Source organism: Bacillus tuaregi (genome assembly GCF_900104575.1).
GTDB classification, from domain to species: domain Bacteria; phylum Bacillota; class Bacilli; order Bacillales; family Cytobacillaceae; genus Bacillus_BD; species Bacillus_BD tuaregi.
In genome coordinates, this window is sequence record NZ_LT629731.1 from 2,539,281 (window position 1) to 2,654,623 (window position 115,343).

Genomic DNA, 115,343 nt, shown 5'->3' on the forward strand with positions numbered 1-115,343 from the left:
TCTACTTCCTCTCGCCCGTAAAATTCTCAATTATATGAATGAAGCAAAGCACACCATTGACCTATTAAAATCTCCAACATTAACAATCGGGTTATCTCCTGCCTTCTCTGTCTTTATCATTTTAGAAATATTATCCTTATTAAAAGAACAGAATAAGAAATCGTTTGATTTAGTTGAAGCAACCGATTCAATTGAAATTTCAAATATGATTACAAAGGGCATGATTGATATCGGTTTGGTTAGGGATGTTATTCCTTTTAATGATTTAGAATATCAATTTCTCTTTCATGAAAAATTGTTGTTTGTTGTCGGGAAGGATCATCCATTAGCACTTAAAACAGAAATCACAAAGGAAGATTTAGTTGGACAAACGATGATATGCTATCGACGAGAAACACCTGTTTGGATGAAGATTGATGAAAAATTAGTTGGAGTAGAGGATTTGCAGCGGATAGAGGTTGGCAGCTTCGAAATGGTTAACTTAATGGTAAAAAACAATTGGGGATTTAGTATCATTCCTGAATTATCACTTGGTAATGATTCTGAAACGATTAACCATGATTATTGCATTATTCCATTTCCGGAATTTGATAATTTGACCTTTAATATTGCAGGAATTTTTAAGAAAAATTCTCCAAAGCTGGAAAGCATTCATTTATTTCTGCAATTTTTTGAGACAACATTAAAGAATAGAAGCTTGCTTTAGCACTTCATTAGAATAGACATACAATCGAAACAGAAAAATAATGAAAAAAAAAGAGAACTTTTGCAAGTTCTCTTTTTTTTTCATTATTTAACGGGTTCTTTCACATAGTTAGCTTTATTCAGGCCAAGAAACTTAATGGCATTTTCGCCAAGCATCTTTTTCTTGTCTTCCTCAGGAAGTTCCATGATATCAATTACTTTTCCAGATGGAACCTCACGTAATACGAACGGATAATCAGAGCCCGCCATCAGCTTATCTGTACCAAATTTATCAATCATAAATTGAAGATTCTTTGGATCATAAACAAGTGTATCAAAATAAAGCTTTTGCGCATAATAGCTTGGTTTTTCTTCTGTTGTCCGAATAGTTGGCCATGATTCCCATGCTTGGTCAATTCGTGCCAGCACATAAGGAAGTGAACCTCCACCATGTGAGAAGCAGATTTTTAGATTTGGATGCTTTTCTAAAATCCCACTGAAGATTAAGCTTGCAGCCGCAAGAGCTGTTTCTGAAGGCATACCAATAGAATACATAAAGTTATGTCTAGGCATTCTTTCCACACCAACAGTAGCCCATGGGTGTACAAAAATAGGCACGTCCATTTTAGCAGCAGCTTCTATGAATCTTAAAATCTCAGGGTCATCAAGTGTCTTGCCGTTTGCATTACTGCCGATTTCAATGCCTTTTAAACCTAATTCATTAATCGCTCTTTCCATTTCGGCAATGGCTAAATCAGCATCTTGAAGCGGAACTGTACCTAAGCCGACAAAACGATCAGGATATTCTGCCACAACAGAAGCAATAAAATCGTTTTGTGCTTTTGAAAGCTCTAAGCATTTTTCTGCATCTGCCCAGTACGTAAAGGTAACCGGGATTGGAGAAAGAACTTGAACATCAATACCTTCTTCATCCATTTGGGCAATTCGTTTTTGTGGATCCCATGCATTATCCTCAATTTTCCGGAATGATTTACCATCTTTATAAATTTCCGCTCCGCAGTCACATGTATGTCTTAATGTTGGGAAACGATTGTCACCGTATTTCTCTTCGAAATCCGGAAAATTGTCAGGAATAATATGCGCATGAAAATCTACACGAAATATTTTTTCATTAGACAAGGTCTTCCCTCCCCTTTCTATTATCATTTATTTGTATTAGTTGTTAATCTTTACTAGGTCTTCTTCAAGAATTTTACCGTACTTAGCAAAATCCGGCTTTGGTGTACCGCCCCACTCATCGATCGTTTCCTTACTAGGCTCAAGTCGACGAGGCTCTCTTGCACCATCTTCAGGGAATTCTTCCATGCCTTGGCTGTATTCCAATGTCAAGCCGTCCGGATCCGCAAAGTATAGGAATATACTGCCTGATGGATGGTGTCTTCCTGGGCCAAATAGGATAGGAACATTTTGATCATTTAAGCGATTGACTTGTTTACCAATATCATCAACTGTTTCTGCTTGGTAAGCAAGATGGTTTAATTTATTTTCTGGCCCTTTTGTGATAGCAAGATTGTGATGATATGGAGTTGGGAATGCACGTAGCCATGCCCAAGCAGTTTCTCTACCAGAAGTATCAGAAATACGGAAGTTTAATGTATTAGTATAGAAATCTAATAATTCATCAAAGCGATTTGTATCATATACAACATGCAGGAATCTTGTGATTTTTGCATCCTTTGGAACAAATGGAAGGCCCATTTGCATCATTTCAACATAGAACTCATACGTTACACCGATAATTGGGTCTTTAAAACGAAGGGTCCTGCCTTGTGCTAGGCTTTGTGTTTCTTTTGCACTTAGTTCAACTGGGTTTAAGCCTTGCTCTGTTAAGTAGTCGAATACATCCTGGAATTGAGAGGCCTTTTCAAGCTCGAATGCAACTCGTTTTAATCCAGCCTCAGGACCTTCTACTAGAATTAAATTATGGTGGTCACGGCTGCTTCTTAAGTATACGGTTTCATTTTCACGTTCAACAAATTGCATACCTACAATATTTTCATAAAAATCTGTTGATTTATTTAAATCTGTTACACTTAATACGACATAGCCTAATTTTTTATAGCGAATCATTTGTCATCCTCCTGTTGCCGATTTAATTATTTGAATATATTACAAATTTAACTTAAGTTCGATTATTTGTCTAATTATATATTTTTGGGAAATTCTTTAGGAATTAAAAATTATTTTTTGCTTTCATGAAAGAATCATATATATAAAATCTATGCCTTCATCCGTAAACTTACAAACGAAAGGCACAGATTTTATCATGAATCATCAGGATTGCATCAGCTTAACGGTTAATTTCTCAAGCATATCCTTCGTCATCTTCTCTAGATTGTATTGCGTCGTAAAACCCCATTCCTGCTTAGCGGTACTTGCATCGATTTGATCTGGCCAGCTGTCTGCAATCGACTGTCTAACAGGGTCTATTCTATAATCCAGGGAAAAGTCAGGGAGATATTTCTGTATTTCATTCGCTAGTTCTTTCGGTGTGAAGCTCATGCCTGTGACATTGTATGCATTCCGATGCTTTAGCTGCTGTGAATCCACCTCCAATAATTGAATAATCGCCTGAAGTGCATCGGGCATATACATCATGTCTATAGAGGTCCCCTCCTGCAAATAGCAGGTATAACGGCCTTTCTGAATCGCATCATAAAATATTTCCACTGCATAATCGGTCGTGCCCCCACCAGGTTTAGTGGCATGTGAAATCAGACCAGGGAACCGTAACCCTCGCGTATCAACACCGTATTTAAGAAAATAGTAATCTGCCAATAGTTCACCTGAAACTTTATTAATCCCGTACATCGTAACCGGGCGAAGAATCGATGCTTGAGGGGTCATTTTCTTTGGTGCTGGTGGTCCAAAGACAGCAATCGAGCTAGGGGTAAAGAATTTCGCCTTCAATAATCTTGCCGTTTCAAGAGCATTGAGTAAGCTTCCCATATTCATTTGCCACGCTAAAAGAGGATTCCCTTCTGCAACCGCCGATAACAACGCAGCTAAATGAATAATCGTGTCTGCCTGAAAGTCAGATGCCGCTTTAACGAAACTCTTCCCATCCATCACATCAAGCATTTCAAATGGACCTGATCGCACAACCTCCAGAGAGTTATTTCTAATATCCGTTGCTAAAACATGATCGGTGCCATAATGTTTGCGCAAAAAAAGCGTAAGCTCTGAACCAATTTGCCCTAATGCTCCCGTAACCATGATTCGTTTCATGATTTCCCCTCCATTTCTATAGCAAATGCCAAAATAGTTCTCAAGGTATATATTGAAAAGATCTTATAGTATGAGAAGATGCCTTCTTCCATTGTATGTGCAAGAGGTGGAACTGAAACAGATCCCAACAAAAATGGCTGAAGCAGAAGAGGGCTAGCTTACAAAGGGATGGAATGTAGAAGAATGATTACAAAATAGCTAGCGAAAAAACAGATTGTTTATTCATTTAATTATCGATTAAATGAATGTGTTTTAATAGAAATAATCTATTATTAATTAAATTATTCAAGTATAATAACAGAATAAAAATGAACGATCTGGAGGAAATATAATGAAAAAACGGTTTTCGTTAGGTTTAATCTTACTACTATTCTTCTTACTTACCGCCTGTTCAAGTAATGAAGAAGCAGAAAAAAATCCGTCTGCAACAGAACCTGAAAAGAAAGAGGAAGTTTTTAAAATCGGAGCTATCCCTGACCAAAACGCTGCTGATATGAATAGAAGCTTAAGCAAATTAGCTGATTTCTTAAGTGAAAAAACAGATCTTAAAGTAGAATATGTTCCTTCTGTAGATTATGCTGCACTTGTTACTGCTTTTGAACGGGGCGAAATGCACTTAGCCTGGTTTGGCGGTCTTACAGGTGTACAAGCAAGAAACATCGTACCTGACGCTGAGGCAATTGCGCAAAGACCGATGGACGAGGAATTCCATTCTGTTTTTATTGCAGATACAAATACCAATATAAGCAGTCTTGATGACTTAAAGGGACAAAGCTTTACATTTGGCAGTGAAAGCTCCACCTCCGGTCATTTAATGCCGCGTTACTTCCTTGAGGAGGCAGGTATCAATCCGGAAGAGGATTTTGACGGTCAGCCGAATTATTCAGGCTCACATGATAAAACCTACAAATTAGTTGAATCTGGCTCCATGAAGGCTGGTGTATTAAATATATCCGTATGGGAAGCTGCCGTTGCCGAAAAGAAAGTGGACACAAGCAAAGTGGATGTTTTCTATACAACACCAAGCTACTTTGATTATCATTGGACGATTAATAATAGGATTGATGAAAAATTTGGCGAAGGAATAAAACAAAAGATAGCGGAAGCCCTTCTTTCCATCAACAGTACAGATCAAGCAGAAATTATGGAACTATTCCAATCGGATAAATTTATCCCAACTAAAAATGAAAATTATAAGGAGATCGAACAGGTGGCCAAGGAAGTTGGCATTATTAAATAGAGGGTGAAGAGGTTGTCGTCATCAACAGAAATGATAATAGTAAGTAACATATCAAAATATTATGAGCGGAAGATAGCTTTATCTTCCCTTTCTTTTTCAATCAAAAAAGGAGAATTAGTTGCCTTAATCGGCCCAAGCGGCGCCGGTAAAACAACCCTGCTTAATACATTTGCCACCGTTGTCAAACCAGATGAAGGTGTGTTGACCATAACCGGTACCCGTGCCGAAAAACTTACTAATCGCAAAGCTTTAGCAAAAAAAATCGGCATTATCAGACAGCAGTTTGACCTTGTCGGACAGTTACCAGTGATTCATAACGTGTTAGCAGGAAGACTGGCAGATTGGGGGTTAATTAAATCACTCTGGTCACTTATGATCCCGCAGGAAAAGGAGGCTGTTCAAAAAGCCTTAGCAAGGGTTGGACTGGCAGATAAACAATATGTGCAAACGGCAAAATTATCCGGTGGTGAACAGCAGCGTGTCGCATTGGCCCGTCTCTTGCTCCAAAGACCGGAAATAATCCTAGCGGATGAACCGGTCGCTTCATTAGACCCTGCGCGTGCAGAAGATATTCTTTCCATGCTAACTAAGCTTGTGAAAGAGGAGAAACAAACCTTGATTACGAGTCTCCATTCCGTCGAATATGCAAAAAAATATTTCACCAGAATCATTGCAATAAAAAACGGCCAGGTTTTTTTTGATTTGCCTGTCCATAAAGTGAGTGATGGTTTATTATCTGAGCTTTATCAATTAGAGGAGCGGTCAGATAATGGAGAAGCTTAAAGACATGCTCCAGCTGCAGCGTAAAAATGTCTTATCCGTACTTTTGTCTGTTGCATTTGTTTGGAGTCTATTTGCGGTCAATTGGCGTGAGGATTTAGTTCACACTGGAGGTATGGCTACCCTCCAACAGGTTGGAGAAGCACTCATCCATCCCAATTTTTCACCCTATATTATCCAATTGGCCATTGAATCGACATGGATTACGCTTGCATATGCTATTTGTGGAATGTCACTAGCCATTTTGATTGCCTTTTTCTTTGGTATCTTTGCCTCAGGAATACTGCATGACCGTACAGGATCAAAGCTTGTTTCCAAGAGTATTTTCCGTAGCATTCTTGGTTTTTTAAGAGCGATTCATGAGCTGGTTTGGGCCTTAATCTTTGTTGCTATGTTCGGTCTTTCCCCGCTTTCAGCCATTTTGGCATTAGGGATACCATATGGCGGGATACTAGGCAGAATATTTGCTGATATGCTGAATGATGTACCTGAAGAACCGATTCAAGCATTGCGTTCCTCAGGAGCCTCAAAGCTTCAATGTCTGCTCTACGGGTATCTTCCTCTCGTGCGTGCTAGCATCATCAGCTATACGATGTACCGTTTTGAATGCGCTATCCGTTCATCAGCGATTATGAGCTTTGTCGGATTAGGTGGACTGGGTTTTCAAATTCAATTATCTTTAAATGACTTGAAATATGACGAGGTATGGACTTTTCTCTTCTTTTTAATTGCGATTGTTATCCTCGTTGACAGCTGGAGTGTACAGGTGAGAAAAGGGCTGCATGAAGCCAAAAAAGGCTTTTCCTTTGTGACTTTCTCCCTCCTATTAACGATCGGGCTGTTCAGTTTATCATGGTGGTTTATTTTTGCCTTGCAAAATGCAAGTCTAAAGGATTTATTTTCCGACAAAAATGCCTTTTATGCCCAGAAATTTTTCATGGGTCTTTCAGGCATCGGTGTAGAGCAGCCTGCATTTTTGAGTAGCGAAAGCTGGAAGGAAGCTTTAAGCCTGACTTACGAAACTCTAAGAATGAGTGTCTTGGCTATAGGCATTTCGACCATCACCATGTTTTTAACCGTCATTCCTGCAGCCAGAAATATTGCTGACGGCTCACTGACGTTAATCCATAAATGGTATAACTGGCTACTATTTGGATTCATACGCATCATGTATATTTTTAGCCGTGCGATTCCGGAGCTAGTCTGGGCCATGATCATCATCTTTATCCTCAAACCAGGTGTGCTGCCCGGTGCGATTGCGCTGGCTCTCCATAACTTTGGTATATTAGGGAAGCTTTGTGCGGAGGTCATCGAAGACTTGGATGAACGTCCTGTCCGAAATCTTGCCTCAAGCGGTGCTTCAAAAGGCCAAATGCTATTATACGGTGTCTTGCCAGCCGTTATGCCCCAGTTTCTAATGTACATTTTATACCGCTGGGAGGTAATCATGCGGACAACGATTGTGGTTGGCTTTGTCGGTGCAGGTGGTCTTGGTCAGCAGTTTAAAATGAGCCTAAGCTTTTTTCACTATACAGATGTAACCCTCCTGCTCTTGTGTTACTGCATCCTGGTTATGATTGCTGACTTTATTTCAGAAGCAGCCAGAAAAACAGCAAAATAAAGGTCCTGTTTCATTGATAAAAAAAGAACGCTGCAGTTAAATTAACGTGCAGCGCTCTTTTTTTATTTCTTAGAGCTTTTCTCTTCCAGCTCTACATATTCATGACTCTGCAACACCTCATAGGACTCCTGAGGCTGTCTTGAAATAAACATACTTTCTTTACCTAGTGAAAAGAGATGTAATTCATGCATCGCTCTTGTACAGGAGGTATAGAATAATTCACGCTCCATTTCACGGCCAAAGTTCTGTTGGGACGCATTATACATAATGACAGCATCAAACTCGATACCCTTGGCTAAATACGCTGGAATAAACACAAGTCCCTTTTCATAATGAATCGAGCCCTTTTCCATTAAATATCCATCTATTTCACTCGACAACGCTTGAAAGGCCTGTTTGGTTTCATGTGCATTTTTGCCAATTACTGCAATTGTTTGATAGCCGTTATGGCGTAAATTATGGATACGCTCCAATATCTTTTCCTTTAAATTCCATTCATTAGACACATGTGTTAAGGTTGGTTTTCGTCCCTCACGGTTAAAAGGCTCAATCTTATCACCTTCAATCACTAACCCTCTTGTAAATTCTACAATTTGTTTTGTAGAGCGATAGCTTTTCGTTAAGACAATTGTTTCTTTTTCCACTTCAGAATCCACTTGAAAAATATTGACCATATCCTTGGAATGGAGAAAAATAGCTTGATTCATATCACCTAACAAGGTCATTTTGGAGTATGGAAATAATTCTTTTAAATAAGCAAATTGGAAGGGTGAATAATCCTGTGCTTCATCAATAAAAACATGACGAATACTTAAATTCACCTTTCTCCCTTCAATCATATCTTTTAAATATAAAAACGGAGTCGCATCCTCATAGGTAAGGATATTTTTCTGGAGTGCCGTAATCGATATTTGACAAATTTGCCCCCACTCCTGCGGCAGGTCTTGTGTAAAATGATGTTGCTCAATAAATAGCTGCTGATATATCTTTTTCATATCAATAAACCGCAGCCTTTTGACGCTGTGAATAAGCGGCTTCATCTCTCGATTAACCACTTGTTTGACAAGAAATTTTCTTTCCTCCTCAAAATCATTAAACGTATCATCCTTCAACCCGCGCTTCTTCTTATAAGCATTGAAAGCAGCTAGATAATCCTCCTTCTCTAAATATTGAATTTCCTCTTCCACCCAACTCTTCCTTTGTTCCCGTTTGGCCTGAACTCTTAAGCGTTTTATGATCCAATCCTTCACGATTTGAATCCGATTAGCAATCGACATCTTCTTGTCGAGCTGATAAAACTGGTCAAGTATATCCATTTTAGAAACAATCACATCGCCACGAAAGAAAATATCCTTAAAATAAAGCCCGCCTAAGTGAATACAATCAAGAAAGGCGTCAATATAGGCCTTAAATCGAAGGCTACCCTTAAACCGAATACTGGCTATTCTAGTCTGATAATAGGTCGATGATTCCTCATTTAACAAAAATTCAAGCTGTGAAAACGGATCCTCCAGCTTATAATGGTTCCCTAAATGACTATCTAAATATTCTTGAAAGGTCGTCTGCTTCATATTTTCTTCGCCTAGCTCCGGAAGAACAGTCGATACATAGCTGTTAAACAGTGGATTGGGCGAGAATAACATAATATTTTCAGAGTCAAGTGTTTCACGATAGCGGTAAAGCAAATAGGCCACACGCTGTAGGGCAGCAGATGTCTTCCCGCTTCCTGCCACTCCCTGCACAACAAGCAATTTACTTTTTTCATTGCGGATGATTCGGTTTTGCTCTCTTTGAATGGTTGCTACAATGCTTTTCATTTGTGTGCTCGCATTTGCGCCGAGTACTTCCTGCAAGAGCTCATCTCCGATGGTGATTCCCGTGTCAAACATAGAGATCATCTGCCCGTTGCGAATCATAAACTGCCGCTTTAGGGTCATTTCACCCGATATTTTTCCTTCAGGTGTTTCATAGAAAGCAGGTCCAGGTGAAAAATCATAATATAGACTTGAAATGGGTGCGCGCCAATCATAAATAAGAAACTGCTCCTCCTCTCGGTCCATAAAGGAGGCAATCCCTAAATAAACAGCTTCAGTCGCTTCCCCCTCTTCTTTAAAGTCAATCCTCCCAAAATAGGGAGAATCCTTCAAACGAGATAACGTCTTTAAACGCTTATGAATCTGACCATGACTGCGTTCCCGTTCGGATAATAGCTCAGCCTGCTGCTTGATGCTTGTAAACGTTTCAATGACATCATCTGGTTCATCGAGATTGACTGTAACATCCTGCCAAAATGTTTTTCTAAGCTCGAGAGTATCTGATTTCACATCACCGCTACGATTTTGTAATTTATCAATGGCATAATCTATTTCAACAATCACTTGATTGATTTTATCTTGTTCTAAAGATACTTCCTTTTCTTCTTCTTTACTCATAAGACCACTCCTACAAAACAATCGTTCCAAGCTCCCTCATATATAACGGGTGCCTGGTTAATCCTTAGAATTTATCAACGATTGTATTTTCCAACCGATTACTCATCTATTAACAAGGCAAGCATTTGCTTATTCCGTGCTTCCTTTTCCTCTGTAGAGGATAAATCATATTTTTTCAGCAAATGGAACATTTCATTTAATTCGGCTTGTGTGTGCTCTTTAGAAAAATAGGCAGTAAACCCATTAATAATGTCATCTGGTAAAAAAGAGCGTTGTGATTCATATTTGTTCTTTACGTCTTCCTGACTGTGATCTAATTTACAATTACTCATTCCTTTATTCCCCTTTATATTCAAGTAATAGCATTTATGCTAATTTCTCCTAACGTAATTAAAATTATAGCTATCTTTCTATGATGTATCAAATGATACTCGTCAGCTGATTGATTGGCTTTATCTATGCGCTAGCCTTCTTAACTTCTGCAATTAGAGGTATACTTATTACAGAATGACGTTAAATAGAAAGGAGAGACTGTTTTTGTCAAACACTAATCAATCTGAAACTGTTACCTTATTAGAGGACCTGCTAACCATATCTAGTCCATCCGGAAATACATACGAAATTATTTCTTATATTGAAGCTTTTTTAAGAGAGCTGGAGATTAACACGAAACGTAACCGCAAAGGCGGATTGATTGCCACACTGCCTGGTAAAGATGCACTTCATCATCGAATGCTGACTGCTCATGTTGACACATTAGGTGCTATGGTTAAGGAAATTAAAGCTAACGGACGCTTAAAGCTCGATTTGATTGGAGGATTTAAATATAACTCTATTGAAGGGGAATATTGTACCATTGAAACAGCTTCCGGTAAAAAATACACCGGTACCATCCTCATGCATCAAACGTCTGTCCATGTTTATAGGGATGCTGATAAAAAAGAAAGAAATCAAGAAAACATGGAAATTAGAATTGATGAAAGGGTGAACAGTCAGGAGGATGTGCGTGCTCTTGGCATCGAGGTCGGTGATTTTATTTCCTTCGACCCACGTGTGGAAATCACCCCGTCTGGATTTATTAAATCAAGGCATCTAGATGATAAAGCTAGCGTCGCCATTTTATTGCAGCTGTTGAAAAAAATCAAATCGGAAAACATCAGTCTACCTTATACAACCCATATCCTCATCTCCAATAATGAAGAAATTGGTTACGGGGGAAATTCAAATATCACTCCCGAGACTGTAGAATATTTAGCTGTTGATATGGGAGCGATTGGTGATGGCCAAGCAACAGACGAATACACGGTATCTATTTGTGCCAAGGATTCTAGCGGACCGTACCATTATGGACTCAGAAAACGACTTGTACAGCTTGCCGAGGAGAATGGAATACAATACAAACTTGATATCTATCCGTTCTATGGTTCGGACGCTTCCGCTGCAATTCGAGCAGGACATGATATTATCCATGGATTAATCGGACCGGGAATCGATGCTTCCCATGCATTTGAACGAACACATAAACAAGCACTAGAACAAACAGCACAGCTTTTATACCATTATGTACAGTCTGAGATGATTCTCTCATAAAAAGGGAAAAGCCGGTTGGCTTTTCCCTTTTTATTATGATTCCCAAACACGTTTATTTTCGACTCGTTTCGTTAAACGGAACTGATCAAGCTTCTCGAGAAATGGAATCATCAGTTTTCTTGACAAACTTAGAATTTGTTTCGCATCACGGATATCGAATTCTGCATCTGTTTCCGATTTCAGCTTGTTGACTGCCTGATCAAAAACTTCACGGTGCCAGAAATACTGTCCATCAAGAGAAATAATTTCTCCTTCCTCTTCAAGAAAATGTTTTATATCCTTGGTTAGATGGTCAGGAATTCCATCATTATTAAAGTAATCACTTAAATATTGTACCTGGTAACCATCCTGTTTCATCTTAGTCAGCATATTTTCCGTTCGCTTTTGCCAGTTTTTCGGAACATGTGGGGTAAAGGTGAATAACGCCACATATTGTCCTTTTTTCCTGACAAGATTTTTTTCAGCTCCATAGTCAAGGACATATTCTAATAGTGCTTTTGGAAATTCCTTTTGTAAGGGATGAAATAGCTCTGCTTTATTGATACCCGCTTTCATAGAGTATTGAGAATGATAGTATGATAAGCGATCAGTAAATTCCTCTAATAGAGTCTCAATAATCGATTGGAGCGTATATTCCTTTTTATTAAGAAACACAAACTCCTCATGATTCAATTCAGCTAGAAGCGATGCTTCATCCAGTGATGTCCGTTTTATCAGCTCTGTTAAAGGTAGGCTTTTAGCTTCCACAAGGGCTGCTGTAATTCTTTCCTTTGCTGTGCCGACTTTTTTCTGCTCCATCTGCTGAATCGTCCTGTACCCAAATTTATACTTTTCACCTCGCGGTTCAATCACCCAGCCTCCACCGATGGTTTCTGATGGTGTTGGTCTTCTCAGGATAAAACGGTCCCCTCGTTTTGTCACAATCTCTTCCTCAAGCCTTAGCTGGCATAAGACCTCATCATTCTCTGTTTCAATTACATTACGGTCAAAAAAGACAATTCTACCCATAACCTCAGCGGTACCAATATGACATTTAATCGGCATCCGCTGCTTCACAATATAATCTAAATCATTAACGACCTGCATGGCAACATCAATGGTTTTCGTGACAATAAAATGCTCAGAAGAAACCAGCACATCCCCACGCTCGAGCTGTTCCTTTGCGACAGCGGAAAGGTTAATGGCCGCTCGTTGTCCGGCAACCGCATGGTCAACAGCTTGGTGATGAACCTGAATTTGTCTTGCCCGCACCAGCAGACCTTTTGGCAGCACGCTTAAGGCCTGACCTTCGGTAACCGTTCCTTCATAAACCGTTCCTCTCACAACCGTTCCCTGTCCCTTAACAGTAAATACCTGATCAATCGGTAATCGAAAAGCACCGCGGAAATCACGCATTTCCTGTTCTTTTAATGTAGCAATGATTGCAGACTTTAACTCTTCTACACCCTTTTTAGAAACACTATCAACCAGTACATATGGCATACGTTCAAAGACAGTATCCTTCAGTTCATCAAAGATTTCTTCCTTGACCACTTCAATTAATTCTTCCTCTACCCGATCAATCTTTGTAATGGCAACCATTCCATTCTTAATACCAAGAAATTTCAGGATTTCAAGATGCTCCCTTGTCTGCGGCATCACACCTTCATCTGCTGCCACAACTAATACGACTAAATCAATGCCTGCTACTCCGGCAATCATTTGCCTGATAAATCGTTCATGACCTGGAACATCAATAACCGATATTTGAAGCTCTTCATCCTCGTATAAGGGTGCAAAACCAAGTTCAATCGAAATATTTCGTTCCTTTTCTTCCTTTAATCGGTCTGTATCGACATTCGTCAATGCTTTTGTAAGGGTTGTCTTACCATGGTCGATATGACCAGCCATCCCAATGGTGAAATATCGTTTACTCATTCTAGCCACCTGCTTTTATGTATGTATCCATTTACTTTTTCATTATATCATGTTGTCGTATCTGTGAAACGGTAGTAATTATACGAAAAAGGCAGACATACAAGGAAAAGTTCGTTTTCCTTGTATGCAGGATTATTAGCCATTTAAAAATTGAAATTCTGTCCGACTTCCGCTCTTTGTCGCTACCACTTCAAGTCTAGCATCAATTCTTTCCTTCAATTCTGGAACATGAGAAATAATCCCGACAAGACGTCCGCTCGATTGGATATCAATTAGTGCTTCAATAGATTGGTCCAGTGATTCTGGATCAAGCGTCCCAAAACCTTCATCAATAAACATCGTTTCCAGTGAAACGCCGCCAGCATATTGCTGCACAATATCTGCTAGTCCTAATGCTAAAGAGAGAGCAGCTTTAAAGCTCTCACCGCCTGAAAGGGTTTTGACATGGCGCTCCTGACCCGTGTATTGGTCAAACACCAGTAGCTCTAGACCACTTTGCACATTTCCTTTCGACCGATCCGTTTTACGAAGAAGTTCATAACGTCCACTAGTCATTTTCTTTAAACGCTCATTTGCTTCGCGGAGGATATCATCAAGAAAAGCTGCCAGCACATACCTTTCAAACGTAATCCTGTGATTATTCTGTCCCTTTGCCATTTCATATAGATGGCCGATTAGTTCAAACTTTTCTTCAAGAGTCTTTATTTCATTGTTAATAGCTTGCACTTTTTCCGTAATTTGTTCATTTTCAGCTTTTCTTACATAAAGCCTGTTATATAGGTTTTGGATGGAAAGAATATCACTCTTAATCTTTTCTAATACAGCATTCAGCCCTTCAAGATCTGGCACTTTCATATTCATAAGTACTCTTTCCAATTCTTCAAATCGATCCTTGACGGAACGATATTCCTCATGATAGGAACGAACCTCCTGCTGCAGCTGTTTAATTTCTGGCTCGGTTTTTTTCGCATTGGCATAGGAAGCGTATTCTCTAAAGCCCTGTTCCTCCATTTTAGTTTTAAACATTTCACGTTCAATTTTCAGCTTTTGTTCAGATGCTTCAGCTTGTTTTTCAGCTTCCTCACAGCGTGCCGTTTCAGTCAGGAGCATTTCATTTGTCTTTTGAAATTGAGCCTGTACCTGCTCCAATTTTTTCAGTTGCTCCTCATATAGTGAAACCGCCTTTTTCAACTCGGCTTCAAATGCAGAAATCGATTGTAAACCTTCAGGAATTTTCTCCTTCTTTTGTAAAAGGAGTGTATTCTTTTCGGTATATTGAATCGTTAAATGGTTATGCTCTTCTGTTATTTCTGTAAGTTGGGCCTGTCTTTCTCTTAATTCTTGCTCATAGGATTCGATTTGTTCTTCAAGCATAACGAGCCTTTTCTTCTGCTCCTGAAGCATGGCCTGTCTTTGACTAAGCTGTCGCTTTTCAGCCTCGACAGTATTTTTCACTATGTCGAGCTCGGAAATAGCGAAATGGTCCCGATCATCAATTATCCCCCTTTGAAGCTCTGTCAACGTTTCTTCCAGCGCTTTCTCTGTGGACTGTGCTCTCAATAGTGTTGATTCAGCCTGACGTTTTTCTTCTTCTAAATTAGCCAGCTGCAGTTTCGCCGCTCTTATATCCTCCTCAGATGGAATCTCCTTTTTTTCATTAAGTGCCGGATTAGGGTGATCGATGGACCCACAAACGGGGCATTCCATCCCATTCTTTAATTGACCAGCTAAAATCGCAGCCTGACCATGCAGCCATTTTTGTTCCAGCTCTTGAACAAGAAGGACCGCATCCTTATAGCGGGACTGTGCTTGATCAAAAAGACCTGTCAGCCGCTGACCTTTCTTCTTTGCTTCTTGAAAGTCCTTGTAGTATTGCTCACATTTGATAATTTTCTGGTAAACATTTTCCAGCTTGTCCATCATTCGTTCATTTTCATAATAGGTCACCTGCTGAAGTTCAAGTTGCTTTTTTTCGGACTGAATCAATTGGATTGATTCGTTCATTGTTTTTATTCGTTCTTCATTGGTCTTTTTATCGAGAAGCCCATCCTGCAGCTGTTTATGGAGCCTTTTGACCTCCTGACTATATGACGATAGCGAACGGACATCTCCTTCTATTTGCTTTAAGTGATGTACGTTTTCTAATAGAGCTTGACGGTGATGTTCTTTTTCCTTTTCCTTATTCAGTCTAAGCTCCCATTCAGCATATGATTGCGTTAAAGCCGCTTTTTTATCCCGAATAACTGCCATATTTGCTTTAGCACTGTCAAGTTCGCGCTTCAAACGGTGACATAATTCTTCTTGGTTTGTCAACACGGCTGCCTTTTGAGCAAGGGTAATACAATCCTCCTTTTCATTAATCTCCTGTTTTTGCGCCTCCAGCTCTCGTTTTCTAATCTGCAGTTCATCTCGTGCCTGCAACTGTTTCATGATGGCTTCTCCTTCATACAACTGCTGCTGAACCTTTTCTTTTTCAGCTTCCTTCAAGCTCATATTCGTTTGCAGCTGCAGAAGCTCTGTCGCTAACAGCTCAATTTCTTCTTTCAAGAGCGGAAGTAGCTTCACATCATTTTCAGGCTCCTCTTTAAGAACACGCTTAAGCTCTTCAAGCAAGACAGGCTGAATACGGCTTAGATTTTGGTTCCGCTCATTCGTTTGTCTTTCTACTGCATTTTTCAGCTCTGTTGCTTCTTCCTTTAGCTTCTCCTCCACTCTTTTATATATTTCCGTATGAAATAACCGTTGAAGAATCAGTTCTTTCTCTTTGCTGTCAGAGGTTAACAGCTTTCGAAACTCTCCCTGTGGAATCATAAGGATTTGCCGAAATTGATTACTATCAATAAGCATGATTTCTTTTATTTTCACATCCACATCACGAACATTGGATGCTAGGATTCGATAGCCTTCCTCATCTGCCACATATAGCTCCGCCTTTGCCCCAACCATTGTCATGCCTTCTCCGCGATCCTTTTTCTTTTCCTGCTGCGGTGAACGTCGAATCAAATAGGTTTTATTACGCAATCTGAACTCCAGCTCGACTTCAGTTAAAAAATGGTCGCTGGCAAATTGACTGCGAAGCTCTGAGCCATTTCGATCCTCTCCACTTGCTTTGCCATAGATGGCATAGCTGATTCCATCAAAAATAGTTGTTTTCCCGGCACCTGTTTTTCCAGAAATGACAAACATCGTACGTGAGCCAAGTAAAGTAAAATCAATTTCCTCTTTAGCAGCATATGGACCAAAAGCCTGCATCGTTAATTTTAGCGGTCTCATTTTGCCACCTCTTCCTTCAGTACTTTCCCGATTATTTCATTCATAACTTTTCGTTTACTCTCCGTAAACTCAAGTGTGGTCATCTCAGAATAAAATTGTTCAAATAACTCAAGCTCAGATTTCCGATGATCCTTGATGATCTGCATTTGCTGCTTTTTCTTCATATCTGTTTCGTGTATTTTCTTCTCTAAATGAAGAACATTTGGATAAATTTGCCTCAGTTTGCCTATCGGATCTAATAGAGCCCCTTCATCGAGAAGAGTGACCTTTAAATAGTCATCGACATTTTCATTTTGGTAGAATTTTGGATCAAGGAGCTGCTCTAAGGTACCCTCTATCTCACGCATATCATATCTCGGGGACAAGGAACGATATCGTATATCAAACTGACCTTTTTCATCCATTTCGATGATGGAGACAGATTTTTTTTGCTTAGCTTCTGAAAAAGAATATTTCATTAACGAGCCGGAATATTTCACTTTAGGATGCTGGATTGCATCGGGGCTGTGAAGATGTCCAAGTGCCGTATAGGAAAATGACTCAAACAGATCAGCAGAAACACAACCCGAGCCTCCCACTGACAAGGTTCGCTCAGAATCACTTGTGGCACCACCTAAAACAAAGGCATGTCCAACTAATACATTGGGTTCATTGACCCGCAAATCTTTTTCAATTCTTTGCATCATTGCTTTCATCGCATCCTGATGAGAGTGGATGCTGTCATTATCAAGTAATTGCCGGACTATTCCAGGTTCTGCATAGGGTAATAAATAAAAATTAACTCCCTTTATTGAAATAGGACGAAGCTCCTTTTCGACTTTACCAGCTAGATAGAATTGACTGTTGCGATACCATGAGCTGCCGAATGACAGACGCTCAGCACTATCATGATTCCCTGATATCGCGACTACCGGAACTTCTAACTCTACATTTATTTTATAAAGTATTTCATCTAATAGTCCGACTGCGTCTGTCGGAGGAACGGAACGGTCATATAGATCTCCCGCAATCACCACAGCATCCGGCTGTTCTTCTTCTACAAGCTCGACAAATTGATCCAAGATAAACCGTTGGTCCTCTGTCATATAAACACCGTGCACCAATTTCCCCAAATGCCAATCAGCTGTATGGATAAATTTCAACCGCTTCACCTCATTTTTCTATTCTCAGATTCTTCTATTATAACAAATAAGTAAACACTATTAACGGGCCTAAATATGGCAGCACGTTTGAGTCATATTCATTTATAGGGACAAAATCAACTTCACCGGTCGAATTTGCGTCATTAACCTGTTCAACCGTTAGACGCAAAAAAACAGCTCAACGATTGATTGAGCTGTTAGATACCTATTTTAAGAGAATTATATTTTAGTTACGTTAGCCGCTTGAGGTCCGCGAGCACCTTCTACTACTTCAAACGAAACTTCTTGACCTTCTTCTAGTGTTTTGAAACCATCAGCTTGGATTGCAGAGTAATGTACAAAAACATCATTTCCATCTTCAGCTTCAATAAATCCGAAGCCTTTTTCTGAGTTAAACCATTTTACTTTACCGTTTTTCATAAAAAAAAATCCTCCTAGTGGCTGCTATGCCAAAAAAATTTTACCATTTACAACGTTGATAGTTTTACTTTCATTACTCATCCAAACTACGGTCAAACCTGTGAATAAGCAGCATGCAATAATCTAACACGATGCATAACGGTTAAATAAAATTTATCATTTTTAGTAAAGATTGTCAAGAAATCAAAGGGGTGAAAACCCTTTGATAATAAGGATGTAAGCCCTGTCATAAACGTTATTTTACTAGCGGAGAATATCCATTCTTCTTGCTTATTTGACACAAAAACATGCGAAAGGATTAAAAGCTGAAACCTAACGAGGAAGAAGTATCCATTGGATAAAATCTCAGAAGTTAGTAACCTTACTTACAAGATTTTCCCCATTGTTCATTCTAGCCCTTCATTATGAATCAGCTTTTCATTTTTTTATCCACCAAAAGCCTCGAGGATTTCCTCTAATTCCTTTAAGTCGACATCAATGCCCGCTTTGATTGATTTCTGTTGCTGAACATTTTGCTGCAAAGCTCTGTTAATTGGCTGGGAAGGCCGTTCCTGAAGCAGTCTTTTTATTTCAAATAACTCGGATAAAACCTCTTCATTACTCCCGCTCCCACCACTCGGCTTCTTTGGATGCAGATAGTTAGTAAGTGCAGACATCACAAGGTGGACAAGAGTACTATTTTCGGCATGATATTCAATTTGTTCTTGAACTTTTTGCGAAACAGCATACGATTCCCCTGTTGATACATCGATGAACTTTTCTGGAATCATAATCGCCACTTTGTTGACGTAATCTGTGTGAATTTTCGACATTTCCGTCACCTTCTACTTTTAAACCTTAATGGTTTCATAATCAACTGTGCTTACCTGTTCTTTCTTCAATTGGTTCATTTTGGCCAGAATCATCAATCCAAGTACATTCAGCTTCTCCATATCTTCTGGGAAATAGAGCTGAATGGGGCGACCTCTTTCTGCCCATTTGACAGCTGCCTGCTGGATTTGTTTTTGGGCTAATTTTGCGGCACCGCCAACGGCAATATACCGAGCTGCTCCTTTTATTTCCGTTGAACTGCTTCTGACACGGTCGAAATACTCCAAATATTTACTAGCCATCGCTCTTAATTGTGGAATAATATATTTACTAATATCCTTCTTTACTCCTGCAAACGGCTCTACATACCATTCTGATTGGCCTTTTGCCAGCTTTTCCTCTAATTCTGAACGGGAGTCAAACCGATAAAGTTCATTTTTACTCACCTTTTGAATGATATGGTCAAGGAACTGATTAATCCCAAATGGCTCCCCTTCTATCGATGCAACTGGTTTATTATTTTTAATGCCGACAAAATCAACCGTATCGCCGCCTAAATCTCCTATGATTACTCCTTTTTGCGAATCCTTGACAATGGAATCATCATGTATTCCTAATGTATCCTGATCTCTTGTAAGTCCAAGGTAGGCGCATGCTCCCTCTGCACCAATCACTACATCATGGACATGGAGCTTGACCGTGATTTCCTTCGGCTCAGAAACCCCAGGTACTTTATGAAAAATAATTGTATGAGTACCGATCAACCGCTGTTTGAAGATATCCTTTTTCTCTTTATATTGGGTCGTTGGTAATGATGCAGCCAATTGATCAATATGATAATTAATCTCTGTATCTTCATGGTTAACTAATACCGCATGATAGGCTGCTAAACCAAATAAAAGGATATAAGTACGATCTTCATCAACCTTTTGATTATTAATGCTTGTTAAACTTACATCTCGCTGTTTTGCAGCGCTTTTACCGATATAATAAATTTCTCGCTTATCAACAATCGCATGACTCTTTAATTCAATAATCAAATTCTCTTCAAAATTTACATCTTCATCATCATATGGTTTCTCATAATATTCTTCATCAAACAAGGCCAAGGCATTTGGTATTTGGTATTCATTTACCATTCCACCATCTGATGCAATCGCTTTGTACCAGCTGTTTCCAATATCTACAGCTAGAAAATGTTGGTTTTTCATCGGGTATCAACCTCCTTCTGAATCTTATGCAAGATGGGCAGTTTGTTGTGCAAGTACCTATTTTAAAAAAGGTTTCCGTTTTCTGTCCAAATTCCACGTTTACACTGATACATACATCTAAGCGGAGAAAGTAAACATGCATAGGATAAATGGAAGATAGAATTAAGGAGGAAGAATAAATGAGCGAGCAGCATAAAAAAGATTGTGTCGATTTAAATATCTCATCAACATTAGATGAAGTCGGCAGCACAATGAGTGATCCAACTACAACACCTGGTAACGGTGCAGGAAATGTCATTGCGCATGTACCAGTTACTCTAGCACAAAGAACCATTAATACTACACTAAGTGCGAATATTCATTTCGACGACCCTGTATTAGAAATCAAGGATGTGAAGAAGAGAGTAAAAATTATTCAAAGTAGCCTGATGTTAAATCCAGTTGCAGAAGGTGAAAGTCCTTTTGGTCCAAACGGAGGAGGACATTTATTTGTCAGGGGGTTTGTGAGAAAGAATTTTCAATATGCATCACCGACTTATCGTGCTTCTGATAATTGTGTCACTTCTGAAATGAGATCACACACGGTTGACTTGCCTTTTGAATTTTCAACCTTTATCCCTGAAGATGAATTTCTTACACCACCGCAGAGACCTGTATTAAATTCCCGTTCTGAATATGAGTTTTTCCGCTCTCAAAAACTAGGAAAAGGCTTCCCAGAAAAAGACCGCTTCCTTTCAAGTGACTTATCCCAGTTCCACCAAACGAGCACCCAATATTACAATCAGCTGCCATACTGTGAGCTGATTTCCAGTTCGATTTCGGAATGGGATGAGGCGACTGACCGGAAACCGCTTCATGGCGAAGCACCTTTCGAGGAAGGTTATTTCCATGATATGGTTGAAAAAATGTTCTTATCCTTTACCGTTAAAGTTCTACAGAATCAACAGATCGTATTAGATGTGGCCAATAATGGCAATGGTAATGGGGATTAAGTTATTATTCATATAAGGAAGAAACGGCATTATCATGTACACCATATTGGGAGGCATGATAATGCTGTTTTTTTACCTAAATGATTTATTCATTTATATTCCAAACTATTGGATTGGTTCCTTCATTCCATTTATATAAATAAAAAATAAATTTATTTACGGAAAAACAAAGTGAAATCTTCAATCGAGACGTTTTCACTTGTTTTTGTACCGTTGTCTCTGGGCGAATACCCATACATAGTCATTTGTACGGCATAGAATACACTATTCTGAAGCCCTGAGGAGGAATATATGATGTCAGATTATAAAAAACATAACCATAATTGTGACGATCACTGCGATTGTGAAAAGACAAAGCATCGTTATCCACAAGTATCATTAGGTAAAATTGTGACAAAGGTACCCGTTGTATTAGCTGAACTAGATTTACAGGTTGATAAAACCCACGTTACTATTTTCCGGGATCCCGTATTGGAGATAAAAGATGTAAAGAAAAGGTTAGTGATCACTCAATGCCGTCTCTTATTACCAACGAATAAGCTATTTATTAAAGGCTATATTCGTAAAAATATTCAATATGCAACGCCAATATCTGGCGCTGGGTCTGGTACGGTGACTGTTTCCTCATCAAGCAACGGTGGCTGCCCACAGGAAAGCCCAAGCATTCAATCAACTATCCTGTCACAAACGGAGCAGATACCATTTGAAGTCATTACAGAGGTTAAGGATTTTATTTCATCTCCCGTTATGCCCGAAAAAAATAAACGCCAGGAATTTGATTTCTTTGTCTCCCAGCCGTTACCTATGGGGTATCCGGAGAAAGACGAAATGCTGTCAAGCGATCTTTCACAGTTTCATCAAGAAAGCAGTCAATATTATAATGAACTCCCTTACTGTGAGCTGCTATCAAGTAAGATCATTGAATGGGATGAAGCACTCAATCGAGATGGAGAGGATTTCCCTAATGTATTAGATGAAGGAACTTTCACAAGATCCGAATCAAAAATGGTCATTTATTTTAAGGTAAAGGTTCTCCAAAATCAACAAATTCGTGTTTCTTCTACAACAAATGATCATGACTGTGATCATGATTGGGACCTTGACTGTGATTGAAGGATAACATGGCAATAGAAAAGGAATTATACAACCTTGGTCTGTATAATTCCCTTTCAAGCTGTCAAAAAATACCTTTTGGGAAAAGGAGGTGTACAGATAGGAGGCTACTATAGCAGTCCTTCCTATACGAAATGAAAAAAGGAAGAAGAAACGTACCATATCCTCCATACCAGTATCAGGCCTTTTCACCCCCCTACCCATACCCAATGATGGGTTATAGGGGTTACGACTATGCTATTAATAATCGGAGTAGCAAAAAAACAAAGGATATGACCGATGAAAAGTCTGACAAACCGACAAATCGAAAGTCTAATGAAGAGTACAAGACCCGTAAAGCAGCAGGTCCAATACTGTTTAACCCACCTGTCGTTAACGATATAGAAATAAAGACGGTCAAATCACAGGATAAGGAAGAGTTTTTAGTAGAAGAAAGCTCAGCTCATAGCAGGGAAATACCGCTACAAATGGAGGATTCGGTCAATCACAAAGATGAGAAGGAGCAAAGGCATGATCCGCACGATGTTGAATCATCAGCTGATTACGAATCCGTCCATAAAGAAATCGCAATGCTTGAATCCTCTTCATTCGAAGATCTAATTGAACAAGAAAAAGGAAGCTCATATCAGCCGCATAAATTCTTATCCTATTTTGAGGAATCCGACTTTTACAATATGGGTTTCAAAGAAGATCAGGCGATAGTGTTTGAAGAATCCTCATCCCAACTGGATGAATCTTCATCCAAATCATTTGATTCTTCTAGACTAGAAGAATCCTCTTCAGTGGTCGAAGCCATCATAAAAGAGGAATCTTCCATTTTAGCTTGTGAATCATCTTCAAGCATTGAATGTGAAACGAAACAGGAAGTCATGCCGTTTGTTAAAATGCCCATATTACTCAGCAAAGCCAACATAGAAATGGATATCTTTGACTCGTTTCATCTTCAGTTACCAATTAAAGAAATTACAAAGGTTGAATGGAGCGTTCATTCCATAGAATGCCATGTACCTTTACCCTCGCGAAGTCTATTCATAAAAGCGATTCTGTTTGCTGATATAGAATATCTAGACGAAGCTGGAAGCAGTTCCCTGCAAACAGTCAAAATGCAGGTACCAATATGTAGTACAGAAAATATCGAGTGGCTCAATTTACCTGATTTACCTAGCAGTCAGCAAGCAGAATTCATGTACCACGAGAATCAATGCCAAAGTATACAATTTCATCAAGAATCTTCACAACAATATGCTCACCCCATTCAAACTGAACTAATACATTTCAATATTATTTGGCACAATGAATTTATTTCAGAAAACGGACAGCTTAATGTCCAAGGGAGAATTTCTTTCTTCATTCATATACTGCAAAACCAGTATATTAAATTAGCAGATCATTAGCGTAGTTTCCAGTTATTATTCAAAAATCCATCCTGATTCCTTCCAGGATGGATTTTTGCTCGGGTTAAGTTTTTTCTTAATTTTTATTATTACCCGAATCCTTTGAATTGTCACTAGATCCCTTGTTCCCTTTTGAATCCTTATCATTAAGAACCAACTTTTGCATTTGTGATAAACGCAGGAATAAGCGAATCTCCGCTTTTTCTGTAATACAATTGAACCTTCCGAAACGGTCAACATCTTTAAATAAATCAATTTCTCTCACTTTTGTACCAAGGAGCGTACATTCTATTGGCTCATTGAAGAATTCAAAGGTTTCAGAACCGGATACATACGGATTTGCGCCATGACCTTTCTTGCTAGCTTCACGATATTCATAAAGAGCTGTTTTTTGACTGTATTCAATGTCCTCCTGACCAAATGGACCCATAACAGGATTATCAAGCTCTACCGTTTTTACGGTTGAAAACTCAACATCAACACTATAATCCCTTACGTTCGTATAAGAACTCGTAATAAATTGAATATTTTTATGCAGAATTCCAGTAATAAATAGCTTTACAATATTTGGGGAATAGGACGATGGGACTGCCTTGCATTGTGTTAATGTAACATTTTTACGGATCGATTTAATTTCTTGGACACTTGTAGGCAGAGGAATTTCCGCTTCCACATCCACCTCTAAATCAATATCGGCTAAAGGGACAGAAGCATTTACAAAAGGATAATCAAGCTTTACGGCACTTTTCCACGGTGGTATTGGAAGAAGGTCTGAATTAACTGTTGTGCCCTCTACTACATATGATGTTGTACCCACTCCATGTTGTTTACGACTTCTATAATAACTGCTATTTTTTCTCATAACATATCACTCCTTAACATAATTATCAAAAGAACCTGGAAAGGCTTTTGAAACCAATCCCACGCTTTTCTTTCGACTTACTATTGTATATGCGTAAAAACTAAATCGGTATGGACAAAGGTTTATATACTTTTACCTATTTTTTAACTATTTGAGCAGATAAAAAAAGGACAACGACACTAAAAATTAGTGTCGTTGTCCAATAGAGCTAAATTTTTGCCAGCGCCTGCTCGAGATCCTCTTTTATATCCACCCATGCCTCAAGCCCGACCGCCAAACGTAGCAGAGTATCCTCTATGCCCATCCTTTTTCGTTCATCAGCAGGTATTGTAGAATGGGTCATCGTGGCCGGATGAGAAATAAGCGTCTCTGCATCCCCAAGACTAACAGCAATCTTAATTAACTGTAATTGATTCATAAACATTTGCGCCGTTTTCTTTGTCCCTTTTATGGTAAAAGAAATCATAGCACCTGGATTTTTCATTTGTTTTTTCATGATTGGATAATCCGCTTTCTGTTGATCACCGGGAAAATGAACCGCTTCAACCTTTGGATGCTGCTTTAAATACTCAAACAGCCTTTTGGCATTCTCACCATGACGATCCATTCTCACAGGTAGTGTTTTTAACCCTCTTAATAAAAGCCAGGCATCAAACGGCGAAAGAACTCCACCAACATCCTTTTGGGTGGTGCGAGCGAGCTGTCCGATAAAATCCTTGCTGCCTGCAACCAAACCAGCAATGACATCACCATGGCCGCCAATATACTTTGTTGCACTATGAATGACCACATCACAGCCAAGTGCAAGCGGGGTTTGTAGGTAAGGAGAGCAGAAGGTATTATCGACGACAACAGGAATTCCTTTTGCCTTTGCTGTTTCTGTTATCATTTCTAGATCAACGAGCTTCATCGTTGGATTGATGGGGGTTTCGACATAGAGACAGGCTGTATTGGGAAGGATGCAGCGTTCGAGCTCCTCCTTTGTCTCCATTAATGAGAAATCGTGGGTAATTAAATATTTTTCTTTTAATAATTGCAGTAGTCCATAGGTACATCCATACACCCCTTTAGAGCAAAGTATATGATCGCCTGTTTTGGTCAAGGACATTAATACAGCAGAGACTGCTGCCATTCCAGAAGCAAAGGCTAAAGCAGTCTCCCCACGTTCCAATTCTGCGAGGCGATCCTCGAGGATTTTTACGGTCGGATTACCCAACCTGGTGTATATAAAGCCATCCTCGTGTCCAGCAAATCTTCTTTCCCCTTCCTCCGCATCGTTAAACGCAAATGTAGATGTTTGATAGATGGGAGGTACTAAACTGCCATCATGGGCTGTAGTTTGATAGCCTGAATGAATGGCCTTTGTTTCAAAGCGGTAATTATTTTTCTTCACATTGTCCCCTCCTGCTGTTTTCATACAAAATAAACGATTTACCTATATAGTATGATGAAAACACCCATCTTGAATGTTATTTCCTATCTTTTCTGTATAAAAAACACCTAATATCGAAAGAGGAAACAGGTGAAACCCTGCGACAAGGCTTGAGTATGATAAAGTTGAAAACCATTCCCTTTGAACAAATGTCTTTTTCTATAATCAACAGCATATATTTAAATGTATCCATTGAACAACAAAGGGGGCTTTCAGATGGGAAATCGCTTGATCAAGATTGCCGCATTATATTTTGTTATTGGCGTTGGTTTAGGCTTGTACATGTCAATGGCACATTCCTATGATTTTGTTGGCGTTCATGCCCATGTCAATTTATTGGGCTGGCTGTCATTAGCAGTAATCGGGGCGATTTACAGTATTTATCCTGAGCTGTCTACATCAAAGCTAGCAAAGACTCATTTTTGGCTTCATAATATTGCTCTTCCCATTATGATGATTGGACTTTTTTTCCTAATACTTGGTCAAGAAGCATTAGTACCTGTCGTTGCTGCAAGTGGAACAGTCATGGTGCTCGCCATCCTATTATTTGCCTTCAATGTATGGATGAATCTGAAACCTAAAGCATAACCCCATAAAAAAGAGGCTGGGACAAAACCCTCCTCTGAAATGAAAAAACCGGTGAAATTTTACGACAAGTAAAATTTCACCGGTTTTAAATATTTTTACATTAAATAAGGACCACTTCTGATAAAATTAAGTTACCACACCAAATAAAATCAGAAAGAAGGGTCCTTATGTTTAAAGATTATAACATGAATCAACTAGTTTTGCCTCTAGATTTAGCAGTTAGATTACAAGAAAATGATATCGCCTTTTCTATCCACCATTTAGTTGAAAGTATTCCTCACGAAGCTTTCGATTCCTTCGTCCGTTATACTGGTTGCCCATCCTATCACCCACGCATGATGCTTAAAATTATTTTATGTGGTTATACGCAATCCGCCTTTTCTGGTCGTAAAATTGAAGACTTGACGAAAGACAGTATCCGTATGATGTGGTTGGCACAAGGCTACGAGCCAAGTTACCGTACGATTAATCGTTTCCGAGTTGATCCTAATATGAAAGAGCTAATTCGCCAATGTTTTGTCCAGTTCCGTTGTCAATTGGTCCAAGAAAAGCTCATTGATCAAGAGGCTATTTTTATTGATGGTACGAAAATTGAAGCGAATGCCAATAAATTCACGTTCACTTGGAAGAAAGCTGTGGAGAAGCATCACAATAATCTCGTTGAAAAATCAAATCAACTGTACAACGAGCTACTTGAAAAACAAATCATTCCAGAAATAAAACGTGAAGATGAGGAGCAGCTGTCGATTGAAGAGCTCACACAAATCGCTAAAAAGTTAGAAGAGGTTGTCGAGGACTATTCACAAAAAATTGACCGCTCCGATGATGTCGCTATGCGTAAACAATTACGGAGTGAACGAAAAACACCCAAGCAAATCGTGAAACAAGTATATGACTGGATTACACGTAAGCAGAAGTACGAAAAGGATTTTGAGATTTTTGGCACACGTAACAGCTATTCAAAAACAGACAAAGATGCGACGTTTATGCGAATGAAAGACGATTATATGAAAAACGGACAACTAAAACCCGGCTATAATGTACAAATCGCAACCGAAAGGCAATACACATTAGCGTACGGTGTTTTCGCTAACCCAACCGATACGAAAACATTAACGCCCTTCCTTGATCAAATAGAAGAACAGTACTTTGAATTACCAGAACATATTGTGGCGGATGCCGGTTACGGCAGTGAACAGAATTATGAAGATATTTTATCGAAACGTAATAGAACGCCATTGATTACATACAATCACTACTTAAATGAGCAGAAAAGAAAGTTCAAAAAGGATCCGTTCAAAACAAGTAACTGGGCTTATGAAGAAGCGAGTGATACCTACACGTGTCCCAATGAGAAACAACTGACGTTTCAATACCATTCAACACGTACAGATAAAACAGGATTCCAGCGTCAATTTAAGGTTTATGAATGCGAAGAGTGTACAGATTGTCCGTTGCGATCATTATGTACAAAAGCGAGAGAAGGTACGAATCGTAGGCTCATGGTAAATGAGAAATGGGAACAACAAAAAGAATATGTACGAAATAAGCTTTCAGAAGAAGAAACCGGTTCAATTTATCGTCAACGTAAAATTGATGTAGAACCAGTGTTCGGGTTCCTGAAGGCTAATTTAGGTTTCACACGATTTTCAGTTCGTGGAAAACCGAAGGTTGAGAATGAAATCGGTCTCGCATTGATGGCCGTGAATTTAAGAAAATATGCGGCAAGGGGGTAACCCCTCAGTCGCATAAACCAAGAATAAAATGAAAAAAGGTGAAATCGACTGCGCGATTTCACCTTTTTCATTTATAGAAGCTAGTTTTGTCCCAGCCTCCTTTTTATGGGGTTATTTAAAAAACAAACCGAAGTACCATCATAAAAATAACCCCAACTAGTACGGTTCCTAATAAACTTTTTGTCAAGAGAGCGATGGCAAAAGCGGGAATAGCAGCTACTAATTTTAAGATATTAGCAGTTAATGAGAATTGATTCTCCGATAATAGCAGTTCTTGCGCTAATAAGGCAGCCATAACCGCAACTGGTACATTTTTTAACCATCGAATAACCCATTTAGGTAATTCCATTTGACTCAGTAGCATCAATGGCAATACACGTGGAATAAATGTCACTAAAGCACAACCAAGGATGAGCAGCAGAATCGTCCATCTTACCTCCATTTTTCAATCACCATCCCTATTGTTGAAGCCAATATGGCTGCTATCATAACACCTGTACTTCCAGTAGAAAAGAAGCTAACGATAATAACGATAACAACTGCACTAAGGGCGACCATGATGTCCACGAAGTACTTTTTTTGACTTAAAATTTGAATAACTAAAAGACCAATGAACATTCCCGGTAAAGCAAAATCAAGACCGAAGGCTTCCGGATTTGGTATCCACTTGCCAAAATATCCACCAGCAATATTGGCAATTAGCCAATTTAAATATGCTGTAATATTCAAGCCTATCATCCATTTATAGCTTGCCTGTTTTTTATGCTGCAGGCGGGATATTGACACCCCAAAGGTTTCATCCGTCAGCAAGGAGCCAACAAACATATTTTTCCACGGGCTCAAATGACGAAAATAAGGCGCAATCGCAGCACTTAACAATAAATGACGAAGGTTAATAAAGAAAACCGTAAAAATAATCGCTGAAATTGGATTGCTTGCCGCAATCATCCCGGCAGCAATAAACTGACCAGAACCGGCATAGAGAAGCAGACTCATCAAAGCAATTTCCGCAATACTTAAACCTGCTGTTTTTTCTACAACACCGGCAGCAAAGCCAATACTCAAATATCCAAGCAGAGTTGGGATGCAATCCTTTACACCCTCCCAAAAACTCTCTTCGTTGTTCAAATCCTCATCTGTATTTAGCTCAAGGACTTTTTGACTCACATCCATCACCCCTGTTTAACCAAAAAAATCATACTTCTCAATCGATGACCCTATTAATCTATCGATTTCCAAATGGCCTAATCAAGCAGGATAAGACCGCAGCTCATCTATTATCATATCATAAAGCAAAATACGTTCACAAAATGAAAGCCGACCCGTCTTGCGAAGCAAAATGTACGGCTTACTTTTTAGTATGAGATTTATATTGATGTCATTTTTATATCTAACTCACCTAAAATAATTAATGCCTGTATCGCAATAAGCAGTTGACAGCTGACAAGTGGACTGCGGATGTCCTCTTGCAGAAGTTCTTCAATTTTCCCTACTCGATAGCGCAAACCACTAATTGATAATGCTAGATTATCAGCGGTTTTTTCTAAGTTGCCCCCATTGATTAAAAATAAGTAAAGGGTTCTAATCAATTCAACATTTTTTTGACAGTCCATCTCGATATTTCCTAGTAAGGCAAGGGCCATTTCTTTAACATTTTTTGTGTTATTTTCATTAATCAACGTTCCAACCATTCCAAGATTATCATAAAAGATTATTTGATCGTCTTTTGATATCAAACGATATGCACCAAGTGCTTCATTATATGCCGCGGGCGCTAATTGAACGGTGTTTGTTTTTTTACTGATTCCCATATAAAAATGAGAGCCTGGGAACCTTGAGTGTAGGAATTCAAGTAGCTCATGAAAAAAAGAAGAACTTGCTTTTTTACTCTCGAAATAATCAATGACAAATAAAGTAATAGAGTGATTGGTTTGATCCAGTAAGATGTCGTGCCCTTGTTTCGTGCAATAATGCGATATGGAGGACATAACTTCTCGACAGAAGCCCTGTTCATTTTGAAAAGCCTGATCATTAAAGGCATAACCAATAATCCCTAAATAGAATGGCCTTGTTAAATCAAAATGAAATAACCCTGCTTTTGAGACCAGTTCATCCTCTAACGTATACTGAGCGCTCAAAATTTCTTTTAATAGATAGCTTTTCATCTGTTCCAAGGAGGCTAATTTTGTTTTCTCAAAAAGGAAGCAAAGCGAACAAATAGAAGTAACCTTCTCGATAATTAGCTTAGCTAGCTCCTGTAACTCGTATTGCTGTTCTTTCATCATAAAAGAACAATATCCCATTCTTTTTTCTTGTAAATAAATCGGATGTGTCAGCATTTTAAAATGTTCCTGCTGGTCATTCATCGGTTGGAAGGTTTGCAAAACAGAATTTTTCGACATATTTTTGTTGATATATTGAAATAAACCATTAGGAGTAAACTTTTGCGATAATTTATTGAAACCGGCAAATGTCATCGGATGCCCATGGACATTATGAATAATCACTGGTATTTTAGTTAATCGAAACACAGCTTCGATAATGGTTTCCAAGCTACTTCCTTTGACTACTTCCTCCGTTAATTGCTTATGAATGGTCAGCACAAGCGTCAATTGATCACGCTCCTGCAATAATTTTTCATAGGTTAGCTCTAATTCTTTTAAAATGGGTGTTTCTTCTAAATAATAGAGCTCCTCTTGAATTTCATCTCCCCAAAGGGAACAACTTTTACCAATTGCGATACATTCACTTGCACCAGCAGCTCTGCAGCATATTTCCTTAAAAATCACCATTTCGCCAAAAATTTCTGATACAAATCCGCTCGCGTAGCCTGAAAGTGTGTAGCAGACTGGTGAAGTACTAGCTCCAATATGCCGCAAATGTTCATCGGCCTCGAAGGAATGCTCCCAAACACTGTCCATTTGTAACGTCTTGACATTTGTTTCATTACTTATTTCCAATTTTAAGGTTCTAGATTCAACATAGCCCTTCATTGAGTGCATGACCGGACCATATTCAATTAATTCTTGTATGGTGTCATATTGCTCTTTTTCTTTACATTCCTTTGCATCCCGGATTCCCATATTCCAACCATAGCGGAATAAAAAACCCTTTGTCCGTTCAAGTCCTATATTACGAATCAAATCTTTTCTAAAGGATCCAAATGCATATGTATCAACAATAATGGATCGATTTTGAATATGGAGACTTCGTTCTCTGTTAGAATGATTTTGATCAATAAAATGTATTGTTGTATGCATTCCATTCCCCTCTTTCTAACAAATCCATTCGAGCTGTAGAACAATTAACTTTCTACTTTCTTCAGAGTAAGTAAATGATAGACTATTAATATTTATTCTAACAAGATTAATTCACCTCCTTTTATATATTTAAAATAATGGAACTTTTTCTTTATTTGTAAACATTCTGTGTCCATTATCAAACTATTAAGACCACGAAACGAAAAAACCTATTCAGAAAATCCTTCGTATGTTGTTATGAAAACTAAACATACGCGAACATCTGAATAGGCATTCACTTTTTTCTTTTTTTTAGCTTATCTCAAGACTCCATTTTAATTTTTCTGCGGCCGATTTAGGACAGCTTTGAAGACTAATAGCACTAATAACCGATACGCCATCAGCTCCAGCTCTTATGACCTCCCCGGCGTTATTGGCTGTAATTCCACCAATTCCGACAATAGGGATTGTATATCCCGCCTCTCGTAATTCACGAATAATCTTTACACCTTGAACCGCTTTAGCATCGTCCTTCGAGTTTGTTGGGTAAATCGGACCAACACCAAAATAGTCTGCACCTTCTTGTAGAGCCAAATTCGCCTCGACAATATTATGGACAGACACACCAAGAATTTTATCGCCAATTTTTTCCCGGACAAGCTGCACAGGTTCATCCTCTTGTCCAATATGGACACCGTCCGCATGAATGGCCATAGCCAATTCAATATCATCATTCACAATAAAAGGAACCCCTGCCTTATGACAAATAAACTGTAGCTCTTCTGCCAAAGCATACTTTTGTGCTCCCACTAATGCTCCTGTTCCTTTTTCACGGAATTGGAAGCAAGAAACACCACCCTGTATCGCTTCCTCTAACACAACACTTGCCCTTCTCCTTGTATTTCCAGAGCCCATAATAAAATATAAGGATAACGCCTTTCTAAGACTATCTTGGTCTAGTATTTTCAACATGATATCCCTGCTTTTTGTTTAAATGCCCAATGGTTAGTTGGACCATGACCGGTACCAAGCTCTAAATTCTCTTCAATCGCTGCCGTAATAAAGCTTTTGGCAAGCGAAACGGCATCATATACAGATAACCCCTTGGCAAGACAAGCCGTAATCGCTGCGGAGAAGGTACAGCCTGTTCCATGCGTATTTTTCGTCTGAATTCGTTGACTTGTAAATGTATATGAATGATGACCATCAAATAATAAATCAACCGCTTCATTCACATCGCTATCATGTCCACCCTTAATTATGACATGCTTCACTCCAAAATCGATTAATTTTTTTGCTGCCGCTAGCTTATCTGCCTCTGTTTGGATAATAATACCAGTCAATTCCTCTGCTTCTGGAATATTCGGTGTAACGATATATGCCTGAGGAAGTAAGTATTCTTTCACCGCCGTAATAGCCTCCTGCTGAAGCAAAGTTGCTCCGCCTTTTGCAATCATGACAGGGTCTACAACCACTTTCTCCCAGCCATATTGCTGAATCTTTTCTGCAACTGTTTGAATGATTTCGCTTGAAAACAGCATCCCCGTCTTCAATGCGTCAACACCAAGATCCACAGCTACTGAGTCAATTTGTGAGGCAATCATTTCCTTCGATATTGCTTGAACTCCCTGTACACCTAATGTATTCTGAGCTGTAACCGCTGTAATAGCGGTCATCCCAAAAACATTCAATTCCTGAAAGGTTTTTAAATCTGCTTGAACTCCTGCACCGCCTCCAGAATCAGAGCCTGCAATCGTTAGCGCTTTATACATAGGATAATCTCCTCCTTATAATCTAGTAAATGACCCATATAAATCAATTTCTGACGAAGATACAAGTGAAAGCTGATTGAGAAATTCAGTTTGAAAGCTACCTTGTCCCTGTCCTTCTGTTTTGTTAGCGGCTATTTCAGCAGCCACTCCATAGAAAACAAGTGCTGCAGTTGCTGCATTCAAATAATTCTTTTCTACAGCGGCAAAGGCCCCAATCACAGCTGTTAGCAAACAGCCCGTACCTGTAACATTGGTTAATAGTGGATGACCATTATAAACAACATTTGTTACGGTACCATCGCTTATTATATCTTCCTTTCCTGTCACAACTACTACTGCATGAAGGCTTTTAGCGGCATCTCGAGCAAGGCTATAAACATCACCTTTCACCATTCCCGCGTCAACACCCTTTACTTCCCATTTCTCTCCAATAAGATTTGCAATTTCAGCACTATTACCGCGAATAACGGAAAATTGCACTTCCTTTAATAGCATTTGAGCAGATTGAGTTCGGAAGAACGTCGCACCAACACCAACAGGATCTAAAATGACCGGAATATTACTCTCATTTGCTGCTTTCCCAGCAGCAATCATAGCTTCTACCGTATCACGATTCAACGTACCCATATTGATGACGACAGCTGCAGAAGCTTTTGCCATTTCAGCTGCTTCTTCCACAGCATCGGCCATAACCGGCGATGCCCCAAGAGCTAGCAGCCCATTAGCAGAGAAATTAGCCACTACTATATTTGTAATATTATGTATGAGTGGATTCATTTCTTTTATTCTTTTTAACAGTCCATGTACCATAGTTTTTCTCATTTCCCATTCCTCCTTAAACATCCTTTTTTACGTAAAAAAAGCCAGACCCATTATTGGACCTGACTTGTTGTAGCCGAGAAAGAAAGTGATTGACTCCCTACTTTCCTACGCCGGTATAATCCGGATCAGGTCCAAAGGGTTGAAAAACAGCCGTCTTTCTCTCAGCCCAAAAAGATGGGCACCCCCAGTAGATGTTCTAATATTCTTATTAATCATAATGCTATACTGAGAAAATGTAAAGAAGGAAATTAGAAAGTAGTATAAACATTAATGCTCAACTACCTTCTTCAATTTCCTCGACCAAATGAAACAGCAGCTCATAGATCGCATGATAGGCTTCCCGTATCGTCCATTTCTCTTTGTACTCCATTAGATTATTTAATGAAAAATTCAAATCCCAAAGTCCGTCATTTGCACTAAACATTAAATCAAACGTTGCATCTTCCTGCTGAAGATTGGTAGTTAAAAAGGCTTTGATCCTATTTTCTGCTTTTTTTGGTAGTTTTAAGCCCAGCATGACATCATAATGGTAAAAAACACTATCTGCTTCAAATGAAATCGCATCAACACCAATCACCTCAAACCATGGAGATTCCAAGTACATAAATTCATCAAGCTTCTGCTTAAAATATCCAATAGGCTGATCTAAAAAAGCGGTCGATTCCTCAGCTAATAATTCTTCCGTTTCTTTATTGCTTCTTTCAATATATACTTGTTGAAACCTAGAAGCTGGATCTTTTTCAATAAGGATTACAGACGAGTCCTCCGGCAGCAATCTATGCCGCTCAATGTAATCCTTCTCTTCCTTATACAATTCAACAGAGTATTTTTCACCTTCTGCTGACTGTTTTTCAGCTAATAATCTCTCAACGTATAACATTATTTGTTTTCGTAGCATGTTACCCATCCTTTATGTAGTATTCATTCATAATCATCCAAGGTATGTATATGGTTGTATCGCTAATAATATTGAAGGTTTTGCAGAGAAATTGCAAATATTTTCATGGGAATTGCTTCAAACTATAAGATGGGTAACGCAAAAAATCGAACTGATGTCAGATCAGTTCGATTTTTATAATATGAGAAATTATCTTCCAAGGTCTTTGGCAGGTACTCCACCAATTCCCCAATGTGTCTTAGGCATTTCCGTAACTAATACACGAACAGTTTGTTTCGGAGCTCCAAGAGTTTCTGATACAGTGTCTGTCACATTGCTGATTAATTCTGTAATTTTTTCAGGTGGTCGACCTTCCATAATGTTAATTTGAATGAATGGCATAGCAATACCCCTCTCATGATTAGGATTAAATTATTCACCGACTGTGAAAGTAACTTCACCAAGACCGTCAAATTTGCCTGATACAAAATCCCCAACGTTTAACAGTACAGCGCTTGTTAGCGCACCAGAAAGAATTAAATCGCCCTTCTTAATCTTTTGTCCTTTTCTTGCTAGCATATTAGCAAGAACGGCAATGGCATTAGCAGGATGTCCTAATACAGCAGCACCTGCTCCTAATTCTTTAATTTGTCCATTGATAGATAATGTAGAGCCTACTAAATCAAGGTCAAGCTCACTAGGCTTCTTCAATGTATTACCAAATACCACTCTAGATGTAGATGCATTATCTGCAATAACATCTGTCAATGTGAAATTAAAGTTTTCATAACGGCTATCAATGATTTCAAGCGCAGGTAAAACATATTCTGTTTTCGCTAATACTTGTGCACCGGTAATTCCAGGTCCTTCAATATCTTCGCCGATTAGGAATGCAATTTCCGCTTCAACCTTTGGATGGATTTGGAATGGGACAACTCCGCCATTATCAACTAGCATATAATCAAAAACATAGCCATAAATAGGCTCAGATACACCCATTTGGTCCCATTTTGCTTTACTTGTAAGTCCCATTTTAGGTCCAACAATGCGGTGACCTTGATCTAATTTGGTTTGAACAAGTAATTCTTGTGCTTGGTATGCTTCTTCAACAGTTAAATCCGGTTTAATGGTTGAAGTTACTTTTACCACTTCACGCTTTTCTACCTCTGCAGATACTAAATAATCGGTAATTTTCTTAATGATTTCATTTGCCATCATCTATTTCCTCCTTGTAAAATCATTTATCTCGAACGAATTATTTGAAATTAACGCTAACCTGTCCTAAATGGGCAAATCTTGCTGTGAATGAATCTCCAGCATTGGCTACGACCATACCTGAAAGAGCTCCGGAAAGAATGACTTCACCAGCTTTCAAAGAAATATCATAATCGGCTAGACGATTAGCTAACCAGGCTACACATGTAATAGGACTGCCGAGTGCCGCTGCACCGACACCTGTATTAATCATTTCACCATTTTGATATAAAACCATGCCAAGCAATTCAATATCAATATCCTCTAACTTTGTAGGTTTTCCACCTAATACATATAGTCCTGAAGATGCATTATCTGCTACAGTGTCTGGCAGCTTGATTTTCCAATCCTGTACACGACTGTCAACGATTTCAATAGCCGGCAACACATAATCTGTTGCTTGAATAACATCAACTGCTGTCACATTAGGACCCTTTAAATCTTTTTTCAAAACAAAGGCAATTTCACCTTCTATTTTTGGCTGAAGCATGTCTTTCATATCAACCGTTCCGCCGTTTTCCACTACCATGCTGTCTAACAGATGACCATAATCCGGTTCATCAACACCTAACATTTTCTGAACCGCTACAGAAGTTAAACCGATTTTTTTACCGACAATTTTTTGTCCTTCACTTAATTTCTTTTTGATATTTTCTAATTGAATGTAGTAAGCCTCATCCACATTGATTTCCGGATCTACAGTAGTAAGTGGATCAGTTCCTACTTTAGTTGCTTCTGCCTGTGCAAGAGCCGCAGCAAATTTTTCAATTTTACTTGTCATTTCATTCATCCTCTCTCTTATGTAAATTTTAAAAATAACCTTATTAATGAAACGTCTGTGAAGATTATGAAAATATCGCACGGTCGTAACCATATAACCGTGCAATATGTCTTTAGTCAGTTATAGAATTATAGTTTCACACAAATATTCGTTAATTCTGTATAGAACTCCCAGCTGTGTACACCGCCGACACGGCCAAGCCCACTGTCTTTTGTACCACCGAATGGAGTTCTGAAGTCGCGAACGAACCAGCAGTTGATGTAGGATAATCCAGATTCGATTGATTGTGCAACACGGTGTGCACGGCGGATATCGTTAGTCCAGATTGTGTTACTTAATCCGACACGGGAATCGTTGGCCATCGCAATGACTTCTTCTTCTGTATCAAATGGAATAATTGAAACAACTGGTCCAAAGATTTCTTCACGAGTACAACGAGCACCATATTCTAATCCCGTAATAATCGTTGGCTCAACGAAATATCCCTTATCTAAACCTTCAGGACGCTTACCGCCTGTCACGAAAGTAGCACCTTCTTCTTCCGCAATTTTGAAGTAGCTCATTACTTTATCATAATGTACTTTCGCAACCAATGCCCCTTGGTCATACTCCATATCAAATGGGTTACCAACTTTTAATTGTCTTGTTCTTGCTGCTAATTTTTCAACGAATTCATCATAGATGGAACGTTCTACAAAGATATTTTCACCGCAGACACATACTTCCCCTTGATTGGTAAAGCTTGATCTAATCGTTGTTTCAACAACTTCATCAATATTTACATCAGAGAAAATGATATTAGGGTTTTTACCGCCTAATTCGAAAGAAAGCTTTTTCAATGTTTTAGAAGCTTCTTCCATAATCTTAGCACCAGTAGACACTTGACCGATAAATCCGATACCCGCAATATCAGGATGTTTGTTGATGGCACTACCAGCACCTTGTCCAAATCCATGAACTAAGTTTACAACTCCGTCTGGAACGCCGGCTTCTTTCAGGATTTCCATAAGCTTTGTTGCCGTCATTGGTGTTAATTCAGAAGGCTTAATGACTACTGTACATCCCGCTGCTAATGCTGGTGCTAGTTTCCAAGTTAATAAGAATAATGGAAGGTTCCATGGCTGGATTAATCCAACTACTCCGATTGGGCGGCGGAATCCGTAGTTAATCGCACCGTGTACTTCATCTTGAAATGCTTCTGTTCCTACAGAAATCATATAATCAGCAAAGAAATGGAAGTTTGCTGCTGCACGCGGAGCATCAACGTGACGGGAGAATTTAAGATGCTTACCAGTATCTAATGACTCTAATTGGGCAATTTCTTCTTGCCTTGCCTCTAAGATATCTCCAACCTTACGGATAATCTTTGAGCGTTCCTGTGTGCTCATTTTTCCCCAAGGACCTTCTTCAAAAGCACGTTTAGCAGCTGCAACCGCTAAATCGATATCCGCTGCACTTCCCTCAGCAACTGTACCATATACTTCTTCTGTTACAGGATTTACATTATTAAATGTTTTACCATCAACAGATGGAACGAATTTACCGTCAATAAAATGTAAACAATCAAACGCTTTTACGATTGGTTCAACAATTGTATTTTTAGTGTCAACTGACATAATTAAGCATCCTCCTTGATTATAATTCATATTGGTTTGTTTTTCTAGAGTAATGATAACGCTACCGAGTTTCATATACAACTCACGAGTTGCTCTATATGCAACAAATTGAAAAATTGATCAATTTTTTTGTATTTTCACTGCTTTTAAATGATTAACTAGGTAAAAAGAATGAAGGATTCTCAATTTCCACTCTTTTATTCCTGGGATTTTTTTGATATATTGTTTCATATATAGCAACCATGTTTTTTTATACGAAATGAATTGAGGAGGATTACTCATGGCACAGGCTAATGAAGGAGAAACTTATCTTTCTTCTGTAAAAAATGCTTTGCGAATCTTGAACAGCTTTACAATGGATGAACCAGAAAAGAAGATAAGCGAAATTTCCACATCACTTGGATTGAATAAAAGTACGGTCTCAAGGACAATGGCAACACTAGCCAGTGAAGGCTTTGTCTTTAAGGATCCGGAAAAAAAGACCTATCGCTTAGGGTTTTCGATTCTCACATTAAGCGGAGTTATTAACAGTAACATGGATATATACCGTGAATCACAGCCCATACTCCATAAATTAGTCGAAACAATTGGTGAAACGGCACATATATCCGTTTTTGACAATTTGGAGGTCATCTATATTCAAAAAGTAGAATGTAACCACCCAGTACGTTATTTAACCCATGTTGGAAAAAGGAATCCTCCGTATTGCACAAGCTCAGGAAAGGTATTCATGGCTTTCGCAAGCGATGCTGTAGTTAATACTATTATTGAAAATGGCTTAGAAAAGTTCACGAAACATACGATTACAAATCCAGACGAATTAAGGGCACATCTAAAGGAAATAAGAGAAAACGGCTTTGCCTACAGCTTTGAGGAATTTTCAGAAGGGGTTGTAACAATTGCAGCACCTATTTATGACTATACCGGCAAAGTGATTGCTTCCCTTTCCATTGTTGGTCCAAAGCAAAGAATCAATCAACATAAAATACCAGTTATTGCCAAAAAAATAATTGCTGCAAGCCAAGAAATATCAAGAAATATGGGCTACTCACATTAAAAATACAATTATTTTAAAATAATAAAAAGACACTTAGCTCACAAGCAAAGTGTCCTTTTTTCATTAATCCCGTACCCCTAAAGCAATTTTTGCATATCGAGACATTTTGTCCTTCCCCCAGGGCGGATTCCAGACAATATCAATTTGAATATCTGTTAACTCCTTTATATTCATTGACAGCTTCATTTTCGCATCAGCCATTATTTGACCAGCCATTGGACAACCCATAGATGTCATGGTCATTTTGATAAATGCCTGCTTTTCTTCGTTAACTTCGACTTCATAGACTAGCCCTAAATTGACAATATCTATTCCGAGCTCTGGATCCATCACTTCTTCAAGTACTTCATATATTTGCTCAACTAATTCATTACTCACACTTCACACCTCTTTTATCTAATTTTCTATGCTCATGGAGCAGCAGAATAAAATATATTGATAACTATTCTCATTATAAAAGTAACATATATCACTGCCCAAAGTTGTGATGATAATCATATGACTATATTTTTGCATAAATTCCTTCTCGAGCACTCAATATTCAAATCGGTCTCCGTACCTTTTTGCATAACATGAATGACAAATAGAGTAACGATGATCCCACGGTAATTTCCTCTGACATTTACGGCATTGTTTTTGCATGTTCTTCACTTCCGTTTTTAGCTGTTCATGTACAAGCATACTGGTTTCCTCACGAATCCTTTCCCAATAAAGAGCATTCGTACGCTTATTTAACCGATAGAGAAATAAGAGATGCAGGCCAATAGCTTTATAGGTAAGCTCAAGATCCTCCAGTGTTCGCTGTTTCAATCGTGGCTCCGGCAATTCTCGTCCAGCTACAATTGCTTGCACACTTCTTTCCCATTGTTTAATCAATTCAGGCTCCCGCGCCGAAAAAGGCAGATGTAAAAGTCCATATAGGTCGGTTAAGGAAAGCCGTGCTTCTATTTCTGTACCTCGAATCCGTTCATATAGTTCTCTTTCCTCTGAAAGAGATGCTTTTTTGGTCCCCTTCGGACTTTTAAACTTGTCCCATAGCTCAAAAAAGGTTTCCAAATCACGGTAGTATCTTTGAAAGCGTTCAAAAATGCTATTTGTTGGAGCAATCGCGAAAGCTTGAATCGGCTCATCCTCCGCTACAAGAAGATTGCTCATTTTGGCAATATCCTCTTTAAAAGCAACTTTGCCAATATTATAAAGTCCTTTTCTACCAGCACGGCCGGCGATTTGTTTTACCTCTTGAGAAGTGAGGAGTCTTCTTGATGTACCGTCAAACTTCCTGTTTTCTAAAAATACAATTCGCCGAATCGGTAAATTTAGGCCCATTCCGATTGCATCAGTTGATACGACAATATTGGTCTCTCCATTGATAAATCGTTCGACTTGTTTCTTCCTTGTTTCAGGTGGCATACTTCCATAGATCATACTGACAGATTTACCATCCTGCTGAAGACGCGATGCCGTTTCAAGTACACGTTTTCTTGAAAAACAAATTAATGCATCGCCTTTTTTGACTTGCTTGATTCTAAATTCCTTTTCTTCCACTTCCAAAGGGATATCACGTTTATATTCTAGCACCTCTATATCTGATTCACCTAACAGCTGCTGTAGCATCTCGCGGGCATTCTTACTCGCAATAATATGAACCTCTTTAGCTTGAACCCTTGTAATGGCCTTATACCAGGAAAATCCGCGGTCCTTATCAGAAATCATCTGGGCTTCATCAATCACAACAACATCATAAGTATCCTTTTCATGAAACATTTCAACCGTACTGGAGATGTGCTTGGCATCAGGCGTTACTTTTTCCTCTTCACCCGTTTTTAAGGTACATGGGGTACCGTGCGCATTTAAAAAGTCGTAAACCTCTAGCGCTAACAATCGAAGCGGTGCCAAATAGAGACCGCTTTCAGCATTCATCATCCTTTGTAGTGCCTGAAAGGTTTTTCCTGTATTCGTTTCGCCGATGTGGAGCACATAATGAATATTTCTGCCTGCCGGTGGCAAAAACTCAAATTCAAAGATATCCTTTAAAATTCTTGCTTCCTCTGCTTTTTTTCTTTCTTTCTCAGCCTGTTCCGCCGCTTTTCTCTTCTCTCTTAATTGAACATCTGCAAAAAAGATTTTTTCGTGCAGTTTCTCATCAAATGAAATTTCAGCCAGTTTCAATAAATCCTCAACATACTCATCCTCAATATAGCCTAATAATTCACCGCTTAAATCATAGAGGAGCTCATTGACTATTTCTAATACAGCGGCTTTCAATATGGTAACTTCATACTTGAGATCTTGAGTTAATAGTTGCTGAATGAGTTGTTTTGGTACTATCTCAGCTAAATATTCCTGAATCCTATAGTCATAAATGTCATAGTAGTTTTCATATTCATAGCCCGTACTCCAATCATTGCTTTTTTGAATTTCACCGGTTACTTCTGAAAAAAATTCCTTTACCATTAGATAGTCCTTTGATAGAAAAAATCCTTGCGGAAACAGACGTTCTTCAATCACCTCGCTTGAAAGCCTTTGATATTTTGTTCTTGTTTCAAAATCACGTTTAAGATAATCAGCAACCAATTTTCGAGTATATAAATAGAACAATTGGTGTTGCTTTCTAAGCAGTGCATAAACCTCCGTTTCGATTTCTAGAATTGCCTGCTCCTTTTTCTCCGCGATTTCCTCATCTGCCTTTCGTTTTTGAAAATCAACTCTTGCGCTTTCATACAATCCCTTCCATTGTGCTTCGTCATGTGCATATGTATCATAAAGCCACTCCTCAATCGGAAAAGGCTGGTAGTTTTTTATCTCAGTGCGGAATAATTTATTGATTATCTTGCGATCCACACCTTCAACCTCAAAGCCCTGCTTACGTAAAAAATCCTTTTTTTCAATGCGGGGCGTTTTATTGGAAGCTTGATTAATCCAAACGTTGACCCAAATTTGTTCAATATAATGCTTACGTTGTAGAATATAGTCCGTAAAGGTTGGTATCTTTTCTTGATTCTGCAAGTAAAAAATAATATCATCCCGGACCTTCTGTTTCGCCCGCTCTATCGCAACAGGATAAATAGAGTCTAATTTGTTCATTAACTTTCCCACCTTTATTTTCAAACATGAACGTTTCTACATTTCCAATTATTTTTTATTATTCATCTTATGCGAGGGATTATTGCATCTTTGCGAAAAAAGCAGGATTAGCTCAAAGCTATCCTGCTTTTTTCTACTCAACATGGAGTTCCAGCATGATTGGGCAATGGTCACTGCCTAAAATATCACAATGGATATAGACATCCTTTAGTTGTGTTTTTAATGTATCCGAGACAAGAAAATAATCTATTCTCCAGCCAATATTACGCTCACGCACCTTACTCATATAGCTCCACCATGTATAGATATCTGTACGGTCCGGATAAAAATACCGAAAGCTATCGATAAAGCCGGCGCCCAATAAATCAGTCATTTTACCTCTCTCTTCAAATGTAAATCCAGAATTACCAATATTCGTCCTTGAATTTTTTACATCAATTTCTTGATGAGCGACATTTAAATCCCCACAAAAGATGACGGGTTTATGCTGATTTAGTTTGATTAAATGCTCCTTCATGGCATCTTCCCAAACTAATCGATAACCTAGCCTTGTTAAATCCCGTTTAGAATTTGGGGTGTATACATTTACAACATAAAAATCCTTATATTCTAACGTTATGACCCGACCTTCTGTATCAGGTTCCTTTAGTTCAATTCCATAGGTTACAGCAAGTGGTTTCTGTTTCGTAAAAACAGCTGTACCAGAATACCCTTTTCGTTCAGCATAATTCCAGTACTGATGATAACCATCTAGTTCAAGAGAAATTTGCCCTTCCTGAAGCTTCGTTTCCTGTATACAGAAGATATCTGCATCTACATTGGCAAAATAATCTAGAAATCCTTTTCGAACACACGCTCTTATACCGTTTACATTCCATGATACTAATTTCATTACAGTTCCCCTTGATTGTATTTCGCTTTGAATATTGCCATTGTTTCTTAGTAGCCATTATCCTGTCTTTGATGATTAATTTCATTTTTTCGTATATAGGCTTGTTCAATTTCTTCCGGGGTGAAACCGAGCCTAGTGCCAAGCTCCAAATAGGCCACAAAGGCATTAATATAATGATAGGCATCCTTTTCTTTATTCATCATGACAATCTTCTCTGTCACAAGAATAAAACTGGCTACAAGCGTTCTTTCCTCACCTGCTTGCTTTAGTTCGTTTGTATAAATCTCTAATAATCGGTCTACATCATATTCGTAATCATTCGCAATACTTAAGAAAAAGTGCAGCGAATCCACATATTCCTCTAATAATACTTGATTCTCACTTGCTCCCTTAGTACTCCAATGTTTGAAACAGCGAGTTTCATTGGCTAATTCAGAAATTTCTACAAGAAGAGCAAGCACTTTATTTTCTGCTATATTTTTCCCCTCTAGGCTATGCTCTCTAACGATTCTTTCATCAAGAATCTTTTGCATTTCACATAATCTTTTAATATTCATTGTTTAATCATCCTCATACTATTCCTTATATTAGTTTACATAATATTATTATTGACGATTTTATTGCGACCAATTATTAGTTAAGACGATTTTCCCCATTGCCTGATTTGAATCTAAATAACGATGAGCTTCTGCAACTTCATCAAAAGTGAAGCGTTTGGGATCGATTAACGGTCGAAGCTTTCCTTCTTCAATAATCTCCGTGATTTGCTTTAAGAAATGGCCATTCTGCTTGCGGTGATTTTCATTTAAAATATGCAAAAGCATGAAAACAACATGAAAACTTAATCCTTTTGAATGAAGCGGGGTTAAATCATGCGTAGACCTGGCTGCAATCGCAACTACTGTTCCATGTAAGGCGGCAGCAGCGAAGGACCGATCCAAATTTTCTCCTCCCACTGTATCAAAAATATAATCGAACCCTTTCCCATTCGTATACTTTTCGACATACTCCTGTACTGATGTTTCCTTATAATTTATCGCAACATCGGCTCCAAGCTCTTTAGCCAACTCAAGCTTTTTCATGTTTGATGCTGTCGTATACACTTTTGCACCTGCCCACTTCGCTAATTGAATAGCTACGTGTCCAACACCACCTGCTGCTCCATGAATTAATATTTCATCTCCGGCGGATATTTGAGCACGGTCAAACAAGGCTTCCCAGGCTGTAATGGCTACAAGCGGAATAGCTGCCGCTTCCTCCATCGTTAAATTTTTCGGTTTATGAGCCACTAACCTAACGTCTGCAAGCATGAATTCCGCCAGAGCCCCACCTGTTCCCTTAAACCCGCCTGCACAGCTATATACTTCATCACCAGGTTTATATTCAGTCACACCTTCTCCGACTTCTGCGACAATTCCAGCAACATCACCATGCAGGATGGCTGGAAAAGCCGGAGAAACAGCCGGCACCAAACCGCTGCGGATTTTCGTGTCAATCGGGTTCACACTGGTAGCCTTCACCTCAATTAACAGATGACCTGGTGTTACCGTCGGCATTGGTACCTCTTCTACTTGAAATACGGAAGGTTCACCAAATGAATGAATAACTTGTGCCTTCAATTATATCAGCTCCTTATATGTAAAACGGTAAATTATATTATAGAGTCATAGAACAACTTTCTTATACACTGCAGTCTGCCATCGATATCATAACAATTCTATTTTCAATTGTACATGAAAAAGAAATAGAGAGCACCGTTAAGGAGATGCTCTCTATCTGACCGTTTATTTTGAACCAATGGTTTCCTTTTCGTCCGTTTGTTCATGACGAATTGTTGCTTGAGCTGCAGCAAGACGTGCTAAAGGCACTCGGTATGGTGAACAGCTTACATAATCTAAACCTGCTTCATAGCAGAAGGCAATGGAGGATTTTTCACCGCCATGTTCACCACAAATCCCTGTTTTTAAATTAGGCTTCACTTGACGTCCAAGCTTAACACCTGTTTCAACTAGTTTACCAACACCCTGTTGATCAAGCACAGCAAATGGATTTTCAGGAAGAACCTTTTGCTCGATATAGGATTGCAGGAACTTACCTTCTGCATCATCACGACTGTAGCCGAAGGTTGTCTGCGTTAAATCATTTGTACCGAAGGAGAAGAAATCAGCTTCTTCAGCGATTTGATCTGCTGTAAGAGCAGCACGTGGAACTTCAATCATAGTTCCTACTAAGTAATCAAATTCCTTGCCTGCTTCTTGCTTCACTTTTTCAGCGGTTTCAACAACAAGCTGGCGCATCGCTTTCAGCTCATTCACATGGCCAACAAGTGGAATCATAATCTCCGGCTTTACTTCCAGACCTTTGCTGATTAATGTTACAACCGCATTGAAAATAGCTTTTGCCTGCATTTCGTATATTTCAGGGAATATCATACCTAAACGACAGCCGCGATGTCCTAGCATCGGGTTAAACTCGGCTAGCTGATTTACTTTTTTCAATAAGTATTCCTTCTCTTTTAATTGGGAAGAATCTGGTGCTGTCATTTGCAGCTTTGTTACTTCTACTAGAAGCTCTTCTTTATCAGGTAAAAACTCATGCATTGGAGGATCAAGTAAACGAATCGTAACCGGAAGACCTTGCATGGCTTCAAAAATACCTTCAAAATCACTCTGCTGCATTGGTAATAATTTATCTAATGCACTCATACGCTCTTCGTAGTTTTCTGCCAATATCATTTCCTGTACAATCGGTATCCGTTTTGGATCCATAAACATATGCTCGGTACGGCAAAGTCCGATTCCGCCTGCCCCAAATTCCAGTGCTTTCGCAGCATCTTCAGGATTGTCAGCATTCGCACGAACACCAAGCTTTCTTGTTTCATCTGCCCATGAAAGCAATAATTGGAACTCTTCAGAAAGCTGCGGATCAATCATTGGTATTTCTCCAAGCATGATTTCGCCTGTTGAACCATCAATGGTAATGACATCACCATATTGAACAACGGTATCGCCGACAGTAAATTTCTTTCCAGCTAAATCTATTTTTAATGCTTCACAACCACAAATACAGGCCTTCCCCATTCCACGGGCTACAACGGCAGCATGACTTGTCATTCCACCACGGCTAGTCACAATTGCCTGCGAAGCCACAATTCCGTGAATATCATCCGGTGTTGTTTCAGGACGAACAAGAATAACCTTTTTCCCATCATTCCCTAACTGCTCCGCTTCGTCTGCATCAAATACCACTGAACCTGTAGCAGCCCCCGGTGAGGCAGGTAAACCTTTAGCTAATTGTTTACGTACAAATGTATCATCAATGCGACGGTGAAGAAGCTGATCTAACTGCTCTGGATCAACACGTAGTATAGCTGTCTCCTTATCAATAATCCCTTCCTTTACCATTTCAACAGCAATACGAATCGCAGCCTGTGCTGTTCGTTTACCTGTTCGTGTTTGCAGAATAAATAATTCGCCACGCTCAACGGTAAATTCGATATCTTGCATATCTTTATAATGTTTTTCAAGTAATTGACATGTCGCCGTAAACTTTTCATACACTTCAGGCATGTCTTTTTGAAGCACGTGAATTGGCTGTGGTGTACGAATTCCTGCCACCACGTCTTCTCCTTGTGCATTGATTAAGTATTCACCATAAAGAGTAGCTTCACCTGTTGATGGGTTACGTGTAAAGGCAACACCTGTACCAGAATCATTTCCCATATTACCAAATACCATGCTTTGGATATTTACAGCCGTACCTAAATGATCAGGAATTTTGTTCAAGCGACGGTAAATAATCGCACGCTGATTGTTCCATGAATCAAAAACAGCATTAATAGCCAGGAATAATTGCGCTTTTGGCTCCTGAGGGAAATCACTTTTCGTATGTTTTTTTACAATTTCTTTATAACCAACTATAACTTCCTTCCAATCCTCAGCCGTTAATTCAGGATCTGCCTGATAGCCCTTTGCTTCACGGGTTTCTTCTAAATATTGCTCAAAATAAAAGCTGTCAATGCCAAGTACTACATTACTAAACATTTGAATAAAGCGGCGGTAAGAATCATAAGCAAAGCGGGCATTTTCCGTTAAAGTGGCAACACCCTTTACGGTGTCATCGTTCATACCAAGGTTTAATACTGTATCCATCATTCCAGGCATAGAAAAAACAGAACCTGAACGAACAGAAACCAATAATGGATTGGACGGGTCACCTAATCTTTTTCCTGATTTATCCTCAAGTGTTTGAAGCGCCGCTATAATTTGTTCTTCTACGTATTGAGATATTTTTTTACCGGCATCATAATAATCATTACAAGCTTGGGTAGAAATGGTAAAACCAAATGGAACAGGTAAACCGATATTCGTCATTTCAGCCAAGTTTGCCCCTTTTCCCCCTAATAAGTCTTTCATTTCACTATTTCCTTCATTAAATAAGTAAACAAACTTATTCATTATTACCTGCTCCTCTCACTTTTCAAAATATCTATGATAAGATTGGCTGTTTCTTCCACAGCCTTGTTAGATACATTAATTACCGGACAGCCTACCCGCTTCATGACTTTCTCAGAATGCTCAAGTTCCTCAAGAATTCTTTCAAAGCTAGCGTAGTTCGCCTCCGACCTTAGACCAAGTGATTTTAGACGCTCTTTGCGAATTTCGTTCAATTTATCTGGTGTGATCACTAAACCAACACACTTATTTCGTGGAACTTTAAAAAGTTCTTCTGGTGGTGAAACCTCCGGTACTAACGGGACATTTGCCACCTTAAATCCCTGGTGTGCCAAATACATTGACAATGGTGTTTTGGATGTTCGCGAAACACCGATTAAGACAATGTCCGCCCGCATAACCCCACGAGGATCACGACCATCATCATATTTAACAGCGAATTCAATCGCTTCTACACGACGAAAATATTCATCATCAAGCTGTCTCATTAATTTTGGCTGATGATTTGGCTCTTTTTTAAATCTTTTCATAAAGGATTCCATGAGTGGATTCAAGAGATCGACAGCGATTATTCCCTCTTCATTAGCACGCTGATCTAGATATCTCTTTAACTGTGGAATCACAATCGTATAAGCAATAATAGAGTTTGTCTGCCTTGCCATCGCAAGAACTTCTTCAATATCTTCTTTGTCCTCTGCATAAGAATGCCTGCGTATGTCCACATACCCCCCATTAAATTGGGTTGCGACAGCTTTTACAACAAATTCCGCAGTTTCACCTACAGAGTCTGAAACAACGTACACAACTTCTTTTTCTGATAAAATAATACTCACACCCTTTTCTATAACCGAGGGATATCATAAATTCAATGAAATGAGATGTAGTTTATAAAGCGCTACCATCTGCTAATAAAAAAGAAAGCCAAACTATCCAAACCAAACATTAACTTATCAAGACAACATGATCATTAATCCTAAACATCGATTAAATATGTTATACTTTTTATGAATATAGAATAACACATTTAAAAAAGCTCGTGAACATTTTTTTCGTTAAAAAGTGAACAAATTTACAAAGAGCAGATAATAGGAAAGGAAATCAAAACCATTATATATCAAAAAAGGATAGATAAATAGGCTTTTGCCTTTATTATCTATCCTTTTTAAATATTAAAATAGTTTATTAATAAAATAATGTTTTTTTCACAAAAAAAATCAACGATTAACGATATCCTCTATTTTTTGTCCCACAGCAAGTGTGAGTTCTTCCGTCATTTCTGGGATACTAGTCTTTAGAAGTGGGTTCATTACCTTGGCCAGCTTTCCACCAGCTGTGATTTCCAAATATCCAGTCATACTCGTTCTATTATCAGATATTTTGACCGCTTTAAAATAACCATGACCATTTAGTTTTTCATTAATTCCCATTATATCAAATGTAACTCTCTCCGGTTCTATCCAATTCGTTATATTTACCTTTAGCTGAATCTTCTTCTTAAGAATTCCAAAAGCACTTTTAAACGTCCAGTTCGATTCTCTTTCATTTATCATTTCATGCTCAATATAGCCTGGAATAAGCGGTGCCCATGCATCCATCGATTCAACAAATTTCCATACCTTATCAATCGGGACATTTACCTCCATTTTGTGTACGTGAGAAGACATCAGGTTCCATCCCCCTTTATTGTTACTGCACATGTTTAGACATATTCCAATTGGGAGAGGATTATTCTTATAGGAGCGAAATGTTGTTAATTGAAATAAGTCCGGCTAATTTAGCCAGACTTAAATATATTTTTCAGCATACACTTTATCTATTTTCTGATCTAATCGCTGTAATAGTCGATACGCCCGGTTGCTTTCAATTTGCCGATAGTGATGACTGCCCCCAGGCTCTTCATCCTTTTCATCCGCCCGTTTAACTATTTCCTGGAGCGGCGTCCGAACAATTTCACCTCCTGGGAAGTAAGAATCAGTATGAAACAGAATAGCTAGGGCGATTTCCTTTGCCTTTACAGGATTTTCACCTAATCGAATCAATAATTTATGAGCTCTTTCTGCCCCTTTGATGGCATGGATATCATTCTGTCGATATAAATCGTAATCCCATTTGCCATTTTTGTACCAAGTATAATGTCCAATATCATGCAGGAAAGCAGCTTTTGCCGCACTATCCACATCAACATTCTGCTCTTTAGCATACCTGTATGCATGGTAAGCACACGCAATAGCATGAACCAAACCAGACCGGGTAACATATTTTTGGGCTATATGGTGGTTAAAAATATCCGTTAAACAAACATCTCTCATACGTCTCCCTCCAGTCATAAAAATGAAATCGGTACAAGGAACCTGAAGATATTTTTTCTATCTTACTCTTTTTAGTTTAAGCTGACAAATCATTTGTTCTTTTATTATTATATTAGTTGTTTGGACAATTGGTCCCTTTCGGCAGGATGGATTTATTCGCTAAAATGATGATTTTCTTCGGCATTACCCACAAATCTGACTAATTAAATAGGAAATGGATAAAATATGAATTAAAATTGACTATTTTTTGTTAAAAATGTGTTAATATATGTTTGTTGAAACTTATCTAGATTATGACGATAGTTTCCAAAATTATTATTTCAGTAAGGAGCATACATATGGAAAAAATTCTAGTTCTCGGACATAAAAACCCGGATACAGACTCAATCTGTTCTGCTATTGCTTATGCAAATTTAAAATCTGAGCTTGGATTCAACGCTGAGCCTGTCCGACTTGGCGAAATTAATGGTGAAACAAAATACGCATTAGATTATTTCCAAGTTAACGTACCACGACTAGTAGAGAAAGTGGCGCCTGAAACCAATCAGGTAATCCTAGTTGACCATAACGAGCGCCAGCAAAGTGCTGACGACATTGATCAAGTTCGGATTCTTGAGGTCATTGACCATCACCGCATTGCCAATTTCCAAACGAGCGATCCATTATTTTATCGCGCTGAGCCAGTAGGCTGTACTACTACCATCCTAAACAAGCTTTATAAGGAACATGGTGTTGAAATTAAGAAAGAAATCGCTGGATTAATGCTTTCAGCCATTATTTCTGATTCTTTATTATTCAAATCACCTACCTGCACGGAGCAGGATAAGGCTGCAGCACGTGAATTAGCCGAAATTGCTGGTGTTGATGCAGAGAATTACGGTCTGGATATGCTAAAAGCAGGTGCAGACCTTAGTGATAAAACGGTTGAACAGTTAATTACCCTTGATGCAAAAGGCTTTGACATGGGCAATTACAAAGTTAAAATTGCACAAGTGAATGCCGTGGATACAAAAGATGTACTTGATCAGAAAAAAGAGATTGAAGAAGCGATAACAAAGGCCATCGCAGACGAAAATCTTGATTTATTCTTATTTGTTGTGACAGATATCTTAACTAATGATTCTGTTGGACTTGCGCTTGGAAAAATGACTAGTGCGGTTGAAACAGCTTTTAATGTGAAGCTTGATAACAACACCGCTGTTCTAAAAGGGGTAGTTTCGCGTAAAAAACAAATCGTACCCGTACTAACTGATACGTTAAAAGCTCTATAATATAGAACAAGGCTGTCCCAAAAGATGTCAGGGACTACAATGTAAAAATCATTGTAGGCACCTGACACCTAGGGAACAGCCTTTTTTGTAACTCGATTCACTCACTTATACACAGATATTATCTTTCACATACAGAATCATAGCAACCTCATCACAGTGATGAAGCTTTGGACAAGTAATACAATCCTTCCATACCTTTTGCGGCATTTTATCCTTTACAGTGATTTCAAAACCGCATTTTCGAAAGAAATCCACCTGGTACGTCAAAGAAATGAGCTTTTCAATTCCTAATCGCTTCGTTTCCTCAACAATTCTTTCTACGAGCATTTTTCCAATCCCACTCTTAAGTGCAGAGGTATCAACAACGAGTGAACGGATTTCTGCTAAATCCTTATCAAGAATCGTTAAGCTTGCCGATCCCACCACTTCTCCATTCTTCTCAGCTACAAAGACAGAAAAAATATTTTGATAAAGTGATTCCTTCGTTCTCGGCAGCAGTACCTCTTGTTCTGAATAAATATGGATTAGCTCATGCAATCTGTCAATATCTGAAATTTTCGCCCTTCTGATTTCAACCATTGTTGCCCTCACCTTTATCGATTTATCTTTAATGGTTATTATCATACTTTATTTTTGAGAAAAGTCAATAATTAATCATAAAATTGTATAAATATAAATCATTTCACTTCATTTAACTGTTGTTTGTGCATGAAAAAGCAGCTAAGTTCTGAACTTAGCTGCTTTTTCAACGAGTATTTACTTACGCTTCAAAGACCTCAACTTTTTCCATTACATCGCCATTTTTCATAGCAAGGACTGTATCCATTCCTGAAGTTACCTTACCGAAAACAGTATGTACTCCGTTTAAATGAGGCTGTGGCTCATGGACGATAAAAAATTGACTACCACCGGTGTCTCTGCCTGCATGCGCCATAGATAAAGAGCCTACTTCATGCTTATGTGGATTTCCTTCAGTTTCACATTTGATTGTATAACCAGGTCCGCCTGCGCCAGTTCCCGTTGGATCTCCCCCTTGTGAGACGAAGCCAGGAATGACACGGTGAAAAGTGACACCGTTATAAAAACCGCTGTTCGCTAGCTTTTCAAAGTTCGCAACTGTATTTGGTGCCTCATTCGGATATAAATCAAATTCAATTTTTTCGCCGTTTTGCATTTGTATGTATCCCTTTTTAGTCATTTGTATCCAACTCCTTTATAATTAATGAAACAAACAAAATAATCATATCATTTTTTACATCATTACACAAAGATAAGGAAACATGCTTCCTCATTCTTTCTTCTCGTCATAGTAATTCGCCAATTCTACAATCATCGCACCCATTCTCTCATGGGTAGGAACTACGATCCGATTAACTCCCACCTCACGCAATGCCTCAGCAGTCACCTTTCCTACCGCAGTTGCAACCGTTTGACTCTCGAAAGCTGTCAGTAACTGACCGCTTATCCCCTTCTCCTGCGCAAAGCTAAACAGTGAATGAGCTTGAATAGCTGTTGTAAAACAAACCGCATCAACCTCTCCAGCTAAGATTTCCTGACAAAGCGTATCAACGGTGTCGGATACTGGCGGGATATGCTGATAAGGCAGAAGCTGGGTTGTTACTGCTCCTTTTTCTGCTAAGAAGTTCATTAATCCGGGTGCCTTTTCACCATGTAGCTGCACGGTTACACGTTGCCCAGAAAAATCGACCTCCTTTAATTGCCGTATCAAACCCTGCGTAGTACCATCATCATCGGAAGCTACATTCATTAATCCATACTGTTTAAGAGCTGCGGCCGCTTTATAACCTCTAGTCGCTATTTTCGCTTTTTGGAGCTGTTTAATAAATGCTTCCTTCCTTCCTGATTCTTCTGCAAGCTCCAGCAAGGTTTGAAAGCCAATCCCCGTTGTGAAAATTACCCAATCCGCTCCTGTTTCAGTAAATGCAAGCAGACTGTCTCTTACTTCCGCGTCCGCCTTAAAAACGGTCCCCTGTAATGTGCGTACAAGCGCTGTCCCGCCCTGCTTTTCAATTAAAGCCGTCATTTCTTCTATTTTACGTGAAGCTCCGAGTACAATTTTCTTTCCTGTTAAAGATTTTCCCACTCTAATCACCCTTTCGTTCTTTTCAGCCATTATACTAATTAGAATCTCAACTATGAATTAAGAAAAGACCTCGGTTCATTGAATCCGAGGCTTTTGCTAAATGGCTATTTATTTCGTTTCTTTCACGTTAAGACTGTCTAAAATATTAAACAGGTCACTTAATTCTTTCATTTCATAATCTGGCACTACTTCATTACGATTTTTATTTGTACGGTTAATCCAAACGGACTTTATTCCTGCTCGAGAAGCACCTAAGATATCTGTCATCAAATTATCTCCAACCATTAATACCTCATCCTTTTGTACCCCAAGCAATGAAACAGCATGTTCAAAAATAGAAGGATCTGGTTTCCCTCTTCCAAAGGCACCTGAGATGACGATCTCGTCAAAATATGGAACAAGCTCTGGCGTAATGGTAAGCTTCGTTTGCTGCAAATCCGGAGATCCATTAGTAAGAAGCAATAATTTATATTTACCTTTTAATTCATCTAATATAGTAAAGCTATCTTCATATACGAACGGTTTTTTACGTCTTTCTTCCGGAAAGCGCTCAGCTAAGAGGGTAGCAAAATCATCGTCATCAATACCAAGCTGAGCAAGGCCTCTTTTCCATGATTCTTTTCGATAACCCGGAACAATATCCTTCATTTTTCGGAATTGATCATGATCATCTAAAAAATTTCCCCATAATCCTTCAAAAGGGTTGATTCCAATCATTTGCGTAAAGGGATAGGTTTCATAGCTCGCATACAGCTTTCTCGCCTCTTCCCGAACAGATGCTTCAAGCTTCTCAGGATCAACAGGATATTTTTCAGCAGCTACTTGACATGTAGCCGAAAAGGCTTCCTTCACACTTCGTTGATCCCATAGAAGCGTATCGTCTAGATCAAAAAAAATCGCTTTAATCATTCAGGTTTTTCTCTCCCCTTAGAAAAATCAGTCTATTTATGTTCAACTTTCTTCTCAACTTCCACGACCCAGCCAAATGGATCAGGCTTTTCGCCAAGTTGAATGCTTGTTAAAGTGTTATATAACTTCATAGATAATTCACCAGTCTTGCCACCATTTACGATTAACTTCTCATTATTCCAAAATAACTCACCAACTGGTGAAATAACCGCGGCTGTTCCTGTTCCAAAAACTTCTTCTAATAAACCATCTTGATAGGCTTGATATACTTCATCAATCGAGATTCTTTTTTCAGTCACAGGAATATTCCAATGCTTAAGTAAATGGATGATTGAATCTCTTGTAATTCCTGGTAAAATACTGCCGTTTAATTCAGGTGTAATGACTTCTCCATTAATTTTGAAGAAAATATTCATACTCCCAACTTCTTCAATATACTTTCTTTCGACACCATCAAGCCATAATACCTGCGAATAGCCGAGCTCCTCAGCCACTTCCTGTGCTTTTAAACTAGATGCATAGTTACCGGCCGTTTTCGCCTGCCCTGTTCCACCGGCTACCGCGCGGACATATTGATTTTCAACTGCTATTTTAACTGGATGAATGCCTTCTTGATAATAAGAACCAACTGGTGACATAATAATCATAAATTTATAGTTGTTAGCAGGATGAACGCCAAGAGTCGGCTCAGTTGAGATAATAAATGGTCGAATATATAGTGATGTCCCTTCAGCCTGCGGAATCCAATCACGATCAATAGTAATAAGTTCTTTTAATGCCTGAAGTGCAAGCTCTTCATCAATCTTTGGAATACAAAGTCGGTCATTTGACTGATTTAATCTTTGCATATTTTTTTCAGGTCTAAATAGCAGCACTTTCCCTTCAACTGAGTAATACGCCTTTAAACCCTCGAAAACGGTTTGTCCATAATGGAAAATCATGGCTGATGGTTCGATTGTAATAGGTTGATAAGGGATGATACGTGCATCATGCCAGCCTTTTTCTGATGAATAATCCATCACAAACATATGATCAGTAAAAACCTTACCGAATACAAGATTATGAACATCAGGTTTTTGTTTTTTATTGGTGGTTAGGGTGATACTAATGTTTTCGTTTGACATGATTTTCGTCTCCAATCTACATATAAAACTAAATATGAAAAATCTGATAGTAATACTTTATCACAAATTGGCAGATTTTAAAGATAAATTATTTTGAAAAATATTTATTTTGTCATTTTTTATCGAATGACCATGCTGTCTTTTTAAGGATTAATAAAATTTTCAATATTATCTTTTAACTGCCTGCCCTTTTCACCAGCTTTATCGATTCCTTGATCTAATTTCTCCTTCCACTTAGGAGCTTCTTCTCGAAATACCTCTCTCCATTTATCACTTTGTTCTTTAAGAAGTCGTTCAAAATCAGGGCCCTCCTCTGCCTGTTGAGTACGAACAGATTCGGTAGTGAATTCTGCCGATTCAATATAGGGCTTAATACTTTCCATAATCGTTTTAAAAATGGGTACCACGGTTTCTGAACTGCTGGAAGCTAAATAATGCTCTCTATCCGTTTGGTCATAACCAAGCCAGACCGCTCCGACGATATTCGGCGTATAGCCAACAAACCATTGATCTTTAGTACCATTGATATCATGATAAGGTAGCTGAGTAGACCCTGTTTTTCCAGCAAGCACAAGCCCTGGTATCTGGGCACCTTTGCCTGTTCCAGACTCAACCACACCAAGCAGCATAGAATTCATCTCGTTAGCAACCCTTTTGGTTGTGACTCTTGTTGTTTCTTTTTTGTACTCTGCAATTTCATTGCCTGTTGGACCAATAATTTTCGTGATAAAATGAGCTTCCTCTCTTTTCCCTTCATGCGCAAATACGCTATATGCCTCAGCAAGCTGTAGCGGCGAAATCCCTTTCCTCATCCCGCCTAGTGCAATTCCAAGGTAATGGTCTTCTTTTTCAAGTGTAATACCGAACTTTTCTAATGAAGCAATTCCTTTTTCTAAGCCAATTTCATTTAACAGCCAAACAGTAGGAACATTCAAGGATTGTTCAACAGCTTCATACATCGGGACTTCACCTTGGAAGGTATGTGAGAAATTCTCCGGTGCATAGTCACCCATTTTCAATGGTTCATCCTTAAGAATTGATGTTGTTTCATACCCTTCTTCAAGTGCTGGCGTATAGACCGCAAGTGGCTTTATTGTCGATCCTGGCTGTGCCTTCATATGTGTAACCCTGTTAAAGCCACGAAAAACATAATCACCTCTGCCTCCAACTAATCCAAGAACTCCGCCTGATTGAGGATTTAGTAGAACAGACCCACTTTGCACAAGTGTGCCTCCCTTTCCAGTCGGAAACACTGAATCACGCTGATAAACATTCTCTAGCATCGACTGTATATTTTGATCCATTTCAGTATAAATACGATAACCCCTAGTCATGATTTCTTCCTGGGTAAGTCCATATTTAGCAATGGCCTCGTCCAATACCGCATCAACATAATAGGGAAATTCCCGTTTTATATAGCTTCCGCCGCCGTCTTCTAAAATAATCCTTTCATTCTTCGCATCAGTGTATTCTTTATCTGTAATCATGCTCAGCTCTTTCATACTATAAAGAACGACATTTCTTCTCTCTATTGCCCTCTCATAATGCCGGTAGGGGTCAAGCGCTGATGGTGATTGCAGGAGACCGGCTAAAAGGGCAGCTTCACTGATGGTTACCGAGCCAATATCCTTATTAAAATATTTTCTTGCTGCCTGGTCGATTCCCCATGAACCACTACCAAAAAACACTTGATTTAAATACATACTCAAAATCTCGTCTTTTGAATAGTTTTTTTCAATTTCCACAGCCAAAAATAATTCCTCAATTTTGCGACGATAGGTTTGTTCAGGGGAAAGGAGAGCATTTTTGGCTAATTGTTGTGTAATGGTACTGCCTCCGCCTGTAATCCTTCCAGCAAAAAGATTATTAAAAAACGCTCTAGTCAAACCCTTTAAATCAAACCCATTATGCTCCATAAAACGGCGGTCCTCAATCGCAATCACCGCATTAGGTACATGTTCTGGCAGGTCCTTCACATCAATTCCTTCCGTCCGGTTCGTATCAACTTTTGTTGCTACATCCCCATCCTTATCATAAATGACCGTGGTTTGTGTTAATCCTTCTCTGAGCGATTGGACATTTGCCTGTGAGGCTGTAAAAGCAAAAAAGAGAATAGTCAATAATACAACCGTAAGACTGCTTAAGATTAAAATCTGGGTCAAATGCTTCCTTTTCCAGAAAGCACTAATGAGTGCTATCGTTCGCTTGAAAAACTTAATGATTGGAGGACTTAATCGCGACCAGACTTTTTTCATTATATTCCATACTGGTTGAAACCTTTCCATTTCTTCCCCTCGAATCTATAAGAAGAGTTTATTCTTTTATTTACTTATATTAGCGTAAATTAATAATAATTGAAAAGTATATCTTTAGCATCAGTTGACTCTCTCGCCTACCTTCTCATACATCCCTTTTAGGTTAGAGAAAACCTATTCACAAAAAACTAAAACGGAAATAAATGTTTGCATTTGAGAATACGGTTGTGTAATAAATTTTATTATTAAAAATTTTCTGTTTTTTTATGATAAAACGGTTTTCAATTCCGCTTTTTTGATATATACTGTTTCATAACAATAGGAAAACAATAAAACTGTTTTATAAAAGAGGAGGATAATATGAGCGTAAAAACTTTAAAAATTTGTCCTGAGTGTGGTCAAACGGTGAACGAACAAATTGAATCACATATTATGGAATGTGATCGCTGCCTCTCAAAAAAATCAGAATAACTACACACAAGCTATTTTTATTCATACAGCTGCAGATGTTTGTACAGCAAAAAATCCCTCCTGTTAAGGAGGGATTTTTAATTAACACTTTTGGAGACCCAACCATTTGTCATCAGCTGATATGCGAACACTTTTCCGATATAGATGCGTTCATTTCACTATACTAGCTTTTCAGCCAATGTGTGTCAGTTTCGCTATCAATTTCTTTGACTACTATGTTATCGATTCTCCCGATCGATAACTGGGTTTTCAAGGTATATTGGAATCCTAATCATCTACTTGAGTGAAATAATGATTTCACTTTTATGAGTATGATGACCTTTGGGTTTAGAGTTTATTATTAGCGTAATAATATTAGATACTTGTCAAAACTTTTTACTGCTTGCATTTTGCTATAACTTTCTGCTACTTACTTTTCCTCATCCTGTGACTTGGTTAAGTTCCTTTGCTTGGTTATAACATTGCCTGATCCTTTATAAGCTATTGCAATGGTAAAACTAATGCTCGTACCTTTATAAGTTGTTGGCTACTTTGTTATACACTATTGCTTGCAACCATTTAAGCTACTTACCTTTAATTATCACTTATGCCTGAAACTTTTAAAGCTGGCTTTTGTTATAACACTTTGCTCCAGAACGTTTTAAGTTCTTGCTTTTTATCATAACTATTTGCTCATAACTTTTTAAGCTGCTTGCATTTTGCTATAACCACTACTTGTAACTTTATTTAGCTGCTTGCATTTTGCTATAACCTAGTGCTCATAACTTTAAACTTACATTTGTCCGAACTATTTGCTTGATAACTTTATTAAGTCTCTTGCAGCTTGAATTACTTTTCACTTACATTGTTCCTAATTTCAAAGTAGATTCCTCGTTTTGCTCGTATCAATACTATAGGCTGAATGGTCAACTCTATTCCGTTTGAATTCCCCCTTGTATTCAATTTTTTTGAGGCAGCCTTTCAGTGCTAACAAGCAAATGATATTTTATTTACTTGCGTAAAATACTATTTGCCGTTTTCTGTTTGAAAGGATATAGTTTTTTCATTTCTTAACGAAACGAACACTATATGGTTGAGCCTCCAAAAGTGTTAAACTTGTTTTGTAGAATGTTTATTTATCTTTTCTACACTTTTATTATAGCTTATAAACGCTTATTGTAAACGCTTCAATCGTGAATTTTCTGTGAATAATGTTTATTAAGATAACTCTTTCCAGTGCATTCGGGTTGTATCAGATAAAAGAAAAACTACACAAAAAGTGTAGTTTATATCTTGGGCAGCTCCCGAATTTCCATTGTCATTTCATGTCCACATAAAGGACATTTTAAATCGTCGGATGCAAAATCCTTTCTCATCCAGCCGTTACAAGTGGAATCGCTACAGGAGTATACCTCAACATCCTCCATAATATTTTCCAATTTATCATCCTGACCTTTTCTGTTAAAAAAAATCGGAATCGCCCCCTAGTTTTTGATGATAGTTCTTTCCTACAACCTTAAGGATGAACTATACATGGTTAGGATACATACCCATTAAATGGTAAGTACATTACAATTGATTGAATCCTTATTAGTATGAACAAATTGAAAAAATTTAACAGCGAATCATAAAATTCGCAGCAGTTCATTTCATTTGGGCGGAATGGATGATAAGCATGATCAGAACTTTCTCTTCTATATTATTATAACATGGTTTCAATAATAATGATGTTTAACACAAAGTTTATTCTATTTAAGGAATTGTTCCTATGTCTTGTTTGCGAAACAGTTCTTTATTTTGCGAATTATCACTCATGTTCACATTTTATCCATATGATTCTTGCTCTTTTTTATATATCTTTAACATGGGAGGGGAAAACGTGAAAAAGATTTATATTCTTAGTGCTATCATTGTCCTTATAGGAATTACCGCAGGAATTTCCTATTTTATCGTTAGAGATGTATCTGCTAAAGTGCCTGATGATACTACCCTTATTACTATGCATGGTGAAGAGTATGATTTTAGTAAATCAGAGAAGAAGCTAAAGTTAGTTGAATTCATGTATACCCATTGTCCGGATATATGTCCAACCACTACTTTAAAAATGAATATGCTTAAAAAGGACTTAAAAGCAGCAGGTGTCTATGGTGAGGAGATTCAATTTCTTACAATCACCATTGATCCGTACAGAGATACCCCGGAACGGTTGCTGACATATATGGATACCTTCGATATTGAGGATGATGGAAACTGGATTATTTTAACTGGTGATCAAAACAATATTAAACAAGACCAACGCGAAATACAGGAATTAGCTAATACATTCCAATTTCAATATAGAGACCCTGGCGATGGCTTTTATGTTCATAGTACCTTCGTCTTTCTAATTGACGAAAACAACAAATATGTTAAAAAGTTTCCAATGGGTGAGGAGTTTAATAAAGAAGACATTTATAATAAGATTATGGCTGAAATTTAAGTCATCCATCGATACAATAAAACAGGCAAGGATGTCCATCTTGCCTGTTTTCATTTAAATAATCGTCAATACTGTTAAATGTCTAGTTCTTTTCCCGTCCTGTTGAAGCGATTTGTCTCCTATTTCCCGGGGTAAATCAGTGTTATCAGGTAAATACAATGATATTTTGGAACGAGGCTCAGAAAAGCTTATTTGTATCCCCGACTTCCTTAACCTATTCACCAAATCAATGAGCTGTCTGCTAGGCATGCTAAAAACCCCTTTAAATGATCTCTATGATTTTATTGTACATGGCAAATATTAATAAAATATGAACAAACAATGTTAAATGGATGACAACCGCTGTTCCTAACTATATAAATACGAGTTCAGTTCACTGTTTTCCTGCAATAATTTAAAACTTTCATAAAATTTACAACCTTATTATTAGCCACTGACTGCAAATCCTCCTTCAATTTCCAGCTGTATACAGCTCCATTTATGAATGTATCCATGAAAGGTGTTCTTCCTCTGCAAAAATGGTATAATCGGTTCATATTGTGTTTTTTGGAGGAATAAACTGAAATGATTACTGTAAGCAACGTTGGTCTTCGTTATGGAGACCGCAAATTATTCGAAGATGTTAATATTAAATTTACACCAGGAAATTGCTATGGATTAATCGGAGCGAACGGTGCAGGAAAATCCACGTTTTTGAAAATTTTATCCGGCGATCTTGAACCACAATCAGGCTCTGTACAATTAGGTCCAGGTGAACGCTTAGCTGTATTAAAACAAAACCATTTTGAATATGAAGATGAAGAGGTCTTGAAGGTCGTCATCATGGGTCACAGCCGCCTTTATGAAGTAATGCAGGAAAAAGATGCCATATATATGAAAGCTGACTTTACAGATGAGGATGGCATGAAAGCAGCTGAACTTGAGGGAGAATTTGCCGAATTGAATGGATGGGAAGCAGAATCAGATGCCGCCATTCTATTAAAAGGTCTTGGGATTGAAGAGGAGCTTCACCAAAAAAAAATGGCTGATATTTCTGGAGCTGAAAAAGTAAAGGTTCTGCTTGCCCAAGCTTTATTTGGAAAACCTGATGTACTGTTACTGGATGAGCCAACCAACCACCTTGATATTAAAGCCATTCAATGGCTTGAGGAATTTCTAATCAATTTTGAAAACACAGTGATTGTCGTTTCTCACGATCGTCATTTCTTAAATAAAGTCTGTACCCACATTGCAGACCTTGACTTTGGAAAAATTCAAATCTATGTAGGAAATTACGACTTCTGGTATGAATCAAGCCAATTAGCATTAAAAATGGCACAGGATGCTAATAAGAAAAAAGAAGAAAAAATTAAAGAGTTGCAAAACTTTATCGCCCGCTTTAGTGCGAATGCATCTAAATCTAAGCAAGCGACGTCGCGAAAAAAATTACTAGATAAAATTTCACTAGATGATATTAGGCCATCCTCCCGTCGTTATCCATACGTTGGGTTTACTCCGGATCGTGAAATCGGCAATGATTTATTACGAGTTGAAGGTATTTCCAAAACCATCGATGGCGAGAAGATTTTAGACAATATAAGCTTCATTATGAATAAAGATGACAAAATTGCCCTTGTAGGCACAAATGAAACAGCTAAAACGACTTTATTCAAAATTCTAATGGGAGAAATGGAACCTGATAGCGGTTCATTTAAGTGGGGAGTGACAACCTCACAAGCTTATTTTCCAAAAGATAATTCCCGCTACTTTGAAAACAGTGATTTAAACCTAGTTGATTGGCTGCGTCAATTTTCACCAAAGGATGAAAGCGAAAGCTTTTTAAGAGGTTTTCTAGGAAGAATGCTATTCTCAGGCGAAGAAGTGATGAAAAAGGCCAGTGTTCTTTCTGGTGGAGAAAAAGTACGCTGTATGCTTTCAAAAATGATGCTAAGCGGGGCAAATGTATTATTATTAGATGAACCGACGAACCACCTGGATCTTGAATCGATCACCGCTCTCAATAACGGACTTATTGCCTTTAAAGGATCCCTGATCTTCTCATCTCATGATCATCAGTTCATCCAGACAATTGCTAACCGTATTATAGAAATTACACCGAACGGTATGGTAGATAAACAAATGACCTATGATGAGTATTTAGAAGACAGCGACCTACAGAAACAAATCGCTGACATGTACCAAAGCTAAACATTTCTTGCAAAACAAAACGCAAAGGGATTATCCCTTTGCGTTTTATTATGATTGCTTTGTTTTTTTTCGTGCAGAGGATACCTCTCTCATGCCTGTTTCCATTGTTGTTGTTCCTTGACCTTCTACACGAGATGAGCTTAGTCCTATTTTGGATGGATCTTGCTTTCGTTTACTCATATTGAAACACCTCCACCCTTATATTGCCGAAATAAATGATTTCTTATGCTTTCCCTTTGATATTCTTAAGATATTCCATATATTGATCATCTCTTGATAATGCAGCATTGTATTGCCTTTTAACGAAGTGTTCCGCTTCCGTAAAGCTGTTAAAGGTCAGCGGTAATGTTTTGCTGCCATTTTCAACAATCCATTGCTGATTATGCTCCTTAATAAACCATTTTTCACGATTGTTATTTTCATAAAGTGAGCCTTCTGGATTATTCTTAAGATTATACTGATTTTTGGGTGCATCAAGCCTTGACGGGTCAAGTGGAAAAACCTCCTGAACAAACAGCTTATAGGCTGTTTCATTCATCGTGCAGCCCGAAGCCTTCACATGTCCGCCACCGCCAAATTTACCAGCAACTTCAGAAACATCCACATGATCATGAATCGTTCGGAAGCTCACCTTTTTCCCGCCCATGTTCAGAATCACAATATAATCAAGATGACTATTTTCCTTACCAAGCTCATTCCCTAGTTCAGAATGATACATTTCAGCATGAACAATTCCGACACAATGGTCATCAATAAACGTTTGGATTAGTTCACGATTTTTCTTGCGAATATATCGATTTATTTTCTCTTCTTCCATTTTGAGCAGCTGCTGTTCAAACTCATTAAATGAAAATGAACCCTCAGTCTTCAGTCTCGCAAGCATCTTTCCTTCAAAATCATCAAGTGAAAGGAGCGAGAATAAATCATTTAGCTGTTTTGCTTTCATTTCATTATTCTTTTCCCATTCCCATGTATCATATAGCCGAATCAACTCTACAAATTCATTTAACGAACCCTTTGCTGTCAACCATTGATTTTCTAGTAAATAATCATAAAACAATGATGTTGCAGAGGTTAATCTTCCATCTTCATATTCAACCATTACTTCCGCCCAGCTATATTCATTTAAATGCAAGGCTGTTTTATGATGATCAATGAATTGTGCTTTACCACCTTCTCGAACAAATTGATCAATCCGTTTACTATTTGCTTCATTGACACTTAAGTCTGTGACCCATATAGTATTGTTTCGAAGCTCATTTTGCTTTGTTGCATCAAAAAAACGTTCAACCTGCGAATTTATTCTGGCGACAGAATTATAATGAACCTCCACCTCTTCACCAAAAGCTAATTTCGCTAGTATTCCGCATCCCAGACCATCTAAATCATTATGAGTATATAAATGAATCAAAATAACCCACCTCTCCAGCATTAATTGTATGTAAAAGAAACGAACAAGTACTAAACGTTCTGCTGCCTTTTTTTACAAACACTCTCTGATCATATAAGAATGAAACATAATATATAAAACATTATAACTTTAGCTCCCGCTTGTCAAAAAGAAATCCTCATTTCATACAAAATGTTTATTCCCATAGAAAGAAAAAATGTAAAATCTATCAAATTCGCCCGTCGAATTTGCGTCCGGATTACCTGAGCTCGCTTGGGTAAACTACCTTTAAAAAATCCGTGACATCCGCCGAAGGCTTAACTTCATTCAGCCAGGGTTTGAGTCCCCACTGAATCATAGAACCATTTGCATTCAGTTCCCACTTGTAGAAGTGGAGGACTTCTGTACCTGTCGCAAGCTTTCGGTACAAAAAGCATTTGCTGAATGAAGTTAAGCATATGTTCATTTTCCTTGTTCTCAAACAGAAGCTTTCATTTTTGATGACAAGTTCTCCCCCCTTGTCCGCATATAATGGCTAACAAGACTTATTAATCAAATTCGCAGCCAAATTTAAGGAGGGTGGTTATGAAGCTTGTTATTATTAAAAAACGTCTTTTATGGTATTGTATTATTTTCATGGTAATATTAGCATCTGCAGGAGGATGGTTTTTTATAAACCAAGAGAACGAAGCGGTATTTAAACAGGAGGACCATCAAGATAAGATAAGGGAAATCCATCTTGTAACGGGTGAGTTTTCAGCCAAATTACCCGATAACACGAAAATCGAGGTGTACCGTTGGGATCCTGGCACCATATTTATGGAAGTTGGCGAAAAGGTTCATTTATCTATTTTGGGGGTGAACGGAAAAGAACATCCCTTCATCATCGAAAACACAGATATAAAAGGATCTGTAAAGAAAGGGGAGGAAACAATCGTACCGCTACAATTTCAAAAGGAAGGAATCTATCGTTTAATTTGTCTGTCCCATTCTGATAAAAATCATGAAGGACCAATGATTGCCTATATAGTAGTTGATTAAATCTCTACTTGTCAAAAGACAGTGTGGATCTAATACATTAACCTGATAGCGCTTTCTTTATGTATAACAGTTATACAATTTTCATTTTGTATATAATACAGTTTCAAATAAATAGAACTAATTATTCAAACTATCATAATACAAAGATAACTTGAAACCCTTGTATATCAAGGGTTTTTTAACATTCATAAATTGTTCATATATAATGTGATTACTTTCATAAACTATCTGTTACACTACTAATATAGTCATTGTACTACTACCTACTAGCAAACAATGAGTAACTATTTTAAACCAATGAGGTGACGTAACAATGGAACAATGGAGAGATTTTACAAATGGCGTTTGGCAAAAAGAAGTAAATGTAAGAGATTTTATTTTAAAGAACTTTACCCCTTATACTGGTGATGATAGCTTTTTAGAAGGACCTACAGAAGCAACAACAAAACTTTGGGATCAAGTAATGGAACTATCTAAAAAAGAGCGTGAAGCTGGCGGCGTCTTGGATGCTGACACAAAAATCGTTTCAACCATTACTTCACACGGACCTGGATACTTAACACAAGAACTTGAACAAATCGTTGGTTTCCAAACAGATAAACCTTTTAAACGTTCGTTAATGCCATTTGGCGGAATCCGCATGGCAAAAACCGCTTTAGAATCATACGGATTCGAGTTAGACAAAGAAGTTGAACATACCTTTACGGATTACCGCAAAACACATAACCAAGGCGTTTTCGATGCTTACACACCAGAGATGAGAGCTGCCCGTTCCGCTGGTGTTATCACGGGATTACCTGATGCTTATGGACGCGGACGTATTATTGGTGACTATCGCCGTGTCGCTCTTTATGGTGTAGATTTCTTAATGCAAGAAAAACTTAAAGAATATCAATATATCGGCGATGGCACTATGTCAGATGATGTCATTCGTGACCGCGAGGAATACAGTGAACAATATCGTGCCTTAAAAGAATTAAAACAAATGGCTGCTTCTTATGGCTTTGATATTTCTCAACCAGCGAAAAATGCGAAGGAAGCAATTCAATGGCTATACTTTGGCTATTTAGCTGCAATTAAGGAACAAAATGGTGCTGCTATGAGTCTTGGTCGTACTTCTACTTTCTTAGATATTTATATTGAAAGAGATTTACAGAATGGGACTTTAACAGAACAAGAAGCACAAGAATTAGTTGACCATTTTGTTATGAAGCTTCGTCTTGTAAAATTCGCAAGAACACCTGAATATAACGAATTATATAGCGGCGACCCAACATGGGTAACAGAATCTATCGCAGGTATGGCTCTTGACGGCCGTCCTTTAGTGACAAAGAACTCTTTCCGTTTCTTACACACTTTAGATAACCTAGGACCGGCTCCAGAACCAAACTTAACCATTCTTTGGTCAACAAAATTACCTGAAGCATTCAAGGCATATGCTGCAAAAATGTCTATCAAATCAAGTGCTATTCAATATGAAAATGATGATATGATGAGAGAATTATGGGGCGATGATTACGGCATTGCCTGCTGCGTATCTGCCATGAGAATTGGTAAGCAAATGCAATTCTTCGGAGCTCGTGTAAATATTGCCAAAGCATTATTATATGCAATTAATGGCGGTGTTGATGAAAAGAAAAAGACACAAGTTGGCCCATCATACCAACCAATTACTTCTGAGTATTTAAATTACGAAGAAGTTGTTAAAAACTATGACAAAATGCTTGACTGGTTATGCGGACTATATGTGAACACATTAAATGTGATCCATTATATGCATGATAAATACAGCTATGAAAGAATTGAAATGGCTCTTCATGATCGTGAAATTCTCCGCACGATGGCTTGCGGTATCGCTGGATTATCTGTTGCAGCTGACTCACTTAGTGCTATTAAATATGCAAAAGTAAAAACAATCCGTGACGAAAACGGTCTTGTCGTTGATTACGAAATTGAAGGTGACTACCCTAAATATGGTAACAATGATGATCGTGTCGATCAAATTGCTGTAGACCTTGTTAACGGAATTATGAACCGAATTAGAAAACATAAAACTTATCGTGGTGCTGTTCCAACTCAATCAGTATTAACGATTACATCTAACGTTGTATATGGTAAGAAAACAGGCGCAACACCAGATGGCCGTGAAGCAGGTAAACCATTTGCACCAGGTGCTAATCCAATGCATGGCCGCGACACAAAAGGAGCGCTTGCATCGCTGACTTCTGTAGCCAAATTACCTTACGATGCATCATTAGATGGTATTTCTAATACCTTTACCATCACTCCAAAAGCGCTTGGACGTGAGGATCAATCACAAGTAAATAATCTTGTGGCAATGCTTGATGGATATGTGTCAAAGCGCGGTCATCATATCAATGTGAACGTATTAAATCGCGACACATTATTAGATGCTGTAGAACATCCAGAATTATATCCGCAATTAACGATTCGTGTTTCTGGTTATGCGGTTAACTTTATTAAGCTGACTCGCGAGCAACAAATTGACGTTATTAACCGTACGTTCCATGAGAGTATGTCTGCTGCAGAAAAAAAAGAACCTGTTCTTGTATAATAAATAAGTAAGAGATAAAGAGAAGGGTCTCTTCCCTTCTCTTTGACTCTTTCATACAGACAACTTACTACTATGCGATATCACATAAAATAAATGGATAGGAGCGAATCAATATGCTGGGAAATATTCATTCCATTGAGACATTTGGTACTGTAGATGGACCAGGCATCCGCTATGTTGTTTTTACACAAGGCTGTCTCCTCCGCTGTCAGTATTGTCACAATGCAGATACTTGGGAAATAGGAACTGGGAAACAAATGTCTGTTGCTGATATCATGGAGGATTTAACTTCGTACCTCCCTTTTATTGAATCTTCAGGTGGCGGTATTACGGTCAGCGGCGGTGAACCGTTGTTACAAATCCCCTTTCTTATTGAATTATTTAAGGAATGCAAAAAAATAGGGATCCATACAACCATTGATTCATCCGGCGGCTGCTATTCAACAGCTCCACTGTTTCAAGAGCAACTCAACGAATTGTTGAACTATACAGATTTAATTTTAGTTGACTTAAAGCATATTAATCGAAAGAAGCATATTCAATTAACTGGAATGGCTAATGACCATATTATCCAATTTGCAAAATCTTTATCTGAGCGCCAGATTCCCGTCTGGATTCGTCACGTTCTTGTGCCTTCCGTGACAGATGACGAAAAAGACTTAGAAGAACTTGGTCATTTTATCGGTACACTTGAGAATGTGGAGAAATTGGAGGTCCTTCCGTATCATAAGCTTGGTGTATATAAATGGGAGGCACTTGGAATGGACTACCCTTTAAATAACATTGAGCCGCCTAGTGATGAGAAGGTACAAACTGCATATAAAGTTCTCACCAAAACACTTACGTTTCGTAAAAAAGTGCTATCCTGAATAACAGGACAGCACTTTTTTAACATCTTATTGTTATTAACTATTTCCACCAGTCATCAAACATGGTAGCCGGCATTTCTCTTTTATGCAGTGTAGCTAAATATCTCTTTTCTATTTTTTCCGCACTTACTGGAGAAACGTTTTTACCCTCTAAATAATCATCTAATTCCTCATAGGAGATCCCCAGCTCTGTTTCATCAGCCTGACCTGGCACATCGTCTAATAAATCGGCAGTTGGAACCTTTAAGTACAGACTTTCCGCTGCACCCAATTCCTTTAATAGTTCTCTTCCCTGTCTTTTCGTCAGCCCTGCTAGCGGAACTATATCTGCTCCCCCATCACCATATTTTGTATAAAAGCCCGTTACAGCTTCGGCAGCATGGTCTGTACCGATAACAAGGAGGTTCTCTTGTCCGCCAATCGCATATTGAGCTATCATTCTCATTCTTGCTTTAACATTCCCCTTATGATAATCCCTTAATGGCTCCCCATTTACTTTCATATCATACTCCACTTTTACGGCATCCACTGCCGCTTCTATGTTAAAGGTATATACAACATCTGCTTTAATAAAGGCTAATGCAGCCTTTGCATCTGCTTCATCCTTTTGAACTCCGTATGGAAGCCTGACAGCAACAAATTTCACCTCATGTCCCTCTGACCTAAGCTCTTCAACGGCTAATTGGGCAAGTCTCCCCGCTAGGGTTGAGTCTTGACCGCCGCTTATTCCAAGGACATATCCGCTCGATTTTGTCTGTAATAGATACTCTTTTAAGAATTGAATTCGCTTTTGAAGCTCCACCTTTGGATTAATTACAGATTGAATATGTAACTCGTTCCTAATTCGATTTTGCATATTCATGATAATTCCTCCCATTCTAAATAAGTGTTTATACAAGACTTGCCAATTCCTCGCTAACTCTCTGGTTAACGGTTTCGATATGGTTGAGCTTATTCTCCCAACATTTTGGACTTAAATCAACTGGATATTCCTCAGGGTTTAATGACCGTTTATACTCATCCCAAAGATAATTTAAATTTTGCTGACAATACTTTTGAACTTGTTCAAGCGACGGAAGCTGATAGACTAATTCACCATTTGTAAGAATATCATGGTGAAGATCTTTTGCCACAAAATTGGTCACATCCTTCCTGATATAGGTATGGACTGGATGGAACATATTTAAACTTCTTTCTTCATTTGGCCGTTCATCATCTAAGGCAATATAATCACCTTCCGATTTTTGATTGGCTAAATTAATGACTCTGTACACTCTTTTTAAACCAGGTGTTGAAACCTTTTCCGGATTTCCACTGATTTTGATTGTATCAACCATTTTTCCAGCGTCATCTTCAATCGAGACCATTTTATATACAGCTCCTAATGCCGGTTCATCATAGCCGGTAATCAGCTTGGTGCCAATGCCCCATACATCAATTCTTGCTCCCTGGGATTTCAAATTCATAATCGTGTATTCATCAAGATCATTTGAAGCAACAATCTTCGTTTTTGTAAAGCCTGCCTCATCAAGCATTTTTCTTGCTTCTTTAGATAAATAGGCAAGATCACCACTATCCAAACGAATGCCGACAAAATTAATCTCGTCTCTCAATTCCTTCGCGACGCGGATTGCATTCGGCACACCAGACTTCAACGTATCATATGTATCAACTAAAAAAACACAATCCTTATGGCGGCGAGCATACTTATGAAAGGCAGTGTACTCATCAATATAGGCTTGAATGAGTGAATGCGCATGCGTGCCTGAAACAGGAATTCCAAATAATTTTCCTGCCCTTACATTGGAGGTCGAACTAAAACCACCTATATATGCTGCTCGTGTTCCCCAAATCGCTGCATCCATTTCCTGAGCCCGTCTTGTACCAAATTCCATGGCTGTTTCATCGCCAATAATATATTTGATTCTGGAGGCCTTTGTGGCAATTAATGTTTGGTAATTCACAATATTCAAAATGGCTGTTTCAACTAATTGAGCTTCGGCAAGAGTTGATTCAATTCGAATAAGAGGTTCATTTGCAAAGACAATTTCTCCTTCTGCCATTGCACGAACAGAGCCCGTAAAACGAAGGTCTTTTAAATAATCTAGAAAGTCTTCCTGAAATCGTAATTCATCCCTTAAATAAGCTATATCTTCTTCTGTAAATCGCAGATTTTTTAAGTAATCAATTACCTTTTCAAGACCAGCAAAGACCGCAAAGCCATTACCAAATGGTAACTTACGAAAAAAAACTTCAAACACGGCTCTACGATTATGAACGCCATCCTCCCAATAGGTTTCTATCATATTTATTTGATACAAATCTGTATGTAATGTTAAACTGTCGTCCAAAAATTTCGCCATGACCAAACCTCCCAATATTCACTTACCTGTTAATCCTTACTAATAGTGAGAACTAATTTATCTATCTCTAAGCTTTCCCACGATAACCACAAATTTGTCTATTAATATTATAAACTTTAATTAGCTATTGTCTAATTAACAGATTTTTTTCAATACTCTCCTCTAACAGTAAAGCCCTTTTTGTTCCATTGCTTAATAACCCAAAATCCATTATACTTTCACCATGCACATGCAATAGTTGAGGTGAATTATTTGTTTGAATTTTTTCTGGATACCACCAATCTACAGGTTGATTATTCACTGTATGTTAGTATCCTTTTTGGACTTTCCGTAAAATGGCTGTGGATCCATAGTATTGATGTTAAAATGACCGACTCCATCTACACATCATCAGATGTCCACCTTCAAGGGAAGCAGCTTTTACTATTCATTAAAAAGCCGTACCATCTAAACAACCAACTGATGTGGATTTTAAGATATATTAGAAGAAAAAAGAATCTTAGTGAAGATCCTGACAGCCCTATTTCCTATTCCAAGTAAAGATATTTATCTAAATGGGAGGAAATAGAAACGATGAATACCATTAAAAAGTTCACTTTATTATTATCTGGAATTTGGCTGACCGTCCTATTAACTGGATGCTCTGCTAGCAATGGGCAGAATACTGGTTTTTTTCACCACTATTTTGTTGAACCTTTTACACAATTAATCCTTTGGACTTCCAATCTTTTTCATGATAATTATGGATTAAGTATTATCGCAGTCACACTGCTTGTTCGGATCATTCTTTTACCCTTGATGTTAAAGCAATATAAAACACAGGCAAATATGAAAGAAAAAATGGATTTATTAAAGCCTGAAATGGATATCATCCAGAAAAAAATTAAAGAAACAAAGGATCCTAAAGACCAGCAGCTGTTGCAAAAAGAAATGATGGGTTTGTATCAAAAGCATGGTGTAAATCCGCTAAATATGGGCTGCTTACCATTACTTATCCAAATGCCTATCTTAATGGCTTTCTATTATGCAATCCGTGATTCTCATGAAATCGCCACCCATTCATTTTTATGGTTCAGTCTTGGCCAGCCGGATATTGGAGTAACTCTCATGGCAGGTATCGTATATTATTTACAATTTAAGGTTTCTCAATCCACCATGCCTGAAGCCCAACAGCAACAAATGAAATATATGGGACTTTTATCGCCGGTTATGATTGTTATGGTATCCCTGAATGCACCTGCTGCCCTACCACTATATTGGGTCATCGGTGGAGTCTTTTTGATCTTTCAAACCTATCTCGGTCGTAAACTGTATCAGACTCCGAAAAAAATCAATACAGCAAATGTTGAAAAAGCTTAGTAATAACATCCGTCTCCTAAAAAGGCGGATGTTTTTTTACGTATAACGCATCTTCTTCCTCATCCAACAGCAATTATTCCCATTCCCTTTCACGAATAGTAACGATTGTTCCTGTCAAACTAAAATAGAATAAATACTCAAGGAGGTTCTGACATGCATTGGAAAGCCCTACTCACCACAATTTCTATATCGTCCATCATTCTCAGTGCTTGCGGTACAGACAATGGTACTGCCTTGAATCCTAATCCAAACACTAACCAGGACACCGCACATTTACGAACCGTTTCAGACAAGAAGCAAAATGTGAATCAAAGCATTAGAGAGGAACAAAATCGGCGGATAACAAACGGAAACGGCAACAATCAAAATCGCGATATTACAGCAAGAAATATCGCTAATAATACGGCGGATAATGACAATGGAAATGCGACAAATAATCAAATGGATATTGCTGATCAAGCAGCTGAAAAAATTACTCAAATGCGTGAAGTGGATCGAGCAAACGTCATCGTTACGAATCATAATGCTTATGTAGCCGCAAAATTAGCAGCTAATGCTGACAAAACATTAACAAACGACGTTGAAAGAAAAATCTCCGATTTAGTCAAATCCTCCAACCGCAATATTGAGCATGTATATATCTCTGTTAACCCCGATTTTTATAAGCGCACAACCTCCTATGCAGAAGATATTCGCAATGGACAACCGGTTGAGGGACTTTTCGATGAATTCAGCGTGTTAGTCCGCCGGGTATTCCCCTCTAAAAAGTAGGACTACGAACGTAAAAAGTGACTCATTACTGTTTATGGAGAACAGTAATGAGTCACTTTTTTATGCCTGTTCGAAATAATCCTTGTAAAAGCCACCTACTTTACCACTATTATCGATAATGAAATAAAACTCTTCCGTTTCATTTTTCACCTCATAGCTTTTCCCAGGTGTCAGCACGCGGTTGACAATATATTTTTTGGCATCCGTATGTATACATTTTACCGTTTTTATTGTTTTTCGTTCGTGCCAGTCTAAATGAATCATGTTAACAAACTCCCTTCCTAATACCATTTACACTTTAGTATATAAGTATCAACCCCACAGAGCAACAATCAGCACCCGATTTATTTATGTGGACATTTTGTTAAGCATCACTTCCATTTACCATGAAAATTTTATGAATTTTTTTAAAATGGACTATGAAAAATTTCATAAAATCTTTAAAATAGAATAATATTGAATATTCTATCCTTTACCTTGGAGGTATGCACAATGAAAATTATGAGTAATGAACAGTTAATTGTCTCGTATCGTGATGCATTGAAGTCAGGTAATGATAAAGATTGGATTAGAGTATTACAGGGAGAAATAAAAAAACGTGGCTTAAAACCCATTATAAATTAACAAGTAAGAGCAAAGGATACCTCCTTTGCTCTTACTTGTTGCTTTTATCTATTGCTTAAAAAAACCGGGTATAACCCGGTTTATAGCTCATCAACTAAATGGAAATAAAGCTGTGTTCTGCTTTCCAATGCGGAGGAATCTCTTAATTCCATCGGTACGAGTGGAGAGTCAACATGAAGATAGAGTAACCATTTGTTCGTTACACCTTTTCTGACAGACAATTCAATTCCATCCTGCTCTGAATAGGCTAGATTTTCTTCGATATTATTATAGCGGTGATGACAATGAGTACTTTGTTCTATCATGTGTTAATTCCTCCTTTAACTCCTATTATAAAGGCTATTCCCGATAAATTAATCGAATTTTATGAACTTATTTCAACAATTGACTTACTTATTTAGTTTACATAATAAAAATATAGTCATCAATAATATGACTAAGCTAATTCTATTATTCTTATTTATCTTAACAATATAAATAATCTCTATTTTTATAAAAAAAGAATTGCAAGTTTTATTCTATTGTAGTAAAGTTTAAGAAATTAATCATATTTTCTTATCAAGAGAGGTAGAGGGGATGGCCCAGGGACACCTCAGCAACCTTCAATGTTAAGCATTGAAAAGGTGCTAAATCCAGCAAGTTTACGAATAAACTTGAAAGATAAGAAGAAGTCATGTTTATGTTTAAACTAAAGTCTTCTTCTTTAAGAAGACTTTTTTTAATGTTGGTTCATACAGCCTTCTAAACCAAGTACACTAATAAGAAAAATCAGCATAGAAAGGCGATTGGGAAGATAAAGCATTCCCCCTTTTCTGAAGAATAAGGAGTGTAATCACATGTATAAAACAGATACAAAGTTAGCGCAAATTGGCAATAGAAGTGAAGAAACTACTGGTACCGTTAGTGCACCTGTTTATTTTTCAACTGCCTATCGTCATGCTGGCATCGGTCAGTCAACCGGATTTGATTATAGTCGAACAGCCAATCCTACGAGACAAGTTTTAGAAGAAGCGATAGCAGATTTAGAGGGCGGGGACCGCGGCTATGCATGTAGCTCCGGAATGGCGGCTATTTTAACCATTCTTTCACTGTTTCAAGCTGGAGACGAGTGGGTTGTTTCGAAAGATTTATATGGCGGTACCTATCGCATCCTTGAGGAAGGCTTTAAAAAGTGGGGGCTGCGATGTCGTTATACCAACACTAGTGACGTTCATAATATTGAAAAAGAAATCACACCTCAAACAAAAGCGATCTTTATTGAAACTCCGACAAACCCTCTTATGGAACAAACGGATATTTCTGAAGCTGCCCGGATTGCCAAAAAACACAATATTTTATTGATTGTTGATAATACATTTTATACACCTATCCTACAACAGCCAATTGCGCTCGGAGCAGATATTGTTATTCATAGCGCAACAAAATATCTAGGCGGTCATAATGATGTTCTCGCAGGCTTAATTGTTGCCAAAGGAATCGAGCTTTGTGATGCCATTGCTAAATATCATAATACTGTAGGCGCAGTGTTAAGTCCGTTTGATTCATGGCTGTTAATGCGCGGGATGAAAACTCTTGCATTACGAATGGAACGTCATGAGAAAAACGCCAAAGCCATTGTCGAATTTTTAAAAGAGCACGATAGCATAACAGATGTTCTATATCCAGGTCATGGCGGGATGCTATCATTTCGTATCCAAAGTGAAAAGTGGGTAAACCCTTTTCTACAAAAATTAAACTTAATTTGTTTTGCAGAAAGCCTTGGCGGAGTGGAAAGCTTTATCACCTACCCTACTACTCAAAAACATGCCGACATCCCTGAAGAGGTTCGTATCGAAACAGGCGTTGATAATCGTTTATTACGGTTCTCAGTAGGCATTGAAAACGTCGAAGATCTTATCAAGGATTTAACACAAGCACTGGCTGCTGTCAAAAAGGAGATTGTTATTTATGAATGAGCCATATACATTTCAAACTAATTTACTTCACAATAAACATAAAATAGACCCAACCACTGGCGCTGTTAGTGTCGCAATTCAACATGCTTCAACTTTTCACCAAAAAGAAATTGATTCATTTGGAAAATTCGATTATAGTCGAAGCGGAAACCCCNATGCCGACATCCCTGAAGAGGTTCGTATCGAAACAGGCGTTGATAATCGTTTATTACGGTTCTCAGTAGGCATTGAAAACGTCGAAGATCTTATCAAGGATTTAACACAAGCACTGGCTGCTGTCAAAAAGGAGATTGTTATTTATGAATGAGCCATATACATTTCAAACTAATTTACTTCACAATAAACATAAAATAGACCCAACCACTGGCGCTGTTAGTGTCGCAATTCAACATGCTTCAACTTTTCACCAAAAAGAAATTGATTCATTTGGAAAATTCGATTATAGTCGAAGCGGAAACCCCACTAGAGAAGCATTGGAGGAAGTGATTGCAGAATTAGAGGACGGGTATCGTGGATTTGCCTTTTCTTCCGGAATGGCCGCTATATCAACTGCCTTCATGTTACTTTCTAAGGATGATCATGTTGTCATCTCTGAGGATGTATATGGTGGTACCTTCCGTATGGTTTCCCAGGTACTAACCCGTTTTGGAATCAGTCATACATTTGTTGATATGACTGACCTTGAAGCGATTAATAAGGCTGTCCAGCCAAATACAAAGCTGTTTTATGTAGAGACTCCCTCCAATCCATTACTGAAAGTAACCGATATTAAAGCGGTGAGTGATTTGGCAAAGAAACATAATGCCCTTACCTTTGTCGATAATACGTTTTTAACGCCAGCCATTCAAAAGCCGCTTACACTTGGAGCTGACATTGTCCTTCATAGTGCGACTAAATTTTTATCCGGACACAGTGACGTGGTTGCAGGCTTGGCAGTTGTAAAGGATCCAGCTTTAGCTGAAAAACTATATTTCTTGCAAAATTCTTTTGGTGCGGTTCTGGGTGTCCAGGATGCATGGCTTGTACTAAGAGGCTTAAAAACACTACATGTTCGTTTAGAACACTCCGTTAAGGCAGCTGAAAGATTAGCCAACTTTTTCGCAGGACACCCACTTGTGAATAAGGTATACTATCCTGGCCTGAAGGAACACCCGCAATATGACATCCATCATTCACAAGCAGCTTCAGCAGGTGCTGTTCTATCCTTTGAGTTAAGGGATGAGGATGTGTTTAGAACCTTTGTTGAAAATGTAGAGATTCCAGTCTTTGCAGTAAGTCTTGGCGCCGTAGAATCGATTCTTTCCTACCCTGCCAAAATGTCACACGCCGCCATGCCTGCAGAGGAACGAGCGCAACGTGGAATAACCAACAGTCTCTTACGTCTTTCCGTCGGGCTCGAAAATCCAGAAGATTTAATAAAGGATTTTTCAAATGCGCTTGAGAAAGTAAAACAAACAAATTTGAATGATGACCGGGGTTGATACTATGAATTTTCTTAAAAGACTGGAGAACGAAATTTTAATTGCAGATGGTGCTATGGGTACCCTTCTTTATTCTTATGGTAAAGACAGCTGTATCGAACAGCTGAACCTTTCCCATCCTGAGCAAATAATGGATATTCATAAAGCCTATTTAGATGCGGGTGCTGAAATCATCCAAACAAACACTTATGCTGCCAATTACTTAAAGCTTAGCCGCTATGGTTTAGAGGACTCTGTAAAGGAAATGAACAGCAAGGCGGTACAGCTTGCCAAGCAAGCTGTCGGGTCAAACGCTTATATTATTGGTAGCATCGGCGGGAACCGCGGAATCAATCCCCAATCTCTTTCATTGGAAGAAATTAAAAGAAGCTTTCGTGAACAATTGTACTGTTTACTGCTAGAAGGCGTAGATGGTATTTTACTAGAAACCTTCTATGATTTGGAAGAGCTTGAAACAGTACTATCCATTGCGAGAAAAGAGACGGACCTACCAATTATTGCTCAGGTATCGATGCAGGAAGTTGGTTATCTGCAGGATCATACAAACATTGGCGAAGCTCTTACCCGTTTAGAAAGTCATGGTGCCGATGTTGTTGGCCTAAATTGCCGCTTTGGTCCCCATCATATGCTAAAGGCATTAGAGCAAGTTGCTATACCAACTAAAGCATTCTTATCAGCTTATCCGAATGCTGGTCTGCCCGCATATACCGATGGAGTTTTTCATTATGATGGCGATGCTGACTATTTCCGAAAATCAGCTCATGACTTCCGCAATCAAGGCATTCGTTTGCTTGGCGGTTGCTGTGGAACAACACCGGAGCATATACGGGCTTTTGCCAGTGAACTTAAAGGAGTCGAGCCTGTACGGGAGAAGAAACTACAAAGAAAAGAAGAGAAAATTGTTGTATCATCGGAAACTACTGAACGTGAATTTTTACCATTGGAGAGTCTTGTGAAAGAAAGACCATCAGTTATTGTCGAGTTAGATCCACCGAAAAAACTAGATACAACGAAATATTTTAAAGGGGTAGAAGCTTTAAAGGAAACAGGAATTGATGCCATTACAATGGCAGACAACTCACTTGCTTCACCAAGGATATCTAACTCTGCCTTAGGCTATTTAGTTAAGCAGAAAACCGGTGTTCGCCCGCTGATTCACCTTACCTGCCGTGACCGAAATATGATTGGGCTGCAATCGCATTTAATGGGGTTACATACACTTGGTTTACATGATGTCCTTGCGATTACCGGTGATCCAGCAAGAGTTGGTGATTTTCCAGGAGCCTCATCGGTATACGATGTGTCTTCCTTTGAACTTATCCAAATGATTAAGCAATTTAACGAGGGTCTCTCCTATTCTGGAAAAGAGCTCGGACAAAAAACTTCCTTTTCCGTAGCAGCAGCCTTTAACCCAAATGTTCGTCAGCTCGATAAGGCCGTTAAGAGACTGGAGAAGAAGATTACTTATGGTGCAGATTATTTTATTACTCAGCCTGTTTATTCAGAGGAGAAAATAATCAGTATATACGAGGAAACAAAGCATCTTGATACACCGATTTATATTGGTCTGATGCCACTTACGAGCAGTAAAAATGCAGAGTTTCTTCACCACGAGGTACCTGGGATAAAAATTTCGGATTCCATTCGCGAATCTATGGCAGCCTTTAAGGACGAGCCAATGAAAGCCGCTCAGGAAGGGATACAGATTACAAAATCACTTATTGATACTGCTGCTGAACTATTTAACGGCATTTATCTCATTACACCATTTTTACGGTATGAAATGACTGCAGAACTATCGCAGTATGCAAAGCAGACTTCCGAAAAATTAAGGAGGAAACACCGTGTCTAAAGCTTCAATCATAGAACAAATGAATAATAAAATCCTTATTATGGACGGTGCCATGGGCACGATGCTACAAGAAGCTAATCTAAGCGCAGATGACTTTGGCGGTGAACAACTAGAGGGCTGTAACGAAAATTTAAACCTCACCCGTCCTGATGTCATTGAAAGTATTCACCGCCAGTATTTAGAAGCTGGTGCAGATATCATCGAAACCAATACCTTTGGCGCAACTCGAATCGTACTGGATGAATACGGTCTTGGCTCAAAAGCCTATGAAATTAACCTAATTGCCGCACAAATAGCAAGACGTGCAGTTGACAGCATCTCTACACCGGCATGGCCACGATATGTGGCCGGTTCGATGGGGCCAACAACGAAAACATTAAGTGTAACCGGTGGCACTACCTTTGCTGAATTATCCCAGGATTACGAAGAACAAGCACGAGGTCTTATTGACGGCGGAGTCGATTTACTTTTATTAGAAACTAGCCAGGACTTGCTCAATGTGAAAGCAGGCTTTATCGGGATTAAACAGGCCTTCGATAAAACAGGCATCACCCTCCCGCTCATGATTTCCGGGACAATAGAGCCGATGGGTACTACTTTAGCAGGACAGTCCATTGAAGCATTCTATATTTCTGTTGAACATATGAACCCTATAGCCATTGGTTTAAACTGTGCAACCGGACCAGAATTTATGCAGGATCATATTCGTTCCCTATCACAAATATCCACCTCAGCTGTTAGCTGCTATCCTAATGCTGGACTACCGGACGAGGAAGGTCATTATCATGAAACACCTGAGTCTTTAGCGCAAAAATTGTCAGGTTTTGCTGCTGAAGGCTGGTTAAATATTGTTGGCGGCTGCTGTGGAACAACACCGGAACACATAAAGACCATTGCCCAAAGAATGCAAGGCTATCAGCCGAGAGAACGCAAAGACCATCAGCTTCACATGGTGTCAGGCATTGAACCCTTCATCTATGATGACCCGACTCTCCGTCCCATTATGGTCGGAGAACGAACCAACGTTATTGGTTCGCGGAAGTTTAAGCGGCTGATTGCAGAAGGGAAATTTGAGGAAGCTGCTGAAATTGCCCGTGCACAAGTGAAAAAAGGAGCACATGTCATTGACATCTGTTTGGCCGACCCTGACCGTGATGAAATTGTTGACATGGAGAACTTTATTAAAGAAGCAATAAAAAAAGTAAAAGTTCCCCTCGTTATTGATTCAACCGACGATGTTGTTATCGAAAAAGCTCTATCCTACTCACAGGGTAAAGCTATTATCAATTCCATAAATCTCGAGGATGGGGAAGAACGCTTTAAAGCAATCGCTCCACTTATTCATAAATATGGGGCAGCCGTTGTAGTCGGTACGATTGATGAATCGGGAATGGGAGTAACAGCGCAAAAGAAACTAGAAATTGCTGAAAGATCGTATCAACTGCTCGTAGAAAAATATCATATTCCACCACAGGATATCATATTTGATCCGCTCGTATTCCCGGTAGGTACCGGTGATGAACAATATATCGGCTCCGCAAAAGCAACGGTAGACGGCATCAAGCTTATTAAGGATAAATTTCCTGAGGTCCAAACAATCCTTGGTGTAAGCAATGTTTCGTTCGGTTTACCGCCGGTTGGACGTGAAATTTTAAATTCCGTCTTTTTATATCACTGTACATTAGCTGGGCTAGACTATGCCATTGTTAACACGGAAAAGCTTGAGCGCTTCGCATCGATTTCAAAAGAGGAAGTAGCCATGGCAGAGCGACTGCTATTCGATACAACTGATCAATCGTTAGCTGAGTTTACGGATTTTTACCGCGATAAGAAAAAAGAAACCAAAAGCGGGCTGCCGGATATGACCCTTGAAGAGCGTCTTGCCTATTATGTTGTCGAAGGGACAAAAGAAGGCTTAATTCCGGATTTAGAACAAGCATTAGTCCAGTTTGCGGCACCGCTCGATATTATTAATGGTCCACTTATGGAAGGCATGAAGGAAGTCGGTCGTTTATTTAATGATAATCAATTAATTGTCGCTGAGGTCCTGCAAAGTGCCGAGGTGATGAAGGCTGCTGTTTCCCATTTAGAGCCGTATATGGAGAAGAATGATACGACCGCTACAAAGGGAAAAATAGTGCTGGCAACCGTTAAAGGTGATGTCCATGATATCGGGAAAAACCTTGTTGACATCATTTTAAGTAATAATGGCTATGAAGTCATTGATCTTGGGATTAAGGTGGCTCCAGCAGATTTAGTCAAAACGGTAAAAAAAGAAAAACCAGATATGGTTGGCTTATCAGGCTTGCTCGTGAAATCAGCGCAGCAAATGGTCATCACGGCCCATGATATGAAGCAGGCAGGAATTGATATTCCAATATTAGTTGGTGGAGCCGCGCTTTCACGTAAATTTACCGAGAATAAAATTTCAAAAGAATATGATGGTGTTGTTTTATATGCAAAGGATGCGATGAACGGATTATCACTAGCAAACCAGCTTCAAGACCCAGTTGAGGTTGAAAAAATGGTTCAAGCTAAAAAAGACAAGGAAAATGCTGTACCGCAGCAACCATTTGAAAGACCAACTGGTTCTGTCGGTGTAAAAGTCCGGAAGAAAGTCAGTACAGATGCACCTGTATTTGTCCCACAGGATACGAAGAGGCATTTAATTAAGTCCTATTCACTTTCTCATATAGAACCCTATATCAATAAGCAAACACTAATAGGTCATCATCTCGGTTTAAAGGGAAAATTAGAAAAGCTTCTTCAAGAAGGTGATGAAAAAGCTCTAAAATTAAATGAGATGGTCAATGGCTTAATTGCGGAATCCATTTCAAAAGGCTGGATTTCACCAGCAGCGGTCTATCAATTTTTCCCTGCACAATCAGATGGAAATACTGTCCTGATTTATGATCCAGATGATACAAGCAAGATCATCGAAAGCTTTGAATTTCCACGTCAGGACTCTGAACCATTTCTATGCTTAGCTGATTACCTGAAATCGGTTGACAGCGGACAAATGGATTATGTTGCCTTGTTTGCCGTTACTGCTGGTAAAGGGATTGGGAAAATAGCTGAACAATTAAAAAATGATGGGAAATTCTTGGAAAACCATGCCCTGCAGGCATTAGCACTAGAAACGGCTGAAGGCTTAGCCGAATTAATTCATCGTCAAATTCGTGACCGCTGGGGATTTCCTGACCCTGTTCACTTCACGATGAAGGATCGCTTTGCTGCTAAATACCAAGGACAACGCTTCTCCTTCGGTTATCCAGCCTGCCCTGATTTGGAGGACCAAAGCAAGCTATTTAAGCTAATTTCCCCTCCAGATATTGGTATTGAGCTTACAGAAGGATTCATGATGGAGCCTGAGGCAAGTGTAACAGCGATTGTCTTTTCACATCCTGAAGCAAGATATTTTAATGTTATGCGCTAATAATCAAATTCGCCCGTCGAATTTGCGTCCGGATTTTTATCGAGCTCGCTCGATAAACTACCTTTAATAAATCCGAGACATCCGCCGGAGGCTTAACTTCATTCAGTCGGGGGTTGAACCCCACTGAATCGAAGGACCACTTGCTTTCATCCCCCAATTGTAGAAGTGGAGGACCTCTGCTGAATGAAGTTAAAGGAATCGGGAACTCCCGATTCCTTTTTCCCCTTTTACCCTCTTCCCTATAAAAAGCAAAACAGCCTAGCCACCACTATGATGACAGGCTGTTTGCATTTTCTGTTTCTATGCCGCTTCTTTCGATTTTAGGAAAATACCTTTCGATATATTTCTCAATTTCTACTATAGCTGATTCCATATCGTCTGCTATTATGTCTGAAAAACCATTTTTGTACTCATTCTGTTTAAATTGATAGCGTGGATCATAATAGTATTCAAGCAATAAACGAATCACTTTCTGGTACTGTTTATTTTGCGTGCTTTCCAGCAAAGAGTAATAAATCTCATCGTTTTTCAAACGCTTTTTTAACAAGCTCACTTTTTCTAGAATGGTATCATAGAACCATTGCTCATTTTCATTTGGTTTTACATATTCGTCATAAATACGTAGGACTCTTGTATCCATCGAAGCCTGTAAATAAAGATTTAGACCATTAATTTTCTTCTCATAAAGCGCATCAGGCTGACCTGCCTTCCCAATCCGCTTACTTTCAGCTTCAACGATAAAGTAGGCTGAGCCCTCAAGCTTACGTAAACCTTCGAATAATAAGCTATCAAACACTTTCTGGTTGTTCCCGTCCTTCGCCAATCCAACTGACCCAAAAATAGAGCCACGATGTGCTGCCATTCCTTCTAAATCGAGGACTGGGTAGCCTTTTTCCTGAAGTCGAACTAATATATCTGTCTTACCTGTACCAGTCATACCATGTAAGACAAGTGCTTGGTCAGGTATTAGGGATGGTATCTTCTCTAATATATATTGCCGATATGCCCGGTATCCTCCTGATACCCGTAGCACAGAATCAATGCCAGCGAACTCTAAAAAAGAAGCCACAGATGCACTTCTCATTCCTCCTCGCCAACAGTAGAGAACTGGTTGGTGTTCTTCGGTTATTTTTTTTACGGAGCCAAGAATCTCTGGTAGCTTTGGTGAGACAATTTCCATCGCTCGCCATTTTGCCTCCTGGGTCCCTCGTTGTTTATATAGAGTCCCTACCTCTTTTCTCTCCTCGTTTGAAAACAATGGAATATTTACCGCACCCGGAATAGATGCCTCCTCAAATTCTCCAGGGGATCTAACGTCAACCGGGACAACCTGTTCCATTTCTAATAATTCTTTTACTGTAATATCCTTCAAAATAACTGCCTCCGTAACTAACTAAACTGATAGCATCGAATCTTCACGATAAAAAGGATATTAGTATCTCTAATATCCTTCTCGGTCAGCTTGAGAATGATTGCCTATTCTTTCTTCACGTAATTGCTCTTCTTCTTCCTTAACGCAAATATAAGCAATTTGCTCTTCCAAAAGATGATGTAAAATGTCCTTTTGATCGATGCATTCGTTGCTGTCCTTTTTCACCCTAATACCTCCAGATAACATGTTTACTGTATAATTTTTCACAATTATTGAAATCATATACATAGCATGTAAAGGATATCTTTTGAATGCATTACTAACACATGATATTTTTTCCTGTTAACTTTACAAGCGCACGACAAAACTTAGTCCAGCCCTTTGGAAAGCTTTGCAGGCCTTCACTTTTATATGTTTTTGATTTTGTTTCAAGGCAAATCGACCAGCTAGTGCCATCGAGAATGATTCCTGTCTCCTCATAATTTGCTTGCCAGTCCCACATATTTAACCGGTAGATTTCCTGTTTAAACTCTTCTGTACAGCCTGGTTTCACTGGTGTATATTCTAATTTCTCAGAAGGATCAAGGTTGATTTCAAAAAAGATAAAGCTCTTCTGAATGAAATCCACTTTTACCCGTAACCAAGGACCACCACATTTATCAATATTGGCTGTAAATGATACTAAATTCCTTTCTGGAAGCAATGCAACCATATCGTCATGAACGTAAAAAAGGTCCCTCTTTCTGCTTATGACGGATTTAATTTGTGTCGGTTTAACAGGCTTGTCTCTTTCTTTCATAAAAAGTGGATTCTGATTGACTTGCTGACAAATGGAAGGAATGCTCGCAGGTCCGGCTCGATCGAGATAAGAAAGAATAATTTCATACATATTCATTTTAAGTACCTCCGAAAGATATCCTTTCAAGGCTATCTCATTTTCCACAAATAATGACTACAGTCTGAATTGATTCATTGAATATATAAAGAACTGCTTTGCCTATTGTTTATCAATGACAGTATACAGCATCCATGATGATTCATCTGTAACAATTGACACTTATTTGGGTGGATTTTGCCTTCTTCACTTGGATATTTTCCGACAATCAATTATCAAACATGCAAGGCGATATTTTTTTATACCTCATTCTAGTCCAACAACATCATACCATAGAATTTCTATCTTTACATGCATAGTTACTCGCTATTTACTCCATACTGAAAATGATACCCTAAGGGTTATCATTAGTTTCAGCTATCCTGATGAAGAGGTGATTCGATGAGTTACAGAGATTATATTGATTCTCGCTCCGAGCTTTTCCTTCATACTTGGACTAGACCGAAACACCAAAAGTCACAAGTAAATGGACAAACGAAGAGAAGTCAAACGAACATCATTTTGCGAAGTAACGCGAAGGCCCATCATTGGTAAGAAAGCTGATACTAGAAGGAAGCTGTCAAATCAGCTTCCTTCTTTATTGAATCGCTATGTTAAAGTACAATGTTGATTTTTGGCAGGTTGATTGTTGTGGAAAGCATGCAGACTCCTGCTTAACGCAGCCTATTGAATAAAAACATGTCACAATGGTAAGAACTAATATAATGGATTAAGCAAATCTTAGCAGAAATTGTCGGTTCTTTTATTGTTTATTATTTCATTCTTTGTGTTAAAATATTTAGAATAGTATACAATTGTGCGATTAATCACATAAAAAAGACTAATTAACTGTTAAAATAATAGCAGTACATAATAAAGTTCGGGGGTATATGATGGATATCGCGGTCACAAATCATCCATTATTAAAAACGAAATTACTTCAGCATATACAACTACTTAGAGAGCAGCTTATTATTACCGGTATTCAAGAAGGGTTAAATAACGAGAAAACCATCCAGTTAAGTCAAAAACTGGATGAGTATATTTATCTATATCAATCCTTTGACAAAGAAAACGAAGATTCCGTAGATAAATAGGCTCTTAATCAATATTTGAAGTGTAGTAATTCTACTGAATGACGTTCAAAAAGCCTAAACAAACTCCATCTGTTTGTTTAGGCTTTTATCTTATTAAGACTAAAAACTGGTTATTCATAACGCAATGACTCAATGGGATCAAGTTTTGAAGCTTTATTTGCTGGTAATAACCCGAAGATCACACCAATTACCATTGAAAATAATAATCCGCCAACCACTACCTGCCATGAAATTAACGAAGGCCAGCCAGCAATTCCTGCAACAAGAGTGGAAACCCCCCAGCCTAATAGAATTCCAACGATTCCACCGATTAAGGTGAGGATAATAGACTCGATTAAAAACTGGGTCAACACCTGTTGCCGCGTAGCACCAAGGGCCATTCGAATCCCTATTTCCCTTGTTCTCTCGGTTACAGATACTAACATGATATTCATGACACCAATACCGCCAACCAAAAGAGATATCCCGGCAATACTACCGATAATTAGCGTCATAACTTTAGTTATTTGGCCAATCCCCTCGGCCATTTCTTCCATATTAATAATTTGATAGGAATCTTCCGTATTATGAATAGCATTTAACCTTTGCGCTGCTTTTTTCCCAGCTGATTCTAGTTCATCTGTGGCTTCTGTATGGAGAGTTACCTGTGTGATGTCATTACTTCCAAAAACCGTTTTCCATGTATTATATGGGAGGTATACTTCCATTGAGTTGAACGAAAGCAGCCCAGTAGGCTTCTCTAACACTCCAATGATTTCCACCGGCTGAATTCCTATCCGAATGATTTTTCCAATTGGCGACTCACCAGGAAACATTTCTGTTTGGAGAGAATCACTGACAAGAGCCACCCTATTACCGCTAATGAAATCAGAGGATGTAAAGCTTTGTCCCTTCTGATTTTTTATATCATTTAAACGAAGATATGCTTCATTTATTCCGGTCACAGAGCTATCAACCGTTGTTTCCTGAAAGCGAATTGAAGAATATTTAGAGCTCGATGCGACTACCTCCTTTACTTCAGGAATCTGTTCGAGAGCACGAATATCTTCCTCCGTAAAAGCGGCTACATTAAATATATTCGGGTTTGCTTGAATTTCCTCCTCACTGGGCTGATAAAATAATTCAATCGTATTCCCCGATCCAATGATTTGGGACTTCAGCATCGCCTCTCCGCCTTGTCCAATTGCAACAACAATGATAACAGCTCCTACCCCAATGATGATGCCAAGCATGGTGAGGATTGACCGAAGCTTATGGGCCTTTAATGAATGAAATGCCATGCCTATATTCTCCATAACACTCATTCAGACTGCCCCCCTTTAGTCCAATTGTAAGCAACAATACTTCCATCTCGAACCATAATCGTCCTATTGGCATATTGCGCAATTTCTGGTTCATGCGTGACGATGACAATAGTGGTGCCTTCTTCATTTAGACGAGTAAACTCCTCCATTATTTGGATACTCGTTTTTGTATCAAGTGCACCTGTTGGTTCATCCGCTAATATCAATTTCGGGGCATTCACAATCGCTCTGGCAATCGCTACCCGTTGTTTTTGTCCACCTGATAATTCATTTGGTAAATGCCCCATTCGATCACTAAGCCCAACTTTCTTTAATGCTTCAGCAGCTCGTTTTAACCTATCCTTTTTCGTTGCCCCACTATAGATTAGTGGTAGCTCCACATTTTGCTGAGCATTTAACCGAGGTAACAGCTGAAATTGCTGAAAAACAAAGCCGATTGAGCTATTCCGAACCTTTGCAAGCTCTGTGTCATTATAATGAGATACATCCTCACCACCAAGAAGATAAGTACCGGATGTCGGCTGATCTAAACAGCCAATGATATTCATAAGCGTTGATTTTCCAGAACCAGAAGGACCTATGATGGCGACAAATTCTCCTTCCTCAATTGACAAGTCAATGGATTTTAACACTTCAATTTTTTCTTTCCCGATTGGGTACGATTTTGTGATTCCTTCCAATCGGATCATTTTTTTCTCACTTCCATGCCATCTTTTATTCCTTCCGATGGATCTAAGATAATCTGTTGTTTTGCCTTCAACCCTTTGACAATTTCTATCTTTCCGCCTGATGTAATACCCATTTTGATATCCTGTCTTCGAGCAATATTTCCGTCAAGCACATAAACATATGGATTTCCGTCGTCCTGTATGGCTTCTTCTGAAACGACTAAACTTTTCTTCTTCTCTGTTTCAATTTCCATTATCACTTGAAATCCTGGCTTTAATGCAATGGATTCACTCGTTATCGATATGGTAACAGGATACTGTACAGCTTGAGTCTCACCTTGTCCTGACAAGCTAGAGTAACTTACAGGCAACACTCCAATGTTGGTGATTTCTCCTTCCCACTTTTCATTGGGAACTGCATCAGAAGAAAGATATACCTTTTGCCCTGTTGCTACCTTTAACGTGTCATACTCTGATAAGACCCCTTTAGCAACCATCCCATCAATCGAGCCAATCTGTATAAAAGGCTCCTGTCCATTTATAGATGCTCCTGCCACTTCATTTATCGATAAGACCGTCCCATCTATTTTACTTTTTATCTCTAATTCCTGAACTCTTTTTTCTAGAGATTCCTTTTGCAGGAGCAATTGCCTGACATCTAGATTGGCCATTTTTAAATCAACATCCAATTGGTTATACTGAGGAGACAGTTCTTCAGTTGCTTTTTTCTCACCTATTTCTTTTGCCATTTCTTCTTTCTGCTTATCCAATCCTTTTTCTTGTTTTTGAAGCTGATTAATCTTTAAATATCCAGATTCAACAGCAAGCTTGTTTTGTTCTACCTCTAATTGCAGTTGATTATTACTCAGCCTGGCAATGGGGTCATCCTTTTTCACTTGCTGTCCCTCCTGAACGAGAATTTCCTGGAGTTCTCCTTTGTCTAGTGATAAATATTCAATTTGCTCATCCTGCAGTTGTAAAGTTCCTGGAATCAGCAAGAGAGAAGAGATTTCCTCCATTTTAACCTGTTCAGTCTTAATCTCCGGACCTTTAGCAAAGTATTGCCTGTATACACTTACACCCGCCATAACCAGAATCAGTGTGCTGACTCCAATGGCAATCCAGATTTTTTTCTTCATTATAATCCAGCCATTCCCGCAAAGATGCTGCCAAGTGCGGCAAACCCAAGCGTGATTAAGAAGAAAATAATCACGATAATATAGGATACTGTCTTCGAAAGCTGTCCAACCTTATGTAATCCAATCGCTGTTAAAATCATCTGCCAAATACTAAATAATTCAAAGGCACTTAACACACTTGAATGACTACTGCCAAATAGACTAGCCAAACTTGTAATATAACCTTCAGTGCTACTTACACCCATCGCCGCCATAATAGCAAAATTCAATAGAATCCCAACTGCACCAATCATAGAGATATAGGTATTCATCGAAAATAGTTGCTTAAAGGTTGTCTCTTTTCTAGCAATTTTCACAATGATAAAATGTATGAGTGATGAAAATAATATGGCAAAAATCGGTGCTACAAATCCAGATACGGCTGTTGTAGCTTTTGCAATCGCGAGTGTCATCTCTGCTTCTTCTGCGGTCATACCTGGAAGCATTAAATCGTTTGCTGTCATGGACATAGCCATAATTAAATAAGCAGCAATGTTCAAAACGCTAACAATTAAGAGCGGAATCCATATACGCGGATTCTGACGAATGCTTTCAAATTGCTCTCCAGGGCTCCAAAACATCCCGAGCAGGTTTGGACCCCGCTTTTTCACCTGTACTTCATTTTCCATTCTACAATCACTCCTTATGTATATTGATTAATCTATCATACTGTTATCCATACGCAAAGCTCGACAAAAAGTTTCATTTATCATATAAATAAAGTAGGAAAATTTAGACTTTAGTTAACAGCCCGACCCATTCTTTACAAGTAAAAAAACGTATCATGCTGATACGTTTTGATTTTGTTGTGCCTTTACCTCTTCATTCAGCCACTTAATCGTCGTCCTCATTAATTCGCTAAAATGTTCACCATTGGAAATCGTGTGATTAGCTCCAGCAATCTCATAGCTTGTGACTCTACCCATCTGACGCTGTGAGAAAGCCCGTGCGTATTCCTTCGCATATTGAACAGGTAAATCTTCATCTCCTGTGCCGTGGACAATTAGTACATTACCAGTGTATTGAACGGCAGTCTGCAGAGGCTCATAGCCTACCAAGGAATCAAAGAAAGGTTTTGTCAGAGAATAGCCTAAATAATCTATTTCTGATTCATGCTTTAATAAGCGTACCTTCTCCTTTCCAACAATTCTTCTAATATCTTTATATGGCAATGCTGCCGCTGACCATAAAACCAGTCGTTTTATTCGTTTATCCATAACCGCAGTTAATACAGCCGTTGCCCCACCTAAGCTATGGCCTAGTAAGGTAATTTGATTTCTATCTATTTGCATGATATTCTTCGAGGCAAATTCGATTACCGTCGCTAATTGATCAATAAAATCATGTAAACCGGTTTTTCCATATTCACCACTGCTTTCGCCACAGCCTGCAAGATCAAAGCGTAATACAATCGATTGCTCCTTATTAAATTCCTGTGCTGCTTTTACAAATAATCTATCCACTCCTACCTTGCTGCCAATAAAACCGTGACAAATAATAATAAGGGGATAACGTTCTCCCTCCTCCAGTTGGCTAGGATAATCAATGGCTGTCGCTAATGATTCATTTTTCCAATTGATGACCAGTGATTTCTTCATCATTTTCCCCTCTTTCATTAGTTTATCTCGCTAAACAATAACTAATATATTTTATGAGTTTACTTGGTTTTATATTAAAAAGGAAGATAAGACGAGTTCATCTAAAAATGATCCTCATCCTATCTTTATGTTTAAGTGTTAATTCCTACTTATTTTATATGATTAATATAGTTTATAAACAAAGCTTTGTCAATTGCTTCCTGTCATTTATGTTTCAAGGCGTGCTCGAACGGAGCGTAAAAAATCCCCTTTGGGGCAATAATATCAGAATCAGAAAGCAGCTTTTCTCCAGCTACTTCATATTCACCCTCAGGGAAAAAATCAAATAGCCCGCTACTAATGTGCAGGTCAATAAAATAATCGTATAATTCATACATTAACTGGCGCTGATCATCATATTCGAGAATCTCACCAAACTCATCCAATTCAAAATTTTTCTTGATCGCCTCTTGGAATTCATCGTGACTGGAAGTGGCTATTTCCAAATCAACATCAGCACATTCTAAACATAGAAGAACCTCTTCATCCTTGATTTCATCATAGGATTTTTTGACAATCGACTGTAGAATATCAATGATTTCTTGTTCATTTACTAATTTTTTCGTTGTTTTTAGCATAAATACTCCCCCATATAATTCCTATTTTAAGGAGGTTTCGCATATTTTCAAGTAAGAAGCTATGTGAGCAGAATAATTATTCATAAATCTCTTACAGGACCCAGGTATTAATAGCTTCTGCCACCCCATCTTCATTATTGACAGCCGTAACCCAATCAGCTGATTCCTTGACTACAGTCTGGGCATTCCCCATGGCAATTCCAAGACCGGATTTTTTTATCATCGCCATATCATTCAGACTATCCCCAATTGCCATGACATGTTCCATTGACAAATTAAGCTGTTTACAAACCTTCTCAATAGCATTCCCCTTATTAACACCTGCTGCATTTATCTCAATATTAATTGGACTTGAATTGCTTATTTCCAACTTAGACTGGTTTAAAAGCTGCTTTAAAACCCTTTCTCGAATCTTCTGATTTTCAATTTCAAAACCAAATTTGAGCCATTGGTGGTCCGCTATTCGATCAGGCATTTGGTTTCTCCATACATTGTCACTAGATGTAGCCCAATATTGTGTTTCATAGGTTTGCGAAAGGTCCCACATCCATTGTATAAGTTCAGTTTGGACCGTATTTCTTTCTAATAGCTTCCCTTCTTTTTCCCATATTTCACTGCCATTTACCGTAATCAAATGGCTTAAAAGATTAAGGGACTTAGCATAATCATAGCATGTTAGAATCGATCGTCCTGTACTCAGGATGACCGTTACCCCTTTAGCTTCTGCTCTTCTAATGGCCTCACGGTTCGCCACGGAAACTTCCTGATTCTCATTTAGCAATGTGCCGTCCATATCTAAAGCAATTAGCTTAATTTCCTTGTTTCGTTTAACTGACATGGCTCTTACTCCCTTTCTGACTTTGTATAACAAGATTAACATGATTTTGTTTTAATGGAAAATTTCTATAACCTTAGCAACTATTTATAGAGCATGATATATTGTGTCCGATAGAACCGGGAAAAGGCCAATGAGATTAGAATTCATCGCTGAAGTGTCCGATAGTAACGCCCATAAGGCCAAAGAGATTAGAATTCATCGCTGAAGTGTCCGATAGAACCTCCCATAAGGCCAATGAGAGATGAATTCATCGCTGAAGTGTCCAATAGAACCTCCCATAAGACCAAAGAGAGAAGAATTCGTCGCTGAAGTGTCCGATTGAACCTCCCATAAGGCCAATGAGAGATGAATTCATCGCTGAAGTGTCCGATAGAACCGCTCATAAGGCCAATGAGAGATGAATTCATCGCTGAAGTGTCCGATTGAACCTCCCATAAGGCCAATGAGAGATGAATTCATCGCTGAAGTGTCCGATAGAACCTCCCATAAGGCCAATGAGAGATGAATTCATCGCTGAAGTGTCCGATAGAACCTCCCATAAGGCCAATGAGAGATGAATTCATCGCTGAAGTGTCCGATAGAACCGCTCATAAGGCCAATGAGAGATGAATTCATCGCTGAAGTGTCCGATAGAACCGCTCATAAGGCCAATGAGAGATGAATTCATCGCTGAAGTGTCCAATAGAACCTCCCATAAGACCAAAGAGAGATGAATTCGTCGCTGAAGTGTCCGATAGAACCTCCCATAAGGCCAATGAGAGATGAATTCATCGCTGAAGTGTCCGATAGAACCTCCCATAAGGCCAATGAGAGATGAATTCATCGCTGAAGTGTCCGATAGAACCGCTCATAAGGCCAATGAGAGATGAATTCATCGCTGAAGTGTCCGATAGAGAAAGATTCCCAAGAAATACGTAACTCTATGTAAAAATCCCTCATGAGGACTATGCACAAAATATTTAACCAGACTATGATTAAAAAAGAAGGACAGCCATTGGGACTATCCTTCTTTTCTTATCGCTCTTATCCTCGTATTTGACCTTCACCACTAATAAAATATTTACTTGATGTTAAAGCTTTCAATCCCATTGGTCCACGCGCATGTAATTTTTGCGTACTAATTCCAATTTCAGCACCAAAACCAAATTCAAAGCCATCCGTAAATCTTGTTGAGGCATTATGATAGACTGCCGCTGCATCAACTGAAGTTAAAAACTGATTAGCATGCTCCTGATTTTCGGTAATAATCGCTTCTGAATGCCTTGTTCCGTATTTATTAATATGTTCGATCGCTTCTTCTACACTCGTAACAAGCTTTATACTAACCGTAAGACCTAAAAATTCAGTATACCAGTCTTCATCGGTTGCTAGCGTAGCACTTGGAGTCTTTTGACATACCTTTTCATCACCAATAATCTCAACATCTTTTTCTATTAGAGCCGTCAGAAGCTGCTCTCCATAATGATTAAACCACTCTTCTTGAATAAGGATAGTTTCAATCGCATTACAAACGGATGGCCTTTGTGTTTTAGCGTTAATGGCAATGGATACAGCCATTTCTGGCTTAGCACTATCATCAATAAATAAATGACAGTTTCCTGCTCCTGTTTCAATGACCGGGACCGATGCTTCCTTTACAACGGTGTCAATAAGGTTTTTACCCCCACGTGGAATTAACACATCCAAATACTCATTCAGGTGAAATAACTCTTGTGCACTTTCTCGGTTTGTATTTTCAATGGATTGAACGGCATCAACCGGCAAGTTTGTTTGAGCAAGTGCCCGGTGGATTGACTTCGTTAAAACCTGGTTAGAATATTGCGCTGAGGAGCTGCCTCGTAAGATAATCGCATTACCTGTTTTCAAGGCTAATGTTGCTGCATCTATCGTTACATTCGGCCTTGCCTCGTAAATCATCCCAATCACACCGATCGGTACTCGCTTACTATTTATGATTAGTCCATTTTCTTTTGTAATAGTCTCAAGGGTTTCGCCAACAGGATCCTCCAACTTGATTAATTGATGAATTGCTTCAGACATATCCTTGATTCGTTTTTCATTTAACATAATCCTATCAAGAACTGAAGCAGACAGACCTTTTTGTTTCCCAAGCTCTAAGTCCCTGCTATTTTCGATTAGTATTTCTTCCTGATCGATAATCAGCTGCTCAGCTATCATCAACAATGCCTCGTTTTTTTCTGCTGTTGTTTTACCGATTAATTGAAAACTTGCCTTCTTTGCTGCTCTCCCTTTAGTTAATACTTCGCTCATAATATCCTCCTTAATTTTTTACTTTTACCCAATTATCGCGATGAATCACTTCTAACGCAGCAACAACCATTTCTTTTTCTACTTCATCACTGCGTTTTCCCATCACTTTTTTTAATTCTTCTGAGGAATAATATACTTCTCCTTTACCAATCAGCCCGCTTGAGCCAAAAACCTCAACAACATCGCCTTTTTCAAAGGATCCAACAATCTCGTAAATTCCAGCAGGCAATAAACTTCTCCCCTCAAAGGTCAAGGCTAATTCTGCTCCTCGATCAATATATACCTTTCCAGCTACCTCAGAATGAAGAGCAATCCATTGCTTTGGGTTATTGACCGTTGTAAGCGAATCATCACCAATATAGGTGCCATCCCCTTCTCCCTTAAGGATTTCAAGTAATTTCTGACTACCTGCCCCTTTACCAATAAATACCTTGACCCCTAGAGACAAAGCCGTTTTCGCAGCCTCCAGTTTTGATTTCATCCCGCCAGTACCGACCTTTGAACCTGATTCACCTGCTGCCTCCATCACCACATCGCTAATTTCTGACAGATGTGTCCATTTCTTCGCTAACGGATTTACCTGAGGATTAGAATCATAGAGACCATTAATATCCGTCAAAATAATTAATTGCTCTGCATGCACGAGTCCGCTAACCAAGGCAGACAACATATCATTATCACCAAACGTTAGCTCCTGCACCGACACAGTATCATTCTCATTGATAATGGGCAGAATCCCTCTGTCCAATAATTCAGAAACCGTTTGAAAAGCATTACGATAACGATCCTTTTTGGAAAAATCGTTTCTCGTTAATAAAATTTGCGCAGGAATAATATTAAAGTCATTGAATTGTTCAATGTAGGACTGTATTAATATACTTTGTCCCACTGCGGCTGCAGCCTGTTTTCCTTTCAGTGTAACAGGTCTTGTAGGATAACCCAATCTGGAAAATCCTGCAGCCACTGCGCCAGATGATACTAATAAAACTTCATGACCTTGTTCACGAAGTGCAGCCACTGCCTCTACATGATCGCGAAACTTTTCCTGGTCGATTTCCCCTTTAGAATTTGTCAATGAGCTGCTACCAATCTTTACAACAATTCGTTTCTTCTCCATTATTCAACCCTCTGCTCCTTTTATTGTATCAAACAATTTCATAATTTTCAGTTTCCAACCCTTATACGAAATCGTATAGGGTTCTGATGTTGCTATGCCGAGAATATAAAAAAGCCCTTTTCATCCTCATTGTAAAGGACGAAAAGGGCTAGTTTCCGTGGTACCACCTTCATTGAATGCACATCAGCATCCCGCTTAAAAGGATAACGCTAAATACTTAGCGCCTGTGCTTTAACACAGGACTCAGATGGCAGGTTCTGAGGCTTACTTTGTGATGAGGTCTTCCAGCTAATAAACCTCACTCTCTTGCACATCAAGCTACCCATACTAATCCATCATCAAACGTTCATATATTTTTCATTTTTTACTATTATGCACACGAAGTATATTATTGTCAATACTTCTGATTGATTCATTATGATGAAACATATCTACTGCATAAAAAGATTGATATTTTTTTACATTATTCTACAATATATATAAAGTATGATTAGGCGAAAAATATTGACAAAGATGATGTAGTGGTCTTTTATTAGACCTCCATTTTTACTCGTCATGGCCCAAAAACTTGTATGAACAAAACAATTGACTCCGAGGTGAGAAAAAATGAAACAAAGACGTGCGGTCGTAAGTGTAGTTGGTAAAGATCAAGTAGGAATTATTGCAAAAGTTACAACAATCCTAGCTGAAAATAAGGTGAATATTCTTGATATCAGTCAAACGATTTTACAGGATTTTTTCACTATGATGATGCTTGTCGATGTGACCGAATATCAGAACCTTGAAGAATTGCAAAAACAATTAACATTAATCGGTGATGAGCTTGGTTTAAATATTACGCTGCAATTGGAAGAAATCTTCCAAGCTATGCACCGTGTATAGGATATAGAAAGGAGGTTCAAGACGATGAATATAGCCATAAATGAAATGATGGAAACGATTCGGATGGTTCAATTAGAAAACCTTGATATCCGCACCGTTACAATGGGAATAAGCTTACGTGATTGTGCTGATGCGGATTTTGAAAAAATGAACAAACGAGTTTATGAAAAAATCACAACCTATGCAAAGGATCTAAAAGATGTCGCTGAACAAGCAGAAAAAGAATTTGGGATACCTATTATAAATAAAAGAATTTCCATTACACCCATTTCCGAGATATTAGGGCATGCGACAAAGGAACAGGCAATCGAATTGGCGAAGACACTTGACCGAGCTGCAGTTACTCTCGGAGTTGATTTTATTGGTGGTTTCTCAGCGCTTATACATAAAGGGATATCAAAAGGGGATCAAACCCTCTTAGATGCACTTCCAGAAGCCTTAAGTGTGACAGAGCGCGTCTGTGCTTCAGTCTCTGTAGCCTCTACCCGTTCTGGAATTAATATGGATGCTGTCAAACAAATGGGTATGATTATTAAAGAGGCGGCTGAAAGAACGAAGCATGAAAATGGAATGGCATGTGCAAAGCTGGTCGTGTTCTGCAACGCTGTTGAAGATAATCCATTTATGGCGGGTGCCTTTCACGGTGCTGGTGAAGGTGAGGTTGTTTTAAACGTAGGTGTAAGTGGTCCAGGTGTTGTATTAAATGCACTCAAACGATTTCCTGACTGCAATTTAGGAGAAGTTGCTGATATCATTAAAAAGACAGCCTTTAAAATTACTCGTGCCGGTGAATTAATCGGTCGTGTTGTCGCAGAGCGTCTAAATGTTCCGTTTGGAATTATGGATTTATCATTAGCACCAACAAATGCGCAAAATGACAGTGTCGCAGAAATCCTTGAAGAAATCGGCTTAGAAAGAGTTGGAACACACGGCACAATCGCTGCATTAGCATTAATGAATGATGCTGTAAAAAAAGGCGGGGCCATGGCTAGCTCCTATGTTGGTGGACTGAGCGGAGCTTTTATTCCTGTCAGTGAAGATAACGGGATGATTCGTGGAATCATTGACAATGCCCTATCACTATCCAAGCTCGAGGCCATGACTTGTGTATGCTCTGTAGGTCTTGATATGATTGCCTTAACTGGTGATGTCACACCCGCTACACTGTCTGCTATTATCGCCGATGAAGCAGCCATTGGTATGATTAATAAAAAAACAACAGCAGTTCGAGTCATCCCGGTTCCAGGCAAAAAAGAAGGTGAAATGGTAGAATTTGGTGGCTTACTTGGACGTGCCCCTGTCATGGGTGTAAATCCATACAGTTCTGAAAAAATGATTCAACGTGCCGGTCGAATACCAGCACCTTTGCAGTCATTAATTAATTAAATAATTAATGCACCTCTAGAAATACATATCAAATTCGCCCGTCGAATTTGCGTCCGGATTTTTATCGAGCTCGCTCGATAAACTACCTTTAAAAAATCGCAAGACTCGCCGGAGGCTTAACTTCATTCAGCCAGGGGTTGTCCCACTGAATCGAAGTACCATTTGCATTCATCCCCCACTTACAGAAGTGGGGGATGAATGCTGAATGAAGTTAAAGCTTGGATACTTCATCCAAGCTTTTATTCATTATATCGTCAAGTAGAAACTTGCAAAAACGCACAAAAATTATGTAAATAAAGTCATTTTTGATATAATAAACCTAATCTATTGAAAAAGGTGAAGCAATTGGCAAAAAAAAAGTTTCAATACTGGACACTGCAAATATTAATTATTGTCGGTATTATTTATATATCAACGAAGATTTCTTTCTTATTTGAACCGATTGGGATTTTCTTCTCCACATTATTTTTTCCCATTCTAATATCCGGCTTCTTATTCTTTCTGTTAAACCCTTTTGTCGGCTATCTTCAAAGGATTAAAATTCCGCGAATACTTGCTATTATTGTTATCTATGTTGTCATTATTGGATTGCTCGGACTGATTATCGGCAATCTAATTCCGATGATTTCCAAGCAGGTTACTGCCTTTGTTAACGATGTTCCAAGGTATTATCATCAAACGATGCTCTTTCTAGATCAGCTTGCTGAATCTGAACAATTCAAGTGGGTGATGACACAGGATTATATCTCTATTAGTAATATTGTTGAAGAGCTGAATAATTATGCTGCGACACTGCCTACAAGAATAACAAACAGTATTTCGAGCATTTTCGGGGTTGTTGCCGATATTGCGATTACGATTGTGACCGTCCCCTTTTTATTATTTTATATGTTTAAGGATGGAGATAAATTCCCATTATTAATTGCGAAATTTTTTCCTCCCTCGTACCGCAATGAAGGGTTAAAAACATTAAAGGAAACGGGAGAAACACTTGCTGCCTATATTAACGGCCAGGTTACGGTAGCTTTATTCGTAGGAACACTTTCCTTTATTGGCTATGTCATTATTGACCTGCCCTATGCACTTGTTATGGCTCTCATTGTAGCTGTAACGAATATTATTCCATATGTCGGACCATTTTTGGGAGGAGCACCTGCTGTTATCATTGCCTTATTTGACTCTCCCACTAAAGCCATATTGGTTATTGTAGTGATTACCATTGCGCAGCAGATTGAAGGGAATGTTCTTTCGCCACTCATACTAGGTAAAAGACTGGATACCCATCCTGCTACGATTATCGTGATTCTCCTAGTTGCTGGAAATTTAGCCGGTATATTAGGGATGATTTTAGCGATTCCATTTTATGCAGTCTCAAAAACAATCATTTTAAATTTTGTTCGGTTTTTACAATTACGAAAATCAACCATCAAGCATGAATGAAAAAAATAACAGAGCCGCTCTTTGATAGACGGCTCTGTTATTTTTTTACACGCTTGCACGTACGATAAATAATTGACCGTCTATAGCAAAAGAAATTCTCCCCGTTTCCTCTGATACCACAATAATAACAGCATCCGTCTGTTCAGAAAGTCCAATAGCTGCACGATGTCTTGTTCCAAGCTTTCGATGCTGATAAGTAGTATCTGTCAGGGGAAAAATATTACCTGCCGAATAAATTGTACCATCCCGAATCACAACCCCGCCATCATGTAACGGATTTCCAGGATAAAACACGGTTTCGAGTAGCAAATGACTGATATCTGCCTCGATTAGCGTCCCGTTATGAATAAACGGCTCTAATGGAGCATTGCGTTCCACAGCAATTAAGGCCCCGTGCCGTTTTTCTGATAGATGCTGAACTGCTAATGACAGGTTGATATATTGCTTCGTATAGGGTGCTAAATAGGATTGCAGGTAATAAACAGCAGCAAGATTTTGGGCTTCAGACACAAGCTTTTGCATTTGATCAAGATCAGTTAAAATACAGCAATCATGTTCATGCATAATTGCTTTTACCTTATTAATATGAGACTCAATATGCCCCATGTATCGATGTAAATTTTCCATGTACTGTTCCTTTTGTTCCATTGCTGTCATCCTTCTTACGCATCCCCTTACTGGATCTTCTATGGCTGATTCATTAAGCTAAGCGTATTGAACCCTGTACTCCTATTTGAAAAAATCTCAATGTTATCATATGCTTTACTTAGCATGCCCTATACCTCGAGAAATACAACCAAAAACCATTATGTTTTATACCGATACCGATTTTGCGGTTTGAATTAGCTTTTTGATTCTTTCTTGATCCTTTTTTTCAAATAAGTCCACAATCTTACTACCGACAATCACGCCATCACAGTATTGAGTCATTTCCTTTATATGGTCAGGGGTAGAAATTCCAAATCCAGCTAAAACCGGAAGTGGCGAAATGGCTTTGACTCTTTGTAAATGTTTATGGAGTTCTTCATGAAAGCCTTGTCTTGCACCGGTAATTCCATTTACAGTGACAGCATATAAGAAGCCGCCGTGTCCTTTAGTGGAAATATGATGAATTCTATCGTCTGAGCTATTTAAGGTTACAAGCCGAATGATCTCAATTCCAGCCTGCTGTGCAAGCGGACTGATTATTTGCTCTTCCTCGATTGGTAAATCAGGCAGAATCAAGCCATCGATTCCTATCCTTTTACAATCTGTGATAAACGCCTCTTTTCCGTATGCCAATATCGGATTCATATACGTCATAAAAATAAGAGGAATGTCTACTCTTGAACGAAATGATTCAATTGTCTTCATAATCTTCTTAATCGTCGTTCCTGCTTTTAATGCTCTGATCCCTGCCTGTTGAATAACCGGACCATCCGCTACCGGGTCTGAGAAGGGAATACCGATTTCAACTGCTGTAGCCCCGCAATCTGCTAAAAAGCAAATCCGTTCCTCTAATACCTCTAAACCTCCATCCCCTGCCATAATATAGGGGACAAACGCCTTTTCCTGTCCAAGTTTTATACTTTTCAGTGCCTTTTCCAATCGACTCATCTCAGTTTTCTCCTTCCAAATAGGCTTTCACGGCTTCTACATCTTTATCCCCTCTACCTGACAAGCAAACAACAATCCCTTCATTCGATTCCATCTTTGGTGCAAGCTTTAATGCGTAGGCAATAGCATGTGAGCTTTCCAATGCTGGGATAATTCCTTCTACCTGCGAAAGAGTTTGTAGAGCAGCTAAAGCTTCAGCATTGGTAATTGAATCATATTGAACTCGTCCTAGGTCCTTTAAATAACTATGCTCTGGTCCAACCCCTGGATAATCAAGCCCTGCAGAAATAGAATGTGCCTCCTGAATTTGGCCATCTTCATCTTGCAAGAGGTACATCGCTGCCCCGTGCAAGACTCCTGGCTTTCCTTTTGTCAAGGAAGCCGCATGGTACGCTGTATCTATTCCCTGTCCTGCAGCTTCAACTCCGTACAATTTTACTTCTTCATCTTCAATAAATGGATAAAACAATCCCATCGAGTTACTGCCACCACCAATACAGGCAATCAGTGCATCTGGAAGCTTTCCCTCTTTTTCTCTGTATTGTTCTTTCGTCTCTTTTCCTATCACACTCTGAAAATCACGAACAATCATCGGAAAAGGATGCGGCCCCATTACGGATCCAATAATATAATGGGAATCATTAACATTGGCAACCCAGTAACGCAGTGCTTCGTTTGTCGCATCCTTTAAGGTTTTGCTTCCGGATGTCACACTAACCACCTTCGCACCTAAAAGCTCCATACGAAATACATTTAGTTGCTGGCGCTTTATATCCTCTTCCCCCATAAAAATAATACATTCTAAGTTTAAAAGGGCACAAACCGTTGCTGTTGCCACACCATGTTGTCCTGCACCTGTTTCAGCAATAATTTTTCTTTTCCCCATTCGAACGGCAAGTAACGCCTGCCCAACTGTATTATTAATTTTATGAGCACCAGTATGGTTTAAATCTTCACGTTTCAAATAAATCTTTGCTCCACCTGCTTTTCTTGTTAGATTTTCCGCAAAATATAATGGTGTTTCACGTCCTACGTATTCCTTTAGCAAGTAGGAAAGCTGTTTATGAAATTCATCATCCTCGCTAGCTTTTTTATATTCACTTTCTAATTCCAGAATGGCTGCCATTAACGTCTCAGGAATATATCGGCCTCCGAATGGTCCGAAATGACCAGTTGAATCTGGTAATGTATATGTGCTCATTTGATTTCCTCCATTGTTTGCGTGTTTTTGACAAGATTTAGGAATCTTATTATTTTCGCTGTGTCCTTTTGTCCGTCACTTTCAACCCCGCTTGACACATCCAACATATATACGTTGGTTTTCATAGCAGCGGCAACATTTTTCAGGTTTAATCCACCGGCTAATATCACTTTTTTTCCTTTAGCATCAAATTCAGACAAAATACTCCAATCAAATGTTGTACCATTCCCTCCGTAATACTTTCCTTTCGGCCCATCCAATAGGATATAATCACAAGAATAGGCATCGATATGCTTTAAGTCCTCTGCAGTCTCAATACTGAAGGCTTTAATAATCGGAAAGGATAGTGATTGACAAAATTCAGGGCTTTCATCGCCATGTAGCTGCACCGTGTCAATGCCTGTTTCAGAAACAATCCTCTCTATTTCCTCTTTACTTGGATTAACAAACACACCGACTTTTTTTACATTTGTTGGCAATTTGGAAATAATTTGTTTTGCTTTCGTTGTCGTAATCCTACGTTTACTTTCCGCAAATACAAAACCAATCGCATCAGCACCACTGCTTACAGCACATTGCGCTGACTCTATATTTTGTAGTCCGCATATCTTTACTTTCATATTTGAGCACCCTTTTGAATTGGCAGCTTCATTTCCTTTAATGTATGTGATAGATTATCTGCTCTCATAAAGGTTTCCCCGACTAAAATTCCATTTGCACCCGCATTTACGACCCGTTTTACATCCTCAATAGTTTTAATCCCGCTTTCACTTATTAAGAATGCGCCTGCCTTTTTGATTTTCGAACTAAGCCTTTCTGTTACTGACAGGTCTACCTCAAAGGTCTTTAAATTCCTATTATTAACACCAATTATTTTTGCCCCGACTCTAATGGCCATGTCAACCTCTGCTTCGTTATGCACCTCCATTAATACGTCAAGCTGTTGGCTTTTTGCATATTGATAGAGATCAGCTAATTTTTCTTCTTTCATCGCAGCAGCGATTAACAAAATAAGATTTGCACCCGATGCTTTTGCGATATCAATTTGAATCCTATCAATTATAAAGTCTTTACAAAGGATAGGAGCATCAATTGCCTTTCGCACGGCTTCTAAATCAGCAAAATCTCCTTTAAAAAAACGTTTATCGGTTAAGACGGAAACCGCACTAGCACCATATTTGATATAGGAGCTAGCCTGTTCGGCAGGATCTTTATCAGTGCTAATATCCCCTTTTGAAGGACTAGCCCGTTTATATTCAGCAATAATCGCTAATTCCTCTGCTTTTTCAAGAATGGATATGAAAGATTGCTTCGTAAGATTCTTATACGCACTAACCCTTGTTTGATGTCTGTATAAATCGTCAATCTCTATTTTCTTCTCAGACAAAATGGTATCTAAAATCGTTGCCATTTATATCACCTCTGTCTTTACATTACTGGCTTCAATCAAACGATTCAGTTTATCTAGAGCTGCACCTGAATCAATTAGCTCTTCAGCCAGCTCGACACCTGCTTGTATACTTGATGCTTTACCACCTACATAAATACCAATACCCGCATTTAATAGTACCGTATCTCGGTAGGCACCTCTTTTTCCCTTTAAGACATTTCTTAATATTTCGGCATTTTCGCGGGCATAGCCGCCAACAATTGCTTCATTTGGATAGATTGATAATCCTACCTCTTCAGGACGAAGTATTCGTTCCGAAATATGACCATTCTCTAACATGACTAAATAGTTTTCTCCTTGGAGTGATGCTTCATCCATTGAACCCGCACCATTTAGGACCACTGCCCGCTTTCGTCCAAGTGCGTTTAGAACCTCTGCAAACATCTTTGCTAAATCGCGACGGTAAACCCCTAAAAATTGTGAATCTAATTCAACCGGATTCAGAAGTGGTCCTAATAGATTGAATACAGTCGGTATCCCTAAATCCTTCCGTACCTTTTGAATTCGTTTTATTTTTGGATGTACATGGGGAGCAAATAAAAAGGCTATCCCAACTTCTTCAATAATTTCCTCAATTCGTTCGGAGGATAGATTTAAATCAATTCCTAGCTCCTCCAGAACATCTGCACTCCCCGTTTTACTTGATACACTACGATTTCCGTGCTTAGCAACAGGAATACCGGCAGCTGCAATAACAAAGGCAGAGGTAGAACTTACATTAAAACTCTTTACCCCATCACCACCGGTACCGCAATTGTCCATCACATTAGCAAATTTTTTCTTAAACGGAAGTGCTTTTGCTCGAATCCCTTTTACAAGACCAGCAATTTCTTCAACCGTTTCTCCTTTTGCTTTCAAGCCAATAAGAAAGGCTGAGATTTCACTGTCTGAAACATCATCGGAAAATAATCGTTCCATCGCTTGGTTTATTTCAAAATTTGTCAAGGTTTCACCTGAAGTTAAACGAACTAAAATGTCTTTCATATAGCAACTCCCTCTCTTATTTCAGATAAAAAATTGGCTAACATTTGCTTCCCGTCATCGGTACCAATTGATTCAGGGTGGAACTGCATCCCATATAGCGGTAAAGTACGGTGTTTGATGGCCATTATTTCATTGTCATCGCTAGATAACGCTGAAATCTCAAATTCAGCTGGTAATGTTCCCTTTTCTATGATTAAGGAATGATAACGCATAACTTCAATATTTTGCGGCAGGTTCTGAAATATATGATTTCCTGAATGGCTGATGTGTGATCCTTTTCCATGCATAATTTTATCAGCCTTAATAATCCTAGCCCCAAAACTATAACCGATTGCTTGGTGACCCAAACAGATTCCTAAAATAGGCAGTTTATCGTAAAAGTGTTGGATAACCTCCACACAGATTCCAGCCTCATCCGGTCTACCTGGACCTGGAGAGATGACAATAGCCTCAGGAGCTAATTTCTCAATATCCGTGATGGTCAGCTCATTATTTCTTGTTACGACCATTTCTTCTCCAAATTCTCCAAGATATTGATAAAGGTTATACGTAAAAGAGTCGAAATTATCAATCAATAAAATCATTGAATATCCCCTCCAAGAAACATTTTTAATTTATGAAGAGTTTCTTCATATTCCTTTTCAGGAATGGAATCATAGACAATCCCTGCACCTGCCTGAATATAGGCCTCATTCCCCTTAATGACCATCGTACGAATGGCTAAAGCAAAATCAAGATTTCCATTTGCTGAAACATATCCAATCGCCCCTGAGTAAATACCTCTTTTCATATTTTCCATCTCATTAATAATTTCCATTGCCCGTATTTTCGGAGCACCAGACACCGTTCCAGCTGGTAAGCAAGCAATTAGAGCATCAATCGGCGATAATTGGTCGACAAGTCTCCCTTCTACTTCAGAAACTAGATGAATGACATGCTTGTATTTCTCAATTTGAAGAAATTTTGTAACATGGACAGAGCCAAATTCACACACACGCCCAAGGTCATTACGCCCTAAATCGACAAGCATTTTATGCTCCGCTAATTCCTTTTCGTCGGCCAATAAATCCGCGGCCAACGTTACATCCTCTTCACCATTTGCTCCCCTAGGTCTTGTGCCGGCAATGGGATTGGTAATGACCTGTTTCCCTTTTACCTTTATAAGGCTCTCAGGGGAGACACCAGCAATTGCGTAATCTTCAAAATCAAAATAGTACATATAGGGTGATGGATTTTTTACTCTTAACTTCCGATACAGTGAAAATGGTTCTCCATCTATTTCAGCCTTCAAACGTTGTGATAGAACAACCTGAAAAATATCGCCTTCCTCAATATGCTTTTTGGCTTTAATCACATGATTCATGAACTGTTCTTTCGGGATCGATGCTTGAAAGGACGAAAGAGTAACCTCATTACTACTATCATCCGAGACACTTTGACGGATTAAACGTTTTGTTTGTTCAATCTTACTAGACAGCTCGGTAAAGGATGACCCGTTATGCTGTGGCGAAGCAACAATATAAACCTTCTGCTCCAGATGATCAAAAACAACCAAAACTTCAAAAAATAAAAAATGGACTTCAGGTAGCATTAATTCATCATCTGGAATGTCACCAATATTTTCATATTGGCGAATCGCATCATAGCTCGCATAGCCAACTGCTCCACCGATAAAGGGAAACATCGGCTCAGGTTTGGAAGTATTTTCAGGCAATAATTCTTTTAACACCTCTAAAGGTTTTTTATGAAGAAAATGATTCTCATTGTTTTTAATAATCTGACTTCCGTTACCAATACCGATTAACTCCATAAACGGCTCTGCACCAATAAATGAAAAGCGTCCTGAGTTTTCATGCTTTAACGAACTCTCTAGTAAGAATTTTTTTTCACCCTTTAATCTTTGATAAATCGAAATAGGAGTCAACGTATCCCCTTCTATTTCCTCAATAATCAATGCTTCAGAACTCAACTCTTCTCTACTCAGCTTCATGACCTTAAACCCTCCATTTTGTTCATATATAGAATAAAACAAAAAGTCCCCTATCCACATTGAAATAATATGGATAGAGGACGATTGATTAACCGCGGTGCCACCTCTGTTAAAGCCGTTAAGGCTTTCTCTTTTCAGGTACAATACTAGTTCTTTATACCCTATCCTTTTAACGGTGGAATTCCGTGCAATCCTACTAGCATTTTTCAGACTGCCACTCGTAAGTCCATTCCAGCGATGCATTCGTACCGGTTCACAGCTTTCCCGGCTCTCTGTAACGAAAAACAATCGTGTACTACTCTTACTTGAACGCTTTACATATGATATTAATATTTATGAAAAAACAAAAAGGGTTTCTCGTCGGAAAAGGACGAGAAACCCGTGGTGCCACCTTCATTAGCTGATTATACAGCTCACTTAAAAAGTATCAAAACACACTGTTTTAATACTTATCTCTTGTAACGATGAGACATTCGCCAAAGCCTACTGCTATCAAATTCACCCCATTGAATTTATGTCCGGATTTTTGTCGACCTTGTTCAAAACATTACCTTTAACATATCCGTGACATCCGCCGGTGGCTAAACCTCTAAAAGAAGTTACTAGGTTCGGTTTGGGGCTCGGAAGTCCATTCACCCTTCTTTCCACACTGATTTGCACCAACCATCAGCTCTCTATAGTGTTTGGAAAGGTTACTCTTCTTCGTCAACGCCGTAAGATTATATTTGTTAATTATAATAATACTTAATCATTCCTTCGTCAACCATAAATTGTTCGAAAACTGTTAAAATTATTTTTAGTCCTTTGCTACATTCACATACAAATTTTCCCATGCTACTTTCAAGATAATTGGCAAACCTATTAAGGTGACTATTTATTAAAGGCGGTTTGTGACATGGATCATGTTGAAGAATTACTTTCGATGAATCTAAAGCAATCCATAAAAAAGAAGGACCGGGGTGCACATAAACAAAAATGGGCCGTTCTCTCTATGTCATCAATCCCACTGATTATGACATTAGGGAATTCAATGTTTATCCCGGTTCTACCGACAATGGAGAAACAATTAGCGATATCTCCGTTTCAATCAAGCATGATAATTACCGTCTATTCAATTGTTGCCATTTTCTTAATCCCAATAGCTGGCTATCTTTCCGATCATATCGGCAGAAAAAAAGTGATTATTCCCAGCTTACTCATTGCAGGAATCGGTGGCTTGATTTCCGGTTGGGCCGCATGGAAAATGACTGACGCCTATTGGCTTATATTAATCGGAAGAGCGCTTCAGGGAGTCGGGGCCGCCGGAGCATCTCCAATTGTCATGCCCTTAGTAGGAGATATGTTCCAAAACGAAAAGGATGTGAGCAGTACTTTAGGTATTATTGAGACATCCAATACATTTGGCAAGGTCCTTAGCCCGATACTAGGAGCATTACTAGCTGGAGTCACTTGGTTTCTACCTTTTTTCTCGATTCCTGTTTTTTGTGTATTCTCTACCTTACTTATGATGGTGTTTGTAAAGGTTCCGAAATCAAAGGAAAAGCCAATTCCAATTAAGCAGTTCTTTCAACATATTAAACAAACCTTTACACATAATGGAAAATGGCTTAATGCAATTTTTTTAATTGGCGCCATTTTAATGTTTGTTCTATTTGGTGTCTTGTTTTACTTATCAGAAATGCTCGAAACTCGATTTGGTATAAACGGAGTGAAAAAAGGACTAATTTTGGCCATTCCATTAGGTGCTCTATGCTTAACCTCCTTCCTTACAGGTAAAATCATAAAAGAAAATAAAGTGTTGATGAAGTGGATTATTTTCACCGGAAATATCCTTCTAGGAGTTTCTGTTATGACTTTAAGCTTCTCAAATATGCTTTGGTTTCTGATTAGTCTTTTCTTCTTATGCGGGATTGGGATTGGGGCTGTACTGCCATGCCTTGATGCTCTCATAACGGTTGGTATCGAAAAAGAACATCGTGGCACGATTACTTCTATCTATAACTCGATGCGTTTTATCGGGGTTGCAGCAGGTCCTCCTGTCCTTGCTATACTAATGGATAAAACCGGACATTTATTATTTTACATTCTTTGTGGCTGCAGCTTATTGGCTGCATTTGCCACGTTTATCGCCATAAAGCCAGACAAAGAAGAAGCAGCGCAATAGGTGAGTGAAAACGCTAATAAAAATCGCATTGAATTCAATGCGATTTTTCTATTTGATTCACTATAAAACCAATGATAGTCTGATTTACCAGTTGACTTTGCTTTGTAGGCAATTGGTGAGCAACCTTTGGAATAATAACTGCCTGATGATTAGTTAACTTTTCATAGGTTCGTAAATGTTGATTTGAAAAATCCTTTGCCCCGTACATAAGTAATAGCGGAACGGTAATATCTTGAAGTTGATTGGAGCTGTTATAAGATAATGACTGTTCATAAAATCCAAACCACATATTACGATTAGCTTTTTTCATATGTTGATTGATATCATGACGGAATGCAGGATCATCAGTATGAGCTGAAGCAATGACATAACAGAGAAAGCGAGGAAACTTCTTCACTAGATACATTCCTGCTATATGCTCATATTTAAAGCCTAATGATTGAACTTCGGAATATCCACTAATTAGAATTAAACCTAAAGATCGTTCGGGAAACCGCAGAACAAATTCCTGAGCAACACAGCCTCCAGCAGAATATCCGCAAATGACTGCTTTCTCTATTTTTAAATGTTCAAGTAACGCCTTTACTTCTTCAGCATAGCCTTTCATCGTTACCATATGCTCAGGCCCCATACTATCACCCGTTCCGCTCAAATCGGGCATAATAACCTTAAAATGGCGGTTTAATAGCTCTTGATTACGAAAAACAACTCTTCCCATTGCAGGCGGATGAATAAACACAATTGGAACGCCTTCACCGCTTAAATCGTAAATAATTCTGTTTCCCTGATAAAGAAATTCTGCAGACATGAAACCATGAACTCCTTTTAAAACGTGACATGATAGAACACTTAAACAGCGTCTTCAGTTAGCTTTCCCTTACTTCATAGAATCCCATTCAATCACTCAATCGCAAAAGGTTAGATGATGAAAAGACCGCAAGGCACTGTGGCTTACGGTCTTTTCAATACTTATTTAAGCGGCTTTTTCAAAAAACCAATCATCATAGCTGCTACAACTGAGCCTATTAGAATTCCGGCTAAATAAAGAAGCCAATTTCCCTCGACGAATGGTATAACGAATACACCGCCATGGGGGGCACGTAACCCGATTCCTGCTACCATCGATATCGCTCCGGCAACAGCGGAACCGACCATAATGGACGGAATCACACGCAATGGGTCTGCTGCAGCAAATGGAATGGCACCTTCTGTGATAAACGACAGTCCCATTACCAGGTTTACTTTTCCGGCATCTCGGTCCAGTTTAGTGAAACGGCTTTTGAACATCATAGTGGCCAATGCAATGGCAAGCGGCGGGACCATACCAGCTGCCATTATAGCTGCCATCGGGTCATAAACACCGCTTGCTAACAGACCTGTTCCAAAGACATATGCCGATTTATTGACCGGACCGCCCATATCAAACGCCATCATTAGACCTAATAACCCACCAAGGATTACGGCATTACCCGTTCCAAGTGAGGAAAGCCACTCAGTAATTGCATTGTTAGCTGCTGCAACTGGCGTGTTTACAATAAACTTCATTGCAAAACCTGTCAAAGCAATTCCTAATAACGGATACAATAGAATGGTCTTGATTCCTTCCAAGGAGGTCGGAATACTTGCAAGTAGTTTTTTCAAGCCAACAACGATATATCCTGCTAGAAAACCTCCAATTAAACCACCAAGAAATCCGGCACCGCCGCTAGCAGCCATCAAACCGGCTACCATTCCAGGAGCAAAACCAGGGCGATCAGCGATACTCATCGCAATAAAGCCTGCTAAAACAGGAATCATTAAGGTAAACGCATTTCCGCCCCCAATTTCATTCAAGGCTGCCGCAAACGCATTATAAGATGGATCATTTGAATCAGCCGAATTGTATCCAAACATAAACGATATGGCAATTAGAATTCCACCGCCGACGACAAACGGTAGCATATTCGAAACCCCATTCATTAAATGCTTATAAATGGTACCACCAATGCTTCGTTTCCCTGTGTCATCTGCTGACGACTCACTCCTACCTGTCCCAGGTTCATATACAGGTGCATCCTGGTTAATAGCCTGTGTAATCAATTCCTCAGGGTTTCGAATTCCTTCGGCAACGGCTGTTTCTAATACAATCTTCCCTTTAAAACGTTCCATCTGTACTTTTGTGTCAGCAGCGACAATAACGGCAACCGCTTTGTCAATTTCCTCCTGGGTTAATACATTTTTCGCACCGCCGGAACCGTTCGTTTCCACTTTAATATCCACGCCTAACTCAGCTGCTTTTGCCTTTAATGAATCTGCTGCCATATAAGTATGAGCAATTCCCGTTGGACAGGCAGTAACCGCTACAATAAAATTCTTTTTGCCTGCAACAGATATTTCCTCTTCTCCTTCTTCATGATCATAGCTGTCGATTATGAATAAAACATCTGCAGCGGTTTCAGCAGCCAATAACCTTTGTCGCGCGTCATCCTTCATTAATATGGTGGCTAAGCGTGACAATGCTTCCAAATGAGTATTATTTGCTCCTTCTGGTGCAGCAATCATAAAAAATAAATGTGAAGGCTGTCCATCTAGTGCTTCATAATCAACACCTCTGACAGATTTCCCAAAGGCAATCGCAGCTTCTTTTACAGCAGCAGACTTGGCATGTGGAATGGCAACCCCATCACCAATACCGGTTGTACTTTGTTCTTCCCTTAGGATAATTGCTGCTTTATATTGTTCTTTATCAGTTAATTTTCCAGCACGATCTAGTACCTCAACAAGCTCATGAATTGTATCTTGTTTGCTTTTTCCATTAACGGCAAGCAAAATCGTTTCTTCTAATAATAATTCGGTTATTTTCATAGAGATCTCTCCCACTTTGATGATTTATCTACTTTCTGTTGATAATGGGTTAACCTGCACATATGAAAGCAATTCGTCAACATGCTCTTTTGTACAAAGATCGAGTGAAAAAGCAGTTGCACTTCCCGCTGCGACACTGTATTGAAAGGACTTGATTAAGTCTTTGGAAACTGCGTGCTTAGCAAGGAAGCCCGCAACCATAGAGTCACCTGCACCAACTGAGCTTTTTACCTTCCCCTTTGGCACAGTTGAAATATATACAGATTTTTCATTTACAAAAACAGCTCCATTGCCTGCAAGTGATACAATGACATTCTTGGCACCCATATCAATTAATTTTCTTGCATATGGGATGACATCTTCTGTGGTTGAAAGAGCAGTCCCGAATAGATCCCCTAGTTCATGATGATTGGGTTTGATTAAAAGAGGCTTATATGACAATACTGTTTTCAGTAATTCACCTTCAGCATCCACCACGAACTCTGCTCCATTTTCGGAGCATATTTTTACAAGATCTTCATAAGTTGATTCAGGAAGTGATGAAGGGATGCTGCCTGCTAACACTAATACATCATCGGCACCTAATGAAGCTACCTTTGTTTTCAAAGCCTGAAAATGTTGTTCACTAATAGCAGGACCTTTGGCATTGATTTCTGTTTCTACATTTGTTTTTAACTTTATGTTAATCCGAGTATCCTCTTCCACGTGAACAAAGCTCGTCTCAATCTCTTCGTGATGCAGATATTTTTCTATATAAGCTCCTGTAAAACCGCCAACAAAGCCGAGTGCTTTACTTTTAACACCCATTCGATTCAAAACTCTTGATACATTTATCCCTTTCCCACCTGGAAATTTGGTATCACTACTTGATCTGTTTAATTCTCCCATACATACAGAACTATCAAGTTTGACAATATAATCCACAGATGGATTAAGTGTTAGAGTATATATCATATTGTCACAACCTTTATTTTTGTTTTCCCCATATACATTTCTGCTGTGTCATCCTCCAACTCATTTGTAATAATTGTTGCTTTGTTTATATCAGCAATTTTGGCAAATGAAACTTCTGAGAATTTCGTTTGATCACCCAAAACAAATGCTTCCCGAGAAAGAGCAATAGCTTTTTCCTTTATCACTGCTTCTTCCTGATCAGGTGTCGTGAATCCTAGTTCGGGATGGATTCCATTCACACCAATGAAACATTTATCAAAACGGTATTCCTCTAGACTCGCTAAAGCCATTCTTCCTACAAGTGCGTCTGTTTTATGCTTCGCAAATCCACCAATAACATAGGTTGGAATCCTTCTTTCGAGTAAAGGATGGATATGCGTTAACCCGTTTGTTACGACCACAATATTTTCGGACGGTAGAAATTCAATCATTTCTTTTACTGTTGAACCGGCATCCAAGTAAATGGAGTCACCCTCATCGATTAAGCCAGCCGCAAATTTGGCTATTTCTTTTTTTTGTTGAAGGTTTTTGAAGGATTTTTCCATCATGGTCAATTCTTGAAGCTTTCCCTGCAGTCGAGCTGCACCACCGTGAATTCTTTTTAGTTGCTTTCTTTCCTCCAATTGTATTAAATCTCTGCGAATCGTTGATTCAGATGTATTCGTCATATCAACAAGTTCTTGTAATTTCACAATATTTTTCCTTTTTAATAGATCTAATATCAATTGATGTCGTTCAGGAGTTAACATATCTATGCCCCCTTATTACGCTTTCTGATTCTTGTTTATTTTACTGTAACCGATACCAAAAATCAATCATTTTCTTTCATAAACATCCATAAACATTTATTAATTGAATGTTTATGGATGTTTATTGTTTTATTGTATAAAAATAGACATAATAACCGTCCTCATGTTTTTATCAATATATCTCTTATTTAACACTTCATGCAGCGAATTTATATTTGATATTTATTCCAATTTGGGTATAGTAAATGTATATCAATGAATGAAGAGGAAATCAAATGAGTTCAAAAAAGAAAGAATCAAAACAAATTGCACTGTATTCTCTCATTATTATGGGAATTGGTTTTATCGCTACCATTCCTTTTCAAGGGACCTTTTGGGTGGATTTATTACAAGGTGGGTTCGAGGCCGGCCTTGTCGGGGGCTTAGCTGATTGGTTTGCCGTAACAGCCCTATTTCGTCATCCGCTTGGCATACCGATACCACATACGGCACTCCTGCCGAATAATCGCAATCGAATTACCCAAGCACTTGTCCGGACAATCAAAAGGGATTGGCTTTCGAAGGAAAGTATCCAGGAAAAGGTTCAAGAGGTTCCCTTTACAGAAAAGCTTATTCCGATCCTAAACAAACAGGTACGAACTGAAATCACGCGAAAGGCAATGATTAACCTTATACAACAAGCAATTAAGTCTATTGACATCGAGAAATTAACACCTGTTGTCAAAAAACAAATCATCTCGGTACTTTCTACTATCGAAGTCAAGAAAATACTTCAATACATTAGTACATTATTGCTAAATGAACAATTCGATAAGAAAGCATTAGATTATCTACTGCAAAAAGCGGAAGTATGGTTAAATCAACCACAAACCAAATATAAATTAGGAAATATTTCAATGAATGTCTTGAACAATGTTGAAGTTGATGGTTTTCTTCAGTTTGCTGTTAAATCTCTCCAAAGCATTCTTAACGAAGAAAAACTAGGTAGTATCATAAAAAATGTTTTAATAAGCGGGATTAACAGCTTAAAGCATGAAGAAGACCCTAATCGTGAAGCCTTAATCCAGTACATTCAAAAAGAAATACAAGCAATAAACGATAACCATAAGCTAATTGTGCTCCTTGAAAACTGGCGTAAAGATGCCCTAGAGAAATGGAAGCCTGACAATAAGATAACCGAAGTACTTTCTAGTTTGAAGGAAAAGACATTGGAATTTATTGTGGAGGACTCTTTTTTCGATTCCTATCTAGTACCGATTATCAGCCAAGTATTAGACTATCTTAAAGTTAATCAATCTCAAATTGATCAATGGATACAAAACCAAATCACTCTTTTTGTAGAAAAAAATCACTCAAAGATTGGCCACCTTGTTCAAGAGAATTTAGAGAAGCTATCCAATGATGAACTGATTGATATGGTAGAAAATAATTTAGGGAAAGATTTGCAATGGATTCGTGTCAACGGGGCAGTATGCGGATTTTTTATTGGATTGATTTTGACTGGAATCCATGCCTTATTAAGATTAATTTAATCATAATTACAAATCCAAAAGTCCTTGAATTGTCATCCTATTAACTGAAAAGGAGAATAATTTTCGAATGTTAAATAGACGAGATGACTCGTCTATTTT

102 protein-coding genes, 2 pseudogenes, 2 riboswitches and 2 other annotated features (1 of these 108 only partly in view) are annotated in these 115,343 nt (G+C 38.7%); of the genes and pseudogenes, 34 read left to right on the forward strand and 70 right to left on the reverse strand.

Going from position 1 to position 115,343, the window contains the following annotated elements; all coding sequences use genetic code 11:
- Positions 1-706, forward strand: partial view of a LysR family transcriptional regulator gene (locus tag BQ5321_RS14510; RefSeq protein ID WP_071395150.1) — the 3' portion only. The gene continues 188 nt to the left of window position 1, outside the view; only the last 706 of its 894 coding nucleotides appear in the window; the start codon falls outside the window, past its left edge; it ends in the stop codon at positions 704-706.
- Between the two features lie 83 nt (positions 707-789).
- On the opposite strand, the gene BQ5321_RS14515 is transcribed toward BQ5321_RS14510, so the two are convergent.
- The 3 genes from BQ5321_RS14515 to BQ5321_RS14525 form a co-directional block, all read right to left on the reverse strand.
- On the reverse strand, positions 790-1,824 hold the full coding sequence (locus BQ5321_RS14515; protein ID WP_234978414.1) for an amidohydrolase family protein: 1,035 nt from the start codon (positions 1,822-1,824) through the stop codon (positions 790-792).
- Between the two features lie 36 nt (positions 1,825-1,860).
- The gene (locus BQ5321_RS14520) at positions 1,861-2,775 is read right to left on the reverse strand and encodes a VOC family protein (RefSeq protein WP_071395152.1); all 915 of its coding nucleotides are present in this window, start codon (positions 2,773-2,775) and stop codon (positions 1,861-1,863) included.
- 204 nt (positions 2,776-2,979) lie between these two features.
- Positions 2,980-3,933, reverse strand: a complete 954-nt coding sequence (locus BQ5321_RS14525) for an NAD-dependent epimerase/dehydratase family protein (protein WP_071395153.1) — start codon at positions 3,931-3,933, stop codon at positions 2,980-2,982.
- 331 nt (positions 3,934-4,264) lie between these two features.
- On the opposite strand from BQ5321_RS14525, the gene BQ5321_RS14530 reads away from it, so the two are divergent.
- The 3 genes from BQ5321_RS14530 to BQ5321_RS14540 are packed head-to-tail and all read left to right on the forward strand — an operon-like array spanning position 4,265 to position 7,574.
- Positions 4,265-5,173, forward strand: coding sequence for a putative selenate ABC transporter substrate-binding protein (locus BQ5321_RS14530; RefSeq protein WP_071395154.1), 909 nt, complete (start codon positions 4,265-4,267; stop codon positions 5,171-5,173).
- Between the two features lie 12 nt (positions 5,174-5,185).
- Positions 5,186-5,956, forward strand: a complete 771-nt coding sequence (locus BQ5321_RS14535) for a phosphonate ABC transporter ATP-binding protein (RefSeq protein WP_234978415.1) — start codon at positions 5,186-5,188, stop codon at positions 5,954-5,956.
- A complete protein-coding gene (locus BQ5321_RS14540; RefSeq protein ID WP_071395155.1) occupies positions 5,943-7,574 on the forward strand; it encodes a PhnE/PtxC family ABC transporter permease in 1,632 nt (543 codons plus the stop codon). The genes BQ5321_RS14535 and BQ5321_RS14540 overlap by 14 nt, the downstream gene beginning before the upstream one ends.
- A 62-nt stretch (positions 7,575-7,636) precedes the next feature.
- Here BQ5321_RS14540 and helD read toward each other — a convergent pair whose 3' ends face one another.
- Together helD and BQ5321_RS14550 are read right to left on the reverse strand one after the other, a co-directional pair.
- The gene (gene helD / locus BQ5321_RS14545) at positions 7,637-10,006 is read right to left on the reverse strand and encodes an RNA polymerase recycling motor HelD (protein ID WP_071395156.1); all 2,370 of its coding nucleotides are present in this window, start codon (positions 10,004-10,006) and stop codon (positions 7,637-7,639) included.
- Between the two features lie 98 nt (positions 10,007-10,104).
- Complete coding sequence (locus tag BQ5321_RS14550) at positions 10,105-10,338, reverse strand: group-specific protein (protein ID WP_071395157.1); 234 nt, start codon at positions 10,336-10,338, stop codon at positions 10,105-10,107.
- A gap of 250 nt (positions 10,339-10,588) precedes the next feature.
- Here BQ5321_RS14550 and BQ5321_RS14555 point away from each other — a divergent pair, with 250 nt between their 5' ends.
- Positions 10,589-11,596, forward strand: coding sequence for a M42 family metallopeptidase (locus BQ5321_RS14555; protein ID WP_390622189.1), 1,008 nt, complete (start codon positions 10,589-10,591; stop codon positions 11,594-11,596).
- 33 nt (positions 11,597-11,629) lie between these two features.
- Here BQ5321_RS14555 and selB read toward each other — a convergent pair whose 3' ends face one another.
- The 6 genes from selB to BQ5321_RS14585 all read right to left on the reverse strand — a co-directional run bounded on the left by selB (position 11,630) and on the right by BQ5321_RS14585 (position 20,369).
- A complete protein-coding gene (gene selB, locus BQ5321_RS14560; RefSeq protein ID WP_071395159.1) occupies positions 11,630-13,513 on the reverse strand; it encodes a selenocysteine-specific translation elongation factor in 1,884 nt (627 codons plus the stop codon).
- Positions 13,514-13,648: 135 nt separating this feature from the next.
- Complete coding sequence (locus BQ5321_RS14565) at positions 13,649-16,786, reverse strand: AAA family ATPase (protein WP_071395160.1); 3,138 nt, start codon at positions 16,784-16,786, stop codon at positions 13,649-13,651.
- The gene (locus BQ5321_RS14570) at positions 16,783-17,928 is read right to left on the reverse strand and encodes an exonuclease SbcCD subunit D (protein ID WP_071395161.1); all 1,146 of its coding nucleotides are present in this window, start codon (positions 17,926-17,928) and stop codon (positions 16,783-16,785) included. Before BQ5321_RS14570 ends, BQ5321_RS14565 begins: the two co-directional genes overlap by 4 nt.
- 219 nt (positions 17,929-18,147) lie before the next feature.
- A complete protein-coding gene (locus BQ5321_RS14575) occupies positions 18,148-18,348 on the reverse strand; it encodes a cold-shock protein (protein WP_071395162.1) in 201 nt (66 codons plus the stop codon).
- A gap of 425 nt (positions 18,349-18,773) precedes the next feature.
- On the reverse strand, positions 18,774-19,160 hold the full coding sequence (locus BQ5321_RS14580) for a hypothetical protein (protein ID WP_071395163.1): 387 nt from the start codon (positions 19,158-19,160) through the stop codon (positions 18,774-18,776).
- An 18-nt stretch (positions 19,161-19,178) separates the two neighbouring features.
- Positions 19,179-20,369: a ParM/StbA family protein gene (locus tag BQ5321_RS14585; protein ID WP_071395164.1), complete on the reverse strand. Its 1,191-nt coding sequence runs from the start codon at positions 20,367-20,369 to the stop codon at positions 19,179-19,181.
- A 179-nt stretch (positions 20,370-20,548) separates the two neighbouring features.
- Between BQ5321_RS14585 and BQ5321_RS14590 the strand changes: the two genes are divergently transcribed.
- From BQ5321_RS14590 to BQ5321_RS14600, 3 genes are all read left to right on the forward strand, one after another.
- Positions 20,549-21,361: a CsxC family protein gene (locus BQ5321_RS14590; protein ID WP_071395165.1), complete on the forward strand. Its 813-nt coding sequence runs from the start codon at positions 20,549-20,551 to the stop codon at positions 21,359-21,361.
- A 291-nt stretch (positions 21,362-21,652) separates the two neighbouring features.
- The gene (locus BQ5321_RS14595) at positions 21,653-22,474 is read left to right on the forward strand and encodes a CsxC family protein (protein ID WP_315970107.1); all 822 of its coding nucleotides are present in this window, start codon (positions 21,653-21,655) and stop codon (positions 22,472-22,474) included.
- Between the two features lie 134 nt (positions 22,475-22,608).
- Entirely contained in the window at positions 22,609-23,868 is a 1,260-nt protein-coding gene (locus tag BQ5321_RS14600; protein ID WP_071395167.1) for a hypothetical protein, read from the forward strand.
- Between the two features lie 76 nt (positions 23,869-23,944).
- On the opposite strand, the gene BQ5321_RS14605 is transcribed toward BQ5321_RS14600, so the two are convergent.
- Together BQ5321_RS14605 and megL are read right to left on the reverse strand one after the other, a co-directional pair.
- A complete protein-coding gene (locus BQ5321_RS14605) occupies positions 23,945-24,730 on the reverse strand; it encodes a CsxC family protein (protein ID WP_071395168.1) in 786 nt (261 codons plus the stop codon).
- A 208-nt stretch (positions 24,731-24,938) separates the two neighbouring features.
- Positions 24,939-26,123, reverse strand: coding sequence for a methionine gamma-lyase (megL, locus tag BQ5321_RS14610; RefSeq protein WP_234978416.1), 1,185 nt, complete (start codon positions 26,121-26,123; stop codon positions 24,939-24,941).
- A gap of 255 nt (positions 26,124-26,378) precedes the next feature.
- On the opposite strand from megL, the gene BQ5321_RS14615 reads away from it, so the two are divergent.
- Positions 26,379-26,750 (forward strand): cytochrome-c oxidase, encoded by a 372-nt coding sequence (locus BQ5321_RS14615; protein WP_071395170.1) that lies wholly within the window; start codon positions 26,379-26,381, stop codon positions 26,748-26,750.
- Between the two features lie 167 nt (positions 26,751-26,917).
- Positions 26,918-28,477: pseudogene (locus BQ5321_RS14620) on the forward strand (IS1182 family transposase); the annotation flags it as partial.
- 124 nt (positions 28,478-28,601) lie between these two features.
- Here the strand turns inward: BQ5321_RS14620 and BQ5321_RS14625 are convergent.
- The 11 genes from BQ5321_RS14625 to BQ5321_RS14675 all read right to left on the reverse strand — a co-directional run bounded on the left by BQ5321_RS14625 (position 28,602) and on the right by BQ5321_RS14675 (position 38,847).
- The gene (locus tag BQ5321_RS14625) at positions 28,602-28,928 is read right to left on the reverse strand and encodes an AzlD domain-containing protein (protein ID WP_071395171.1); all 327 of its coding nucleotides are present in this window, start codon (positions 28,926-28,928) and stop codon (positions 28,602-28,604) included.
- Positions 28,919-29,653 (reverse strand): AzlC family ABC transporter permease, encoded by a 735-nt coding sequence (locus BQ5321_RS14630; RefSeq protein ID WP_234978417.1) that lies wholly within the window; start codon positions 29,651-29,653, stop codon positions 28,919-28,921. The genes BQ5321_RS14625 and BQ5321_RS14630 overlap by 10 nt, the downstream gene beginning before the upstream one ends.
- Positions 29,654-29,853: 200 nt before the next feature.
- On the reverse strand, positions 29,854-31,746 hold the full coding sequence (locus BQ5321_RS14635) for a XylR N-terminal domain-containing protein (RefSeq protein ID WP_071395173.1): 1,893 nt from the start codon (positions 31,744-31,746) through the stop codon (positions 29,854-29,856).
- Between the two features lie 291 nt (positions 31,747-32,037).
- Complete coding sequence (gene thiE / locus BQ5321_RS14640; RefSeq protein WP_071395174.1) at positions 32,038-32,697, reverse strand: thiamine phosphate synthase; 660 nt, start codon at positions 32,695-32,697, stop codon at positions 32,038-32,040.
- Positions 32,691-33,497, reverse strand: a complete 807-nt coding sequence (gene thiD, locus BQ5321_RS14645) for a bifunctional hydroxymethylpyrimidine kinase/phosphomethylpyrimidine kinase (protein ID WP_071395175.1) — start codon at positions 33,495-33,497, stop codon at positions 32,691-32,693. The genes thiE and thiD overlap by 7 nt, the downstream gene beginning before the upstream one ends.
- Before the next feature lie 15 nt (positions 33,498-33,512).
- A complete protein-coding gene (gene thiM / locus BQ5321_RS14650; RefSeq protein ID WP_071395176.1) occupies positions 33,513-34,319 on the reverse strand; it encodes a hydroxyethylthiazole kinase in 807 nt (268 codons plus the stop codon).
- Positions 34,320-34,404: 85 nt separating this feature from the next.
- Positions 34,405-34,515: riboswitch (TPP riboswitch) on the reverse strand.
- Between the two features lie 78 nt (positions 34,516-34,593).
- Entirely contained in the window at positions 34,594-35,217 is a 624-nt protein-coding gene (locus BQ5321_RS14655) for a branched-chain amino acid aminotransferase (RefSeq protein ID WP_071395177.1), read from the reverse strand.
- Positions 35,218-35,406: 189 nt separating this feature from the next.
- Positions 35,407-35,604, reverse strand: coding sequence for a 4-oxalocrotonate tautomerase (locus BQ5321_RS14660; RefSeq protein WP_261798760.1), 198 nt, complete (start codon positions 35,602-35,604; stop codon positions 35,407-35,409).
- Between the two features lie 24 nt (positions 35,605-35,628).
- Positions 35,629-36,411 (reverse strand): 2-keto-4-pentenoate hydratase, encoded by a 783-nt coding sequence (locus BQ5321_RS14665; protein ID WP_071396934.1) that lies wholly within the window; start codon positions 36,409-36,411, stop codon positions 35,629-35,631.
- A gap of 40 nt (positions 36,412-36,451) precedes the next feature.
- On the reverse strand, positions 36,452-37,231 hold the full coding sequence (locus BQ5321_RS14670; protein ID WP_071395179.1) for a 2-keto-4-pentenoate hydratase: 780 nt from the start codon (positions 37,229-37,231) through the stop codon (positions 36,452-36,454).
- A 128-nt stretch (positions 37,232-37,359) separates the two neighbouring features.
- Positions 37,360-38,847, reverse strand: a complete 1,488-nt coding sequence (locus BQ5321_RS14675; protein WP_071395180.1) for an aldehyde dehydrogenase — start codon at positions 38,845-38,847, stop codon at positions 37,360-37,362.
- A gap of 280 nt (positions 38,848-39,127) precedes the next feature.
- Here BQ5321_RS14675 and BQ5321_RS14680 point away from each other — a divergent pair, with 280 nt between their 5' ends.
- Positions 39,128-39,904 carry an IclR family transcriptional regulator gene (locus BQ5321_RS14680; protein WP_071395181.1) on the forward strand — a complete coding sequence of 259 codons (777 nt, stop codon included), beginning with the start codon at positions 39,128-39,130 and terminating at the stop codon, positions 39,902-39,904.
- A gap of 63 nt (positions 39,905-39,967) precedes the next feature.
- Here BQ5321_RS14680 and BQ5321_RS14685 read toward each other — a convergent pair whose 3' ends face one another.
- The 9 genes from BQ5321_RS14685 to BQ5321_RS14725 all read right to left on the reverse strand — a co-directional run bounded on the left by BQ5321_RS14685 (position 39,968) and on the right by BQ5321_RS14725 (position 50,643).
- Positions 39,968-40,282, reverse strand: coding sequence for a metal-sulfur cluster assembly factor (locus BQ5321_RS14685; RefSeq protein ID WP_071395182.1), 315 nt, complete (start codon positions 40,280-40,282; stop codon positions 39,968-39,970).
- A 156-nt stretch (positions 40,283-40,438) separates the two neighbouring features.
- Positions 40,439-42,988, reverse strand: a complete 2,550-nt coding sequence (locus BQ5321_RS14690; protein ID WP_071395183.1) for a helicase-related protein — start codon at positions 42,986-42,988, stop codon at positions 40,439-40,441.
- Positions 42,989-43,121: 133 nt separating this feature from the next.
- Positions 43,122-43,880, reverse strand: a complete 759-nt coding sequence (locus BQ5321_RS14695) for an exodeoxyribonuclease III (RefSeq protein WP_071395184.1) — start codon at positions 43,878-43,880, stop codon at positions 43,122-43,124.
- A gap of 47 nt (positions 43,881-43,927) precedes the next feature.
- Positions 43,928-44,437, reverse strand: coding sequence for a dUTP diphosphatase (locus BQ5321_RS14700; protein ID WP_071395185.1), 510 nt, complete (start codon positions 44,435-44,437; stop codon positions 43,928-43,930).
- Positions 44,438-44,497: 60 nt separating this feature from the next.
- On the reverse strand, positions 44,498-45,499 hold the full coding sequence (locus tag BQ5321_RS14705; RefSeq protein ID WP_071395186.1) for a zinc-dependent alcohol dehydrogenase family protein: 1,002 nt from the start codon (positions 45,497-45,499) through the stop codon (positions 44,498-44,500).
- A 165-nt stretch (positions 45,500-45,664) separates the two neighbouring features.
- A complete protein-coding gene (gene ppdK / locus BQ5321_RS14710; RefSeq protein WP_071395187.1) occupies positions 45,665-48,337 on the reverse strand; it encodes a pyruvate, phosphate dikinase in 2,673 nt (890 codons plus the stop codon).
- Positions 48,338-48,339: 2 nt separating this feature from the next.
- Positions 48,340-49,158, reverse strand: coding sequence for a pyruvate, water dikinase regulatory protein (locus tag BQ5321_RS14715; protein WP_071396935.1), 819 nt, complete (start codon positions 49,156-49,158; stop codon positions 48,340-48,342).
- A gap of 390 nt (positions 49,159-49,548) precedes the next feature.
- Positions 49,549-49,998 (reverse strand): SRPBCC family protein, encoded by a 450-nt coding sequence (locus BQ5321_RS14720; protein ID WP_071395188.1) that lies wholly within the window; start codon positions 49,996-49,998, stop codon positions 49,549-49,551.
- A gap of 120 nt (positions 49,999-50,118) precedes the next feature.
- Complete coding sequence (locus BQ5321_RS14725) at positions 50,119-50,643, reverse strand: HD domain-containing protein (protein WP_071395189.1); 525 nt, start codon at positions 50,641-50,643, stop codon at positions 50,119-50,121.
- Between the two features lie 338 nt (positions 50,644-50,981).
- Between BQ5321_RS14725 and BQ5321_RS14730 the strand changes: the two genes are divergently transcribed.
- The gene (locus BQ5321_RS14730) at positions 50,982-51,914 is read left to right on the forward strand and encodes a manganese-dependent inorganic pyrophosphatase (protein ID WP_071395190.1); all 933 of its coding nucleotides are present in this window, start codon (positions 50,982-50,984) and stop codon (positions 51,912-51,914) included.
- A gap of 105 nt (positions 51,915-52,019) precedes the next feature.
- Here the strand turns inward: BQ5321_RS14730 and BQ5321_RS14735 are convergent, their stop codons facing one another.
- The 6 genes from BQ5321_RS14735 to BQ5321_RS14760 form a co-directional block, all read right to left on the reverse strand.
- Complete coding sequence (locus tag BQ5321_RS14735) at positions 52,020-52,493, reverse strand: N-acetyltransferase (RefSeq protein ID WP_071395191.1); 474 nt, start codon at positions 52,491-52,493, stop codon at positions 52,020-52,022.
- Positions 52,494-52,674: 181 nt separating this feature from the next.
- Positions 52,675-53,112, reverse strand: coding sequence for a peptidylprolyl isomerase (locus BQ5321_RS14740; RefSeq protein WP_071395192.1), 438 nt, complete (start codon positions 53,110-53,112; stop codon positions 52,675-52,677).
- Between the two features lie 90 nt (positions 53,113-53,202).
- The gene (locus tag BQ5321_RS14745) at positions 53,203-54,018 is read right to left on the reverse strand and encodes a uroporphyrinogen-III synthase (protein ID WP_071395193.1); all 816 of its coding nucleotides are present in this window, start codon (positions 54,016-54,018) and stop codon (positions 53,203-53,205) included.
- Between the two features lie 108 nt (positions 54,019-54,126).
- Positions 54,127-54,927, reverse strand: coding sequence for an HAD family hydrolase (locus BQ5321_RS14750; RefSeq protein WP_071395194.1), 801 nt, complete (start codon positions 54,925-54,927; stop codon positions 54,127-54,129).
- Between the two features lie 32 nt (positions 54,928-54,959).
- Complete coding sequence (locus tag BQ5321_RS14755) at positions 54,960-56,051, reverse strand: branched-chain amino acid aminotransferase (protein ID WP_071395195.1); 1,092 nt, start codon at positions 56,049-56,051, stop codon at positions 54,960-54,962.
- Between the two features lie 143 nt (positions 56,052-56,194).
- The gene (locus tag BQ5321_RS14760) at positions 56,195-58,336 is read right to left on the reverse strand and encodes a transglycosylase domain-containing protein (protein WP_187143751.1); all 2,142 of its coding nucleotides are present in this window, start codon (positions 58,334-58,336) and stop codon (positions 56,195-56,197) included.
- A gap of 330 nt (positions 58,337-58,666) precedes the next feature.
- On the opposite strand from BQ5321_RS14760, the gene yhfH reads away from it, so the two are divergent.
- On the forward strand, positions 58,667-58,777 hold the full coding sequence (gene yhfH, locus BQ5321_RS24080) for a protein YhfH (RefSeq protein WP_139187810.1): 111 nt from the start codon (positions 58,667-58,669) through the stop codon (positions 58,775-58,777).
- A gap of 1,265 nt (positions 58,778-60,042) precedes the next feature.
- Here yhfH and BQ5321_RS14765 read toward each other — a convergent pair.
- Complete coding sequence (locus BQ5321_RS14765) at positions 60,043-60,234, reverse strand: cold-inducible protein YdjO-related protein (protein ID WP_390622190.1); 192 nt, start codon at positions 60,232-60,234, stop codon at positions 60,043-60,045.
- Positions 60,235-60,635: 401 nt separating this feature from the next.
- Between BQ5321_RS14765 and BQ5321_RS14770 the strand changes: the two genes are divergently transcribed.
- Both BQ5321_RS14770 and BQ5321_RS14775 read left to right on the forward strand, forming a co-directional pair.
- A complete protein-coding gene (locus BQ5321_RS14770; protein WP_071395197.1) occupies positions 60,636-61,235 on the forward strand; it encodes an SCO family protein in 600 nt (199 codons plus the stop codon).
- Positions 61,236-61,799: 564 nt separating this feature from the next.
- The gene (locus tag BQ5321_RS14775) at positions 61,800-63,422 is read left to right on the forward strand and encodes an ABC-F family ATP-binding cassette domain-containing protein (RefSeq protein ID WP_071395198.1); all 1,623 of its coding nucleotides are present in this window, start codon (positions 61,800-61,802) and stop codon (positions 63,420-63,422) included.
- Between the two features lie 48 nt (positions 63,423-63,470).
- On the opposite strand, the gene BQ5321_RS23795 is transcribed toward BQ5321_RS14775, so the two are convergent.
- Together BQ5321_RS23795 and BQ5321_RS14780 are read right to left on the reverse strand one after the other, a co-directional pair.
- Complete coding sequence (locus BQ5321_RS23795; RefSeq protein WP_084786819.1) at positions 63,471-63,602, reverse strand: YuzL family protein; 132 nt, start codon at positions 63,600-63,602, stop codon at positions 63,471-63,473.
- 43 nt (positions 63,603-63,645) lie between these two features.
- The gene (locus BQ5321_RS14780) at positions 63,646-64,833 is read right to left on the reverse strand and encodes a DHH family phosphoesterase (protein ID WP_071395199.1); all 1,188 of its coding nucleotides are present in this window, start codon (positions 64,831-64,833) and stop codon (positions 63,646-63,648) included.
- A gap of 564 nt (positions 64,834-65,397) precedes the next feature.
- Here BQ5321_RS14780 and BQ5321_RS14785 point away from each other — a divergent pair.
- The 3 genes from BQ5321_RS14785 to pflA all read left to right on the forward strand — a co-directional run bounded on the left by BQ5321_RS14785 (position 65,398) and on the right by pflA (position 69,297).
- Positions 65,398-65,853: a hypothetical protein gene (locus tag BQ5321_RS14785; RefSeq protein ID WP_071395200.1), complete on the forward strand. Its 456-nt coding sequence runs from the start codon at positions 65,398-65,400 to the stop codon at positions 65,851-65,853.
- Between the two features lie 313 nt (positions 65,854-66,166).
- Positions 66,167-68,428: a formate C-acetyltransferase gene (pflB, locus tag BQ5321_RS14790; RefSeq protein ID WP_071395201.1), complete on the forward strand. Its 2,262-nt coding sequence runs from the start codon at positions 66,167-66,169 to the stop codon at positions 68,426-68,428.
- A 113-nt stretch (positions 68,429-68,541) separates the two neighbouring features.
- Entirely contained in the window at positions 68,542-69,297 is a 756-nt protein-coding gene (gene pflA, locus BQ5321_RS14795; protein ID WP_071395202.1) for a pyruvate formate-lyase-activating protein, read from the forward strand.
- Positions 69,298-69,337: 40 nt separating this feature from the next.
- Here pflA and nadE read toward each other — a convergent pair whose 3' ends face one another.
- Together nadE and BQ5321_RS14805 are read right to left on the reverse strand one after the other, a co-directional pair.
- The gene (gene nadE, locus BQ5321_RS14800; protein ID WP_071395203.1) at positions 69,338-70,159 is read right to left on the reverse strand and encodes an ammonia-dependent NAD(+) synthetase; all 822 of its coding nucleotides are present in this window, start codon (positions 70,157-70,159) and stop codon (positions 69,338-69,340) included.
- Positions 70,160-70,187: 28 nt separating this feature from the next.
- Positions 70,188-71,660 (reverse strand): nicotinate phosphoribosyltransferase, encoded by a 1,473-nt coding sequence (locus BQ5321_RS14805; RefSeq protein WP_071395204.1) that lies wholly within the window; start codon positions 71,658-71,660, stop codon positions 70,188-70,190.
- Between the two features lie 252 nt (positions 71,661-71,912).
- Here BQ5321_RS14805 and BQ5321_RS14810 point away from each other — a divergent pair, with 252 nt between their 5' ends.
- From BQ5321_RS14810 to BQ5321_RS14820, 3 genes are all read left to right on the forward strand, one after another.
- Positions 71,913-72,200, forward strand: a complete 288-nt coding sequence (locus BQ5321_RS14810; RefSeq protein WP_071395205.1) for a hypothetical protein — start codon at positions 71,913-71,915, stop codon at positions 72,198-72,200.
- Between the two features lie 33 nt (positions 72,201-72,233).
- Entirely contained in the window at positions 72,234-73,019 is a 786-nt protein-coding gene (yidC, locus tag BQ5321_RS14815; RefSeq protein ID WP_071395206.1) for a membrane protein insertase YidC, read from the forward strand.
- A 153-nt stretch (positions 73,020-73,172) separates the two neighbouring features.
- Entirely contained in the window at positions 73,173-73,790 is a 618-nt protein-coding gene (locus BQ5321_RS14820; RefSeq protein ID WP_071395207.1) for a YhcN/YlaJ family sporulation lipoprotein, read from the forward strand.
- A gap of 60 nt (positions 73,791-73,850) precedes the next feature.
- On the opposite strand, the gene BQ5321_RS14825 is transcribed toward BQ5321_RS14820, so the two are convergent.
- Entirely contained in the window at positions 73,851-74,054 is a 204-nt protein-coding gene (locus tag BQ5321_RS14825; RefSeq protein ID WP_071395208.1) for a DUF6501 family protein, read from the reverse strand.
- A 228-nt stretch (positions 74,055-74,282) separates the two neighbouring features.
- Here BQ5321_RS14825 and sda point away from each other — a divergent pair, with 228 nt between their 5' ends.
- Positions 74,283-74,414, forward strand: a complete 132-nt coding sequence (gene sda, locus BQ5321_RS14830; protein WP_071395209.1) for a sporulation histidine kinase inhibitor Sda — start codon at positions 74,283-74,285, stop codon at positions 74,412-74,414.
- Positions 74,415-74,494: 80 nt separating this feature from the next.
- On the opposite strand, the gene BQ5321_RS14835 is transcribed toward sda, so the two are convergent.
- Complete coding sequence (locus tag BQ5321_RS14835) at positions 74,495-74,719, reverse strand: hypothetical protein (protein ID WP_071395210.1); 225 nt, start codon at positions 74,717-74,719, stop codon at positions 74,495-74,497.
- 247 nt (positions 74,720-74,966) lie between these two features.
- Positions 74,967-75,081, forward strand: a riboswitch (SAM riboswitch).
- 169 nt (positions 75,082-75,250) lie between these two features.
- Here BQ5321_RS14835 and BQ5321_RS14840 point away from each other — a divergent pair.
- The 5 genes and pseudogenes from BQ5321_RS14840 to metH all read left to right on the forward strand — a co-directional run bounded on the left by BQ5321_RS14840 (position 75,251) and on the right by metH (position 83,138).
- On the forward strand, positions 75,251-76,369 hold the full coding sequence (locus BQ5321_RS14840; RefSeq protein ID WP_071395211.1) for a methionine biosynthesis PLP-dependent protein: 1,119 nt from the start codon (positions 75,251-75,253) through the stop codon (positions 76,367-76,369).
- Positions 76,362-76,598 (forward strand): annotated as a pseudogene (locus tag BQ5321_RS24850) (PLP-dependent transferase); the annotation flags it as partial. The gene BQ5321_RS14840 and the pseudogene BQ5321_RS24850, both read left to right, overlap by 8 nt.
- A gap of 70 nt (positions 76,599-76,668) precedes the next feature.
- Positions 76,669-77,850 carry a cystathionine beta-lyase gene (gene metC / locus BQ5321_RS14850; RefSeq protein ID WP_071395213.1) on the forward strand — a complete coding sequence of 394 codons (1,182 nt, stop codon included), beginning with the start codon at positions 76,669-76,671 and terminating at the stop codon, positions 77,848-77,850.
- A gap of 4 nt (positions 77,851-77,854) precedes the next feature.
- Entirely contained in the window at positions 77,855-79,702 is a 1,848-nt protein-coding gene (locus tag BQ5321_RS14855; RefSeq protein ID WP_071395214.1) for a bifunctional homocysteine S-methyltransferase/methylenetetrahydrofolate reductase, read from the forward strand.
- Positions 79,703-79,721: 19 nt separating this feature from the next.
- The gene (metH, locus tag BQ5321_RS14860; RefSeq protein WP_390622192.1) at positions 79,722-83,138 is read left to right on the forward strand and encodes a methionine synthase; all 3,417 of its coding nucleotides are present in this window, start codon (positions 79,722-79,724) and stop codon (positions 83,136-83,138) included.
- Positions 83,139-83,406: 268 nt separating this feature from the next.
- On the opposite strand, the gene mnmH is transcribed toward metH, so the two are convergent.
- From mnmH to BQ5321_RS14875, 3 genes are all read right to left on the reverse strand, one after another.
- The gene (gene mnmH, locus BQ5321_RS14865; RefSeq protein ID WP_084786821.1) at positions 83,407-84,510 is read right to left on the reverse strand and encodes a tRNA 2-selenouridine(34) synthase MnmH; all 1,104 of its coding nucleotides are present in this window, start codon (positions 84,508-84,510) and stop codon (positions 83,407-83,409) included.
- A 69-nt stretch (positions 84,511-84,579) separates the two neighbouring features.
- The gene (locus BQ5321_RS14870; protein WP_187143809.1) at positions 84,580-84,735 is read right to left on the reverse strand and encodes a hypothetical protein; all 156 of its coding nucleotides are present in this window, start codon (positions 84,733-84,735) and stop codon (positions 84,580-84,582) included.
- Positions 84,736-84,829: 94 nt separating this feature from the next.
- Positions 84,830-85,405, reverse strand: a complete 576-nt coding sequence (locus BQ5321_RS14875; protein WP_071395217.1) for a hypothetical protein — start codon at positions 85,403-85,405, stop codon at positions 84,830-84,832.
- A gap of 381 nt (positions 85,406-85,786) precedes the next feature.
- Here BQ5321_RS14875 and BQ5321_RS23800 point away from each other — a divergent pair, with 381 nt between their 5' ends.
- Together BQ5321_RS23800 and BQ5321_RS14880 are read left to right on the forward strand one after the other, a co-directional pair.
- Positions 85,787-85,939 (forward strand): YpzG family protein, encoded by a 153-nt coding sequence (locus BQ5321_RS23800; protein WP_084786823.1) that lies wholly within the window; start codon positions 85,787-85,789, stop codon positions 85,937-85,939.
- Between the two features lie 335 nt (positions 85,940-86,274).
- Positions 86,275-86,481, forward strand: a complete 207-nt coding sequence (locus BQ5321_RS14880) for an aspartyl-phosphate phosphatase Spo0E family protein (protein ID WP_084786825.1) — start codon at positions 86,275-86,277, stop codon at positions 86,479-86,481.
- Positions 86,482-86,591: 110 nt separating this feature from the next.
- Here the strand turns inward: BQ5321_RS14880 and BQ5321_RS14885 are convergent, their stop codons facing one another.
- The 9 genes from BQ5321_RS14885 to proB form a co-directional block, all read right to left on the reverse strand.
- A complete protein-coding gene (locus BQ5321_RS14885) occupies positions 86,592-87,785 on the reverse strand; it encodes an ABC transporter permease (protein ID WP_071395219.1) in 1,194 nt (397 codons plus the stop codon).
- Positions 87,782-88,474 carry an ABC transporter ATP-binding protein gene (locus BQ5321_RS14890; protein WP_071395220.1) on the reverse strand — a complete coding sequence of 231 codons (693 nt, stop codon included), beginning with the start codon at positions 88,472-88,474 and terminating at the stop codon, positions 87,782-87,784. The genes BQ5321_RS14885 and BQ5321_RS14890 overlap by 4 nt, the downstream gene beginning before the upstream one ends.
- A complete protein-coding gene (locus BQ5321_RS14895) occupies positions 88,471-89,592 on the reverse strand; it encodes an efflux RND transporter periplasmic adaptor subunit (RefSeq protein ID WP_071395221.1) in 1,122 nt (373 codons plus the stop codon). The genes BQ5321_RS14890 and BQ5321_RS14895 overlap by 4 nt, the downstream gene beginning before the upstream one ends.
- Positions 89,592-90,260, reverse strand: a complete 669-nt coding sequence (locus tag BQ5321_RS14900; protein WP_071395222.1) for a YknW family membrane protein — start codon at positions 90,258-90,260, stop codon at positions 89,592-89,594. Before BQ5321_RS14900 ends, BQ5321_RS14895 begins: the two co-directional genes overlap by 1 nt.
- A 153-nt stretch (positions 90,261-90,413) precedes the next feature.
- Positions 90,414-91,232: an alpha/beta hydrolase gene (locus tag BQ5321_RS14905; protein ID WP_234978420.1), complete on the reverse strand. Its 819-nt coding sequence runs from the start codon at positions 91,230-91,232 to the stop codon at positions 90,414-90,416.
- Positions 91,233-91,432: 200 nt separating this feature from the next.
- The gene (locus BQ5321_RS14910) at positions 91,433-91,846 is read right to left on the reverse strand and encodes a hypothetical protein (protein ID WP_071395224.1); all 414 of its coding nucleotides are present in this window, start codon (positions 91,844-91,846) and stop codon (positions 91,433-91,435) included.
- A gap of 91 nt (positions 91,847-91,937) precedes the next feature.
- Positions 91,938-92,684, reverse strand: coding sequence for a Cof-type HAD-IIB family hydrolase (locus BQ5321_RS14915; protein ID WP_071395225.1), 747 nt, complete (start codon positions 92,682-92,684; stop codon positions 91,938-91,940).
- 1,023 nt (positions 92,685-93,707) lie between these two features.
- Positions 93,708-94,955 (reverse strand): glutamate-5-semialdehyde dehydrogenase, encoded by a 1,248-nt coding sequence (locus BQ5321_RS14920; RefSeq protein ID WP_071395226.1) that lies wholly within the window; start codon positions 94,953-94,955, stop codon positions 93,708-93,710.
- A gap of 10 nt (positions 94,956-94,965) precedes the next feature.
- Positions 94,966-96,072 carry a glutamate 5-kinase gene (gene proB, locus BQ5321_RS14925; RefSeq protein ID WP_071395227.1) on the reverse strand — a complete coding sequence of 369 codons (1,107 nt, stop codon included), beginning with the start codon at positions 96,070-96,072 and terminating at the stop codon, positions 94,966-94,968.
- Between the two features lie 606 nt (positions 96,073-96,678).
- On the opposite strand from proB, the gene BQ5321_RS14930 reads away from it, so the two are divergent.
- The 3 genes from BQ5321_RS14930 to BQ5321_RS14940 all read left to right on the forward strand — a co-directional run bounded on the left by BQ5321_RS14930 (position 96,679) and on the right by BQ5321_RS14940 (position 99,780).
- Entirely contained in the window at positions 96,679-96,954 is a 276-nt protein-coding gene (locus tag BQ5321_RS14930; RefSeq protein ID WP_071395228.1) for an ACT domain-containing protein, read from the forward strand.
- 24 nt (positions 96,955-96,978) lie between these two features.
- On the forward strand, positions 96,979-98,340 hold the full coding sequence (locus BQ5321_RS14935; protein WP_071395229.1) for a PFL family protein: 1,362 nt from the start codon (positions 96,979-96,981) through the stop codon (positions 98,338-98,340).
- Positions 98,341-98,685: 345 nt separating this feature from the next.
- Positions 98,686-99,780, forward strand: coding sequence for an AI-2E family transporter (locus tag BQ5321_RS14940; protein ID WP_071395230.1), 1,095 nt, complete (start codon positions 98,686-98,688; stop codon positions 99,778-99,780).
- Positions 99,781-99,825: 45 nt separating this feature from the next.
- Here the strand turns inward: BQ5321_RS14940 and cdaS are convergent, their stop codons facing one another.
- The 8 genes from cdaS to trpE all read right to left on the reverse strand — a co-directional run bounded on the left by cdaS (position 99,826) and on the right by trpE (position 107,001).
- Positions 99,826-100,428: a sporulation-specific diadenylate cyclase CdaS gene (gene cdaS, locus BQ5321_RS14945; RefSeq protein WP_071396938.1), complete on the reverse strand. Its 603-nt coding sequence runs from the start codon at positions 100,426-100,428 to the stop codon at positions 99,826-99,828.
- A gap of 165 nt (positions 100,429-100,593) precedes the next feature.
- The gene (gene trpA / locus BQ5321_RS14950; protein ID WP_071395231.1) at positions 100,594-101,376 is read right to left on the reverse strand and encodes a tryptophan synthase subunit alpha; all 783 of its coding nucleotides are present in this window, start codon (positions 101,374-101,376) and stop codon (positions 100,594-100,596) included.
- Position 101,377: 1 nt separating this feature from the next.
- Positions 101,378-102,577 (reverse strand): tryptophan synthase subunit beta, encoded by a 1,200-nt coding sequence (gene trpB, locus BQ5321_RS14955; RefSeq protein ID WP_071395232.1) that lies wholly within the window; start codon positions 102,575-102,577, stop codon positions 101,378-101,380.
- Positions 102,574-103,197, reverse strand: a complete 624-nt coding sequence (locus BQ5321_RS14960) for a phosphoribosylanthranilate isomerase (RefSeq protein ID WP_071395233.1) — start codon at positions 103,195-103,197, stop codon at positions 102,574-102,576. The genes trpB and BQ5321_RS14960 overlap by 4 nt, the downstream gene beginning before the upstream one ends.
- The gene (gene trpC / locus BQ5321_RS14965) at positions 103,194-103,988 is read right to left on the reverse strand and encodes an indole-3-glycerol phosphate synthase TrpC (protein ID WP_071395234.1); all 795 of its coding nucleotides are present in this window, start codon (positions 103,986-103,988) and stop codon (positions 103,194-103,196) included. The genes BQ5321_RS14960 and trpC overlap by 4 nt, the downstream gene beginning before the upstream one ends.
- The gene (trpD, locus tag BQ5321_RS14970; RefSeq protein WP_071395235.1) at positions 103,989-105,011 is read right to left on the reverse strand and encodes an anthranilate phosphoribosyltransferase; all 1,023 of its coding nucleotides are present in this window, start codon (positions 105,009-105,011) and stop codon (positions 103,989-103,991) included.
- On the reverse strand, positions 105,008-105,595 hold the full coding sequence (locus tag BQ5321_RS14975; RefSeq protein ID WP_071395236.1) for an anthranilate synthase component II: 588 nt from the start codon (positions 105,593-105,595) through the stop codon (positions 105,008-105,010). The genes trpD and BQ5321_RS14975 overlap by 4 nt, the downstream gene beginning before the upstream one ends.
- Positions 105,592-107,001: an anthranilate synthase component I gene (gene trpE / locus BQ5321_RS14980; RefSeq protein WP_071395237.1), complete on the reverse strand. Its 1,410-nt coding sequence runs from the start codon at positions 106,999-107,001 to the stop codon at positions 105,592-105,594. Before trpE ends, BQ5321_RS14975 begins: the two co-directional genes overlap by 4 nt.
- 73 nt (positions 107,002-107,074) lie before the next feature.
- Positions 107,075-107,320 (reverse strand) — a binding site (T-box leader).
- A gap of 44 nt (positions 107,321-107,364) precedes the next feature.
- Positions 107,365-107,719 (reverse strand) — a binding site (T-box leader).
- Between the two features lie 177 nt (positions 107,720-107,896).
- Between trpE and BQ5321_RS14985 the strand changes: the two genes are divergently transcribed.
- Positions 107,897-109,165, forward strand: a complete 1,269-nt coding sequence (locus tag BQ5321_RS14985; protein ID WP_071395238.1) for a bacillibactin exporter BcbE — start codon at positions 107,897-107,899, stop codon at positions 109,163-109,165.
- Positions 109,166-109,199: 34 nt separating this feature from the next.
- Here BQ5321_RS14985 and BQ5321_RS14990 read toward each other — a convergent pair whose 3' ends face one another.
- The 4 genes from BQ5321_RS14990 to BQ5321_RS15005 form a co-directional block, all read right to left on the reverse strand.
- Entirely contained in the window at positions 109,200-109,973 is a 774-nt protein-coding gene (locus BQ5321_RS14990) for an alpha/beta fold hydrolase (RefSeq protein ID WP_071395239.1), read from the reverse strand.
- Between the two features lie 161 nt (positions 109,974-110,134).
- Entirely contained in the window at positions 110,135-112,009 is a 1,875-nt protein-coding gene (locus BQ5321_RS14995; RefSeq protein ID WP_071395240.1) for a PTS fructose transporter subunit IIABC, read from the reverse strand.
- A 24-nt stretch (positions 112,010-112,033) separates the two neighbouring features.
- Complete coding sequence (pfkB, locus tag BQ5321_RS15000; RefSeq protein ID WP_071395241.1) at positions 112,034-112,963, reverse strand: 1-phosphofructokinase; 930 nt, start codon at positions 112,961-112,963, stop codon at positions 112,034-112,036.
- Complete coding sequence (locus tag BQ5321_RS15005; protein WP_071395242.1) at positions 112,960-113,712, reverse strand: DeoR/GlpR family DNA-binding transcription regulator; 753 nt, start codon at positions 113,710-113,712, stop codon at positions 112,960-112,962. Before BQ5321_RS15005 ends, pfkB begins: the two co-directional genes overlap by 4 nt.
- Before the next feature lie 275 nt (positions 113,713-113,987).
- On the opposite strand from BQ5321_RS15005, the gene BQ5321_RS15010 reads away from it, so the two are divergent.
- Positions 113,988-115,244, forward strand: a complete 1,257-nt coding sequence (locus BQ5321_RS15010) for a DUF445 domain-containing protein (protein ID WP_071395243.1) — start codon at positions 113,988-113,990, stop codon at positions 115,242-115,244.
- Positions 115,245-115,343 lie beyond the last annotated feature (99 nt).

What these genes read in the sequence shown, in the direction of transcription:
- BQ5321_RS15010 (WP_071395243.1), top strand. Translation starts at nt 113,988, where the DNA reads ATGAGTTCAAAAAAGAAAGAATCAAAACAAATTGCACTGTATTCTCTC.
- BQ5321_RS14960 (WP_071395233.1), bottom strand. Translation starts at nt 103,197, where the DNA reads ATGAAAGTAAAGATATGCGGACTACAAAATATAGAGTCAGCGCAATGT.
- BQ5321_RS14785 (WP_071395200.1), top strand. Translation starts at nt 65,398, where the DNA reads ATGAAGCTTGTTATTATTAAAAAACGTCTTTTATGGTATTGTATTATT.
- BQ5321_RS14580 (WP_071395163.1), bottom strand. Translation starts at nt 19,160, where the DNA reads ATGTCGAAAATTCACACAGATTACGTCAACAAAGTGGCGATTATGATT.
- BQ5321_RS14530 (WP_071395154.1), top strand. Translation starts at nt 4,265, where the DNA reads ATGAAAAAACGGTTTTCGTTAGGTTTAATCTTACTACTATTCTTCTTA.
- BQ5321_RS14755 (WP_071395195.1), bottom strand. Translation starts at nt 56,051, where the DNA reads ATGTCAAACGAAAACATTAGTATCACCCTAACCACCAATAAAAAACAA.
- BQ5321_RS14840 (WP_071395211.1), top strand. Translation starts at nt 75,251, where the DNA reads ATGTATAAAACAGATACAAAGTTAGCGCAAATTGGCAATAGAAGTGAA.
- BQ5321_RS14825 (WP_071395208.1), bottom strand. Translation starts at nt 74,054, where the DNA reads ATGATTCATTTAGACTGGCACGAACGAAAAACAATAAAAACGGTAAAA.
- BQ5321_RS14605 (WP_071395168.1), bottom strand. Translation starts at nt 24,730, where the DNA reads ATGAGAAAAAATAGCAGTTATTATAGAAGTCGTAAACAACATGGAGTG.
- BQ5321_RS23800 (WP_084786823.1), top strand. Translation starts at nt 85,787, where the DNA reads ATGAGTTACAGAGATTATATTGATTCTCGCTCCGAGCTTTTCCTTCAT.
- pfkB (WP_071395241.1), bottom strand. Translation starts at nt 112,963, where the DNA reads ATGATATATACTCTAACACTTAATCCATCTGTGGATTATATTGTCAAA.
- BQ5321_RS14635 (WP_071395173.1), bottom strand. Translation starts at nt 31,746, where the DNA reads ATGCATACAACAATACATTTTATTGATCAAAATCATTCTAACAGAGAA.
- helD (WP_071395156.1), bottom strand. Translation starts at nt 10,006, where the DNA reads ATGAGTAAAGAAGAAGAAAAGGAAGTATCTTTAGAACAAGATAAAATC.
- BQ5321_RS14805 (WP_071395204.1), bottom strand. Translation starts at nt 71,660, where the DNA reads ATGGCGAAATTTTTGGACGACAGTTTAACATTACATACAGATTTGTAT.
- BQ5321_RS14910 (WP_071395224.1), bottom strand. Translation starts at nt 91,846, where the DNA reads ATGCTAAAAACAACGAAAAAATTAGTAAATGAACAAGAAATCATTGAT.
- BQ5321_RS14565 (WP_071395160.1), bottom strand. Translation starts at nt 16,786, where the DNA reads ATGAGACCGCTAAAATTAACGATGCAGGCTTTTGGTCCATATGCTGCT.
- BQ5321_RS14595 (WP_315970107.1), top strand. Translation starts at nt 21,653, where the DNA reads ATGATGTCAGATTATAAAAAACATAACCATAATTGTGACGATCACTGC.
- BQ5321_RS14575 (WP_071395162.1), bottom strand. Translation starts at nt 18,348, where the DNA reads ATGAAAAACGGTAAAGTAAAATGGTTTAACTCAGAAAAAGGCTTCGGA.
- BQ5321_RS14985 (WP_071395238.1), top strand. Translation starts at nt 107,897, where the DNA reads ATGGATCATGTTGAAGAATTACTTTCGATGAATCTAAAGCAATCCATA.
- thiE (WP_071395174.1), bottom strand. Translation starts at nt 32,697, where the DNA reads ATGTTGAAAATACTAGACCAAGATAGTCTTAGAAAGGCGTTATCCTTA.
- BQ5321_RS14875 (WP_071395217.1), bottom strand. Translation starts at nt 85,405, where the DNA reads ATGAATATGTATGAAATTATTCTTTCTTATCTCGATCGAGCCGGACCT.
- BQ5321_RS14590 (WP_071395165.1), top strand. Translation starts at nt 20,549, where the DNA reads ATGAGCGAGCAGCATAAAAAAGATTGTGTCGATTTAAATATCTCATCA.
- BQ5321_RS14675 (WP_071395180.1), bottom strand. Translation starts at nt 38,847, where the DNA reads ATGTCAGTTGACACTAAAAATACAATTGTTGAACCAATCGTAAAAGCG.
- BQ5321_RS14820 (WP_071395207.1), top strand. Translation starts at nt 73,173, where the DNA reads ATGCATTGGAAAGCCCTACTCACCACAATTTCTATATCGTCCATCATT.
- trpA (WP_071395231.1), bottom strand. Translation starts at nt 101,376, where the DNA reads ATGAGTCGATTGGAAAAGGCACTGAAAAGTATAAAACTTGGACAGGAA.
- BQ5321_RS14585 (WP_071395164.1), bottom strand. Translation starts at nt 20,369, where the DNA reads ATGAAAAACCAACATTTTCTAGCTGTAGATATTGGAAACAGCTGGTAC.
- BQ5321_RS14920 (WP_071395226.1), bottom strand. Translation starts at nt 94,955, where the DNA reads ATGAGCGAAGTATTAACTAAAGGGAGAGCAGCAAAGAAGGCAAGTTTT.
- BQ5321_RS14725 (WP_071395189.1), bottom strand. Translation starts at nt 50,643, where the DNA reads ATGAGAGATGTTTGTTTAACGGATATTTTTAACCACCATATAGCCCAA.
- BQ5321_RS14740 (WP_071395192.1), bottom strand. Translation starts at nt 53,112, where the DNA reads ATGACTAAAAAGGGATACATACAAATGCAAAACGGCGAAAAAATTGAA.
- BQ5321_RS14615 (WP_071395170.1), top strand. Translation starts at nt 26,379, where the DNA reads ATGGGAAATCGCTTGATCAAGATTGCCGCATTATATTTTGTTATTGGC.
- BQ5321_RS14520 (WP_071395152.1), bottom strand. Translation starts at nt 2,775, where the DNA reads ATGATTCGCTATAAAAAATTAGGCTATGTCGTATTAAGTGTAACAGAT.
- yhfH (WP_139187810.1), top strand. Translation starts at nt 58,667, where the DNA reads ATGAGCGTAAAAACTTTAAAAATTTGTCCTGAGTGTGGTCAAACGGTG.
- BQ5321_RS14905 (WP_234978420.1), bottom strand. Translation starts at nt 91,232, where the DNA reads ATGATGAAGAAATCACTGGTCATCAATTGGAAAAATGAATCATTAGCG.
- pflB (WP_071395201.1), top strand. Translation starts at nt 66,167, where the DNA reads ATGGAACAATGGAGAGATTTTACAAATGGCGTTTGGCAAAAAGAAGTA.
- metH (WP_390622192.1), top strand. Translation starts at nt 79,722, where the DNA reads ATGAATAATAAAATCCTTATTATGGACGGTGCCATGGGCACGATGCTA.
- BQ5321_RS14670 (WP_071395179.1), bottom strand. Translation starts at nt 37,231, where the DNA reads ATGACAAGTAAAATTGAAAAATTTGCTGCGGCTCTTGCACAGGCAGAA.
- BQ5321_RS14540 (WP_071395155.1), top strand. Translation starts at nt 5,943, where the DNA reads ATGGAGAAGCTTAAAGACATGCTCCAGCTGCAGCGTAAAAATGTCTTA.
- nadE (WP_071395203.1), bottom strand. Translation starts at nt 70,159, where the DNA reads ATGAATATGCAAAATCGAATTAGGAACGAGTTACATATTCAATCTGTA.
- cdaS (WP_071396938.1), bottom strand. Translation starts at nt 100,428, where the DNA reads ATGGAACAAAAGGAACAGTACATGGAAAATTTACATCGATACATGGGG.
- BQ5321_RS14880 (WP_084786825.1), top strand. Translation starts at nt 86,275, where the DNA reads ATGATGGATATCGCGGTCACAAATCATCCATTATTAAAAACGAAATTA.
- BQ5321_RS14750 (WP_071395194.1), bottom strand. Translation starts at nt 54,927, where the DNA reads ATGATTAAAGCGATTTTTTTTGATCTAGACGATACGCTTCTATGGGAT.
- BQ5321_RS14655 (WP_071395177.1), bottom strand. Translation starts at nt 35,217, where the DNA reads ATGCTACGAAAACAAATAATGTTATACGTTGAGAGATTATTAGCTGAA.
- trpE (WP_071395237.1), bottom strand. Translation starts at nt 107,001, where the DNA reads ATGAAGCTGAGTAGAGAAGAGTTGAGTTCTGAAGCATTGATTATTGAG.
- BQ5321_RS15005 (WP_071395242.1), bottom strand. Translation starts at nt 113,712, where the DNA reads ATGTTAACTCCTGAACGACATCAATTGATATTAGATCTATTAAAAAGG.
- BQ5321_RS14700 (WP_071395185.1), bottom strand. Translation starts at nt 44,437, where the DNA reads ATGAATATTAAAAGATTATGTGAAATGCAAAAGATTCTTGATGAAAGA.
- BQ5321_RS14550 (WP_071395157.1), bottom strand. Translation starts at nt 10,338, where the DNA reads ATGAGTAATTGTAAATTAGATCACAGTCAGGAAGACGTAAAGAACAAA.
- trpB (WP_071395232.1), bottom strand. Translation starts at nt 102,577, where the DNA reads ATGAGCACATATACATTACCAGATTCAACTGGTCATTTCGGACCATTC.
- BQ5321_RS14900 (WP_071395222.1), bottom strand. Translation starts at nt 90,260, where the DNA reads ATGGAAAATGAAGTACAGGTGAAAAAGCGGGGTCCAAACCTGCTCGGG.
- thiM (WP_071395176.1), bottom strand. Translation starts at nt 34,319, where the DNA reads ATGAGAAAAACTATGGTACATGGACTGTTAAAAAGAATAAAAGAAATG.
- BQ5321_RS14665 (WP_071396934.1), bottom strand. Translation starts at nt 36,411, where the DNA reads ATGGCAAATGAAATCATTAAGAAAATTACCGATTATTTAGTATCTGCA.
- BQ5321_RS14680 (WP_071395181.1), top strand. Translation starts at nt 39,128, where the DNA reads ATGGCACAGGCTAATGAAGGAGAAACTTATCTTTCTTCTGTAAAAAAT.
- metC (WP_071395213.1), top strand. Translation starts at nt 76,669, where the DNA reads ATGAATGAGCCATATACATTTCAAACTAATTTACTTCACAATAAACAT.
- BQ5321_RS14855 (WP_071395214.1), top strand. Translation starts at nt 77,855, where the DNA reads ATGAATTTTCTTAAAAGACTGGAGAACGAAATTTTAATTGCAGATGGT.
- BQ5321_RS14775 (WP_071395198.1), top strand. Translation starts at nt 61,800, where the DNA reads ATGATTACTGTAAGCAACGTTGGTCTTCGTTATGGAGACCGCAAATTA.
- pflA (WP_071395202.1), top strand. Translation starts at nt 68,542, where the DNA reads ATGCTGGGAAATATTCATTCCATTGAGACATTTGGTACTGTAGATGGA.
- BQ5321_RS14835 (WP_071395210.1), bottom strand. Translation starts at nt 74,719, where the DNA reads ATGATAGAACAAAGTACTCATTGTCATCACCGCTATAATAATATCGAA.
- selB (WP_071395159.1), bottom strand. Translation starts at nt 13,513, where the DNA reads ATGAGTAAACGATATTTCACCATTGGGATGGCTGGTCATATCGACCAT.
- BQ5321_RS14890 (WP_071395220.1), bottom strand. Translation starts at nt 88,474, where the DNA reads ATGATCCGATTGGAAGGAATCACAAAATCGTACCCAATCGGGAAAGAA.
- BQ5321_RS23795 (WP_084786819.1), bottom strand. Translation starts at nt 63,602, where the DNA reads ATGAGTAAACGAAAGCAAGATCCATCCAAAATAGGACTAAGCTCATCT.
- BQ5321_RS14735 (WP_071395191.1), bottom strand. Translation starts at nt 52,493, where the DNA reads ATGGTTGAAATCAGAAGGGCGAAAATTTCAGATATTGACAGATTGCAT.
- BQ5321_RS14625 (WP_071395171.1), bottom strand. Translation starts at nt 28,928, where the DNA reads ATGGAGGTAAGATGGACGATTCTGCTGCTCATCCTTGGTTGTGCTTTA.
- thiD (WP_071395175.1), bottom strand. Translation starts at nt 33,497, where the DNA reads ATGTATAAAGCGCTAACGATTGCAGGCTCTGATTCTGGAGGCGGTGCA.
- BQ5321_RS14690 (WP_071395183.1), bottom strand. Translation starts at nt 42,988, where the DNA reads ATGAACAAATTAGACTCTATTTATCCTGTTGCGATAGAGCGGGCGAAA.
- BQ5321_RS14695 (WP_071395184.1), bottom strand. Translation starts at nt 43,880, where the DNA reads ATGAAATTAGTATCATGGAATGTAAACGGTATAAGAGCGTGTGTTCGA.
- proB (WP_071395227.1), bottom strand. Translation starts at nt 96,072, where the DNA reads ATGGAGAAGAAACGAATTGTTGTAAAGATTGGTAGCAGCTCATTGACA.
- BQ5321_RS14600 (WP_071395167.1), top strand. Translation starts at nt 22,609, where the DNA reads ATGAAAAAAGGAAGAAGAAACGTACCATATCCTCCATACCAGTATCAG.
- BQ5321_RS14525 (WP_071395153.1), bottom strand. Translation starts at nt 3,933, where the DNA reads ATGAAACGAATCATGGTTACGGGAGCATTAGGGCAAATTGGTTCAGAG.
- yidC (WP_071395206.1), top strand. Translation starts at nt 72,234, where the DNA reads ATGAATACCATTAAAAAGTTCACTTTATTATTATCTGGAATTTGGCTG.
- BQ5321_RS14885 (WP_071395219.1), bottom strand. Translation starts at nt 87,785, where the DNA reads ATGAGTGTTATGGAGAATATAGGCATGGCATTTCATTCATTAAAGGCC.
- BQ5321_RS14760 (WP_187143751.1), bottom strand. Translation starts at nt 58,336, where the DNA reads ATGGAAAGGTTTCAACCAGTATGGAATATAATGAAAAAAGTCTGGTCG.
- sda (WP_071395209.1), top strand. Translation starts at nt 74,283, where the DNA reads ATGAAAATTATGAGTAATGAACAGTTAATTGTCTCGTATCGTGATGCA.
- BQ5321_RS14990 (WP_071395239.1), bottom strand. Translation starts at nt 109,973, where the DNA reads ATGTCTGCAGAATTTCTTTATCAGGGAAACAGAATTATTTACGATTTA.
- BQ5321_RS14720 (WP_071395188.1), bottom strand. Translation starts at nt 49,998, where the DNA reads ATGTCTTCTCACGTACACAAAATGGAGGTAAATGTCCCGATTGATAAG.
- BQ5321_RS14935 (WP_071395229.1), top strand. Translation starts at nt 96,979, where the DNA reads ATGAATATAGCCATAAATGAAATGATGGAAACGATTCGGATGGTTCAA.
- trpD (WP_071395235.1), bottom strand. Translation starts at nt 105,011, where the DNA reads ATGAAAGACATTTTAGTTCGTTTAACTTCAGGTGAAACCTTGACAAAT.
- ppdK (WP_071395187.1), bottom strand. Translation starts at nt 48,337, where the DNA reads ATGAATAAGTTTGTTTACTTATTTAATGAAGGAAATAGTGAAATGAAA.
- BQ5321_RS14915 (WP_071395225.1), bottom strand. Translation starts at nt 92,684, where the DNA reads ATGTCAGTTAAACGAAACAAGGAAATTAAGCTAATTGCTTTAGATATG.
- BQ5321_RS14730 (WP_071395190.1), top strand. Translation starts at nt 50,982, where the DNA reads ATGGAAAAAATTCTAGTTCTCGGACATAAAAACCCGGATACAGACTCA.
- BQ5321_RS14895 (WP_071395221.1), bottom strand. Translation starts at nt 89,592, where the DNA reads ATGAAGAAAAAAATCTGGATTGCCATTGGAGTCAGCACACTGATTCTG.
- trpC (WP_071395234.1), bottom strand. Translation starts at nt 103,988, where the DNA reads ATGGCAACGATTTTAGATACCATTTTGTCTGAGAAGAAAATAGAGATT.
- BQ5321_RS14930 (WP_071395228.1), top strand. Translation starts at nt 96,679, where the DNA reads ATGAAACAAAGACGTGCGGTCGTAAGTGTAGTTGGTAAAGATCAAGTA.
- BQ5321_RS14975 (WP_071395236.1), bottom strand. Translation starts at nt 105,595, where the DNA reads ATGATTTTATTGATTGATAATTTCGACTCTTTTACGTATAACCTTTAT.
- BQ5321_RS14995 (WP_071395240.1), bottom strand. Translation starts at nt 112,009, where the DNA reads ATGAAAATAACCGAATTATTATTAGAAGAAACGATTTTGCTTGCCGTT.